Below are 113,644 nucleotides of genomic sequence, written 5' to 3'. Positions count from 1 at the left end.
GGATACAAGTTGGCTCGTCTCGGTGTCAGCCTGCATCGCCAGGTCGGCGTGCCTGTGCCGGTGCGGCAGCGTATCTCGAAGCTGCACGAGACACTGGGGACGGCAAGCTACTTCGCCGTCTACCGCGGGTCCGACGTTGTGGTGGCGCATGTCGCCGACTGCGCCACCCACCCCCGCATCACGCCGCTGAACTTCGGTTTCCACGAGGCCGGGCACGCGACTGCCTTCGGCAAGATCCTGCTCGCTGCGATGTCGCGCGAGGACGCAGCCGAATATCTCGACACCCATGGCACCGAACGGCTCACGTCCACGACCATCACCGACCGCGACGAACTGGAACACCACCTCGCCGAGGTGTCCCGTCGTGGGGTGGCATGGGAGCGTGAGGAATTCGTTCCGACGAAAGCGTGCGCTGCAGTGGCCGTCCATGATGCGTCGGGTGCGGTCATGGGAGCCGTGGCCATCAGCACCCCCGATCGGGAAGTGGACCGTCGACGTGCGGCCGAGGTGGAGCACGCGTTGCGGTCCGCGGCTAACGAGATCAGCCGGTGGTTGCGCACCGGCTGACCTCGTCCGCGTCAGGAGAACTGGATGCCACCGTCCACGAGCATCGTCTGGCCCGTGACGTAATCGGAATCCGGAGATGCCATGAAGCTCACGAGCTTCGCCACATCGTCGGGCACCGATACTCGGCCCAGCAGGATCGACTGGGCGTTCTCGGCGAGCGCCTCGCCCTTCTGCTGGCCGTGCTTCGCGGCGAGCTTCTCGTCGATGAGATCCCACATCGCCGTGCCGACGATGCCGGGGCCGTAGGCATTGACGGTGATGCCGTGTTCGGCCCACTCCATGGCCGCGGCCTGGGTGAGACCGCGTACGGCCCACTTCGTCGCCGAGTAGGGGCCGAGAAGTGCGAAGGGTCGGAACGCGACGATCGAGGCCGCGCCGATGATCTTGCCGCCGCCTCCCTGCGCGATGAACTGGTTGGCCGCGGCTCGGTAGGAATTGAAGACGCCTTTGACGTTGACGTCGAAGATCTTGTCGAAGTCGGCGCTGTCGTACTTCAGCAGCTCCTCGACCTGGGCGATTCCGGCATTCGCGACGAAGACGTCGAGGCGCCCGCCCGCGTCCACCGCGGAACGCACCAACGATTCGACCGAGGATTCGTCCACGACGTCGACCGCGGCGCCCGTGGCCATACCGCCGGCACCGACGATCGTTTCGACGGTCTCGTCGACACCGTCCTTCGAACCAGGCAGGTCGGCGACGATGACGTGAAGACCGTCTCGGCCCAGGCGTTCGGCGATACTCTTGCCGATTCCTCGGGCTGCTCCGGTGACGACGGCGACGCGTGGGTTCTGGCTCATGGAGACCTCCGTGACTCGGTGAATGATTCTCATCCAGATCACACCTGCACGGTCTGGGGCGTCCAGGGTCGTTATCGCGGAGTGAGAACGGGGACGTTTGAATGATTCGTCCGCGGACACGCCGCACTCATGACCGATCCACACGACGAACCCACACTCGACGACGTCCTGGTTCCCACGGAGGACGCGCACCCGGACCGCCGGGCTCACGCAAGACACCGAGCCATCTCGACGACGACGAGCTCGAGCAGAGAACGCAGCACGAGCGAGACGAAGTGCAGGACTGACGGGGCGCCTCAGCGCCCGAGGAAATGCGGATCGCGCCCGATGAATCCGAGAAGCCTCGTCTGATCGTCGGCGTCGTCGGGTACTGCGACAGCCGGCCCGTACTGGCCGGACGACCGCATGAGCTCCTCGATCGGCCGCATGCCGTCGACCAGTTCGGCGCAGTAGTCGGCGTCGAGTGAGAGATCCTGCCCGCCGGCCGCGGCGAGGTCCCACGAGTGCATGAAGACGTCGGGTACGTAGAACTGGCCGACCGCCGCGGGAAGTGGCATCTCGCCGATCATCGGATGGTGGAACGGGGTCGCGGCGTCCGGCCCGTCCAGCACTCTCTGCACGGCGTCGCTGTGGACACGCCAGGCATCGACCGGGTCCTCGAGTGGTGAGCGCCCACGATCGAGTTCCAGCCCGGTGGCCGTCGCCAGAAACGCCGGGAACCAGTCGACGAGGTGCGCCACCACATCCCGTGCGGTCCAACCGTCCACGGGCGCCGGGGCATCCCAGGCCGACGTGGACTCGACGAGCGTGGTGAAGGTCGCGGCGACGGCGCGGTGACGGTCGGCGGTCTCGCGCGGCAGTGTCATGCGCGCACTGTGCACCGTCGTCGCCCTCACGTCAATCGTTCGCGAGCGAGTCCGAGCCGAGCAGGGTGCCCGTGTCGGCGGGCGCTCGGATCGTTGCGTCACCGGTCTCCCCGCGCACAGGATGCGACCCGAATTCTGTCTGTGCCGCTGCGCTGTTCGACGGTGACGGGTCATTGATATCGAGCCCCGGTGAACTCGAACGGCGGGTGAGTCGACGTCGGCGTGAACAACGTGGATACGACGTGGATCAGGCGACGGCGCCGTGCGGTCCGGCGGTCGTCAGCCGAATTCGGGTGTCGGTCCGAAGTGGGGAAGTCTCGTCGACAGTGATTGCCGAGCCGTCGACTGTTCCGGGCGACCGTGCGCGATGAGCCCGAGTTCTGCGATGTGTGAATCGAAGGCATCGCGACCGACCCGGGTCAGCTCGACCCACGTCACCAGTCGCGAGTCCCCGCGGGAGAGTGATGTCGTCTTCTTCGTCGACACGTAGCCCTCGTCCGACAGAGCTCGGAGATGTTTGGACAGAGACGCATCGCTGATCTCGAGGGTGTCGCGGATGATGGCGAAATCGATCTCGTCGACTCGGCGTAGAAGCCCGCAGATGCGCAGCCGGACCGGTGCGTGGATGACGGCATCGAATCGTGGTTCGGGGCCCCGATCCTCGGTCACGACCGTGGTCCGGAGTGCGGTCGGCCGGACGGGCGTCGGACGTCGTCTGCGTGCAGATGGCGTCGGTACTCGCGGTCGAACAGGCGGCCGCCGAACAGCACGAGCACGAAACACAGCGCCTGTGGCACGAGGACCCACCACGCGGACAGAGATGCCACCAGACCGTAGGAGACACTCAACGATCCGAGCACGGTCACCAGGAGCCCACCGAGAACAGACCACCCGACGGCACCCACGCCTGACGGGCGTACCCCCGTCAGGCGGGGATAGAGCACCGTCGTCACGATCGCGGCCGCGACCAGAACGGACGTCGACACCGAACGCACGTGGCCGTCGGGCAGCGACGGTGTACCGACGTACAGGGCGGTCAGTGCCGCGAAGGCCGGATAGAACCACGTCGGCGCCGCGAGACGGTCGGCGAGAACGATTCGGTCGGCATGGATCTCACTCAGCAGGGCGCGAGCATCGTCTGGCGACCGATGGCTTTCCATGACGGAAACACTAACACTTTCCGTGCTGGAAAGTGTTACGTTCGACGGGCCATGCAGTCCACTCGAGGAGGGTCATGAAGAAGCATCCCATCAGCACTCGCGCCGTCGTCGTCACCGGCGCCCTGACGGCAGTCGTCACGGCGGGTGGCACCGTGAACGCCGGTGCGCAACCGATGTACTTCTCACCGGAGCAGCGCATCCACACCCTCGCCGAGGTTCCCCAGTGCCTCGCGGGAACGGTCGATGTCAGAGTGACCAGCGGCTACACCCCTGACGAGATTCACGCTGACTTCACGACCCATCTGTACAGCCCCGCGTGGGTGGGGCTGGCCGACTACGAGTGCTACGTGACCATGTACGCGGACTGGCACAATCACGACACCGGCGCCAGCGGTACCGCCGAACACCGAGTGGCGAGCTGGCGTTTCCAGGGCCCCAACGTGACCAACCCCTATCTCGACATCGACACGGGTGCAGGCCCGGTCACCGTCACGTTCAGGACGAACACCCCGCACACGCCGAGCCCCACTTTCGAGGTGCCGGCCCGATGACGGCGATGCGGACGTTCGTCGCTCCGATCGCTGCACTGTGTGCGTCGGCTCTGGTGGGGTGTTCCGGCGGGGATTCCGCGACGGATGCGCCGGCTGCTGGGACCACGGTGGCCACGTCGACGGTGGAGTCGACCACCGCGACACCGGCGGTGAAGTCGACCACCGCGACACCGGCGTCGGAGGAGTCCACTGCCACCCCACCGGAGCAAACTCCGGAGGAAGCGGCCGATCTCGTGCCCGGGGGTGCGCCCTTCCAGCCGTCCGGCAACGAGGCAGGCAACGTCGATCCCGCGGTGTTCCTGACCGAACCCGGGAAGTACAACTTCACGTCGCCGATGGGAAACCTGCACTGCGGTATCTGGGCGTCGGACGGTCCAGAGGGACGAGTGGGATGCCAGGCCGAGGACGGCCGAAACCCAGTCGAGGGTGCGCAGTGTTCGAACGCGGCCAACGACAAGGTGGCAATTCGTGTCACCGGTGCGGGTTCGGGGAGCTTCTGCACGACGCAGGGCATCTACGTCGATCAGAACGCTCTGGTGCTCGACGTCGGCCAGGTGCTCTCTGTCGACGGGGTGGTGTGCAAGTCCGGGCCGGACGACATCATCGCCTGCACCGCACCCACGGGCGGGTTCACGTTCTCCCGCGACATCAACTACACGTACTGACCGACGTCAGGGAACGAGGTTGCCGATCTTGGCGGAGATGGTCGAGGTGAGAACCTTCGCGACGACGAGAGCCAGGCCGGGAACCGGAGCGTCGAATCCGATGGTGTAGTCGAGAGCGGTGCCGCCGTCGGTCGTCGGGGTCAGGCGCTGGGTGCCCCAGTGTCCGCGCAGCGGTGAGCCCTTGGTGATCTTGTACTCGATGAGGGTGTTCGGTTCGGAGACGATCGTCGTCTCGTGGAAGGCGGGCAGCGGGCCGAGCTTCAGTGCGCGCGTGGAGCCGACACCGTTGCGCGAGCTGTCTCCGTCACGAACACGCGTGATCTTCGCTCCGAACAGGGGGCCGAGGTTCTCGTGCTCCGACAGGGCTGCGAACACGACATCCGGTGCGGACGTGAACGTGTGGGTGACGTGGACGCGCGTGGGTGCTGCCATCAGAGGGACTCCTGTTCGATGCGGGACCCGATCATGTCAGCACCGGTGCAGCTGTTCCGAGCCGGGAGGCGCCGACGGTCTCGTAGGGTGACGCGGTGTCCTCGAACGAGATGCCTGCGGGTCCCTCCTGGCCGACGCTTCCGTCCCACAGGTCGTGGCTCGACGGCGAATCCGCCCGGTTGCTCGACTTCGGCCGCACTCTCGATCACCCGTCGGGAGGCGCGGCGTGGCTCGACGACACGGGCGAGCCGGACCTGACGCGGCCGGTGTTCACCTGGATCACCGCGCGCATGGTGCACGTGCAGTACCTCGGTGCGCTGCTCGGGCATCCGGGCTCTCGCCGCAGAGCCGACCGACTGTTCGACGGACTCCTGACGGTGCTGCGCGACGACCGACACGACGGCTGGGTCGAGTCGACCGACGACGCGACCAAGTCGGCCTACACGCACGCCTTCGTCGTTCTCGCGGCGTCGACGGCCACCGCGGCGGGTCACCCTCGCGGACCTGCACTGCTCACCGAGGCACTCGCCGTCGTCGATGCCCGGTTCTGGGACGACCGCAGTGGCATGTGCGTGGACACCTGGAACGCCGACTGGTCGGAACTGGACGACTATCGCGGGATCAACGCGAACATGCACATGGTGGAGGCGATGCTCGCGGCAGTGGACGCCGGCGCCCCCACGGTGTGGCGCGAGCGGGCCGCTCGCATCTGCGACAGCGTCATCGAGTGGTCCGAGGCCAACGACTGGCGCATCCCCGAACACTTCACCACCGAGTGGGAACCGCTGCTGGGGTATAACTCCGACAGTCCGGCCGATCAGTTCAAGCCCTACGGTGCGACGGTCGGTCACGGTTTCGAGTGGTCGCGCCTGATGCTGCAGGTCTCCCTCGTGGCCACCAGCGCGCGCGGCCACGACCACGTGGACGTCGCTCGATCGCTGTATCGGCGCGCCGCTGCCGACGGATGGCAGGAAGGGTCGACGCCCGGCTTCGTCTACACGACCGACTGGACCGGCCGGCCCGTCGTGACCCAGCGATTGCACTGGGTGCTGTGCGAGGCGATCGCCGCCGCCGCGACCCTGCTGCGGTGGACCGGAGAAGGGGAGTACCAGAACGACTATCGCGCGTGGTGGGATCACGCGGCCGACTGCCACATCGACCGAGTGCACGGATCGTGGCACCACGAACTCGACGAGCACAACACCGTGGCGACGAGTGTGTGGGGCGGGAAGCCCGACATCTACCACGCAGCCCAGGCGGTGTGGATCAGTCGGTATCCCACGGGATCGAGCCTTGCGGCGGTGCTGAGCGGCGGCATGCTCGATCCACGGTGACCCGATGCCCGTGCGCGTCGTCGCACGGTTCCCCTACTCGCTCACGCTCGGCGACAGTCGAATCGGAGCGACCGCGATCGATGCCGTGGTGGCAACGACGAGTGCCGTGGATGTGACCTGCCGCAGCGGTCTAGAGCAGGTCCTCTGCGCCGACCACGCTGGGCAGCACGTGCGTCGCAGCGGACAGAGCGGCGGCGTCGAACGACCCACTCAGCACTCCGACGACGAACCCGGCGCCCGCATGGTGGCCTGCCAGAACGTCGTTCGGGGTGTCACCGGCGACGAGCACCCGGCGCGCGTCGACCACGCCGGTCGCCTCCATGCACCGGAAGATCAGATAGGGAGCGGGGCGACTCGCCGGCACCGTGTCGGAGGTGATCACGGCGTCGACCGTGTCTCGGGGGTCGGTACCGACGGTCCACCCCAGCCCGTCCAGGATCGCCTTCGTGATCCCTGACGAATAACCGGTCTGCAGCGCTACTTTCACTCCGCGCTCGCGCAACTGCCGTAGGGCGTCGGGTACACCCGGGACGGGCGACGGGGGAGTCTCCCGGTAGGCCTCGGTCAGTCGTGTCGTGAAGTCGTCGAACACGACGTCCACGTGCCGGTCGTCGGTCGACGCTCCGAGGTTGTCGAGCAGACCGACGATGGCCTCGCGCTTTCCGGTTCCCTTCCATCGGGACAGAAGCTCGTCGGACACGGAACTGTTCGTCGCGTCGGACACGGCCGCGGCGAGCACGGTGTACACCAGCCCGCCCTCGTCCACGGTGGTGCCGGCCATGTCGAGGCAGGCGAGGTCGAACGAGCGGGCGGTCATGAGCTCTCCTTGACGATGCGTAGGTCGTGGGCCGCGCCGTGTGCGGCGGACTGCGTGTTGTCGATGGTGAAGGCGACACGGTCCGGCCGATACCGGTCGTCCGCGTACTCGAGGGGGGTGCCCGAGCTGTCCGTCGCCCGGCGCCGCTCGCGGAGAAGGGGTGCTCCGGGATCGGTGTCGAGATGGGCGGCGTCGACGTCGGTGGCGGACACGGCGTCGATGGTGTGTCGGCCGCCGTGCAGGTCCACCCCCTCGCCGATCAGGTAGGCGTAGATGGACCCGGAATCGGGATCGAAGTCGAACAGTCTGCGGCCGACCGATTCCACGAAACTGGACCGTTCGAGAAGAGCGGGTGCCCCGTCGAGGGTTCGCAGGCGCAGGACGTCGATGACCACGGTGCCGGCATCGAGACCGAGCGCGGCCGCGGCGACGGGTCCGGCGGCCCGGCGTGCCACCTCGAGGGTGCGCTGGCCGGGAACCCTGCCGATGGAGTCGGCCCAGGCGGTGAAGGACATGAACGTCTCGAACGGTTGCGCGACGGCGGTCGCGCACACGACGGGAGGACGACCGCGACCGCCGGCGATGAGCCCCTCGTGGCGGAGTGCGGCGAGGGCGGCACGGACCGTGCCCCGCGACGCGTCGAACAGCGCGCACAGGCGCGCCTCGGACGGGAGCGGCGCACCGACGGGCAACGTTCCGTCGGTGATCTGACCGCGCAGCGCATCGGCGACACGGCCGTGCAGAGGTAGAGACATCGTGCGCACCCTCCGGTGGATCGGGGTATGGGCGACCTGACTGGACAACTGGTCGTACCGATGACGACTATGCCGCATCGCCCACGACTGCGGACCCATGAACTGGATGAACGGTCGGTAAACATGTATGTACAAGTTGCGGGAACTCCTTGACCGAGCCGGGCTCGGGGAGCAACGTCGTCGCCGTGACCGAGACCCGAGAACCATCGACACCTCCACCGTCCCGTGCCGACATCGTCATCGTCGGAGCCGGCATCGTCGGATTGGCGCACGCTGCGGAAGCGGTGCTCCGGGGACTGTCGGTCGTGGTCGTCGAACGAGACGATCGCGCGGTGGGGGCGTCGATCCAGAACTTCGGACACATCTGCACGACGGCACAGGCAGGGGACGCGCTGACCTACGCTCTCGCTGCGCGCGAGAGGTGGCTGACGCTGGGAAGCAAGGCCGGGTTCGGAGTCCGCGAGTGCGGAACGCTCGTGGTGGCTCGCGGGGCGGACGAACTCGCGGTGCTCGAGGAGTTCGTTGCCGAACGCGGGACCGAGCAGGTCGACATGGGTGTCTGCGCCGGGCCCTTCGACCGCCCCGGCGTCACCGGTGCCGCGCGGTTCACTCACGATCTTCGAGTCGATCCTCGTGAAGCGATTCCCGCTCTCGCCTCCTGGCTCGTCGTGGAAGGAGTGCAGTTCCGCTGGGCGACGCACGTCACGGCGATCGAGTCGAGCGGTGCCGGCGCGACCGTACACACTCCACACGGCGAGATCGTGTGCGACGCAGTGGTTCACGCCGTCGGACACGACGTGGATCGACTGTTCCCTAACATCGCGGTGGGCATCGGAATGGAGCGCTGCCGTCTTCAGATGCTGGAGGTGTCCGCACCCGGCGGTGTCGTGATCGAGCCGGCAGTGCTGACCGGCCTGTCCATGCTGAGATACGCCGGACTGTCGGCGATGCCGTCCGCCGCACTCGTTCGGCGACGGATCGCCGAGGACTCGCCCGAACTTCTCGACGTGGTCATGAATCTCATGCTCACCCAACGTCCGGACGGCGCCGTCGTCCTCGGCGACACCCACCACCATGCCCGGACACACAGCCCGTTCGACGACGAGTTCGACGCCGAACTTCTTCTCCGTGAGGGCGCGCGCCTGTTCGGCGCTCCCCTCACCGTCCTGCGGCGGTGGCGGGGTGTCTACGCCAGTAGTCCGGACACCGACTTCCTCACCGCTGCAGCGTTGCCCGCCGTACGCGTGGTGTCCGTGACCTCGGGCATCGGCATGACCACGGCATTCGGCCTGGCGCCGACCGTTCTCGACTCCTTCTGACCCCGTCCCGCTCGTACCCACGCTTCCCCCAGACCAGGAGACCTTCCCATGCGCGTGTCCCGTTCGACCGCCGCCGTCATCACGGCCGCGGTCACCACTCTCGCTCTCGGCGCCTGCGGTTCGGGTGGTGACGCGGTGGATGCGTCACCGACCTGCCCCGGTGGCACCATCCGCTTCGGCGTGGAGCCTTTCGAGGATCCGGCGAAACTCACCCCGGCATTCCAGGTGGTCGGAGAAGCCCTGTCGGAGAAGCTGAACTGCCCGGTCGAGGTGACCGTGGTGGACAACTACTCGGCGGAGGTGCTCGCGATGCGCAACGGGCAGCTCGAGCTGGGAGTCTTCGGTCCGCTCGGGTACGTCTTCGCCAGCCAGGAGGCGGATGCGCGGCCGCTGGCGTCGTTCGGAACCGCCGACGGGGTGTTGTCGACCTACACGGCCGGCGTCTGGGTTCCGAAGGACTCCGACATCCAGTCGATCGAGGATCTGCGTGGCCGCAGTCTCGCGTTGTCCGAGCCGGGGTCGACCTCGGGTGATGCGCTTCCGCGGATGGCGCTGCGCGACAGCGGCATGCAGGATTCCGACGTCTCGATCACCTACGCGGGTGGGCATCCGGAGGCCCTCCTCGCCCTGGCGAACGGCAAGGTCGACGCAGCGGAGATCAACTCCCAGCAGTTGGCGACGTCCACGGGCGAAGGCCAGTTCGACACCTCGCAATTCCGGCAGGTCTGGGCATCCGATCCGATTCCGAACGACCCCATCACGGTCGCCGGCGGCACGAGTGAGGAGTTCCAGAAGGCGGTCGCGGACGCGTTGCTCGATCTGCCCGCCGATGCGGTCGCCGAGGCCGGAGCGCTCCTCGACGTCGAACCCGCAGGACAACTCCTCCCGGTCGACAAGAGCACGTATCAGCCGCTGTTCGATCTCGCGACGACGCTGGGTCTGACGTCCGAGGACGCGGGATGAGCGCGCCCACCTCGACATCGGCGCCGGCGGTGACAGTGCCGCCTGCCGCCGCGGGTTCCGGCGGCGCTGCCGCTCTGACGGTGCGCGGCGTCAGATCCTCGTTCGGTGACCGGGCCGTGTTGCACGGCATCGATCTCGACGTGCACTCGGGCGAGGTGGTGGGCATCCTGGGTTCCAACGGATCCGGGAAGTCCACACTGCTGCGGTGCATCGTCGGTCTCACCGAGATGGACGCGGGAACGGTCACCATCGTGGGAGACGCAACCGCGTCGATGGTGTTCCAGCAGATCCACCTGGTAGGGCGGCGATCGGTGCTCGACAACGTCTGCGCCGGCGCGTTGGGGCGGTTGTCGCTGCGACGATCGTGGTCGACGTTCGCCTTCGGTCGTGAGCTCCGGGAGGAGGCGATGGGCTGTCTCGATCGAGTGGGTCTCGCCGACCGTGCCCACGACAGGGCCGATCGACTGTCCGGCGGCCAGCAGCAACGTGTGGCCATCGCTCGCGCGCTGTGCCAGCGCGCTCCTGTGCTGCTGGCGGACGAGCCTGTGTCCGCGTTGGATCCGGCGTCGGCGATGCAGGTCATGGAACTCCTGCGCTCTCTCGCGTCCGACGGCATCGCTGTCGCGGCCGTCCTGCATCAACCGGATCTCGCCCGCCGCCACTGTCATCGCATCGTCGGAATGGACCAGGGTCGCGTCGGATTCTCCTGCGCCGCCTACGACCTCGACGACGACACGGTCGCGGCACTGTACGGGTCCGGCGCCAACGCACTCGACGAGAAGGACTCGGATCGATGACCACCCTCACTGTCCGGCGTCTGGCCGTCCCGCCGCGTCCCCGCCGCCGACTGGCGGTGCTCGCCACCGCTGCCGTCGTCGTCGGGCTGATACTGCTGCACGCCTGGGCCGTCCAGGAGACCGATGTCTCGGTGTCCGCACTCGTCGGTGGGTGGGAAGGGATAGTCCGCTTCCTCGAATCGGCTGTGCCACCCGACTTCACGTGGTCGACGGTGGTGCGTCCCGGAATCGAGGCATGCCTCGTGACCCTGGCGATCGGACTCGTCGGGACGACGTTCTCGATTCCGTTCTCGGTCGCACTGGCGGTGCTCGGTGCGCGCACCACCAACCGCAACGCTGTCGTCTACCAGGCCTCGCGGGGAGTGATGTCGTTCCTGCGGGCCGTGCCGGACATCGTGTTCGCTCTGATCTTCGTCACCGCCGTCGGTCTCGGTCCGTTCGCGGGCGTACTCGCGATCATCCTGCACAACACGGGAGTGATGGCGAAGCTGTGGTCCGAGGCGATGGAGGAGATGGACGAGGGCCCGATCGACGCGCTGCGGGTGTCCGGCGCATCGAGCAGCCAGGTGGCGGTGCACGTGGTGCTCCCCACCGTCGTTCCCCAGTTCGTCGGACTTCTGCTGTACCGCTTGGACGTCAACGTCCGTTCGTCGCTCGTGCTCGGACTGGTCGGTGCTGGCGGTATCGGCTTCCTGATCAATCAGTCCATCTCACTGTTCCGCTTCGACGAGATGATGACGTACATCCTCATGGTCCTGGTCCTCGTCGTGGCCGTCGATCTGCTGAGCGGCGCCGTGCGCAAGCGGTTGGGCGCATGACGCCGATCGCCGCGGTCTGGTCGGGTGACGGATTCTCGATACGCGAACTGCCCCGGCCGGAACTGGATCCCGGGGACGTTCTGGTCGAGGTGGAGATGTCGACCGTGTGCGGAAGCGACCGCCACACCGTCGCTGGGCATCGCCGAACACCGGTGCCCACGGTGCTGGGCCACGAGTCGGTCGGCCGCGTGATCGAGGTGCGCGGCGATGCCGACGTCGCCGTCGGGGACCGCATCGTCTGGACGGTGGGGACCGCATGCGGCGCGTGCCGGCCCTGTGCCGGCGGGGTGCCGCAGAAGTGTCGGAACGGACGCAAGTACGGACACGAGCGCATGACCGAGACGTGGATGTTGAACGGCGGTTTCGCGTCCCACGTTCATCTGGTGTCCGGAACCGGCACCGTGGTAGTACCCGAGCGCCTTCCCGCCGCACTCGCCGCACCGGCGGGCTGTGCGACCGCGACCGTCGTCAATGCGGCCCGTCGGGTCGGACTGGGGGAGGGTGACCGTGTCGTCGTGCTCGGGTGCGGGATGCTCGGCCTGACGGCTATCGCCTACGCCCGCGACCGGGGTGCCGCGTCGATCGTCGCGTGCGATCCCGATGCGGACCGACGAGCGGCAGCACGCGAGCTCGGCGCGGACGTCGGATGCGCCCCGGAACATCTGGCGGACGCCGCATCGACGAACGGGGCCGACGCCGTGTTCGAGATGTCCGGGGCACCGTCGTCGGTGCGTGCCGCACTGGAGGTCGTCTCGATGGCCGGGCGAGTCTCGCTGGTCGGGTCGGTGTTCCCGACGTCTCCCGTGTCCGTCGATCCCGAACGCCTGGTGCGCGAACTGATCACCGTGGTGGGAAGCCACAACTACCGACGAGACGACCTCGTGGAAGCGGTCGCCTTCCTGGCACGAACACCCGCCGCCACGCTGCTCGCGGACCTCGTGGGTCCGTGTCTCGCACTGGCCGACGTCGGTCGCGCGTTCCAGGACTCCGGGCCGTCGTCCTCGTTACGCACCGCTCTCGTCGTCTGACCGTCCCCAGTGCCCCACCGCCTCGTCGAGGGTGAGAACGTCCGCGTACTTCGCACGCAGGTCGAGCAGGTTCGACTCGTGCATCCCCGCCTCCCGATCACCGCATGCGTCCGCGACCACGAGTGGCCGGAATCCGTGTTGCAGAGCGTCGGTGGCGCTGGCGCGGATGCAGCCACTGGTGGTCAGGCCGCAGATGTAGAGGGTGTCGACACCGCGTGCGGTGAGGGTCGCGGCGAGCGACGTGCCGAAGAAGGCACTCGCGTACTGCTTCGTCACGACGGTCTCGCCCGCGGCGGGCCGCGGGGCCGACGGGAAGTCGCCGAGCTCCGAGCCCTCCTCGAACACGCTCAGCGCCGGGATCTTCCGCATGAACAGCCCGCCGTCGGCGCCGCCGGCCTGATAGCTCACGCGCGTGAACACGACCGGTACCCCGGCGTCGCGGGCTGCCGCGACGAGAGTCGCGGCAGCGGCGACGGCGTCCTCCACGGGAGCGCGCAGGGGCGACCCGTCGACGAGGTACGCCTGCACGACGTCGACCACCAGTACCGCCGCGCTGCGCCCCGGTCCGAGATCGCCGGCGAAACCCGACTCGCGATACGACCCGAGCGTGTCCGTCACGCGCGCACCGCCTTCCGTACGTTGACGGGCGGACGTGGCGCCGGCAGACCGGTCTCCTCCTCGCACCGTTCGAGGATGACCTCGAGGGACGGACCCTTGTCGAACACCTCGATCTCGCCCCGCTCGGCTGCCATGCTCTCGCGTCGGCCCGCGGATGCGTCGGCATCGATGACACCGTCCGCGTCGCAGACGACGCCGTAGCCGGTCAGAGCGCCGTCGGCGCTGACGAGGCCACGACGCACCTCGAGCGCCACCAGCTCGGGATCGCGCGTCAGCGGGTCGCCCCAGCCGCCGCCACCCCACGTCACGAAGTGCAGCACATCGCCCCGCGACACCTCGACGTCGTGAATCTTGCTGGGGAGGATCTCGGTCTCACCCGACGCGCGGATCAGCCACTTACGTCCGCGTGCACCGGGTTTGCCGCCGTTCACACCCCACGGATAGGTGAGCCAGCGATCGTCGTGGATCGCGATGGTGCCCGGCTCCTCGAAGTAGTAGGCCACGTCCACGCCGTTGCCGCCGCGATGCAGACCGGCGCCGCCCGTGTCGGTGACCGTCTCCCACCGCTCGATGCGCAGCGGGTAGTACGACTCCAGGTACTCGCAGGGGATGTTGACGAACGACGGCCACAGCGAATGGCCGTCCGGACCGTCACCCATCGGTCGGCCGGGGATGCCGCCGAAACCGATGGAGTACAGCTGGAACCACTCACCGTCCCGCGGTCCGCCGTCGTAGTGGCCCGAGTACATGAAGTGGGGTGACGACGAGAACCCGGCGGCGTTGAGGATGTCCGGATTGTTCTTGCCCAGGAGCCCACCGAAGAGGTCGAACACCCGCCCGATGCCGTGGTTGCGGCCGTTGAGCGCCGCGGGATAGCGCGGTTTCCAGAACGAGTCCTCGGGAATGGTGACGTCGATCAGCGGATAGAAGCCGTCGTTCCAGAGGATCTGCGGATCCGCCACGGTGATGACGTAGATCCCGAAGAACATCCGGACGAGGTTCTCGTTGATGAAGTAGTTGATCGGACCGACCGCCTGCGGCGCCGCCTTGCTGAAGTCGAGGTGGATCTTCTCGCCGTGCCGGGTCAGTGTGATCGCGAGTTCGTAAGGTCCGTAACCACATCCGTCGTCGCAGATGAAGTCGTTGAACTCGATGGTCTCGCCGTCGACGAAGAGCATCGCGAGCAGTACCTTCATCGCCTGGTAGTTGCGGTCCAGCAGTGCGTCGAGGGCGGACAGGTAGACGTCGACACCGAATCTGTCGCACAACTCGACGATGCGCCGGGACGCCGTCGAACACGCGGCGACGAGGCCGTTGAGATCGGCTCTGTTCCAGTCGGGCTTGCGGACCTGGTTGAGGATGATGTCGAGCGCGGTCTCGTTGAGCTGCCCCTCGCTGTACAGCTTGAAGGGCGGGATGATGACGCCCTCCTCGAAGATGGTGTGCGCGTCGGTGGGCATCGACGACGGGGTCTTTCCGCCGACGTCGGACATGTGGCCGAACATCGACGACCATCCGACGACGCGGCCGCTGTGGAAGATCGGCAGCACGATGAGCCAGTCGTTGGCGTGGCTGATGGCGGCACCGCACGCGTACGGATCGGAGGTGAGGAGGATGTCGCCCTCACCGACGGTGCCGTTGAAATTGTCGAGGAAGTCGGGCACGGACAGACCGAACTGCCCGACGACCATCTTCCCGCTCGGATCGGCGATGAGCGGGAACTCGTCGTGCTGCTCGCGGATACCGGGTGAGAGTGCGGTACGGAAGAGCACCTCGTCCATCTCGTATCGGGCGTTGCGGAGCGCGTTCTCGATGATGTCGAGCGTGATCGGATCCACGGGAACCGTGGTGAAGGGCGTGGTCGAGGTCTCGATGATCGTGGCCATCAGGTCTCCTGAGATGAGTTCCGGGCGAGAGGGGATCAGCGGGGAGCGATGAGAAGGCTGGCGCTGGAATGGACCGTCGCGGCGTGACCGGAGAGGACCAACGTGGTCGAGTCCATCTCGGTGATCACGGCGGGTCCCTCGACGACGTTGCCTGCCAGCAACTTCGCCCGGTCGTAGATGCCGGCCTTCGCGTACTCGCCGTCCATCCACACGTCGTTCGTGGACACCAGTGCGGCCGACGGATCCGCACCGCCCTCCTCGAGCGGCTGGAAGGCCACGTCCGGTCGCGGCCCGCTGACCGTGACGCGCAGGTTGATGACCTCGCGTTCGTTCTTCAACAGGAACGAGAAGAGACGCTCGTGCTCGGTGTCGAATGCCGTTCCCAGAGTGGACAGCAGATCGCCGGACTCGAGTGCGCTCGCGTCGAGATCCACGGGGATCTCGAAGCCCTGGCCCTGGTACCGGAGATCCACCTGGTACTTCGCCGTCTGCTGATCCGCGGGCACGCCCTCGGCCGACAGTCGTGCGGCCGCGGACGTCGCGAGTTCCGCCAGGGCGGTGCGCAGCTCGGCGTCGTCGGTGTCGGAGAACGCACGGATCATCGTGCGAGCGCTCTCGTCGCGGACGCAGGTGGTGGCGTCTCCGTAGGCGCAGAGGACGCCGGGCGACGGCGGGACGATGACAGGCCACGCGCCGGTGAGACGCCCGAGTGCGTTGGCGTGCAGCGGACCTGCGCCACCGAACGACACCAGTGCGAAGTCGCGGGGGTCGTAGCCTTGCTGCACGCTCACCAGTCGGAGTGCGCCGAACATGTTCTCATTGACGATGTCGACGATGCCCGACGCCGCTTCCTCGGGACTGCCGAGCCCGATGGCGTCGGCGATGGTCGCCACTGCCGTCCTGCTCGCGTCGACGTCGAGGCTCACCTCACCGCCCGCGAGGGCGGCAGGCAGGTACCCCAGCACGACGTTGGCGTCGGTCACCGTCGGCTCCGTGCCGCCGTTGCCGTAGGCCGCGGGTCCGGGGTCGGCTCCCGCGGATTGCGGACCCACCCGCAGCGCCTTCGTGAGCTCGGGGACATGGGCGATCGACCCGCCGCCGGCACCGACCGTCCGGACGTCCACACTGGTGGCGCGCACAGCGAGGTCGCCGACCTTGGTCTCACGACCGATCCGCGGCTCACCGCCGAGGACCAGTGCGACGTCCGTCGACGTGCCGCCCATGTCGAAGGTCAGGAAGTCGGAGTAGCCGGCCTGCTCGGCGAACCACACCGCGCCGGTGACGCCTCCCGCCGGGCCCGACAGCAGCAGGGACACCGGTGACTCGGCCGCCTTGGCCGACTGCACCAGGCCACCGTCACTGCGCAGGATCGACAGCGGCGCTGTGATGCCCTTCTCCTGCAGCGACCGGTCGAGGTTCCGCACGTAGCGAGAGACCTCCGGCTGCACGTAGCTGTTGGCCACCGTCGTCAGAGTGCGTTCGTACTCGCGCATCTCGGGAAGCACCTGGCTCGAGATGGAGACCGGAATGCCTGGCAGTTCGCTCTCCGCCCAGGCCGCGACCTGCTTCTCGTGCGCGTCGTTCGCATACGAGTTGATCAACGAGATGGTCAGCGCCTCGATGCCCGCACCGGCCAGTCGACGCAGTTGCGCGCGGGCCTGCTCCTCGTCGAGAGGAGTGATCTCCGACCCGTCGGCAGCCAGTCGCCCGACCACCTCGACGGTGTTCTCGAGCGCCGCGAGCGGTTCCGGCTTGGGCCAGATGATCCACCCCGCGAGCCCGCCCGGGACGAAGGAGCGCGCTATCTGCAGCACCTGGCGAAACCCGTCCGTGGTGACGAGCCCGACGCGCGCACCACGTCCCTGCAGGATGGCGTTGGTCGCGACCGTGGTGCCGTGCAGAACCTGCCCGATCTCCGACGGCTCGATCTCGGCCTCCGCGCAGACCTTCGCGATGCCGTTGAGCACACCGATCGACTGGTCCGCAGGGGTGGACGGTGTCTTGGCTCTGAAGGTGGTGCCGGTCGTCTCCTCGAGAAGCAAGACGTCGGTGAAGGTGCCGCCGACGTCGACGCCGAGTCGATAACGCATGGTGTTCTCCCGTGCTGTGAGGGTGAGAGGAGCGAAGGTCAGATGATGCCGCGCTCCGCGAGCGCCGCCCGGTCGGATTCCGTGACTCCGAGGATTCGTCCGTAGATGTCGGAGTTGTGTTCTCCCAGTTCGGGTCCGGCGTGCCGGACCGAGCCGGGACTGTCGCTGAGCTTCGGTGCGACGTTCGCCATGGGGATCTCACCGAAGTCCGGGTGCGCCAGACGCACGATGGCCTCGCGCGCTGCGAAGTGCGGATCGTCGAACATGTCCCGCGCCGTGTAGATGCGGCCGGCGGGAACGCCCGCCTCGTGCAGGAGGTCGAGCACGGTGTCGGTGTCGAGGGCGGACGTCCAGGCCCCGACGATGTCGTCGAGCTCGGTCATGTTCTTCCCGCGCGCCTCGTGGTCGCGGTAGCGGGCGTCCTCGATCAGGTCGGTCCGGTCCATCGCGGTGACCAGTCGGCCGAACACCGAATCCTGGTTGGCCGCGACGAGAATCATCTCGCCGCCCAGGGTGGGATAGACGTTGCTGGGCGCGATGTTCGGCAGCACGGAGCCGGTCCGCTCACGCTGATACCCGCCGATCTCCCACTCGGGCAGCAGGGACTCCATCATGGCGAGCACCGCTTCGTAGATGGCCGAGTCGACGAGCTGCCCCCGTCCGGTGTTCTCCCGGTGATGCAGCGCGGTGAGGACGCCGATCGTGGCGAACACGGCTGCCAGTGAATCACCGAGGGAGATACCGGTACGAGAGGGCGGCATCTCGGGATTGCCGGTGACGTAACGGATTCCGCCCATGGCCTCGCCGATGGACCCGAAGCCCGCCCGCGGTGCGTAGGGGCCGTTCTGGCCGTACCCGGTGACCCTGGCCATGATGAGGCGCGGATTGATCTCCCGCAGTGCGTCGAACCCGAGGCCCCAACGCTCCATCGTGCCGGGGCGGAAGTTCTCCACCACGATGTCGGCGTCCGCGATGATCCGGCGGGCGAGGTCCTGACCCTCGGCGCTGCGCAGGTTGCAGGTCACGGACTTCTTGCCGCGCGCGACGACGGGCCACCACAGGGACTTGCCGTGCGGCTTCTCCCGACCCCACTGGCGCATCGGATCGCCGGTGCCGGGCGGCTCGAGTTTGATCACCTCGGCGCCGAAGTCGGCCAGCAACTGTCCGCAGAAGGGGCCGGCGAGAAGCTGACCCATCTCCACGACACGCAGATCGGACAGTGGGCCGGTGGGGGCCTCGCTCATGAGGACTCCTTCGTCTCGTCGGTCGTGAGGGCTTGGAGCAGAACATGTTTGGCGGCGCGGACGTGGGCGCGCATCACCGAGTCCGCCCACGTCTCGTCGCCGGCGCGCAGAGCCGCGACCAGGTCGCGATGGTGGGCGTGACTGCGTGCGAGATCGACGGGGGCATAGCGATGGAAGGTGCGCATCACCAACGGCAGCTGGATCACCGCTCCGAGCATCGAGATGAGGCGGGTGCTGGCCGCGGCGGTGCGCACGATGGCGTGGAACTCGTCGTTGAGCTGCGCCATCAGGTCCAGGCGTTGATCCGCTCCGTCCCCGGCCGCGGTTTCCATGAGGTCGCACAGCTCGGCGAGTCGGTCGATGTCCTTCTCGCCGATACGTGAGGCCGCCCGTGCCGCGGCCATGGCCTCGAGCGTCATCCTCAGGTCGTAGATCTCCTCGAGGTCGTCCGCCGTCCACTGGTACACCCGAGCCCCGCGATGCGGCAGAACCTCGACGAGTCCCTCCATCTCGAGCTGTCGCAGCGCCTCACGCACCGGTGTCCGGCTGGTCTCGGTGAGTTCGGCGATCTCGACCTCTCCGAGACGTGCACCGGGCGCATACGTCCCGGACACGATGCTGTCGCGGATGTGCGCGTAGACGCGGTCGACGGCTCTCGCCATGGATGCGACTCCCTGTGGTCGGTGGTGAATTGTTCACAATGTAGGCCCATGACGATGGCGTGTCCCGGTAATCGTCGTTAAATTCTCGTTTCCGATCCGCTATTGCATACAACGGCGTGTCGGCGCAGGATGGGCCCATGACTGCGGTGCAACTTGTCGAGGTGGGTCCCCGTGACGGACTGCAGAACGAGGACGCTGTCCTCTCCGTCGACGACAAGATCGAACTGATCACGCGCAGCGTCGCCTCGGGTGCCACGCGCATCGAGGCGGTGAGCTTCGTGAACCCGAAGCGGGTGCCGCAGATGGCCGGCGCCGAGGAGGTCATGGCAGGCGTCCCGCGTGACGGCTCCGTCTCGTACATCGGGTTGGTGCTCAATCGACGTGGACTCGACCGCGCTCTGGCGTCCGGCGTCGACGAGGTCAACGTCGTGGTCGTCGCGACGGAGGAGTTCAGCAAGCGCAACCAGGGGTGCTCCGTCGACGAGGCGGTGGCGGCGGCGCACGACATCATCACGGATGCGCGTACTGCGGGCGTGCCGGGCACGGTCACCATCGCCGCATCGTTCGGGTGCCCGTTCAGCGGTGAGGTGGATCCGGCGCGAGTCGGCGAACTCGTCGCGCGGATCGCCGAATGCGCACCGGCCGAGATCGCCCTCGCCGACACCATCGGCGTGGGAGTGCCGGCGCAGGTTCGTCGACTGGCGGAGCTCGCCACCCGGAACGCTCCGAACATCCCGCAGCGCTGGCACTTCCACAACACGCGCAACACCGGTTACGCCAACGCGCTGACCGCACTGGAGATGGGGGCGCAGGCCCTCGACGCCAGCATCGGCGGCTTCGGTGGGTGCCCGTTCGCACCCGCCGCCACCGGGAACATCGCGTCCGAGGACCTGATCTACGCGCTCGACCGCTCCGGCGTCGAGACGGGAGTGAGCATGGACGTGCTGGTCGACGCCGCGACCTGGCTCGGCTCGGCGCTGGGCAAGGACGTGCCGGGGTTCCTCGGGCGTGCGGGTGGCTTTCCTCCGCGGTGACCTGCGGGGAAAGACGGCCGTGACTCGTGTTCCCGCGGGCGTTTCGTGTTCCCGCGGTAGATGCAACGCCTACGGGAACACGGAAGGCCAGCGGGAAGGCCGGAGGCCGGCCGTTTCTCAGCGGGAAGGCCGGAGGCCGGCCGTTTCTCAGCGGGAAGGCCGGAGGCCGGCCGTTTCTCAGCGGGAAGGCCGAAGGCTCAGACGACCCGGAACCGTTCGAGGACCACGAGAGTCGAGTCGTCGATGGTGAGGCCGGCCAGCGTGTCCGCCATCTCGTCGGATCGCCAGAAGCGTTCGTGCCCGGCACGCCATGCGGCGATGTCGGCGTGACCCTCACCCTCCGCGACGGCATGCGCATCGTCGACGTCGCCGAGAGCGCTGACGCGTACATCGGTGATCTCGATGACGCAGGCAGTGGCGCCGCCGGAGTCGATCACCCTGTGACGCTCGCCCACTCGGGGCAGCGGCTCGTTCTCGTACTCCACCCGCAGTGAGGTGGTCGCCGTCTTGCGGCCTGCGCCTATCGCCGACACGAGGGCATCGCGTAGCGGCCCGGGGAAGGCGAACTCGGCCACGGGGAGAGAGTCGATGTCGGCCATTCCTCGAGTATGGCGCACGCGTAGGGAGGTTCCCGCGGACGTTCCCTGTTCCCGCGGATGCTGCAACACCCACGGCAACAGGATGTGTCAGCGGGAAGGACGGGTGAACGAGTACACGAGCGTGTCCGTCCACTCACCCTTGCACCAGCAGTCCTGCAGGCGCAGTTCCTCGTCGCGTAATCCCACGCGCTGGGCCAGACGTGCGGAGGCTGCGTTGCGCGCGTCCATCTCCGCGGTGACGCGCCGGACCCGGTCCAGAGCGAGTACCTCGTCGAGCACTGCCTGCACCGCTTCGGTGGCGTAGCCGTGGCCGGAGACGTCGCGCGCGAAGGTCCACCCGAGTTCGACAGTGTCCTCGGCGACGAACCACGCGGAGACGGTGCCGATCACCCGGCCGTTCAGCTCGACGACAACCCCCAATGCCCCCGTGTCGAGACTCGTTCGCTCGCACCGTCTCTGTACTGCGATCCGTGCGTCCTCCGCCGTCCACGGCTCGTGCATGAGGTACCGGCAGACCTCGGGATCGGTGTAGAAGTCGAGCCGGTGTTCGTCGTCGGGGGAAAAGGTGCGCAGAGTGAGCCGCGCGGTGACGGCGACGACGGTCACGAGGGCGGCCTCGTGACCGCTGCCAGGACGAGGAGGAGAGCCGCCGCGGCGCCACCGACCAGAAATCCTGTACCGGGAGAACGGGAGTCGACCACCACGCCGATGCCCGCGGAGGCGAGAGCAGCGCCCGCGTTGACCGCGGTGTTGATCCAGCTCGACGCCTCGGTGCGCACGTCGGCGGTGGTGAGGTGATCGGACAGCAGGTACCCCGTCACCAGGGCGGGCGCGATGCAGAAGCCCAGTAGGAACAGTCCGACGTGCAGCGGCACCGTGGTCGAGACCAGCGACAGCAGGGAGGTGAGGACGGCCATCATCAGGACCGTCGTCAGAAGTCGACGGGTCAGCGAGCCGGCCCAGCTCCGGCGCCCGTACAGCAGTCCACCGCAGACACTTCCGGCTCCGAGCGCCGCGAGAAGAGTTCCGGCCGATCCGATGGCTCCCTGCTTCGCGGCGAAGGCTGTGGCGGCGATCTCCACGGTTCCCAGGACGGCCCCGACCCCTGCCATCGCTGTCAGGACACCGACGAAGCCGGGCCGTCGGAGTGGGCGCGACGAGGGAGTGGTCCCTGTCGTGCGCGGGCCGTGTCCGCGCGAGTGCCGGCTGGTGGTCATGCCGACCGTGCCGACGACGGCGACGCATCCCGTGGCGGTGAGTGCGATCGACGGGGACAGGGCGGTGACGAGGGTGGCGCCGAGGAGGGGACCGATGGTGAACATCGACTCCTCGCTCACGGCATCGAGACTGTAGGCGCGGGTGCGGGTCGGCCCCGGCGGCGTCAGCGAGCTCCAGACGACACGCATCGAGGCACCGAGTGGGGGAGGGAAGAATCCGGTGACCAGACTGCCGAGCACCAGGGACCAGGCCGGGGCGTCGACGTACGTCAGAACGGCCAGAGTGCCCAGGGCCGTGGCGAATCCGACGGCCATCGAGACGAGGGCTCGCCGCTGACCGATGCGGTCGACGAGACGTGCCCGATACGGTGACGCCACCACATTGGCGACACCGAACGCACCCGTCGCGGAACCCGCGACCGCGAACGATCCGGTGGCACGCTGCACCGCCAACAGGATGACCAGTCCGACCATCGCGAAGGCCAGGCGGCCGAGCAGTGCGGGGAGGAAAGCGCGTGCGGCACCGGGTAATCGGACGATGCCGAGATAGCCGAGCGGATCCGCGGCGCGGTCGTCAGTGGGAGGAGGGTACGCCACCGGTCACCATGTCGAAGACGGCGTCGAGTTGAGCCCGGCCCTCGTCGACGTCGGGGTGGCGCTCGGCGATCTGGTTCAGCAGGGCGCGCTGGAAGATGCCGTCGATGGTGATGTAGGCGGTGGCCGGCGTGAGAACAGGCGCCGCTCCGACGAGTTCGCAGTACCGGGCGACGACGCGCCAGATCATCTCCTCGCGCCGGGACTCGATCTCGAGGACGTCGGCGCGGAAGGAGGAATCGAACAGGCTCTGATTGCGCAGGTCGTACCAGAGGCGGTGGATCGCCGCGTCGGCGAGCAGAGTGCCGAAGAAGGTTTCGGTGAACGAGCGTCGCAGCTGCTCCGCGGACTCGGCCCCGGCGACGACGTCGTCGTACCGCGTCACACAGATCTCCTCGTACTGCCGCACGGCATGCGCGATGAGATCGAGCTTGTTGGAGAAGTAGTAGTGCAGGACGCCGTGCGAGTACTCGGAGTTCTGAGCGATCTCGCGGAGGCTGGTGCGGGCGTAACCGAGTTCCGCCAACGTCGCGAGAGTCGCCAGTGCGAGCTCGCTGCGACGCGCCTCGAACTTGTCTCGAGAGCGCTCCTCGACGCGAAGTCGGGGGTCGGTGGTCTGGGTCACCCGGAAAGCATACCGCCGCATCGACGAACTCTTGACAGTCGTCAAGATTTTTCTTGACGACTGTCAAGACTTGTCCCTAGTGTTGCCTGCATCACATCGAACAGCGGATGTGATTCCACGCGAAGAACGCTTTGAACAAGGAGAGCGGACATGACGAGTTACGACCTGACCGGACGAACGGCACTGGTCACAGGCGGTGCGCAGGGCCTCGGCGCGGGAATGGCGCAGGCTCTCGCGGCGGCAGGAGCGTCCGTCGCCATCGCCGACATCAATGCCGCGGGTGGTCAGGAGACGGTCGAGGCGCTGCGGGCCACAGGAGCGAAAGCGGAGTTCGTCCAGCTCGACGTCACGGACGACGCGGCCTGGGAGGCGGCGGTCGAGTCGACCATCGGCGCACTGGGCGGCCTCGACATCGTCGTCAACAACGCGGGTATCGAGGTCACCAGTCTCATCGCCGATCTCGACGCCGAGGCGGCGTCCGCGATGCTGCAGGTCAACGTCATCGGCACCGCACTCGGCGTGAAGCACGCATTCCGCGCGATGCGCCCCGGTGGCAAGGCCGGCAAGGGCGGATCGGTGGTCAACATCGCCTCGGTCGCCGCCACCATCGCGTTCCCCGGAATCAGCCTCTACTCCGCCACGAAATCGGGCATCGACCGACTGACCCGGGTCGCGGCCGCCGAATCGGGAAAGCTCGGCTACGGCGTGCGCGTCAACTGCATCTATCCGGCACTGACCCCGACCGCGATGGGCAACAAGCTCGCGGTCGACACCGCGGAACTCGGCCTGTTCCCGTCGGTCGAGGCGGCAGTGCAGACCGTCGTGGAACTGACGCCCCTCGGTCGACTCGGCCAGGTCGACGACATGGCGGACGCCGTGGTGTTCCTGTCGTCCGACGCCGCGAAGTTCATCACCGGCGCGGGGCTCCCCGTCGACGGCGGCATGGGCATGTGACCTGCCGCCCCACCAGCACGGCTCTCGACCACCCCACTTCGAACCAGGAGATCAACCATGCCCACTGACAAGCGCGTCGTCGTCTACGGAGCGTCCGGCTACACGGGTCGCCTCATCTGTGAGTACCTGCGCGAGTACAACATCCCCTTCTTGGCCGCCGGCCGCGATCACGCCCGCCTGAAGGACGCCGTGAGTGCCGTGCCGGGTATCGACACCGTCGAGCACGAGATCGTCGAAGTCGAGCACACCGTGGAGGCGCTGACCGAGGCCTTCCGCGGCGCGACCGTGGTCCTCAACACCGTGGGACCGTTCGCCCGTTACGGCCACGAGGTGGCGCAGGCCTGCCTGGCCATCGGTGCGCACTACACCGACACCAACGGCGAGCAGAACTGGATGATCGACGCCGAGGCGCAGTACAGCGCCGACTTCGCCTCGCAGGGACTGGTTCTCACGCCGGGCCTCGCGCAGATGTACTCCATCGGTGAGATCGCCGCGAACATCTGCTTGGAGAACCCGGGTCTGAACAGCCTCGACATCCAGGTGTTCTGGAAGGGGCACCCCACCGTCGCCTCGACCAACACCATCCTCACCAACGCCGCGTTCTCCAAGGCGTACTACCTGGAGGAGAACGAGTACGTCGAGTGGCCCGCCGACGCCGGGCTCTACACCGTGAGCGTTCCCGGTCAGCACGATCTCGGCCTGGCGTTGCCGTGGGGCGGCACGTCGCATCCGGTCTGGTTCAAGAACGACCCGCGGGTCACCACCGCGAAGGCTCTCGGCGGTGTCTTCAATCCGCCTCTGATGAAGGCGGTTCCGCTGTTGGTGGCCGCCGCGCTCGAACAGATGGAGGGCAAGTCTGACGAGGAGAAGTACCGCATCATCGACGAACAGTCGTCCGCGATCCGCAGCGAGATGCCGCCCCGGGAGAATCCGCGCCTGAACACCTCGCTGGACTCGGTGTACGCATCGGGTCCGCTGGGCCGCGCACACTGCGTCATCCACGGCAACTGCAACTACAAGCAGACCGCGCTGCTCAACGCACACGGGGCTGCCGCACTTCTGCAGGGAGCTCCGCGCAAGGTCGGATTCGCCTCCAGCTGTGAGGCGTTCGGTCATCGCGAGTTGCTCGGCACGCTGCGGGCGTTCGGTCTGGTCCTGGACCCGATCGTCTCCGTGCACCGCTGAGATGCGACTCTCCGACTACCTGGACAAGGGCGTCTCGCTCGGCCGTGGGGCACCGTGCCTCACGGCCGGGGGTGACACCTCCACCTACGGTGAGGTGTACGACCGGTCGGTCGAGATCGCCGCGGCGCTGCAACACGACGGTGTCGAGGCCGGCGATCGCGTCGCCGTCCTGTCCGGTAACGACCCGCTGGCGCTGACGTGCGTGTTCGGCATCTCGCGCGCCGGCGCGGTGTGGTGCCCGGTGAATCCGCGGAACGAGGCCGACGAGAACCGCCAGCTGTTCGATCTCTTCGGATGCCGAACTCTGTTCTTCCAGAGCCGATTCACCGATCTGGTCGACCGGATCCGAGGCGATCTGCCGCACCTCGTGCGACTGGTCTGCCTCGACGGTGACACGGAGTGGTCGATCCCGTTCGAGTCGTGGCTCGCCGAACACCGCGGCGAGCTCGACGCGGACAGGCGGCCGCCGCGCGGGCTCGCGATGCTGGCGGGAACGGGCGGCACCACGGGAAAGCCGAAAGGGGTGCGGCTGACCGAGGACAACATGATGACCTCGACGGCGCTCGCGCTGATGAGCTATCCCTTCGGTGTGCGTCCGCGGTATCTCGCGCTGGCGCCGCTCACACACTCCGCCGGTGTGCTGACGTTCCCGATCCTGAGTCTCGGCGGCGAGGTGGTCATCATGGCGGCCCCCGACATCGGGGAGTTCCTGGCGCTGATCGAACGGCACCGCATCACCCATGCGTTCCTGCCTCCGACGGTGATCTACGGCGTGCTCGACCACCCGGATCTGGATCATCGGGACCTGTCGTCTCTCCGCTGCCTCTGGTACGGGGCGGCGCCGATGTCGCCGACGCGGCTCGAGGAAGCGCTCACGCGCATCGGGCCCGTGCTGGGGCAGCTGTTCGGACAGACCGAGGCGCCCAACATGATCGCCACCCTGGCGCCGGCGGACCACTTTCGTCCGGACGGCACGGTGGCGACGGAACGGCTCACCTCGGCTGGTCGTCCGACACCCTTGACCACGGTCGCGATCATGACCGAGAAGGGCGACCTCGTCGGCACCGGTGAGCGTGGCGAGATCGTCGTGCGCGGTCCCCTGGTCATGGACGGCTATCACGAGAATCCGGCGGCGACGGCAGAGGTGGGCGCTCACGGTTGGCACCACACGGGCGACATCGGGTACCTCGACGACGACGGGTTCCTCTTCGTCGTCGACCGTGCCAAGGACATGATCATCACGGGCGGATTCAACGTCTACTCGGCCGAGGTGGAGCAGGCACTGCTCGCGCATCCCGCGGTCAAGGAGTCGGCCGTGGTGGGACTTCCCGACGAGAAATGGGGAGAACGGGTGGTGGCCGCGGTCGAACTGCGCGCCGGGCAGGAGGTGGATCCCGCCGCACTGATCGCCTTCGTCAAAGAACGCATCGGCAGTGTGAAGGCGCCGAAGAACATCGAGGTCTGGGATCTTCTGCCCCGGTCGAAGGTCGGAAAGATTCTGAAGAACGAGGTCAGGTACACCATGACGATGTAGTGGGTGGGTCGCTCGACCTCTGGACACGGCGGAAGGCCGGGCCTACCGTGAACGGACCGATCGGTACGTCCAGCCAGGAGGTCCATCATGTCTCGTCGAATCACCCGCGCACTCATCGGCGCCACGGCCGCCGGCGCCGGAGCAGTCGCCATCGCCCTGTCGGGTTCTGCAACGGCGTCGGCGGCACCCGCTCAGGGCCCTATCTACTGGCAATCGTTCGGCGTGCTCGTCATTCCTGCGAGCGAGAATTGCCAGAACACGGCGGCACGGTATCGCGAACGGGGCGACATCATCCTCGTCGACTGCGCCGTCAATCTCGCGTACCCCGGCTACCAGCTCGTCGGAATCCGCACGGATCTCTTCGGGAGCTGATCGCCGGCGAACTCGATCGACGGGTTCCCGCGGTCGATTCGTGTTACCGCGGGCACTGCAACCGGCGCGGTACGACGTAACTCCCGCGGGAAGCGCCGCGCGAGTGAGGCTCGACCCATGGACACGGCGTGTGGCCGGGTCTACCGTGAACAGACCGAACGGTACGTCCAGTCCAGGAGGTCCACCATGTCTCGTCGAATCACCCGCACACTCGTCGGTGCCACAGTGGCAGGCGCCGGAGCCGCTGCCATTGCGTTGTCCGGCGGGGCAACGGCGTCCGCAGCACCGTCGATCGGTCCGCTCTATTTCCAGACCTTCGGTGAGTTCTACTTCCCGCCTGCGAAGAATTGCCAGGAGACGGCGGCGGAGTACCGCGAACGAGGCGACATCATCCTCGTGAACTGTGCGCCCGGCCTCGCCTTCGGCACGTACCAGCTCGTCGGCATTCGCGCAGGCTTCGCCAGCTGAGCCCGAGCCCACCGGCCCAGTCGCTACGGTGGGCGGATGCCACTGTCGCCGCGAGTCCCGGATCTCGGAGCCCTCGACGTGATGGTGTCCGTTGCCCGGTTGGGCAGCATGACGGCGGCCGGCCGTGAACACGGGTTGAGTCAGCAGGCGGTCAGCGCACGGGTGCGCGCGGCGGAGCGGGACATCGGTGTCCGCATCTTCGATCGCGGGACGAGCGGTGTCGCCCTGACCCCCGAGGGCGTCGCGGTCATGGAGTGGGCGGGCGGCATCCTCGACTCGGCCGAGAAGTTCGCGACAGGAGTGACATCGCTTCTGCGCGAGGGCAATGCGACGCTCACCATCGCCGCGAGTATGACCGTCGCCGAGCACCTCGTGCCGGCGTGGATGCTGTCGATGCGCAGACAGTCGCCCGACGTCCAGGTGCAGATGCGACTGATGAACTCGGCGGAGGTCGCCGAGCAGGTGCTGGACGGGCGCGCGGACATCGGCTTCGTCGAAGGGCCCGACGTGCCGGCCGGGCTCGGGGTCGCCGTCGTCGCGCACGACGAGTTGATCATCGTCACGGGACCGTCCCACCCGTGGGCGACCAGACGTGCGGCGTCGATGGAGCTGCTGCAGACGACGGCTCTGGTGCAACGGGAGCCGGGGTCGGGAACCCGCACCACGTACGAGAGCGCCGTCCGCCCGACGGTTCCGCCGCTCATCGAGCTCAACTCCGTCACCGCTGTCACGTCTGCTGCCATATCGGCGAATGCGCCGGCGGTGGTGTCGTCCCTCGCGGTGGAGGGGGAGCTGCGGAGTGGCGCGTTGGTGCGCATCGACGTTCCCGGTCTTTCGATGACGCGTGAGCTGCGCGCGGTCTGGAGCCTGTCTGCAGCACTGCGCGGTCCACGTCGCGACTTCCTCGACATTGCCCGGCAGTAGCCACAAACAGCGTTTGTGGGGTGACAAGAGCACGACCACTACTGATCGTCGCCGTCCCGGCGCACTGTGAAGGCATGACGACCTTCCGGACCGCGACATCGCACGGGCTGCTCCGCGATCTCGACTCGCCCGGCAGCGTGATCGAGCACATCACGCCGAACTGGTTCGCATCGGTGATGGGGACCGGAATCGTCGCCACTGCCGCAGCAACGCTGCCCGTGCAGAATGTCGTGCTCCACATGGCAGCCGTCGTCATGTGGCTGCTCGCCTCGACTGTCCTCGTCGTCGTGTCGACCCTGTTCGCCGCGCACTGGCTCGCGCACCGCCGCGTCGCGCAGGCCCACGCGGCCCACCCGGTCATGATGCAGTTCTACGGCGCGCCGCCCATGGCCCTGCTCACCGTCGGTGCCGGCACGAGCCTCCTCGGCGTGGACATCATCGGGCAGAGCCTGGCCACCTCGATCTTTGTCGTCCTCTGGACGGTGGGTACCGCGCTGGGGCTCGCGACCAGTGTCGTCGTCCCGTACGTGATGATCACCCGCGGCCGTAGTGCCGACACGGTCGCGCTCCCGGCATGGCTGATGCCCGTGGTGCCGCCGATGGTCTCGGCATCCACCGGTGCACTTCTCCTCCCGCACATCGCCGACGGGCAGTGGCGGCTCGCGATGCTCGTCGGCTGCTACGCGCTGTTCGGATTGGCACTCGTGACCGGGCTGATGGTGACGACCGCGGTTCTCGGTCGACTGCTGCACGGCGCCGTCCTCCCGGTCCAGGCTGCACCGACTATATGGATCACTCTCGGCGTCATCGGCCAGTCCGTCACCGCGGCCAACCTCCTGGGTGCCGATGCGGCGATGGTGTTCACCGGTGACCGGAGCGAGGTGGCGGTGGTCCTGCGTGCGGCGGGAATCCTCTTCGGAATGGTGATGGGCGGCTTCGGAGCGATGATGTTCGCCCTGGCCACGGCGCTGACCGTGCACGCGGCGCGCCGAGGACTGCGCTTCTCGTTGGCATGGTGGTCGTTCACCTTCCCGGTCGGAACATGCGTCACCGGCGCGGCGGCGTTGGGGCGCGCGCTGGAGTCGTCCGTCGTCGAGGCACTGGCGGTCGTGCTGTTCGCCGTGCTGGTGACGGCGTGGACGACGGTGGCGACGAGGACGGTGCGCGAGGCGTATCGCGGCCGGGTGTTTCTTCCGGCGTGAGAGTCGCACGACGGCGAAGTGGGCACACTGGAGGCATGGAGATCACCGGCCACCTCACGCCCGACGAGTTCTGGACCCAGCAACGCGCGATCGAGGATCAGATCCGCGCCGAGTCGACCACCTTCCCGACCTACACGGTGAACGGGTGGAACGGGGTGCGGGTGATGGGCCCGTGGTCGCGGGAGAACGACGTACTGACCAGCGTGACACTGCGGCACGGTGAGGTCGACTGGGACGGCGACGACATCGACGGTCCCTTCGTCGAGGTCACCACCACCACGAAGGACGCGCACCGCACGGCGCTGAAGGCGATGCTGTCGGCGATCGGTCTGACGCCGATGTCGCCCGAGTACAAGCGGCGACGTGAGGCCATCGCGGCGACGGAGGCGCGTCGCGTCGTCGTGCCGGTGAACGGCGCGGACACCGACTTCGAGATGCACGGCGGGCAGGAACGGTGGTGGGCGTCGGCGACGGTGGGCGACCACGGTGTGGTGATCGAGGCGCGGCACCACCCTGTCGAGGCGGTGGCGCTGACGTCGGAGACCGACATGGAGCCCTATCTCGACGGCCTCCGCGCCGCGATCCGTACGAGTCGGGGCGAGTGATGGCACTGCCCTCGCACGGCCGATTCCCGTACTCGCCCATCACGTCCCGTCCGTCGTTCTCGTGGCCGGGCGGCGCGTCCCTCGCGGTGTACGTGGCCGTCAACTGCGAGCAATTCCCGTACGACGACGGAGCTCCCGGGCTGGGATGGACGCCGGGAATGGACCAGCCGAACACCTACAACTGGGGTTGGCGCGAGTACGGCAACAGGGCGGGCGGCTTCGCGTTGGCCGACACGTTGCGCGACAGCGGAATTCGTCCGACTCTGCTCGTCAACGCCGAGATCTACGAGCACGCTCCCGATCTGGTGGCGGCGTATCGCGCACTCGGCGCGGACGTCGTCGCCCACGGCCGCACCAACGCCGAGCAGCCGAACCAGCAGGACGAGGACGCGGAACGTCGCACCATCGAGGCGGTACGACGGGCGATCGAGTCACACGAGGGTTCGCCGCCTCGGGGTTGGATGAGCCCCGGCGCGAACCCGAGCCGGGTGACGGAGGACCTGTTGGCGGAGCAGGGATTCGAGTACACGCTCGACTGGCCGATCGACGACCAGCCGGTGTGGATGGCCACGCGCGGTGGACCTCTACTGAGTGTTCCGTACCCGCACGAGGTCAACGACCTTCCGGTGTTCGTCCATCACCACGGGTCCGCGGAGGATTTCGAGCACATCGTCGTCGACTCGTTCGACGAGCTGAAGGAGCAGTCGCGGCGCGCACCGCGCGTGTTGGCCATCTCCACCCACACGTTCCTCACCGGGCAACCGCACCGGCTCAGACGCTTTCGTCGCGCGCTGGATCACCTGACGTCGCACGCCGACGGTGTCTGGTTCACCACCGCCGGCGACATCGCCGAGCACTATCAGACGGTCACTCCGCCGCCTGCGTGACGTAGTCGTGCAGCTGCGCCTCGGTGAGGTTCGCCTCGGTGAGTGCCGCGAGGGCCTCCGGATCGAGGTTCTCGGCACTGCCGTCCGCGAAGCGCCGTGCACCCTCGGCCGTGACACCGCGTGCTCGCAACTGGGCGAACACCTCGTCGGTACTCACACGCCCGCCGGGAGTGCCCGTGCCGCGACTCCCGCTCCCATGTTGTACCCGAGATGACCGCCGAGAGCGCCGCCCAGACCGGCGACGGCGAATCCGGCGAGTGCGAGCGCCTTCGACGTGGTGTCCGGCGGCGACGACGCGTCCGCTGCCTTCGCGCGCCGGCGATACGACGCGGTGAACAGAGCCAGGGCTACGGCGTTGGTGCTCGCGTGGATCAGACCCACTCGTCGCTGTTCCGCGTTGAGCGTCGACCACGTCGCCCACCCCGTCACCAGTGCGGTGGGGGCGGTCACCAGTCCGGCACCGATGAGGCGCCGCGCTGCCGCGGAGTCTCCACCGGTGACATCGAGAAAGACTGCGCTGGTCCACAATCCGACCGAGGAGTAGGCCATGATGGGATGCATCGGGTGGCCGACGAAGGTCCCACGGAGGAGGCCGTCGACCTTCGTCCCCTCGAGAGCGGATCGGAGCTTCCCGGCGACGGGGTCGCTGACCGGATCGAGGAACGTCGCCTTCTCGAGCGGGTGGAACAGCGGTGTGAGATTCATACCGTGTCGGATACCCGCAGCGGTCGAGGGTAACCGCGACGCACGGTGCGCTCGAGAATGCCGAGGGTCACGCGCAGGGACGATCCGGACACCACGGGGAATATGTCACGCTCCCGCCAGTCGGGATGGATGTCGGACCAGTCGTAGTAGGACGTGACGAGGGTGCCCTCCGTGCCGTCCTCGAAGGAGTGCGGCGCGAGCCGGTACCCGTAGCGGTGGCCGATGGGCGGTCGGACCGTGCCGACGATCGTCCACGAGATGTCCCGATCGCGCTCGAAGGTCGCGATGGTGACCTCGACGTCGTAGGTACCCATCGGGAGGTCGCCGAGTGCCTCGCGATCCATGTGCACGACGAAGGTGTCTCCCGCGGACGTCACGGGTGCGCCGTCCGCGCTCATCAACATGCCCGAGCCGTCGATGGCGACGTGGCCGTCGGGATCGCAGAGCACGTCGAAGATGTCCGCCGCGGGCAACGGCATCACGCGCTGAAACTCGAGTCGTTCGTCGGTCATGGGTCCAGTCTGCACTTGTGCAGGAAGCGGGTGCGCAGGTCGTCATTGAAGACGGAGCGCGACGGGCACAGACTCGTGACCATGACGGACCTCACAGGACGATCGGCTCTCATCACCGGTGGTGCCAGCGGAATCGGGGCCGCGATCGCCCGCGCCCTCGCGGCGAACGGCGCTCGGGTCACCGTCGCCGACCTCGACGGTGACGCCGCCACGGCGCTGGCACACGAGATCGGGGGAGACGCGTGGCAGGTGGATCTCTCCGACGTCGACGCGCTCGCGGACCTCACCCTCGAGACCGACATCCTGGTGAACAACGCGGGAATCCAGCACGTGTCGCCGATCGAGGACTTCGACCCGGTGATGTTCCGCCGCATCCTGACACTCATGGTGGAGGCACCGTTCCTGCTGGTGCGTGCCGCTCTGCCGCACATGTACGAGTCCGGGTACGGACGCATCGTCAACATGTCGTCCGTGCACGGCATCCGGGCATCGGCCAACAAGTCGGCGTACGTCACGGCGAAGCACGCGCTGGAGGGACTGTCGAAGGTCACCGCTCTCGAAGGCGCCGAGCGGGGCGTCCGCAGCAACTGCGTCAACCCCGGCTACGTGCGAACACCCCTCGTGGAGAAGCAGATCGCCGATCAGGCGCGCGTCCACGGCATCGACGAGTCCGAGGTGCTCGAGAAGGTGCTGCTGACCGAGAGTGCGATCAAGCGGATGGTGGAGCCGGAGGAGGTGGCCGCACTGGTGTCCTTCCTCGTCGGAGACGAGGCGTCGATGATCACCGGCGCGTCGTACACGATGGACGGCGGCTGGAGCGCGAGCTGATCACTCGCCGCGCGAGACGCTCTCCACGAAGTCGCGGGCGATGTCACGGAGCTTGCGGTTGGCGCGCTGTGACTCCGCGGACAGCATGCCGAACGCGGTGTCGCTGTCGACGCCGTGCAGCGCCATGAGAATGCCCTTGGCCTGCTCGATGGGGGCGCGGTGCTCGAGTGCGTCCTGCAGGCCCGACGCGACCTCGCGGGCCGACCGCACGCGGGCGTAGTCGCCGATCGCCGTGGACACGGTGGACGTCAGCAGCTCGAGGATCGACTCGTCGATCGACCCGAACGCGTCGGGGGCGGTGCCGTACAGGTTGAACGATCCGAGCTTCATGTCGGCGGTGTGCAGGGGCGCGGCGAGGAATGAGCGCACGCCCTCCTCGCGGGCAGCGTGTACGAACTCCGGCCAGCGCTGCTGCGCCGCATCGACGTCGACGCGCACGATCTCCCCGGTTCGGGCGGCCTCGAGGCACGGACCCTCACCGATCTCGTACTGATGGCGGTCGACCTCGAGCGTGCGGTCGTCGGTGTGCACGGCCGTGTACGTCAGGCCGCCGAACAGGATGCTCACACCGACGCTGGACGCACCGTCGACGGCCTCGTGTGCGATCTCCGCGGTGCGCTTCAGCAGCACGGCCAGATGGTCGTCGTCGCGGATGCTGCCGCCGACCACGCTCAGCATGGCCGCGAGTCGACGGGGAGCGACCGACCCGGTGGCCACCTCGGTGACCAACTCCGCCGCACGCGACGTCGACTCGTCCGCCTCCGCGCGCTCCGAGTCCGCTGTCGCCGCCACGGCGCTGTCCCTGCTCTCCACGGTTGAGAATCATCGCACGACGCGGGGACACCAGCAGCGACTCCGGTTGAGTTCGGTGGCCAGCGGGTATCGCAAGCATCAGGTACTCGTGTTGTCCGGACATCACGAAGTGCCAGAGCCGTCGAGTGAAGAAGCCCGCCGATGTCTCGGAGACCCCCACTGTGTGCCTGCGCACCGGTGGGGTTCTTCGTGTCGTGGGCTCAGCCGCGGCGTGCGTGCTCCTCGATCACGGCGGCATTGAGCGCGGCCGCGGCGCTGACGATCGCGGCGGCGTCGTCCGGGTCGCACTCGCCGTCGGCGACGCGCGCGACGGCATCCTGCATGCGTACGCACAGTGTGGCGACGGAATCGTCGTCGGTCGGCTCGTCCGCCACGGCGCTCGTACCCGCCGATTCGTCGTCGGCCGGCTCGGTCTGACGGACGTCCTCGATCACGTCGTCCCGCCCGGCGTCCGCGAGTCGCTCGAACTCCTCGGCCGGTGTCTCTGGCCGGTAGTTGCGAGGGCTGCCGTTCACCACGGTGCGCGTGCCCGGCGACAGCGCCACGAAATTGACCCGAGTCCCGCCGGGATCGCCGCTGACCCGGAAGACCCGATCCGGGCGTGTGACACTGCGCACGATCATGCCGTCCGCGATGGCGTGCGGATTGCGTGGAGCCACATCGAACCTCGATTCACTGGTTGTGGGCCATCATGGTCGTATGACTTCCGTGATGGAGCGCCTGCTGGACATCGCACCGATCTGGGTGTTCCTCATCGTCTTCCTGCTGGTGTTCCTCGAGGACGCGATCTTCGTCGGTTTCGTGATCCCGGGAGAGACGGCCGCGGTCATCGGCGGTGTCGCGGCGAGTCAGGACCACGTGAGTGTCGTGGCGATGGCGGCGGTCGTGGTCGTCGCGGCCGTGGTGGGTGACTCGGTGGGCTTCGAGATCGGCAAGCACTTCGGCCCACGACTGTTGGCCATGAAGATTCTGGACAAGCGTCGCGACAAGTTGGACAAGGCGCGGGACCTGTTGGCGCGCAAGGGCGGGACGGCCGTCTTCCTCGGCCGGTTCGTCGCCTTCTTCCGGGCGGTGATGCCGGCGTTGGCCGGGATGTCGCGCATGCCGTACCCGAAGTTCCTCGCGTACAACGCACTCGGTGGGCTCGTCTGGGGGACGGGGTTCGTGGTGCTCGGATTCGTCGCCGGCAACTCGTACGAACAGGTCGCGAAGACGGTGGGACGGGACGCGGCGATCATCGTGGTCGCGGTGGTGGTGATCGCGCTGATCGTGTGGCGCGTCCGGGCTCATCGCTCCGAGAAGGGCGCGGCGCGGGCCTACGATCCCAGCGCGAGCACCGACAGCAGCTCGTAGGCCACGTGTGACGCGGCGATTCCGGTGATCTCCGCGTGGTCGTACGCGGGCGCGACCTCGACGATGTCCGCACCGACGATGTTCGCTCCCACCAACCCGCGCAGGGTGTTCAGCAGTTCCCGCGACGTCATGCCGCCCGCCTCGGGTGTGCCGGTACCCGGGGCGTGGGCCGGGTCGAGGACGTCGATGTCCACGGAGACGTAGACCGGGCCCGTGTCGAGACGGCGGCGCATCCGCTCGACGATCGAGGCCACCCCGTCCGTCTCGTAGTCGTCGGACCGGATGATCTGAAACCCCAGGACGGCGTCGTCCTCGAGGTCCTTCTTGCCGTACAGCGGACCGCGGATCCCGATGTGCTGCGACCGCTCGAGGTCGATCAGCCCCTCCTCGCTGGCCCGTCGGAACGGTGTCCCGTGCGTGAAGGGTGCACCGAAGTACGTGTCCCACGTGTCGAGGTGCGCGTCGAAGTGCAGCACGGCGATCGGCCCGTGGTCGCGGTGCAGCGCGCGCAGGATCGGCAGCGCGATGGTGTGGTCGCCACCGAGAGTGAGGACCGTGCTGCCGTCCTTGCGCAGATCGGTGATCGCGTGCTCGACCGTCGTCAGTGCCTCGGCGATGTCGAACGGATTGACCGCGATGTCGCCGGCATCGGCCACCTGGCGGTGCGCGAACGGCGACACGTCCAGCGCGGGGTTGTACGGCCGGAGCAGTTTGGACGACGCGCGGATGTGGCCGGGACCGAAGCGCGCGCCCGGCCGGTAGCTCACGCCCGAGTCGAAGGGCACTCCGACGATGCTCACGTCGGCCCGGGAGACCTCGTCGAGTCGCGGCAGCCGCGCGAAGGTCGACGGTTCCATGTACCGCGGGTATCGCGAGCCGTCCAGAGGTCCCCTGATGTCGGTCATGAGCAGTGATGTTTCCTCACTTCAGGCGGTTGGTCAACACTTGTTTCCTGACGCGGAGCAGGGCATGATCGCGGCGTGTCCACCATCGGAAACCGGCTGCGGGAGGCCCGGGCCGCCCGTCGTCTCACTCTCGACGCGCTCGCGTCGACCGTCGGTGTGACCAAGGGCTACCTGTCCAAGGTCGAGAACGACCGCGCGTCCGCGTCCGTCGCCGTCCTGGTGCGCTGGTGCGACGCGCTCGAGATTCCCATGGGGTCGCTGTTCGACGACGTTCCGCACGGCGACGTCGTCCGCGCCGGCGAGTACCCCCCGATCGCCCTCGGGGGTCATGCCCAGACGGAGTACCTGCTGACCCCGGCGGGCGAACAGCGCGTGCAGGTCATCCACGGCAGGATCGAGCGCGGAGGAGGCAGCGGCGACGAGTCGTACGAACTGCCGGCCGAGGTGGGGTTCGTCCTGGTGCTCACCGGTCGGCTGATCCTGACGCTCGACGAGCGCACCGTGCAACTCGACGACGGTGACGCGCTCACCTTCGATCCTCGTCGTCGGCACAGCTTCCGCGCGGAGGTCGACACCACTGTGCTGTGGGTCCTGACGCCGTCCCTGCCCTCCCGCCACGACAGAACCAGAATCGAGACGACCCCATGACCACGCCCGTCACTCCCGACAGCTCGGTCCACGAGCGATCAGCAGGGGACCGTGAGCAGCCGGTCACCATGTTCGGCCCCGACTTCCCCTTCGCCTACGACGATTTCCTCGCGCACCCGGCCGGGCTCGGGTCGGTCCCTCCGGACCGCCGCGGCACCCGCGTCGCCATCGTCGGGGCCGGTCTCGCCGGCACCGTCGCCGCCCGGGAGCTGCTGCGGATGGGACTCGAACCCGTGGTGTACGAGGCGGGGTGGATCGGCGGCCGCATGCACTCGGTCCCGTTCGAGGGGCACGAGGACACGGTCGCCGAGATGGGCGCGATGCGGTTCCCGCCGTCGTCCACCGCCCTGTTCCACTACCTCGACCACCTCGGCATCGAGACCACCCCGTTCCCCAACCCGCTCGCCGAGGCGACGCCCAGCACCGTCATCGACCTCAAGGGCACCAGTCACTACGCGCGGCAGCTGACCGATCTCCCCGACGAGTACGCCGAGGTGGCCAGGGCGTGGCAGCGCACGCTCGAGGAACAGTCCGAACTCGTCCCTCTCCAGCGCGCCATCCGCGCTCGGGACGCGGCGGCGGTGAAGCGCATCTGGAACGACCTCGTGGTGCGACTCGACGACACGACGTTCTACGGGTTCCTCGTCGGATCCCCCCACTTCGCGTCGTTCGCGCGTCGAGAGCTGTTCGGGCAGGTCGGTTTCGGCACCGGTGGCTGGGACACCGACTTCCCGAACTCGATACTCGAGATCCTGCGCGTCGTGGCCACGGAGGCGGACGATCACCACCGCGGCATCGTCGGCGGATCCAGCCGCCTGCCACGTGGTCTGTGGTCGGAGGCCGTGTCGGACGCGGCGCACTGGTCGGCGGGCACCTCGGTCGCGTCGCTGCACGGCGGCACACCCCGCCCGGGTGTCACGGAGATCCGGCGACGGACCGACGACGCCACCGGCGACCACACCTTCGCGGTGACCGACTCCTCGGGCCGGACGGACGAGTTCGCCTCGGTCGTCGTGACCGCGCAGAGCTGGATGCTCCTCAACACCATCGACACCGACGACGACCTGCTGCCCATCGATCACTGGACGGCCGTCGAACGCACCCACTACATGGGGTCGACCAAGGTGTTCGTGCTCGTGGACCGACCGTTCTGGAAGGACGTCGACCCCGAGACGGGGAGGGAACTGGTCAGCATGACCCTCACCGACCGGTTGAGTCGGGGAACGTATCTCCTCGATCACGGCGACGATCGGCCCGGCGTGATCTGTCTGTCGTACACGTGGAGCGACGACTCGCTGAAGCTGCTGCCGCTCTCACCCGACGAGCGGTTGACGCTGATGCTGGGATCGCTCGAGGAGATCTATCCCGGGGTGGACTTCCGCAGCCACATCGTCTCCGATCCGGTGACGCTGTCGTGGGAGACCGAGCGACACTTCATGGGTGCATTCAAGGCCAACCTGCCCGGCCACTATCGCTATCAGGAACGCCTGTTCTCGCACTTCGTGCAGGACGAGCTCGCCCCCCGGCATCGCGGGATCTTCCTCGCCGGCGACGACATCTCGTGGACGGCGGGATGGGCCGAGGGCGCCATCCAGACCGCGCTCAACGCGGTGTGGGGAGTCATGAACCACCTCGGCGGATCGACACATCCGGACAATCCCGGGCCGGGCGACGTCTTCGAGAGCATCGCCCCGCTCCGCCTCGGGGACTGATGCGTCGACCGGCGCGGTGAATCTCGGTCCGGGAGGACTTACCGAGCGGTAGCGTTCCTCCGGTGGTTCAGTTGCTCTCGCGCTCACGGGCGGCCGATCGGCCGCCCGTGACGACGCCTGCGAGCGTTCCGGTGCGGACCGTCTCGGCGCAGGCGCTGGCCATCGTGCTCGTGCTCGCCGTCGCGGTGCTCGTGTTCCACCTGACCCGGCCGACGGCCGAGGAACCGGCCGTCGGGGCGGTCGCCGCTCCCGCTGCGGACCTGCGGCCGAGCTTCCTGGCGGAACCGGAGCGCAACCTGGGCCCGCTGCGCCAGATCGCGAAGGTCAACCGCGCCACGGCGGAGGAGGAGTACGCGGCCGCCATCGCCGTGCTCTCGACGGCGGCGAGCGCCGAGGAGAAGGATCGCCGACTGTACGAGCTGCCACCGGCCGTGATCGGCGCCCGCATCGGTAGCTACGCCTCACCGGCTCGCGGCACGTACACGTCCGGTTTCGGTCCGCGGTGGGGAACGATGCACAACGGAATCGACATCGCCGGCCCGATCGGCACACCGATCCTGTCGGTGGCGGACGGTCAGGTGATCGAGGCCGGCCCTGCGAGCGGCTTCGGGTTGTGGGTGCGCGTGCGACACGACGACGGCACCGTGTCCATCTACGGTCACGTGGACACCCTGGTCGCGGTGGCCGGTCAGCGGGTCGCGGCGGGGCAGCAGATCGCGACGATGGGGAACCGCGGCGACTCCACCGGGCCGCACCTGCACTTCGAGACCGTCGTCGCGGACAAGCACGTGGATCCCGAACTGTGGTTGATCGGCCGCGGTATCTCGCTCGGACCGGAAGGCGACTGACGAGTCCCATCCATCACACCAGTAACACGCTCGGATACGATCAGGGCATGAGACGGGCACTTCTGACGGCGGCGACGGCACTCGCCGTGGCCGTGGGCACCGCACCTCTCGGCGCCGGTCCGGCCGCGGCCGACACCGCCGGCTCCTGCTCACCCGAGCATCCCCGTCCCGTCGTGCTGGTGCACGGCACCTGGGTCGACGGTCCGGACACCTGGTCCACCCTCACCCCGCAGCTCGAGGCGGAGGGCTACTGCGTCTTCACTCTCGAGTACGGCTACCGCGCCGAACCCGGCGAGAACCTGCTGCAGACCTACGGCGGCGACGACATCGCCACGTCCGCGCGGGAACTGCGCGCCTTCGTCGACGACGTCCGAGCACGCACCGGCGCAGCCGACGTGGACGTCGTCGGGCACTCCCAGGGCGGTGTCGTGGCGCGTCAGTACCTGAAGTTCGAGGGTGGAGCCGACGCCGTGCACACCCTCGTCACCCTCGGCGCCACCAATCACGGCACCACGTTCTCGGCGGGGCAGCTCGTCGGATCGCTCGCGCAGCAGTTCGGACTGCCGGTCGGCGAGGTCGCCGCCGCGGCCGTCGGACCGTCGTTCGTCCAGCAGATGGTCGGCTCGTCGTTCCTCGACGTGCTCAACGCGGGCGGCGACACCGTCCCGGGGGTCGACTACACCGTGATCGCCACCCGCGCGGACACCGTCTCCACGCCGCCCGAGAACACCTTCCTCGCCGCGGGCCCGGGCGCGACCGTGGACAACGTCTGGGTGCAGGACGGCTGCCCGAGCAACTCCGCCGGGCACATGGAACTGACCACCGACCCCCGCGCACTGTGGATGGTGCAACGCGGGCTCGACCGGTCCTACGCCGATCGGGTCCCCAGCCCCTGCTGAGTGCCGGGGTGTGCGAGCTGGTGCGGTGGCCGGCTGAAAGGGGTGCACACGGCCGGCGTGTGGTGAACACCCGTTGCCGCAGGCTGGAGGGTGTGTGCGGTTGACGCAGGGGGTGTGCACGCAGCTCGGTGCACCTCGCGATCCCGTGGATTCTCACGTTCCGCCGCCCTCACGCGTTTACTGATCGTGATGCTTCCGTTCGAGACCGTCGTGGCCACCCACGGCCCCGTGGTGCTGCGGGTCTGTCGCGCCGTGGTCGGTCCCGTCGACGCCGACGACGCGTGGTCGGAGACCTTCCTCGCCGCACTCCGGGCGTACCCCGATCTGCCCGAGGACGCGAACGTGCAGGCCTGGCTGGTGACCATCGCGCACCGCAAGGCCGTCGACGTTCATCGCGCGGCAGCTCGCCGGCCCGTGCCCACCGACTCCGTTCCGGACGTCGCCACGATGGTGCCCGACGAGAACCACGCCCTGTGGTCCGCGGTCGCGGCCCTGCCCGACACTCAGCGACTGGCCGTCGCGTACCACCACATCGGGGGGCTCCCTCATGCGGACGTCGCTGCGCTGCTGGGTAATTCGACCACGGCCGCCCGGCGTGCATGTGCCGACGGCATCGCGACGCTACGCCGCACGACCACGAGGAGTGAGCTGCTGTGACCACCGCCGCCGAACTGACCGCGCTCCACGAGCGACTGACGCACCGCGCCGCCGAGGAAGGACTGCTCGACGTCGCGTACCGCACCCTCGACTCACCCGTCGGCACGCTCCTCGTGGCGGCCACCGAGCGAGGTGTCGTGCGCGTGGCCTTCGACGTCGAGAACCACGACACGGTCCTGCAGACGCTGGCCACCCGCGTCAGTCCGCGGGTGCTCCGAGCGCCGGCCCGGCTCGACCCGGTGGTCCGCGGGCTCGACGCGTTCTTCGCCGGGACGTCCCGCGTCGTCGACGTCGACCTGGATCTGCGCCTCGCGGCAGGGTTCCGTCGCGACGTCCTGACACATCTCCAGCGCATCCCCTACGGTGAGACCCGGAGCTACGCCGCCGTGGCCGCGGAAACGGCCAGCCCGAAGGCCGTCCGCGCCGTGGGATCGGCCTGCGCGCGCAATCCGCTGCCCCTGGTCATCCCGTGTCATCGCGTGGTGCGGTCGGACGGAACGCCCGGTCGCTACGCCGGCGGTGAGGCCGCCAAGCAGCTTCTGCTCGAGCTCGAGACACAGAACTACTAGGCGGTATTACTCTCGAAGCATGTCCTCCGCTGCTGATGTTCCCGCGCACCTCGTTCTGTCTCGTCGCGATCTCGAGTTCCTCCTCTACGAATGGCTCGACGTCGAGTCGTTGACCGAGCGGAAGCGCTTCTCCGATCATTCCCGGGAGACGTTCGACGCGGTGATGGAGCTCAGCGAGCAGATCGCGGTGAAGCACTTCGCGCCGCACAACAAGAAGGCGGACGCGAACGAGCCGCACGTCGGCGAGGACGGCAAGGTCGTCCTGATTCCCGAGGTCGAGCAGGCGCTGAAGGTGTTCAACGACGCCGGCCTCATCTCCGGGCAGTTCGACGACTCGCTCGGCGGCATGCAGCTGCCGACCACGGTGTCGAAGGCGTCGCTCGCGTGGTTCCAGGCCGCGAACACCGGCACCGCGACCTATCCCTTCCTCACGATCGGCAACGCCAATCTCCTCATCGAGTACGGCAGCGAGGAGTTGGTCGACGCCTATGTCCGGCCCATGCTCGAAGGCCGTTTCCACGGGACCATGTGCCTGTCCGAGCCCGGTGCCGGATCGTCGCTCGCCTACATCACCACCAAGGCCGTCGAGCAGGGTGACGGCACCTACGCGGTGACCGGAACCAAGATGTGGATCTCGGGCGGCGAGCACGAACTCGGTGAGAACATCGTGCACCTCGTCCTCGCCAAGATCCCCGGCGGTCCGGCGGGCGTGAAGGGCATCTCGCTCTTCGTCGTGCCCAAGACGCTGGTGAACGCGGACGGGTCGCTGGGCGAGCGCAACGACGTGAACCTCGTCGGCCTGAACCACAAGATGGGGTACCGCGGAACCACCAACACGCTCCTCGCGTTCGGCGAGAACGGCGGCGCCACAGGCTATCTCGTCGGCGAGCCGCACAAGGGCCTGTCGTACATGTTCAAGATGATGAACGAGGCGCGCATCGGCGTCGGCATGGGCGCGACCGCGCTGGGCTACACCGGCTACCTGCACTCGGTGGCGTACGCCCGGGACCGTGCACAGGGCCGGCCCGTCGGTGACAAGGATCCGGCTGCCCCGCAGGTGCCGATCATCGACCACTCCGACGTGCGCCGCATGCTGCTCGCGCAGAAGTCCTACGTCGAGGGCGGTCTGGCCCTGGGTCTGTACTGCTCCCGGCTGGTCGACGAGCAGATCACCGGCGAGCAGGACGCGGCGGATCGCGCCGGGTTCCTCCTCGACGTGCTCACCCCCATCGCCAAGGCGTGGCCGTCGCAGTGGTGCCTCGAGGCCAACAACCTCGCGATCCAGGTGCACGGCGGGTACGGCTACACCCGCGACTACAACGTCGAGCAGTTCTACCGGGACAACCGCCTCAACCCCATCCACGAGGGAACGAACGGCATCCAGGGCCTCGATCTCCTCGGACGCAAGGTCGTCGCGCAGGGCGGCCGAGGACTTCAGCTCCTCGTCGAGACCATCACGGAGACCATCGACGCGATGTCGGGCGAGTACGCCGACGCCCTGCGAGCGGCAGTGGATCGCCTCGTGGCCGTCACCGGCACGCTGTGGGGTCAGGGCGACGCCGAGGTGGCGATGGCCAACTCGTCCGCGTACCTCGAGGCGACCGGTCACGTGGTCGTCGCGTGGCTCTGGCTCGACCAGCTCCGGGCGATCGGCGACAAGGAAGGCGCCTTCTACGACGGCAAGCGTGTCGCGGCGCAGTACTTCTTCCGGTACGAGCTCCCCAAGACGCGCCCACAGTTCGACCTGCTCGAGAACCTGGACCGTACGACGCTGGACCTCGACACCGCGGTTCTGTAGCGCTGCGCCCGCGCTCCACGGATCGTTCGGCGCACCCGCGATCTGAGGTGCGGGTGGCGACTTGCGGTGCGCTCGAGCCTCGCCGGGCGCACCGCTCGTCGCCGCGCGCACCTTCCACGGTGCGCAGAGAACCGGGCGCTGCGCCCGGCCGCGCTCCACGGATCGTTCGGTGCACCCGCGATCAGGGGTGCGGGTGGCGAACTGCGGTGCGGCGAGCAGCGCGTACCGCGTAATGCCCGTCACACACACCTGGCAACGCGGTGTACCGACTGCTTAGATACAAGATGTGCGCAACACAGATGCAACCGAGACGTCGTCCGACCGGGCGTACGCGACGGTCAAGGAGCTCATCGTCTCCGGCGAGCTGCCGGGCGGGGAGCTGATCAGCGAGGGGCAGATCGCCGAGCGCACCGGCACCAGCCGCACCCCGGTCCGTGAGGCCTTCCTCAGGCTCGCGGCCGAAGGATGGATGCGACTCTATCCCAAGCGCGGGGCCCTCGTGGTTCCCGTCGCCCCCGACGAGGCCACCCATCTCGTCGCCGCCCGTCGACTCGTCGAGACCGGATCGCTCGAGGCGTTCGCACAGGATCCGGGCAGCCGGGCCTCCGCCGCCGCACAGATGCGCGAGAGCCTCGACCGGCAGCGCGTTCTCGCGCAGGCGGGCGACTCCCTCGGCTTCGCTGCCGAGGACGCAGACTTCCACACCATCGTCGTCACGCACGGGGACAACCCGCTGCTGTCGACCTTCTACTCAGGATTGCGCGACCGGCAGCGCCGCATGACCGCGAACTCCGTGGCGCGCAATCCGGACGTGTTGGCGTCGATCATCGGCGACCACACCCGTCTCACCGCACTCGTCGAGCAGGGCGACGTCGCCGCGTACGACGACGCCCTCTCCCTCCACATGGCAGCCACGCACGCGCTGCCGCGTGGAATCCGCTGAAGGACCCCACCATGACCGTTCTCGACCGCACGACCACCACCCGCACCTGGCTGCCCGTGGCGCTCGGCATGCTCGCCGTCGCCTGGGGCGGCAACGAGTTCACGCCGCTCCTCGTGATGTACCGCGAGGGTCACGGCTTCTCACCCGTCGTCGTCGACGTGTTCCTCTTCGCCTACGTCGTCGGCATCGTGCCGGCCCTGCTGATCGGGGGCCCGCTCTCGGATCGCTACGGACGGCGGCCGCTCATGGTGCCCGCGCCGGCCGTCGCCGCCGCGGGATCTCTCGTCATCGCCCTCGGCGCGCACTCGGCCCCGATCCTCGCGACCGGCCGCGTGCTCAGCGGCATCGCGTTGGGGCTGGGTATGGCCGTCGGCGGCAGTTGGTTGAAGGAGCTGTCCACGGACGGCTCGGGTGCCCGCCGTGCCGCCATGTCGCTCACGGGCGGATTCGCCACGGGCGCAGGGGTCGCCGGGGTGCTCGCGCAGTGGGCGCCGTGGCCCGAGGTGCTGCCGTACCTGGTGCACGTCGCGTTGGCAGCACTGGCCACCGTGGCCCTGCTCGGGGTGCCCGAGACGCGAGCGCGTGCGGTGGACGGCGCCTCGTTGCTGTCCGATCTGCGTATCCCGTCGGCGGGTCACCGTCGGTTCGTGTCCGTCGTTCTTCCCATGGCGCCGTGGGTCTTCGGCGCGGCCAGCGTCGCGTACGCAGTGCTGCCCGGTCTGATGGCCGACCACTCCGGCGCGTTCCCCATCGCGTTCTCCGCACTGCTCGGTGTGGTCGCGCTGTCGTCCGGCTTCGCCATCCAGGCCGTCGGCCGACGCATCGACACCGCGTCGAGTGCGCGCGCCGTCCTGGTCGCGCTGGGCATCATCGTCGTCGGCATGGTGCTGGTCTCGGTCGCCGCCGACGTGCTGACGATCCCGATGGCGCTGCTCGCCGCCGCGGTGCTCGGGTGCGGCTACGGCATGGCGATGGTGTCGGGCCTGCAGGAGGTGCAGCGCATCGCGGGACCGCGTGATCTGGCCGGACTCACCGCGGTGTTCTACTCGGTGACCTACCTCGGCTTCGCGGTGCCGGCGATTCTGGCGCTGCTCGTGCAGGAGTTCCCCGACGCGATCACCTATCCCGAACTGTTCACGGCCGGTGCGGTTCTCGCCGCGGTGTCATTGGCGCTCGTCGCGACGAGAACGCGGTCGCACCTGCCGTCAGGGCAGTCGGGGTAGCCGCTTCTTCTCGAGCCAGGACTCCCAGAACTCGTCGGTGCTGCCGTACTGCTTCGCCAACCCGACGAAGTCCGACGTCGCCACGGTGGCGTGGCGGAAGGTCGTGGTCCACTCGCGGATCAGATCGAAGAACGCCGCGTTGCCGATGGTGCGCCGAAGTGCGTGCAGGGCAAGGGCTCCGCGCTTGTACACGCGGTCGTCGAACATGTCCTCCGGTCCTGGATCTCCCAGCACGATGTCCTGGGGCAGGGACGACAGGCGGCTGTGAGCGCGAGTGGCCTCCTGGTGCGCGGACGGTCCGCCCGAGCTCTCCGACCAGATCCACTCGGAGTAGCAGGCGAAGCCCTCGTGCAACCAGATGTCGCTCCACCGCGCGATGGTGAGGCTGTTGCCGAACCACTGGTGCGCCAGTTCGTGGGCGACGAGTCGCTCGTACTCGCGGTCGCCGTCACAGTGATTGGCGCCGAAGATCGACAGCGTCTGTGCCTCGACGGGGATCTCCAACTCGTCGTCGGTGACGACGACGGAGTACGACTCGAACGGATAGGGGCCGAACGACTCGACGAACGTCTCCATCATCTGCTGCTGACGGCCGAAGTCGTGATCGAAGTTCTGGCGCAGACGCGCCGGCAGGATCGCGTCGATCGGCACGGGGGAGTCGCTGACACGGTGCTTCTCGTACTGGCCGATCTGCACGGTCGCGAGGTACGAGGCCATCGGTTCGGGCTGGTCGTACACCCAGGTGGTGCGCGAGGACTTCACGTACTTCCGCGTCAGTGTGCCGTTCGAGACGACGTGGTACGGGGAATCGGCGGTGATCGAGATGGTGTACGTCGCTTTGGAACTGGGATGGTCGTCGCACGGGAACCACGATGCGGCGCCGTTGGGTTGGCTCGCGACGAGGGCGCCGTCGGTGAGCTCCTCCCACCCGACCTCGCCCCACACGCTGCGGATCGGTGCGGGGTTGCCGCTGTAGGCGACGGTGGCCGTGAAGGAGGCGCCCTCGTCGATGGCACGCTGCAGCGTGACCGTCAGCTTGCCGCCCCGATGGGTGAACCGGACACCGCGCATTCCGGCGACACTCACCTTGGACGGGGTGAGGGCCGGACCCATGTCGAGTGAGAACTTGGTGATCGCCCGGGTGGCCACCGCGTGCACGACGGCCTTGCCGGACAGGCGGTTCGACTGCACCTTGTACTCGAGGTCGAGGGCGTATCGCTCGACCGAGTATCCGCGGTTGCCGTTCTGCGGCAGGTACGGGTCGATGGGAGAGTCCGGCATCACTTCTCGGTCCAGGGTGCGATGGGGTTGCCCTGCCACCGGCTCGACTCGGGGACGGTGTCGCCGCGCATGACCAGCGAGGCCGGTCCGACCGTGGCACCTGCCCCGATTCCCGCTGCGGGCAGTGCGACGCAATGCGGGCCCAGCGTGGCTCCCGCCCCCAAACTCACCGTGTCCATGCTCATGATCCGATCATGGAACAGATGTGTCTGCACGACGCACCCTCTGTTGACGGTGGCACCGTCGCCGAGCGTGATGAGGTCGGCCTCCGGCAGCCAGTAGGTCTCACACCAGACTCCCTTCCCGATGTGGGCGCCGAGCCAGCGCAGCCACAGGTTCAGCACCGGGGTTCCCTCGGCGGCGCGGGCGAACCACGGGGCGGCGACGACCTCGACGAACGTGTCTGCCACTTCGTTGCGCCACACGAACGAACTCCACAGCGGGTGCTCCACCGCACCGATGCGGCCGACGAGCGACCACTTGGCGACGGCGGAGATTCCGGCCGCGACGGCGCCGGCGATCAGCAACACGGCGCCGCTGAGCAGGGCGGCGGCCCAGTAGCCCAGTGTTCCGGCGATCCAGGTCAGGGCGGCGAGCACGCCGAACCCGATGCCGAATGACACGACGACGGGCACGAGTCGACAGGTCTCGACCACGGCGCGGGCGATCTTGAGTCGCCGCGGCGGGTCGAAGGTGCGGGTGGTGTCGGACGAGTTGGGCGCTCGGCGCAGGCGCACCGGCGGGCTGCCGAGCCACGACGATCCCGACTTCGCCTTGGCGGGTGCGGCCGACAGCACGGCGACGAGGCCGTTCTTCGGCACGCGTCGACCCGCGGCCGCCATGCCAGAGTTGCCGAGGAACGCACGCTTGCCCACCTTGGCCTCGCCGAGCAGCATCCAGCCGCCGCCGAGCTCGTAGCTGGCGATCATGGTGTCGTCCGCCAGGAACGCACCGTCGCCGACTGTCGTGAACTTCGGGACCATCAGGACCGTCGACGCCTCCACGTCCTTGCCGATGGTCGCGCCGAGCAGCCGGAGCCATCCCGGAGTGAGCAGACTCGCGTAGAGCGGGAAGAGGAACGTACGGGCCGAGTCCATCAGGCGTTCGGTGGCCCACACCTGCCAGCCGATGCGACTGCGTACCGCGTGGTGGCCGGGAATCAGCCCGATCGACAGCAACCGCACGGACACGAGCGTGACCGCTGCGAAGACGAGCAACGACACCGCGGTGGCGGGAGCGAGCAGCGCCAGCCCGAGGCCGATCGCACCGAGCAGGGTGGTCGCGTGCGCGACTCCGACGGCGACGAGGAGCAGGCCCGCAGCAATGGACAGGAGGGGAAGTCCCGACAGCAACAGCGACGTCACGCCGTAGACGGGCACCCAGCCGCGACCGCGCGGCGGCGCCTCGTCCGGCCACGGGTGCATCGCCTTGCCGACCTTCGCGGCGGGCGAGCCGGACCACTGCTGACCGGCCTTGACCTTGCCGGAGACTGCCGATCCCGCAGTGATCTCGGCGCGGCGGCCGATCCTGGCTCCGGGGAGCAGGGTCGACCGCGCACCCACCGTGGCGCCGGCGCCGACCTCGATCGAGCCGATGTGCACGACGTCGCCGTCGATCCAGTAGCCGGACAGATCGACCTCCGGCTCGAGCGAGCATCCGTCACCGAGAGTCAGCATGCCGGTCACCGGAGGCAGGGTGTGCAGATCGACGTCGCGGCCGACCGTCGCACCGAGTGCGCGGGCGTAGTAGACCATCCACGGCGCGCCCGACAGGTTCGAGGCACCGCTGGCGTCGGTCAACCGGTTGGCGGTCCACAGCCGGAGGTGCACGCTGCCGCCGCGCGGATGGGCGCCCTCCGTGACGCCGCGCATGAGGAGCCGTGATCCGGCGACGGAGATCGCCATCCGGCCCACGGGCGTCACGAACAGCAGGAACCCGAGCGCGAGCCACCACCAGGACACCGTCGGCAGCCAGGGGCGGGGAGCGAACCAGCTGAATGTGTTCGCCATGATGCCGAGCCAGGTCACCCACTGCAGCCCGGTCAGCGTCGTCAGCGGCAGGGTCGCGAGGACCTGCACCACCTGGGCCATCCGGGGTGTGGGGACGACGATGCGCTTCTCGGTCACCGGCGGGGGGACGAGCGAGTCGAGCAACGCGACGAGCGAGCCGAGTCGCGGATGGTCGTAGAGCTGAGCGACCGTGATCTCGGGGAAACGCTCGCGCAATCGAGTCACGAGCAGTGCGGCCGAGAGCGATCCGCCACCGGCAGCGAAGAAGTCCGCGTCCAGGGATCCGATCTCGGCGCCCAGCACGTCGCTCCACAGCTCGGCCACCCAGCCGGCGGTCCCGGCGAGAGAGGCGTCGTCCGGAGTCGAACCACGCTTGGGCAGCGGCCACGGCAGAGCCGCGCGGTCGACCTTGCCGGAGGTGCGGGTGGGCAGTTCGTCGACGAGTGCGAGACGCGGAACCATCGCGGCGGGAAGCTGTTCCGCGAGGAGCTCGCGGGCGCGGACGAGGTCGAAGTCCGGGTCGGTGCTGGCGAGATAGCCCACCAGCACGGGTGTTCCGGAGCCGGTGGTCCGCACTGCGGCGGCTGCGCCGCTCACACCGGGGAGGGCCTGCAGGGCGTTGTCCACCTCACCGAGCTCGATGCGGCGCCCGCCGACTTTCACCTGATCGTCGGCGCGGCCCTGGAAGAGCAGCCCCTCGAGCTCGAGCCGCACGAGATCGCCGCTGCGGTAGGCGCGGTCCCATCCGAGAGTCGCCATGGGAGCGTACTTCTCGGCGTCCTTCACCGGGTCGAGGTAACGCGCGAGGCCGACGCCACCGATGACGAGCTCGCCCACCTCGCCCACCGCGACCGGCTCCTCGTCCGGGCCCACGACGGCGAGGTCCCATCCGTCGAGCGGCAGCCCGATGCGCACCGGTCCGACACCGTCCATGAGAGCGGCGCAGGCGACGACGGTAGCCTCGGTGGGGCCGTAGGTGTTCCAGACCTCGCGGCCCGGAACAGCCAGTCGCTCAGCGAGATCCGGCGGGCAGGCCTCGCCGCCGAAGATGAGCAACCGGACGTCCTCGAGCGCTTCGCGAGGCCACAGCGCCGCCAGGGTCGGCACCGTCGACACCACGCTGATGTCACGTGCGACGAGCCAGGGGCCGAGGTCCATGCCACTGCGCACGAGGGAGCGAGGCGCGGGAACGAGGCACGCGCCACTGCGCCAGGCGAGCCACATCTCCTCGCACGACGCGTCGAACGCCACGGAGAGCCCCGCCAGCACTCGATCGCCCGGGCCCATGGGTCGGTCCTGCAGGAACAGTCGTGCCTCGGCGTCCACGAACGCCGCCGCGTTGCGATTGCTCACCGCGACGCCCTTGGGCTTGCCGGTCGAGCCCGAGGTGAAGATGACCCAGGCGTCGTCGTCGGGTGTGGGATGGCCGACCGCGCGACCGGTCCCCGCGGTGTCGGTTCGGGTCACGCCGCCGTCCGCGATGATCGCGGTGACGCCGGCCTCCGAGAACACCAGCTCGGCCCGCTCGTCCGGGTCGTCGACGTCCACCGGGACGTAGGCCGCACCGGCGGCGATGACCGACAGGATCGCCGCGTAGAGCGAGTAACTGCCCGACGGCATGCGGACCCCGACGCGATCGCCGGCGCAGACGCCGTGTCGGGACAGCCACCGAGCGCCCTCGTCGATGTTGTCGAGCAGTTCGCTGTAACTGATGGTGGTGTCGCCGTCGTCGATGGCCGGCGCATCAGGGAATGCCCGCGCGGTGTCCTCGAGGATGTCGACGAGGGTGCGCACCGGGGCCGCCACGGAGGAACGGAGGTAGGCCTCGGGAACACGGGTCTGCAGTGACAAGACGAACGGCCTCTCGCATCGAACAGGGACGACGGAACGCTGGCGGGTGTGACGACACGTTATTGCACGCCCAGTTTGCGGGTTGGTGAACAACTCCGCCGACCAGGCGCGCGTGCGGCGAACCGGTTGACAACTCGGGCGACCGTTTGCCATCCTGCTTCCAGGTCACGAGTACCAGCATCAAGCCCCGGCTCGCTGGTCGGCAACCCTCCTCCGCGGTGGGGTGCTCCGGGTGACGACCTGGCCGCGCTCCGACGACGGAGGCGGCAAGCGCGGATCGACGCCTCTCGTCAGATCGCGGCCCTCGTGCCGTGCGTCGATCCCTCGACGGAGGGATTCATCATGACCACAGTTCTGCAGCGCCCCATCGCATCCGTGCACGGCCGCGACCAGCAGGTGACGTGTGCCGACGGCCGCACCACTCGCAGCATCGATCTCGACTACGCGGCCAGCGCTCCCGCGCTCGACGCGGTGGTCGAGCGAGTACGAGAGGTGTTGCCGCACTGCGCGAGTGTGCACCGCGGCGCCGGCCACAAGTCGCAGGTCTGCACCCGGGAGTACGAGTCCGCCCGGAACACGGTGCACCGCTTCTGCGGCGCGGATCCCGACGACGTGGTCGTGTTCACGCGGAACACCACCGACGCGCTGAATCTCCTGGCGGGCTGCGTTCCCGGGGACACGGTGGTGCTGGACATCGAGCATCACGCGAATCTGCTGCCGTGGCGGAACCGCCGGGTGGTGCGATCGGCGGACTCGGTCGAGGAGACTCTGACTCGGCTCGGCGACGAACTCGCGTCGAGACCTGCTGCGCTGCTTGCCGTCACGGGTGCCTCCAACGTGACGGGCGAGGTCCTGCCCCTCGATCGACTCGCGGATCTGGCGCACCGACACGGTGCCCGCATCCTCGTCGACGGGGCGCAACTCGTTCCGCACCGCGCCGTGGACATCACCGCGGCGGGCATCGACTACCTGGCTTTCAGTGGTCACAAGCTGTACGCGCCCTTCGGAGCGGGAGTGCTCGTGGGACGGCGTGACTGGCTCGATGTGGCCGAGCCGTACCTCGCGGGCGGTGGAGCCACCCGGCACGTGTCCGTCCTCGGTGCGTCGGTCGACATCGACTGGGCGCCGTCCCCGGCGCGGCACGAGGCCGGCACACCCAATCTCCTCGGCGCCGTCGCGATCGCCGCGGCGTGCGACGAGATCGGCGCGATCGGCCACGGTGCCATCGCCACTCACGATCAGGAGTGCACGGACGCCCTGCTCGGCGGGCTCACCGCTCTGGCCGGTGTGTCGGTCCTCCGCCTGTGGAGCGACTCCGCCGACATCGTCGGCATCGTGTCCTTCACCGTCGACGGTGTCGACGCGGGTGCACTCGCCACCGCGCTGGCCGACGATCACGGCATCGCGGTGCGGGCCGGGAAGTTCTGTGCCCACCCCCTCCTCTCGCGGGTGGGCGCGGCCGACGGTGCCGTGCGGGCGAGCATCGGGCTGGGGACCACCGCCGACGATGTCGACCGGTTCGTGGAGGCGGTGCGTGTGACGTGCCTCTCACTGCGGGATCGCGTCACCACCGGATCGTTAGCATCAGCATCATGACGAGGAGCAGGTTGTGGGGTCGACGACACGTCGACCTCTGCCGTGCGACCTCGACCGCCTGTCCGGTCCGGTGATCGTGCGACTCACTTCACCCCACAGCCTCCGCTGCACCCCACGACTGACTGGACAACTCATGACCACGGTGTCTTCCGACTCCCTCGTCTTCCTCGACGGCGTCTCCGGTACCTCCCCGGACGTCGTCCGGTTCTCCGCCGCCGATCTCTCCGAGGCCCAGAGCCGCTACGCGACCCTCAAGGCCGAGCACCCCGGTGCTCGTGTCGTGGTGGACATCGACGTGCACATCGCCGCCGACGCCCGGACCGCCCGCCGCGAGGTGCTGGCGTCGGACAGCAAGCCTCGCCCCGGCACGCTGCAGTACGTCGGGACCGCGTCGGGTCTCGCAGGCCTCGTCGCCGACATCGTGACGGTCGACGTGGCGGACGGCGTGACCCTGCGTCCGGTGGTGGAGCAGACGCGGGAGTCCGTCGTCCGGGCGATCACCACCGAGGTGGTGCCCGCCCTGGAGGTTCGGCGTCTGCGCGCGTCCTGAGGCTCAGCCCTCGCGGGTCTCGGGGCCCATGTCCACAGCGAGCCCGGCGGTGATGCGCAGCAGTTCGGGGTAGGTCGTGCGGAAGAGGGTCGCGGGGTGACCCGCTGCAGCCCACAGCCGTTCGAAGCGTTCCAGCGCCGTGTCGACGAACGTCGGCAGATTCGTCGGGTGGCCCACGGGAGCGATCCCGCCCACCGGTTGCCCGGTGGCGTGTTCGACCACGTCGATCGATGCGCGGGTCAGCGTGCCCTCGAGACGTCGACCGGTGGCATCGAGGTCCACGTTGTGTGCACCCGACACCAGCAGCAACACCGGGTCGTCGTCGAGCAGGAACACCAGCGACTTGCAGACGGCACCGAGCGGAACCCCGCTCACCGCCGCGGCCTGACGCGCCGTGTGCGTCGGCTCGGACTGCGTCACGATCACGCCGTGATGACCTCGGGCGATCAGAACGTCCGACACGTGTGCCGCAGCGGGATGGTGGATCCGCGTCATGGTCGCAGGATAGTCAGTCCACGCCGCCGGGACATCCGGTGAGCGGGAGCGCTGGCTATCCTGACCGGATGACACACACGGATGCGTGGAAAGCCTTCACGGTGACGACCGACGCCCATGTCGCGACGGTGACCCTCATCGGCCCGAACAAGGGCAATGCGATGGGTCCCGACTTCTGGTCGGAACTGCCTCTCGTCTTCTCCGCGCTCGACGCGGACCCCGAGGTACGCGCCATCGTGCTCGCCGGCTCGGGCCGCAACTTCAGCTACGGTCTCGACCTGCCCGCCATGGCAGGCGATTTCGGTGCGGTCATGGGGGACAAGGCACAGGCCGGTCCGCGCAGCACGTTCCACGACATGATCAAGCGCATGCAGGCGTCGATCAACGCGGTGGCCGACTGCCGCAAGCCCGTGGTGGCCGCCGTGCAGGGGTGGTGCATCGGCGGTGGGATCGATCTCATCTCGGCCGCCGACATCCGCTACGCCAGCACGGACGCGAAGTTCAGTGTGCGCGAGGTGAAGGTCGCCATCGTGGCGGACATGGGGTCGTTCGCCCGTCTACCCGCGATCATCGGCGACGGTCATCTTCGCGAACTCGCGTTGACCGGAAAGGACATCGACAGTGCCCGGGCGCAGCAGATCGGTCTGGTCAACGACGTGTTCGAGGACGCGGAGGCCGTGCTCGCCGCAGCGCGTGCCACGGCCACCGAGATCGCGGCGAACCCGCCTCTCGTGGTGCACGGGATCAAGGCGGTTCTCGACCACGGTCGCGTTGCGGCAGTGGAGGATTCGCTGCGGTACGTCGCCGCGTGGAACGCTGCGTTCCTGCCGTCCGAGGATCTGACGGAGGCCATCACCTCGGTGTTCGAGAAGCGCCCCGCGTCGTTCCAGGGCAAGTAGAGAGACCCCGGTGGAGCGGCCCGATCAGCGGAAGGCGCTCTTCGGGTCGTTCCACAGCTGATCGGTGAAGTCCTCGAGGACGACGAGCACCACCGAGTCCTCAGCGCGGCGCAGGATCGACTTGCTCGCCCGGACCTGGAGGATGTCGCCCTTCGAGTCCGTCATGCGCCAGAGCGAGTCGGCGCGGGTGGCGACGGTGGTCAGGAACGTCTCGGCGATGTTGACTCCGAGCGGTTCGTTGGCCGGGAAGATGTCCTGCAGTGTGAGGGTCTCGTTCGACCGGGGGGACTCCTCGTCGAAGCCCATCAGTTCGTCGAAGGCCTCGTTGGCGAAGACGACCGTGCCGCCGGGCTCGACGGCGAGGACGGCCAACGGAATGCGGTCGAGCACGACGGTCACCGGCAGTGACGGGAACTGCGTCGTGGTCGAGACCGCCTCGGACGTGGGATTTCTCCGGTCGCTCACAGCGTCACTCATCGGTGGTACCGCACCCTTACGTCGTGGCTCGTTCGTCCTGACACGGCCCGGGGGACCGCGGATGCGATGCTATCAGCGGACAGCACCGCATCCGGGTTTCCGACGGTCTCTAGTGGTCGCCCTGGTTCTTCAGGCGCTTGACCGATGCCTCGAACTCCGCCTCGGCCTCGGCGCGGCCGACCCAGTTGGACCCGGTGACGTGCTTGTTCGGCTCGAGATCCTTGTAGTGCAGGAAGAAGTGCTCGATCGCGTCGAGTTCGAACTGCGAGACGTCCGAGAGATCCTGGATGTGGTCCCACCGCGGATCGCCCGCCGGGACGCACAGCACCTTGTCGTCGCCGCCGGCCTCGTCGACCATCTTGAACATCGCCACGGGGCGGGCCTCGACGAGGACACCGGGGAACACGGACTCCGGCAGCAGGACGAACGCGTCGAGCGGATCGCCGTCCTCACCGAGGGTGTTCTCGATGAAGCCGTAGTCCGCGGGGTAGCCCATCGCCGTGTAGAGGTAGCGGTCCAGGCGTACTCGCCCGGACTCGTGGTCGACCTCGTACTTGTTGCGCTGACCCTTGGGGATCTCGATGGTCACGTCGAACTTCACGTCCACTGTCCTTTGCTCGGTGGCCCGGCTACCTGCTCGGCGGCCACGTACTGTCGTGCAGTCGTCTGTCGGGCGCATCGAAGGACGCGCCGGTGGTCAGACAGTAACCGGCCGCGTCGATAGGGTGCGAGGAGAGGTGCATCGCCGGAGAACGGCCACGGACCCGCGAGTGGAGGAGAGACGTGAGCTCAGGGAAGCGGCCGTCCGGCACGCCGTTACGCACGCGCGTGCTGCTGATCGGAGTTTCGGTCGTGGTGCTCGTGCTGGCGATCGTCGGCGTCGCGCTGATCACCCCCACGCTCTCCGAGGACTCGACACCCGTGGCGACCTCACCCGAGCCGTCGCCTGTTCTGCCCGCCCCGCAGGTGGTTCCGGTCTCACCCGACGCGCCGAAACCGAGCCCGGCGGGCCTCGAGGCGGTGCTCGCCGCACCCCTGCGCAATCCCGATCTGGGCCGCTTCACCGGATCCGTCGCGGACGCGATCACCGGCGAGGTGTTGTGGAGCGCCGATGCGGACACCCCCATGACGCCGGCGTCGACCACCAAGATCCTCACGGCCGCGGCCGCCATGATGGCGCTGCCCGCCGACCACCGTGTGACCACCAAGGTCGTGGCGGGCGACGCGGCCGGTCAGGTGGTGCTCGTCGGTGACGGCGACCCCACGCTCACGGCGGAGCCGGTCGGACGACCCGGGTTCTACGACGGGGGAGCCCGCATCGACGACCTCGCCGAACAGATCCGCAGGTCCGGCACGACCGTCACGTCCATCGCCGTGGACGGCGGCGCGTACTCGGGGCCGGAGCAGGCGCAGGGCTGGTTCCCCGGCGACGTGGCCGCCGGATACATCGCACCCATCGAACCGATCACCCTCGACGGGGGTCGCTCGGTGCCGACGGTCGACGAGTCGCCGCGCAGCGCCACTCCCGGTCTCGACGCCGGTCGGGCGTTGGCGCGTGCTCTCGGCCTGGACCCGGCCGTCGTGACGGACGGTCGCGCGCAGTCCGGTGCCGGATCTCTCGCGACGGTGCAGTCCGCGCCTCTGCGGCAGCGGCTCGGGCAGATGTTGGGGTTCTCGGACAACGTGCTCGCGGAGGCCGTCGGTCGCGAGATCGCCGAGGAGGTGGGCCGGCCCGCGTCGTTCGACGGGGCCACGGACGCCGTCCTGGAGACACTGCAGAAGAACGGCGTCGACGTCACCGGAGTCACGCTCGAGGACACCAGCGGACTCTCCGTCGACAATCTCATCCCTGCCCGGGTGCTGGGCGCGCTCGTCACCCGGGCCGCCGGGTCCGGCACCGAGAACCTGCGGCCGATGCTCGACTACCTGCCCGTCGCCGGTGCCACGGGCACGCTCGCCGCCCGCTACGCGTCGGGTGACCGCACGGCCGCGGGGTGGCTGCGCGCCAAGACGGGAACGCTCTCGACCGCCAGTGCGTTGGCCGGATACGTGACCGACGAGAGCGGCCGGGTGTTGACGTTCGCGTTGATGTCCAACGACAGGCCGCCCGAGGTCGGTCGTCCGGCCCTGGACGCACTCGCGTCGACGCTCCGCTCCTGCGGCTGCACCTGACCGGTCGATTCCGAGAGAGAACAGGGGTGAGGGCATGTCCGACACTGGTGTGATCGATTGGGGTCTGGCCGCCCGGACGGGTGCCCGGCTCGCACCACGGGGTCCGAAGACGTCGCGGTACACCGCGGACGCGGCGCTGCGCGAACTGGCCGACGCGTCGGTACGCGCCGAGGGCCCCGTGCGCGAGGTCACGGGCCTCGCCGACGGTCTGCCCGTCCCGGCGGCGCGCGTGCTCGATCGGCCGGAGTGGATCGCCGCCGCGTCCGAGTCGATGCGGCATCTCGTCAGTGACTCCGACGGCGACGACAGTTCGTTCCTCGGCGGCAAGCCGGGCGGCGTGCAGGCGGGCGCGATGCTGGCGTTCCTGTCGACGGCCATTCTCGGGCAGTACGACCCCTTCACCGGTCCGGACGGAACGCTGCTGCTCGTGGCACCCAACATCGTCTCCGTGGAGCGATCGCTTCGCCTGCGGCCCAGCGACTTCCGACTGTGGGTATGTCTGCACGAGGTGACGCACCGCGTGCAGTTCTCGTCGTCGCCGTGGCTCGCGGGTTACATGAAGGACAACGTCACCACGCTGCAGGGCGGCGCAGACGAGCTCCTGGCCGACGTCGTGGGACGCCTCGCGGCGGCGGTGCGGTCCCGCGGGCAGGACGGCGGCGACGGCGGCATCATCGGCCTGCTCCGGGCGACGCAGGCACCCGCGCAGCAGGAGGCACTCGATCGTCTGCTGGTGCTCGGAACGCTGCTCGAAGGCCATGCCGACCACGTGATGGACGCGGTGGGTCCCGCGGTGGTGCCGTCGGTCTCGGCGATCCGCAAGGCCTTCGACGCCCGTCGCACGCGGAAGCAGAACCCGGTGCAGCGCGTGATCCGCGCGCTGCTCGGGATGGACGCGAAGATGGCGCAGTACGTCCGCGGCAAGGCGTTCGTCGACGCCGTCGTCGGCCAGGTCGGCATGGAGCGTTTCAACACCGTGTGGACCGACGCGGACACGTTGCCGCTGCTCTCCGAGATCGAGGCGCCGGAGAAGTGGACGCAGCGAGTTCTGGGATGACCGGCGTCCCGGCATGACCGGGGCACGCCCGATGCCGGAGGGCCCGCACCTGCTCACGGTGCGGCGGGCGGTGCGCGCCTGGTTCGGGGAGCACTGCCCGGAGCGCGCCGTCGTCGTCGGGCTGTCGGGTGGTGCGGACTCGCTGGCGCTCACCGCCGCCTGTGTGGCCGAGGGCGCACAGGTGCACGCCGTGGTCGTCGACCACGCGCTGCAGGCGGGTTCGGCCGAGGTGGCGCACAGGGCCGCCGAGCAGGCACGAGACCTCGGGTGTTCCCGCGCCGAGGTGAGGACCGTGTCGGTGACCGGGGCGGGTGGACCCGAGGCCGCGGCCCGGCGCGCCCGGTACGCCGCTCTCGACGCGGTCCGCGGTGACCGCCCGATCCTGCTGGGCCACACGCTGGACGATCAGGCCGAGACCGTCCTGCTCGGACTCGCCCGCGGATCCGGGTCCCGATCGCTGCGGGGGATGGCGGCCTGGGACCCGCCGCGAGGTCGTCCGCTGTTGACCGTGCGCCGCGAGTCCACCGTCGGCGCGTGCGCCGAACTGGGTCTCGCCGCGTGGGACGACCCGCACAACCTCGACCCGTCCTTCGTTCGGGTCCGACTCCGCGGCGAGGTGCTCCCGCTGCTGGAGGACGTCCTGCACGGCGGTGTCGCCGGCGCGCTCGCGCGCACCGCCGACCAGCTGCGCGAGGACGGCGCCGTTCTCGACGCACTCGCCGCGGACATCGCCGTGTCCGCCCGCGTCGGCGACGCGCTGGAGGCGTCCGCCCTCGTGGAGGTACCGGGTGCACTCCGTCGGCGGGTGATCCGCGAGTGGCTGGCCGACCGGGGAGTGCCGTTGCGCAACGAGGCGCAGGTGCGCGCCGTGGACGATCTCGTCGGCGCGTGGCGCGGGCAGGGCGGCGTCGCGGTGGCCGGGGGCGGCCCGGTCGAGAGGTTGGTCGTCGAGAGACGACGTGGCAAGCTCGACCTGGTTCGGTGGACCGGCCGGGCCGCGAGCGAGTGAAGGGACACCCGTGTACGAGGGCGACATCGCATCGATCCTGATCTCCCGAGAGGAGATCGACAAGCGTATCGCCGAGCTGGCCGAGGAGATCGCCGCTCGCTATCCGGTGGGGGCTCCCGAGGGTGATCTGCTGCTCGTCGGAGTTCTCAAGGGCGCCATCATGTTCATGACGGATTTCGCACGCGCACTGCCGATCCCGAGCCAGCTCGAGTTCATGGCGGTCAGTTCGTACGGATCGTCCACGTCCTCGTCGGGCGTCGTCCGCATCCTCAAGGACCTCGACCGCGACATCCACGGCCGCCACGTCCTCATCGTGGAGGACATCATCGACTCCGGTCTGACGCTGTCGTGGTTGATGAAGAACCTCGCCACGCGCCAGCCCGCGTCGCTCGAGGTGGTCACCTTGCTCCGCAAGCCCGACGCGGTGAAGGTGGACGTCGACGTCGCGAACGTCGGCTTCGACATCCCGAACGAGTTCGTCGTGGGCTACGGCCTCGACTACGACGAGCGTTACCGCGACCTTCCCTACATCGGACTGCTGGAACCCCGGGTCTACGGAGGCTGATCGAATGTCGCGCGAACAGGTCGGCCCCACCGCCACGTCCATCGCGGACGACGTCCGGAACGGGCGGGTCCAACCTGCCGCGGTAGCCCGAGAAGCGTTGGACCGCATCGCCGCTCGGAACGACGACCTGCACGCGTTCGTCGTGGTGCGTCCCGACGAGGTGCTCCGGGAAGCGGACGCGATCGCCGTCCGAGCGGATCTGCGCGCTCTGCCGCTCGCCGGCGTCCCGGTGGCGATCAAGGACAACGTCCCGGTGACGGGCTACCCGATGCGCAACGGTTCGCTCGCGACATCCGACACTCCCGCCGCCGCGGATCACCCGGTGGTCGCGCGCCTGCGCGGCGCGGGCGCCGTGGTCGTCGGTCTCACCTCGGTTCCCGAGCTGTGCCTGTGGGGCGCGACGGACGGTGCCGACGGCATCGCCCGCAATCCGTGGAACCGTGACCTCACCCCGGGCGGATCGTCCGGTGGCGCCGCCGCCGCGGTCTCCTCGGGCATGGTGCCCGTCGCCCACGGCAACGACGGCATGGGGTCCATCCGGATCCCCGCCGCGAACTGCGGACTGGTCGGCATCAAGCCGGGGCTCGGCCTCGTCCCGTCCGAACTGGGCAACGGCTCGTGGTTCGGCATGTCGGAGAACGGTCCGTTGACCACGACCGTCGCCGACGCGGCGCTCCTGCTCTCGGTCATGGCGGACGATCCGGATCTCGCCTACGTCGACGCTCCCGAGACCACGCGCATCGGGGTCGCCGTGGAGTCGCCGTCGCCCGTCGTGCGAGTGGATCCCCACTTCCGGCAGGCCGCACTCGACGTCGCCCGGGAGCTCGAGCGGATCGGGCACCGCACCAGCACGGCAGCGCTGCCCTACCCGGCCAGTCCACTCGGGCAGCTCGCCCGCTGGACGGCCGGCGGAGCCGCGGACGCCGCCGGGCTCGACGTGTCGGCGCTGCAGAAGCGAACCCGTCGCCACATCGCGGTGGGTCGGCGAGCGGCACGGTTCGTGCGGCCGTCGCAGACCGAGACGCTCACGCGACGCATGCGCTCGTACTTCGAGAGTGTCGACGTGGTGCTGACGCCGGCGCTCGCCGCGCCGCCGATCCGTGCGGACCAGTGGAGCGAGCGCGGGTGGGCAGCCAACATGGCGGCCAACATTCGCTACGCACCCTTCGCGGCACCGTGGAACTTGCTGGGGTGGCCGGCCGTGAGTGTGCCCGCGGGACTCCATCCCGAGTCGGGGACTCCGCTGGCCGTGCAGCTGGCGGGACCTCCCGGGTCCGAGCGTCGACTGCTGGCGCTCGCGGCACAGATCGAACAGCATCGGCCCTGGCCACGCACCGCGGCCGACCGGTAACACTCGTCACGCGCAGCTGGGCGCGGGAACCTCACCGCGTGTCGGCGCGTTGACCGAGATGTGCGCGCCGCCCGGCCGTCCGCATCCGCGGTAACCTGGCTTGTCCGGTGCGCAACCGGCAACGATCGAGAACTGCTGCCGGCCGACCGACGCGAACCATGACCACCTGCCTGTGAGTCCGACTGCCATCGAGGGCGACGCTGTATGAACCGCAAGACTTTGTTCCGCAACCTGGCGATAGTCGCCGGCATCCTGTTGGTGATCTTCGCCTTCAGCTACTTCGGCGACGACACGCGGGGGTGGAAGAGTGTCGACACGTCGGTCGCCGTCGCGCAGCTCGACGACCAGAACGTGCAGACCGCGCAGATCGACGACCGTGAGCAGCAGGTTCGTCTGACGCTGAAGAGCGGCAACGACGCCACCGGCAACGAGACGCAGATCATCTCGCAGTACCCGGACGCCGCGTCGCAGCAGATCTTCGACAAGGTCGCCGCGTCGGGTGCCGAGAGCTACGACACCGAGGTGACGCAGGACAGCTGGTTCACGTCGATCCTGGTGTTCCTGCTCCCGATGATCATCCTGCTGGGCATCTTCATCTTCGTGATGTCGCGCATGCAGGGCGGCGGGCGTGGCGGTGTCATGGGCTTCGGCAAGTCCAAGGCCAAGCAGCTCACCAAGGACATGCCGAAGACGACGTTCGCGGACGTGGCAGGCGCGAACGAAGCGGTCGAAGAGCTGTACGAGATCAAGGACTTCCTGCAGAACCCGGCCCGCTATCAGGCACTCGGCGCGAAGATCCCCCGCGGCGTGCTGCTGTACGGCCCTCCCGGAACCGGCAAGACGCTGCTCGCCCGCGCCGTCGCCGGTGAGGCCGGCGTGCCGTTCTTCACCATCTCCGGTTCCGACTTCGTCGAGATGTTCGTCGGTGTGGGTGCCTCACGGGTGCGCGACCTGTTCGAGCAGGCCAAGCAGAACAGCCCCTGCATCATCTTCGTCGACGAGATCGACGCCGTCGGTCGCCAGCGTGGCGCCGGTCTCGGTGGTGGCCACGACGAGCGCGAGCAGACCCTCAACCAGCTGCTCGTCGAGATGGACGGGTTCGGTGAGCGGACGGGCGTCATCCTCATCGCCGCCACGAACCGTCCCGACATCCTCGACCCGGCACTGCTGCGCCCTGGCCGTTTCGACAGGCAGATCCCGGTCGGCGCCCCCGACCTCGCAGGACGCCGCGCGATTCTCGCGGTGCACTCGAAGGGCAAGCCGATCGCGCAGGACGCCGACCTCGAGGGTCTGGCCAAGCGCACCGTCGGCATGTCGGGCGCGGATCTCGCGAACGTCATCAACGAGGCCGCACTGCTCACGGCGCGGGAGAACGGCACCGTGGTCACCGAGGCCGCCCTCGAGGAGTCGGTGGACCGCGTCATCGGCGGACCTCGACGCAAGAGCCGCATCATCAGCGAGCACGAGCGCAAGATCACGGCGTACCACGAGGGCGGTCACACCCTGGCTGCGTGGGCGATGCCCGACATCGAGCCGATCTACAAGGTCACCATTCTCGCCCGCGGCCGCACCGGTGGTCACGCGATGACGGTGCCGGAGGACGACAAGGGCCTGATGACGCGCTCCGAGATGATCGCGCGCCTCGTCATGGCGATGGGCGGCCGCGCTGCCGAGGAGCTCGTCTTCCACGAGCCGACCACGGGAGCGTCGTCCGACATCGACCAGGCGACCAAGATCGCTCGCGCCATGGTCACCGAGTACGGCATGAGCAGCAAGCTCGGCGCCGTCCGGTACGGCCAGGAGCAGGGCGATCCGTTCCTGGGCCGCTCGATGGGCGTCCAGTCCGACTACTCGCACGAGGTCGCGCGGGAGATCGACGGGGAGGTGCGCAACCTCATCGAGGCCGCGCACACCGAGGCGTGGGCCATCCTGAACGACTACCGCGACGTCCTCGACATCCTGGCCACCGAGCTGCTCGAGCGCGAGACGCTCACGCGCAAGGATCTGGAGAAGATCTTCACCGGCGTCGAGAAGCGTCCCCGCATCACCGCGTTCAACGACTTCGGTGATCGAGTTCCGTCGTCCAAGCCCCCGGTGAAGACGCCGCGCGAGCTCGCGACCGAGCGCGGGGAGCCGTGGCCCCCCGTCTCGATCGTCAAGGAGCCGAGCTACGCCGGCCAGGCCCAGAACGGTCAGGCACAGAACGGCCAGAACGGCCACGCCCAGAACGGGCACGGCCAGAACGGTCACGGTCAGAACGGGCAGGGCCAGAACGGGTCGACCCCGAACGGTCAGGGTGGCGCACATCGCGGCGGCCGTCCCGGCTCCTCGATGCCCGACTACGGGGCACCGGCCGGCTGGTCCGCACCGGGATGGCCTCCTCGCGAGAACGAGGCACCGCGGTACCCGGAGCCGCAGGGTTACGGCCAGCCGCAGGGCTATGGCCAGCCGCAGGGCTATGGCCAGCCGCAGGGCTACGGCCAGCCGCAGGGCTACGGGCAGCCGCAGGGTCAGGGTGACCCGCAGGGCTACCAGGGTCCGCGTGGGTACCAGGAACCGCGCGGGTACGACGAGCCCCAGCCCTACCAGGAACCGCAGCCATACCAGGAGCCGCAGCCCTATCGGGAACCGCAGGCCTACCGGGAACCGCAGCCCTATCAGGAGCCGTACCAGGATCCGCAGCCGTACGGGCAGTACCCCGGTTCGGGTGTGGGGGAGCCGGCTCAGCCCGAGCCGCGTTACCGCAACCCGCAGAACCCGGAGGGGCAGTACCAGCCTCCGCGTGACGAGGCCGAGGATCCCCAGCTGCCGCCGAACACCCAGCGGTGGGAGGGCCCGGACGCGCGCTAGAGTCGCTCGTCCGACCCTCTCGTCCGTGCGGCCGCACCCGCCCGCACATCACTCCGGCTGCTCTGATCCATCGGCAGCGCGCCCGTCAGCGAAGGGACCTCCCGTGTCCGTCAACCAAGCCGATCAGTCGATCGACGAGCCCGTGTCCGTGGTGTCCGGTCGGACGTTCGATCAGGAGCGCGCCGAGGCGGCCGTTCGCGAGCTGCTGCTCGCGGTGGGTGAGGACCCCGAGCGCGAGGGGCTGAAGGACACGCCCGCTCGAGTGGCGCGTGCATACAGAGAGATGTTCGGCGGACTGTTCGTCGATCCTGACGAGGTGCTGGGAACGACGTTCGACGAGGCGCACCGCGAGCTCGTCCTCGTGCGGGACATCCCGATGTACTCGACGTGCGAGCACCACCTGGTGTCCTTCCACGGCGTCGCGCACGTCGGCTACATCCCGGGCAAGTCGGGCCGGGTGACGGGCCTGTCGAAGCTGGCGCGGGTCGTCGACCTGTACGCGAAGCGGCCGCAGGTGCAGGAGCGTCTCACCTCGCAGGTCGCCGACGCGATGATGCGCAAGCTCGAACCGCGCGGAGTCATCGTGGTGATGGAGGCCGAGCACCTCTGCATGGCGATGCGGGGAATCCGTAAGCCGGGCGCCAGCACCACCACCTCCGCCGTGCGCGGTGTGTTCCAGTCCAGCGCGGTGTCCCGGTCCGAGGCGCTGGATCTCATCCTTCGCAAGTAGGCGCCGCTCGTGTTCACGCTTCCGCACGCGGACGGGCCCGTGGTGATGGGCGTCGTCAACGTCACGGCCGACTCGTTCTCGGACGGCGGCCGTTACCTGGACGTCGACGCCGCGGTGCGGCACGGCCTCGAACTGCACGCCGCGGGTGTCGACATCGTCGATGTGGGGGGCGAGTCGACACGTCCGGGAGCCGACCGCGTCGACCCGTCCGTCGAGGCGGAGCGCGTCGCACCGGTGATCGCCGAGTTGGTCGCCCACGGCGTGTGCGTCAGCGTCGACACGATGCGGGCATCCGTGGCGACCGCGGCGATCGGTGCGGGCGTGTCCATCGTCAACGACGTCTCCGGTGGCCGCGCCGATCCCGACATGGCGGGTGTCGTCGCCGATGCCGGCGTCGCCTGGGTGCTCATGCACTGGCGTTCCACCGTCGACTGGACCCACCGACCGGGTGCCGCGGAGGAGCACGACTACGGCGACATCGTCGAGGACGTGCGCAGCGGACTGCTCCGCCAGGTCGACGCGGCCGTCGCCGCCGGGGTGGACAGTTCCCGCATCGTCCTCGATCCGGGGCTCGGCTTCGCCAAGAACGCGGAGCACAACTGGGCGTTGCTCCGCCGACTCGATCGTCTCGTCGACACGGGCATTCCCGTGCTGGTAGGTGCGTCCCGCAAACGATTCCTCGGCACTCTGCTCGCCCGCGACGGGCAGCCTCGCTCTCCGCACGGCCGCGACGCTGCGACGGCCGCGATCTCGGTGCTGTCCGCCGTGGCGGGCGCCTGGGGGGTGCGCGTCCACGACGCCGTCGGCACTCTCGACGCTCTCGCCGTGCACCGGCAGTGGCACGGCCCGACCGAACCGAAAGGCACGACATGACCGATCGCATCGAGCTGCGCGGATTGACCGTGCGCGGCAATCACGGTGTCTTCGACCACGAGAAGCGCGACGGGCAGGACTTCCTCGTCGACCTCGTCGTCCACATGGATCTCGCCCCGGCCGCGGCATCGGACGACCTGACGAAGACGGCGCACTACGGCGAGTTGGCCGAGGCCGCCGCCGCGGTCGTCGCGGGGCCGAGTCGCGATCTCATCGAGACGGTCGCGAGCGAGATCGCCGACGGTGTCCTGACGGATCCGCGCGTGGAACGCGTCGAGGTCACCCTGCACAAGCCGTCGGCTCCGATCCCCCTGACCTTCACGGACGTGGCCGTCGTGGTGACCCGATCGAGGTCTGCGTGACCCGCGCGGTGCTCTCGATCGGGAGCAACATCGGGGACAGCGAACAGCAGTTGCGGGCCGTGGTCGAGGGTCTCGGTGACGCCGTCGTCGCGGTGTCGACCGTGTTCGCCACCGCCCCGTGGGGCGGCATCGACCAGCAGGACTTCCTCAACGCCGTCGTGATCGTGGACGACGAGAACACCGACTGCCGGGGCTGGTTGCGACGGGGACAGCAGTTGGAGACGGCCGCTCACCGTGAGCGGGTGCAGCGCTGGGGACCGCGGACCGTCGACGTGGACATCGTCGTGTGCGACGACGTCGTCAGCGACGACCCCGAGCTGATTCTTCCGCACCCACTGGCGCACGAGCGCGCCTTCGTCCTCGCACCGTGGCTGGACGCGGATCCCGACGCCGTGCTGCGTGGCCGATCGGTGCGCGACCTGCTGGCCGAGCTGCCGGAGTCCGAACGCGCCGGTGTGCGTCGCACCGAGACACGGCTGTGGGACCCGGTGCGCTGCGGGCGGGCCGGCGGTGACTCCACGTGAGCCCGACGCGCGTGCGCGACCTCGTCGCGCTCGCGGCGTTCGCCGTGGTGGCCACCTGGATCCTCGCGTCCTCGTTCTACGGGTCTGTTCCGCCGATCTCGACGTTCGCCGGAGCGTCGCTGTATCCGGTGGCGGTCGTCCTCGTGGTCGTGGGTCTGCTGGTGCGGTCCCGATTGCGCACCCGGAGGATCGGCCCCGGGCCCGGCCAGCTGCATCCGATCACGGTCGCGCGCGCCGTCGCGCTGGCGAAGGCCGCGGCCCTCGTCGGTGCAGCGGCGGCGGGAGTGTGGGCCGGTCTGCTGATCCATCTGCTGCCCCTGCGGTCCTCGGTGCGCGCGGCGTCGGAGGACACGCCGGGAGCGCTGATCGGCCTCGTCGCCGGGATCGTCGCCGTGGCCGCTGCCCTGTGGCTCGAGCACTGCTGCCGGACACCGGACGACGGAGCCGACGAGCCCGCCCACTGACCCGATCGCGGCCGTCCTCGGACACCCCGTCCGTGCATGGTGAAGTGCGACAGCCGCCCGAGCCGTTACCCTGGGATTCATGACGGACACCGGCAGGAGCAAGGCGAACCGTCGCACGAAACGCGGCGGCAACCACACGGCTCTCGCCGGTCTGGTTCTGCTGGGCGTGGTGGCCAGCGTTCTGATGATCCTCAGCGACAGCGTTCCGCTGCTGCGCGTGGGCATCGTGGCAGCGCTGTGGGCCGCCGTTCTCGGCGCGTTCGCGATGACGAAGTACCGCCGCGACGCCGCGGTGGATCAGATGAAGGCGCGCGATCTGCAGACCGTATACGAGCTCCAGCTGGAGCGGGAGATCGCCGCTCGCCGCGAGTACGAGCTCGGCGTCGAGTCGCGGGTACGCGCCGAGATCGGTGCCGACGGAGACGAGATGCGTGCTCTCCGAGCCGAACTCGCGTCGCTGCGCCGCAGCCTCGAGATGCTGTTCGACGGCGAGTTGCCGGACGACCGCGCTGCCATCGCCGGCGAGGCGATGCGGATGCGGGAGCTGGCCGAGCGCTCCTACAGCGGCTACGAGCCGGCGCCGTCCGGTCTGTACGTTCCCGGATCGCGCACCCGCCCGCCGAGCTTCGCCCCCGATCCGACCTACTCCCGGCCCGGATTCGCCACTCCCTTCGACGACCCGGTCACGGCGGAGACGTCGGTCATCGGCGGCGAGTTCGATCACGACGGCACCTTCCATCCGGCACCCGCACCGCAGTCGCCGCGCACCCCCGAGTGGAACCCGTCGAGTCACCGCGCCGACAGCATTCCCGTCGCCCCCGAGCCGGAACCCCTTCCCGAGCCGGAACCCGAGCCCGAGCCGGAACCGCTGCCGGAACCCGAACCCGAGCCCGAACCCCTGCCGGAGCCCGAGCCGCTCCCCGAACCCGAGCCGCAGCCCGAACCCGATCCGCTGCCGACCCTGGACGTCGAGCCCGAACCCGAGCCGGAACAGCCCGAGCTTCCGGAACCCGCGCCCGTCGCACCCGTGCAGTCGGGCGGTCGACGACGCGCTGCGGATCCGGACGACGAGTCCGACGCACCGGTCGACGCAGGATCGGGAGCACATTCGAGTGGGCGCTCCGTCGCGGACATCCTCGCGGGGATGGGCACCGCGGATGCGTCGACAGGATCGGGTCGCCGGCGCCGCCGTGCCGAGTAGACACCGCGCCGAGTGAGAGCTTCGTCGAGTGAGATCTGCGCCGCGGGTGTGACCGGCGTCGCATGGCGGTCGGTCGACGCCGGACACTAGTGTGGGCGTCGATGAGTCCGGTACCCGCCGAGCGGGACTGGAACTGTATCCCCGAGAGGACCCTTCTTGTCCCCCGATCGAGTCACGTCCGACCCCGCCCCGGCGCGCCTGTCCGTCGGTGTCGTGTCCGCAGGCCGGGTCGGTACCGCGCTGGGTGAGGCGCTCGAACGCGTCGGCCACGTCGTGTTCGGCTGTGCCGCCGTCTCCGACGCGTCCCGGCGCCGCGCCGAGACCCGCCTCCCCGACGCGGAGATCATGCCGGCCACGGATGTGGCGCGGCGCAGTGAACTGCTGATCCTGGCGGTGCCGGATCAGGAACTGGACGCGCTGGTCCGCGGGTTGGCGCGCACCGATGCGGTGTCGCCCGGAACTCTCGTGCTGCACACGTCCGGCGCCAACGGTGTCGGCATCCTCGCGCCGCTGGCGGGCCGAGGGGTGGTGACGATGGCCGTGCACCCCGCCATGACCTTCAGCGGCAAACCCGAGGACACCGACCGTCTGGCGACCGCGTGCTTCGGCATCACGGCGGCCGACGAGATCGGCCTCGCGATCGCGCAGGGACTGGTGCTCGAGATCGGCGGCGAGCCCGTGGGTGTGCCCGAGGAGGCGCGCACGCTGTACCACGCCGCGCTCGCCCACGGGTCGAACCACCTGGTCACTCTGGTCGTCGACGCCCTCGACGCGCTGCGGGACGCGTTGGCCCACGAGGAACTTCCCGGCCAGCAGCCGGTGGAGCAGCGTCCCGGTGGTGTGGCGGAGCGGGTTCTGGCGCCACTGCTGTCGGCGGCGTTGGACAACGTGCTGCGCAGCGGACAGGGCGCGTTGACCGGTCCGGTGGCGCGCGGCGACGGGGCGACGGTGTCCAGGCATCTCGATGCGTTGACCGATCTCGACCCGCGGATCGCCGCGGGCTATCGCGCGATGTCACTGCGTACGGCCGAGCGGGCCGGCGCGGACGACACCGTAATGAACGTCCTGCGGGACAACGAATGAGGAGGCAGCCGTGAGTGCACTCGACGGCGCGTACACACCGGGTGAACTGACGGTGCATCACGCACCCGATGTGGTCCGGTCGGTCACCCGAGCCCTGCGCTCGGCGGGACGCCGAGTCGCGCTCGTGCCCACCATGGGTGCGTTGCACGCCGGTCACGTCCAGCTCGTGGAGATGGCGAAGCGGAGCGGCGCTGTCGTCGTGGTGTCGATCTTCGTCAACCCGCTGCAGTTCGGGGCGGGGGAGGATCTCGACGCGTACCCGCGCACCCTCGACGCCGACCTGGACGTGCTGCGCGCAGCCGGGGTGGAACTGGCCTTCGTCCCGAGTGTGCAGGACATGTACCCGCGCGGTCCGCGGACGACGGTGCACCCCGGTCCGCTCGGTGCCGAACTCGAAGGCGCTTCGCGGCCCGGCCATTTCGCCGGGATGCTGACGGTGGTCGCGAAGCTGCTCGGCATCGTCGCACCCACCACGGCCTACTTCGGGGAGAAGGACTACCAGCAGCTGGTCCTGATCGACCAGATGGTGCGTGACCTGAACATCGACGTCGAGATCCGCGGCGTCCCCATCGTTCGCGAGTCCGACGGTCTCGCCCTGTCCTCGCGCAACCGGTACCTCGACGAGCACCAGCGGTCCCTCGCGGTGGCCCTGTCGGCAGCGCTGATCGCCGGCACCCATGCTGCCGAGGGTGGTTCGGATGCCGTTCTGGCGGCGGCGCAGTCGGTGCTCGACACGGTGCCGGAGGTGGACGTCGACTACCTCGAGGTACGCGGCGCCGATCTCCGTGACGCACCCGAGGAGGGAGACGGACGGTTGCTGGTCGCCGCCCGCGTGGGCACCACGCGCCTGCTCGACAACGTGGGCGTCGCTCTCGGTACCGGATTCCAGGGTCGCGATCCGGAATCCGCAGCCGGACAACGCCATCTCGGCCACTCCTGACTCCACTCCGACCGACCGGCCTCCGGCCTGCCCGCTCCAACCGACCGGCCTCCGGCCTGCCCGCAACTCCGCCCGGCTCCAGACAGGTAAGGACCCACCATGCTCCGCACGATGATGACCTCGAAGATCCACCGCGCCACCGTGACCCACGCCGATCTGCACTACGTGGGGTCGGTGACCATCGATCAGGACCTGCTCGACGCCGCCGCGCTGCTCGAGGGTGAGCAGGTGACCATCGTGGACATCGACAACGGTGCTCGGCTCGAGACCTACGTCATCGCGGGGCAGCGTGGATCGGGAGTGGTCGGGATCAACGGCGCCGCAGCGCATCTCGTGCACCCGGGTGATCTGGTGATCATCATCGCCTACGGCATCCTCGATCCGGCCCAGGTCGCCGAGTACGCGCCGAACGTGGTGTTCGTCGACGCCGACAACCGCCCCGTCCAGGTGGGCACCGATCCGGCGGACAGCCCGGCCGGCTCCGGACTGATCTCGCCGCGCACACTCACCGCGGACACGCGTGACACGGTCTCGGTCTGATGCTGCTCACCGTCGACGTCCGCAACACCAACATCGTGTTGGGCGTGTTCACCGGCAGCGGTGACCACGCGCGGCTCACGCGGCAACGCCGGATGCGGACGGACGCGTCGATGACGGCGGACGAACTCGCGTTGACCTTTCGCGGTCTCCTCGGTCCCGACGTGGAGACCATCACGGGTGTCGCGGCGCTCTCGACGGTCCCGTCGGTGCTGCGCGAGATCCGGACGATGCTGGGGCGGTACTGGTCGCACGTTCCCCACGTGGTCGTCGAGCCCGGCGTGCGTACGGGAGTGCCTCTGCTGGTGGACAATCCGAAAGAGGTGGGCGCCGACCGCATCGTCAACAGCCTCGCGGCCCACCACCTGTACGACGCCCCGTGCATCATCGTCGACTTCGGGACGTCCACGTGTGTCGACGTCGTGTCGGCGAAGGGGGAGTTCCTGGGCGGATCGATCGCACCCGGACTCGAGATCTCCATGGACGCGCTCGCGTCCCGCTCCGCGGCGCTGCGCAAGGTCGAACTGGTCCGGCCCCGAGGTGTTCTGGGCAAGAACACCGTCGAGGCCATGCAGTCGGGTGCGATCTTCGGCTTCGCCGGTCTCGTCGACGGCATCGTCGACCGGGTGTGCCGCGAGGTGCCCGGCTTCGACGGCGACGACGTCGTCGTGGTGGCCACCGGCGACACGGCGTCGCTCGTCATGGACGACTCCTCGTCGATCGATCGCATCGAGCCGGACCTCACGTTGGCGGGACTGCGGCTGGTCTACGAGCGCAATCAGGCCCGTCGCCGCTGATCGAGGCCACGACGGTCGAGGTGGCGCGCTGCCGAACGGTGTGCCACACTTTCGGGGTGACTGATCGCACGGGTGCTCGGGAGTGTTGTCGGGGCTGACGCCTGCCCTGACTGTCATCACACCTCCCTGGAGTCCTGTCGTGCTCTCGCTCTCTGCTGTCGCCCCCACCTCTCTGCGTCCCGCCGATCTGCTGCGCCTCACCGATCAAGGTGCGGCGGACGTGCTCGACGGTCGCCATGATGCGCTTCTCCCGCCCGGTGGAGTGTTCCCAGCCGGTGAACGGTGGTGTGCCCGTCTGCATTCGGACGATCTGGTCGACCTGTGGCTCATCAGCTGGGTGCCGGACAAGTCCACCGAACTGCACGACCACGCCGGATCGCTCGGCGCGCTGACCGTCCTGAGCGGCTCGCTCAGCGAATACCGTTGGAACGGTGAGGGTCTGCATCACCGCCGCCTGGACGCGGGTGATCAGGCGTCCTTCCCGCTGGGGTGGGTCCACGACGTCACCCACGCACCGGCCCCGACATCGGACCCGGTGACCGTGAGCGGTCCGACACTGAGCGTGCACGCGTACTCGCCGCCGCTGACGGCCATGTCCTACTACGAGATCGGCGAGCGCGGTGCTCTGCGCCGCACCCGGTCCGTCCTGACCGACCTGCCCGAGGGAGACGCGTGATGACGACTCGACCCACCACCCGATCGAGCATCGACGACATGCTCGAGCGCGCACGGTCCACGTACCGCCGCACGGACGTCTCCGAGCTGGCCGATGCCGTCGCGCGCGGCGCGGTACTCGTCGACATCCGCCCCCAGGCGCAGCGCGCGCTGGAGGGGACCATGCCGGGGGCACTGGCCGTCGAGCGCAACGTCCTCGAGTGGCGGTGCGACCCCACGAGCAGCGCACGCCTGGCCATCGCGGTGGATCACGACGTCGAGTGGATCGTGCTGTGCTCCGAGGGCTACACCTCCTCGCTGGCCGCCGCGGCGCTGCAGGAACTAGGGCTCACGCGAGCGTCCGACGTCATCGGTGGGTACCGCGCCATCGTCGACGCCGGGCTCACCGGCGTCGTGGGGAGCGCACGGCACTGCCTGCGCGAAGGGCGCACTCTCGTCGCGCACTGACCTCTCTATAGGCTGGGCAGTCGTGACCGAGACACCACGAGCAGACACCGACCCCGCCGCCGTTCCCACCGACGACACCCCGGAACAGGTGCGCATCCGCCGCGAGAAGCGCGCCCGGCTGCTGGAGTCCGGGCGCGAGGCGTATCCGGTGTCGGTCGCGAGGACGCACTCGCTGGCCGAGGTCCGGGCTGCGCATCCCGCGCTCGAGCCGGACACGCACACCGGCGAGCAGGTGGGGGTGGCCGGTCGCGTCATCTTCCTGCGCAACACCGGCAAACTCTGCTTCGCGACGCTGCAGGACGGGGACGGCACGCAGCTCCAGGCCATGATCTCCCTCGCCGGTGTCGGCGAGGACGCGCTGGCGCTGTGGAAGTCGGACGTCGATCTCGGCGACATGATCTTCGTGCACGGCGAGGTGATCAGCTCCCGACGCGGCGAGCTGAGCGTCATGGCGGACGAGTGGCAGATGGCGTCCAAGTCGCTGCGGCCCCTGCCCGTCGCCCACAAGGAGATGAACGAGGAGTCCCGCGTCCGCCAGCGGTACGTCGACCTCATCGTGCGTCCCGAGGCGCGGGAGAACGCCCGCCGCCGCGTCGCCGCGCTGCGCGCACTGCGTGACGGGCTCGAGCGCCGCGGATTCCTGGAGATCGAGACCCCGATGCTCCAGACGCTGCACGGCGGCGCCGCGGCCCGACCGTTCACGACGCACTCGAACGCGCTCGACATCGACCTGTTCCTCCGCATCGCTCCCGAACTGTTTCTCAAGCGGGCGGTCGTGGGCGGCATCGACCGGGTCTTCGAGATCAACCGCAACTTCCGCAACGAGGGCATCGACTCCACGCACTCCCCGGAGTTCGCGATGCTCGAGACGTACGAGGCCTACGGCACGTACGACGACTCCGCAGTGATGACGCGCGAGCTCGTGCAGGAAGTCGTCCAGGCCGTGTACGGGTCGCTCCAGGTCACCCTCGCGGACGGTTCCGCGTACGACTTCGCGGGCGAGTGGACCACCATCGAGATGTACCCGTCGTTGTCGGCCGCCGTCGGCATCGAGGTGACACCGGAGACGAGCCCGGGCGACCTGCGTGCACTGGCCGATCGGGTGGGTCTCGCCGTGCCGACGGACAAGGGGTGGGGCCACGGTAAGCTTGTCGAGGAGCTGTGGGAGCACAGCTGCGGGGACCAGCTCCACACTCCGACGTTCGTCCGCAACTTCCCCGTGGAGACGTCGCCTCTGGTCCGGGCCCATCGCAGCATCCCCGGTGTGGTGGAGAAGTGGGACCTCTACGTGCGGGGCTTCGAGCTCGCCACCGGCTACTCGGAGCTCGTCGATCCCGTCGTGCAGCGCGAGCGCTTCGTCGATCAGGCCCGGCTGGCGTCGGCCGGCGACGACGAGGCCATGGTTCTCGACGAGGACTTCCTCACCGCCATGGAGTACGCGATGCCGCCCACAACGGGTACGGGAATGGGCATCGACCGCCTTCTGATGGCGCTCACAGGGCTGGGTATTCGCGAGACCATCCTCTTTCCATTGGTGCGTCCCGACCGCGGCTGACGCCCGAATGGAACATTCCACTCGGTACGCTGCAAGGCCTCGGTAATGCGCGCTATTATCGATCCTGCTCGGCGAAAAGTGTCGCTGTGTTCGGAGGGGGGAATGCGTCGAATGGTCAAGAAGGTGACGGTCACGCTGGTCGACGACGTCGACAACGTACCGGCTGACGAGACGGTGTCGATCGGGTTGGACGGCACGTGGTTCGAGTTGGATCTGTCCAACTCGAATGCCGATGAGCTGCGGAAAGTCATGGATCAGTGGATCCAGCACGCGCGGCGGGTGTCGACGCGGACGACCGGGGGAGGGTCGGCCGCGAGCTCGTCCGGGGGCACGCGGACACGCGGAGCGGCCGATCGGGCGCGCAGTGCTGCAATACGGGAATGGGCGCGCACGCAAGGTTTCGAGATCAGCGCGCGGGGCCGCATATCGTCCGAGATCGTGCGGGCCTGGGAACTTTCTTCGTGATTCTGTCCTGTCTGTCGGAGTCATTGTCATTCGATTGAATGACAATGACTCCAATGGATGGGCGGAATGTCCGTCACGTCTCATCACGCCGACCCATTGCCGTGGGTGCCGATCAGGAGTAGGCCGTTCGCTGCGGGCGAAGGCGGGAACGGTGAATCCGCTGCCGCTCGTGGTAACGAATCTCCGGTGCAGTGCGTTGTGACTGCATACAAGGGTGCCGGTGTCGTCCCGATGGACGCGCCGAGGGCGTGGGAGCCACCGTTCGCCGTCGGATGAACTTCCCCGGCGGAGCGGCACTCGAAGGTCACGGCAACTAGAGTGAGAGTCGGGCTCGAGGTTCGGACTAGAGGGTCCGACGCCTGCCCCGTCATCAGTGTGAGGGAGAGCGATGTTCGAGAGGTTCACCGACCGCGCACGGCGCGTCGTCGTCCTGGCCCAAGAAGAGGCCCGGATGCTCAACCACAACTACATCGGCACGGAGCACATCCTGCTGGGTCTCATCCACGAGGGTGAAGGCGTGGCGGCGAAGTCTCTGGAGTCGCTCGGGATCTCCCTCGAAGGTGTACGCAGCCAGGTCGAGGAGATCATCGGCCAGGGCCAGCAGGCACCGTCCGGGCACATCCCGTTCACTCCGCGTGCCAAGAAGGTCCTCGAGCTCAGCCTGCGTGAGGCGCTGCAGCTCGGACACAACTACATCGGCACGGAGCACATCCTGCTCGGCCTCATCCGTGAGGGCGAGGGTGTGGCTGCGCAGGTGCTGGTCAAGCTCGGCGCCGATCTCAATCGCGTGCGCCAGCAGGTCATCCAGCTCCTGTCCGGATACCAGGGCAAGGAGCCCAGCGAGTCCGGCAGCAGCCGCGGCGAGGCGGGCACACCGTCCACGTCGCTGGTGCTCGACCAGTTCGGCCGCAACCTCACGCAGGCCGCACTCGAGGGCAAGCTCGACCCGGTCATCGGACGCGCGAAGGAGATCGAGCGCGTCATGCAGGTGCTGAGCCGCCGTACCAAGAACAACCCGGTGCTCATCGGTGAGCCCGGCGTCGGCAAGACCGCCGTCGTCGAGGGCCTCGCGCAGGCGATCGTCAACGGCGAGGTTCCCGAGACGCTCAAGGACAAGCAGCTCTACACGCTGGACCTGGGCTCGCTCGTCGCCGGCAGCCGGTACCGCGGTGACTTCGAGGAGCGCCTGAAGAAGGTGCTCAAGGAGATCAACACCCGCGGCGACATCATCCTGTTCATCGACGAGCTGCACACGCTCGTCGGCGCGGGTGCTGCCGAGGGCGCGATCGACGCGGCCTCCATCCTGAAGCCGAAGCTCGCTCGTGGTGAGCTCCAGACCATCGGTGCCACCACGCTCGACGAGTACCGCAAGTACATCGAGAAGGACGCGGCCCTCGAGCGTCGCTTCCAGCCGGTGCAGGTCGGCGAGCCGTCGGTCGATCACACGATCGAGATCCTCAAGGGTCTGCGCGACCGGTACGAGGCGCATCACCGCGTCTCGATCACCGACAGCGCGCTCGTGGCGGCCGCGACCCTGGCCGACCGGTACATCAACGACCGCTTCCTGCCGGACAAGGCGATCGACCTCATCGACGAGGCGGGCGCGCGCATGCGCATCCGTCGGATGACGGCGCCGCCGGACCTGCGCGACTTCGACGACAAGATCGCCGATGCTCGTCGGGAGAAGGAGTCCGCGATCGACGCGCAGGACTTCGAGAAGGCGGCCAACCTGCGCGACAAGGAGAAGCAGCTCGTCGCGCAGCGCGCCGAGCGCGAGAAGCAGTGGCGTAGCGGAGACCTCGACGTCATCGCCGAGGTCGACGACAACGAGATCGCCGAGGTCCTGGGCAACTGGACCGGCATCCCCGTGTTCAAGCTGACCGAGGAGGAGACCACGCGTCTCCTGCGCATGGAGGACGAACTCCACAAGCGCATCATCGGCCAGGTCGAGGCGGTCAAGGCGGTCTCGAAGGCCATCCGCCGTACCCGCGCAGGACTGAAGGACCCGAAGCGTCCGTCCGGCTCGTTCATCTTCGCCGGCCCGTCCGGTGTGGGTAAGACGGAGCTGTCGAAGGCTCTGGCGAACTTCCTGTTCGGCGAGGACGACGCGCTCATCCAGATCGACATGGGCGAGTTCCACGACCGGTTCACCGCATCGCGTCTGTTCGGTGCGCCCCCCGGATACGTGGGCTACGAAGAGGGTGGCCAGCTCACCGAGAAGGTGCGCCGCAAGCCGTTCTCCGTGGTGCTGTTCGACGAGATCGAGAAGGCTCACCAGGAGATCTACAACACGCTCCTGCAGGTGCTCGAGGACGGCCGTCTCACAGACGGTCAGGGTCGTACGGTCGACTTCAAGAACACCGTGCTGATCTTCACCTCGAACCTCGGTACGTCGGACATCTCCAAGGCCGTCGGGCTGGGCTTCTCCTCGGGTGAGGGCAGTGGCTCCAACTACGAGCGCATGAAGCTCAAGGTGCACGACGAGCTGAAGAAGCACTTCCGCCCCGAGTTCCTGAACCGCATCGACGACATCGTCGTCTTCCACCAGCTCACCAAGGACGAGATCATCCAGATGGTCGATCTCATGCTGGCGCGAGTGGAGGTTGCGCTCAAGAACAAGGACATGGCCATCGAGGTCACGGACAAGGGCAAGGCGCTCCTGGCGAAGCGTGGATTCGACCCGGTGTTGGGTGCGCGTCCGCTGCGTCGCACGATCCAGCGCGAGATCGAGGACCAGCTGTCCGAGAAGATCCTGTTCGGCGAGATCGAGCCGGGTCAGATCGTGCTGGTCGACGTCGACAACTGGGACGGCGAAGGACAGGGCGAAGACGCAGTCTTCACCTTCCGCGGCGAGAAGAAGCCGATCAGCCTTCCCGACGAGTTGACCGTCGACCTGGCGAAGTCGGGCGAGAGCTCCGAGTAGTACGTACGCACGGCAACGGGCGGGACCCTCACGGGTCTCGCCCGTTCTGCGCTCGTGGTGTCTCTCGCGATGAGTTCGGCCGCACCGCCCGGTCTGTACCGGTATGGCTACTGCAACCGTGAACTCGATGCTCCTGTCCAGCCCCGATCCCGAAGCGCTCGTCCGGTGGTACGGGGAGGTGTTCGAGGCGCCGCCGATGTCGATGGGCCCGTACACCGTGATCGACCTCGACGGCTTCTTCGTCATGTTCGACGAGCGTGACGACGTGACGGGCCCGAATCGAGAGGGTGCGCGCGTCGTCCTGAACGTGGAACCGGACGACCCGGAGGCGGTCGCCGGTCGAATCGACGCGCTCGGCGGCGAGTGGGTGAGTCCCCTCGAGAGCCGCGACGGGGACCTGTTCGCCACCGCGAAGGATCCCGACGGCAACTGGATCCAGCTGGTCCGTCTGCGGGACGAGATGGAAGCGCAGATGGGCGCTCCGACAACGCCGTTCTCCGGCATCGCGGTCCGAGACATGGAGGACACCACGCGCTTCTACCGCAATGTCCTGGGCATGCGCGTACTGCCGTCCGAGATGGGTACTTCCTGGATTCGCATCGACCGACGCACCAGCATGCTCGCCTACCCCAAGCCGGATCACGTACCGGCCACGCACACCGTGCTGAACATCCCGACGCGTGACATCGACACCACGGTCGCCGACCTCACGGCGCGAGGTGTCGAGTTCGTCCGATACGACGGGGCACCGCAGGACGACAAGGGTGTCATGCGGGGGAACGGCCCGGACATCGCGTGGTTCACCGACCCGTCCGGCAACGTCCTTGCGGTGATCGCCGTCGACCCGAGCGTCTGACCTGGCATCGGTTCGAAGTCGACAGCCGCTGGATACTCTGAACGAGTCAAGAGTTCCCCAGCGACAAGGATGGCTGATGCCTACTCGTACAGCACGGACAGCATGGAACGGTTCACTCGAGGAAGGCTCGGGACAGGTCGAGCTCTCCAGTTCGAAGGTCGGCACGTACGACGTGTCGTTCCCCAAGCGTGCGGCGGACGACGCGGGCGGCACCACCAGCCCCGAGGAGCTCATCGCCGCAGCGCACTCGTCCTGCTACGCCATGCAGCTCTCGGCCGTCATCGCCGAGGCCGGTGGCACTCCGCAGAGCCTCGACGTCACCGCCGAGGTGTCGCTCGGACCGGACGAGGTCGGCTTCAAGCTGACCGGCATCACGATCACGGTGCGCGGTGAGGTCGACGGTCTGGACGCCGACGGCTTCGCGAAGGCAGCGCAGAACGCCAAGGAGACCTGCCCGGTGAGCAAGGCCCTGACGGGCGTCGAGATCACGCTCGACGCTGCTCTCGAGAGCTAACGCAACAGCTCGAACGTCCCCTGGACGACGGCGAACGCGTACGCGTTGTCCAGGGGGCCGATCGCCTCGTCGGACTGCAGTTGGGTGGCCACCACCCAGTCCTGGCCCGTCGCATCCGTCAGCAACCACGACCCGGACACGTCGCCCGCGGCGTTGCCGTTCTTGTAGCCGACGTACGGCCAGCGAGCGGGATCGACCTCGGCGCCGGGGTTCAGCGCGAGGACCTGGCGCACGACGTCGCTCTGCGGACCCGTGATCAACGCCGCGTACGCGCGGCAGATGTCGTTCGCGCTGCCGAACCACTCGACTCCGTCCGGCGTACCGGGCCTCGTCGCGATGCCCTGGTAGTCGAGGTCGGCGGTCACCGGATCGACGGGTTCGCTGTCGATGGTGCGATTCTCGATTCCGGCCAGGATGTCGCGGCGGGTCTGCGTGTCGGCGTCGCGCCACTGCGCCCGCAGGTCCGGCCGTCCCCACCCGAGCACGAAGAACTCGCGTGTCGTCGGAAAGGGCGTCAGCGCCGCAGGATTCGCGGCGCCCATGATGGTGACCTCGGACTCGACCGCGTCCCGTCCGATGCGATCCATCAGCAGATCGGTGGCCGTGTTGTCGCTGATCGCGATCATCGCGTCGGTCGCCTCGCGCACCGTCACCGGTGTTCCCTCGGGAGCGAACTGCAACTGTCCCGACGGGGCCGACTTGCGTGCGTCGGTCACGGTCAACTGCTCGTCCCACGACAGCGTCCCGTTGTCGACGGCCCGCGCGACCGCGCCGAGCACGTACAGCTTCGCGACGGAGGCGAGCGGCAGGGAGTCGTCCGCGTTCAGGCTGTGAACGGAAGTACAGGTGCCGTCGGTGACGCGGGAGGCGACGTAGGACGTGCGGGCACCGAGAGCGGTGAGCGCAGCGTCCGACGAGGCGAAGGAGTCGACGCCCTCGGTGTCGGGCAGAGCCTGGATCCCGGACAGCAGGCCGTCCTCGGTGGCGCGCAGTCGCAGCGTCACGGGCGCGTTCCGGCCGGTGCTCAGTTGCACGGTGGACTCGAGGCCGTCCTCGGTCCGTTCGCCCACGGTGAGGGGGCCACTCGCCAGGATCTGCGCGACGGGACCGAGCAGCCCGCCGACCTGAGCGAGTGCTTGCGCCAGCTCGGGCGCCGCGAAGGAGTCGATCGCGGCCGGGTCGAGCGTGGTGGGGTCCGGCGTCGTGATCCAACCGAGGACGGTGTCGGTGACCGCCGTGATCGGCGCGCCGGCGGCCGGGGCAGCGGTCGTGTCGGCGGGTTCCGTCGTGGATCCGTCGCCGCGCGCGGCTCCCGACTCGAGCAGCGGATCGACGCCTGCGGAGCATCCGGCGAGCGTGAGAGTCGCGGTGACGGCAGCGGCCAGAATGACGTACCTGCGTGACGTGGGCATGTGTCGCCGACCTCGTTCCCGCTCGAACTGCTGTGGCTCGAACTGCCGTGAAGAACCGACCTTACCTACAGCCATGTCCGGGTTTACCGGTCGGCCGGTCCGTCTCGACGGGCCGGAACGTTCAGGACGACGTCGAACTCCAGCAACGAGGCACCCGAGGCGACCGGCTTCGCCCGCTCACCGGAATGGGCCTCGCGAGCCGGTCCACCCGACCAGGCCTGGAACGACTCCTCGTCCTCCCATTGCGTGACGACGAAGTAGCGGCTCTCGCCCTTGACCGGGCGGAGCAGCTGGAAACCGAGGAAACCGGGTGAGCCGTCGACCGATCCGGCGCGGGCGGCGAAGCGCTTCTCGAGTTCGGGGCCGGCGCCCTCGGGCACCTCGATGGCGTTGATCTTGACCACTGGCATGGACCCGAGGCTACCTGCGCCGGTTACGGTCGAGCGATGCTGGACGACCACGGCGGCTCCGGAGTGCCGCTCGTGCTGCTGCACGGCCTGATGGGCGGCCCGGACACGTGGCGACGGCAGGTGCCCTGGTTGCGGGAGCACGGCCACGTCCTCGCCGCCCGGGCGGCGGGACACGGGCGTGCTGCTCCGGCGACCCTCACCACCGAGGCGTTCGTCGACGAGCTGCGCGAGGCGCTGGCGCCGTTCGAGTCCGTGATCCTGATCGGTCACTCCATGGGCGCGCTCCACGCGTGGTGCCTCGCGGCGCGCGAACCGGATCGGGTGCGCGGGATCGTCGTCGAGGACATGGCTCCCGACTTCCGCGGTCGCACCTCCGACGGGTGGGCCGCCGTCATCCGTGCGTGGCCCCAGCCGTTCCCCGACGAGGCCGCGGTTCTGGCGTACTTCGGTGACGTCGCGGGGCAGTACTTCCTCGACTCCTTCGAGCGGACGCCGGACGGGCTGCACCTGCACGGAGACGTGGACACGTTCGCGGCGATCTCGGACGAATGGGGACGACGCGACTTCTGGGACGAGTGGCGAGCAGTGCGTGCTCCCGCGCTGCTGCTCGAGGCGGAGCACACGGTCACTCCAGCGGGTCAGATGGCGAGAATGGCTGCACTGCATCACGACTCGACGTACGAGGTGGTCGCCGGCGCCGGGCATCTGGTGCACGACGATCGGCCGGGGGAGTACCGGCGCGCTGTCGAGTCGTTCCTACGAGCCCTCCCCGGCGAGCGCGAAGGCGCCGGCGGACGTCTGCTCGACGAGCCCGTCGACCAGTAGCGAGTTCAGGGCACGGTCACGTTGGCCGGGATCGGTCGTCCACACCAGATCGAGCTCGGACTTCTCCACCGGACCCATCGTGGAGCGCAGTACGTCCATCAGTTTTCCGCGTACCTGCCGATCGGTTCCGGCGAACTTCTGCACCTTCCTCGGCGGTCCGTCGTGCGCCGGCCGACCGGCCTCGACCCACGCGCACGACGGGAGCGGGCAGTCCGCGCAGGCGGGATTGCGTGCGGTGCAGATGATGGCGCCGAGCTCCATCAGTGCCGCCGACAGAGTGGCCGCGGTGGCGACGTCCTCGGGTAGCAAGGCCTCGGTGTCTGCGAGATCTCGTGTGGTGCTGGGGTTTCCGGGCTCAGCGCGGCCGTGGACCGCACGGGCGACGACCCGCCGCACGTTGGTGTCGACGACGGGGACCCGCTGCCCGTAGGCGAAGCAGGCGACGGCGCGCGCGGTGTACGCCCCGACACCCGGCAGGGTCAGCAGCGTCTCGACATCCGACGGCGTCTCGTCGCCGTGGTGCTCGGCGAGGACGGCGGCGCAGTCGTGCAGGCGTGCGGCGCGACGGGGATAGCCGAGCTTGCCCCAGGCCCGCAGGACGTCGGCCCGCGATGACGCGGCCATGGCGGACGGCACCGGCCATCGCTGTACCCACTCGACCCAGATCGGAGCGACCCGCGCCACCGGAGTCTGCTGCAGCATCACCTCGCTCATCAGGATCTGCCACCCGCTGACACCGCTACGGCGCCACGGCAGATCCCTGGCCTCGCGTCGGTACCACGAGACCAGAACCTCGCTGTCCATGTCTGTGATCCTTCCCGGAAGTCGGGGCCGCCACCGGCGGGTGACTCATGTTTCGGTAACAATGAGTCCATGCCTAATTCGAGTCCCCGCTCAGCATGGAACGCACTCGTCGAGGGTAATCGCCGTTTCGTCGACGGCCGCCCGGAGCATCCCAGCCAGGGGGTGGATTACCGCGCGTCGCTCGTCGACGGTCAACACCCCACCGCGATCGTCTTCGGGTGCTCCGATTCTCGGGTGGCAGCCGAGATCATCTTCGACCAGGGCCTCGGCGACATGTTCGTCGTCCGCACGGCCGGCCAGGTCGTCGACTCGGCTGTTCTGGGTTCCCTGGAGTTCGGCGCCGAGGTCCTCGAAGCGCCGCTGATCGTCATTCTCGGCCACGACAGCTGTGGTGCCGTCAAGGCGACCATCAACGCGCTGGACGAGGGCACCGTCCCCGGTGGCTTCATCCGCGACATCGTCGAGCGGGTCACGCCGTCCGTCCTCAACGCCCACCGACTGGGGTACACGCGCGCCGACGACGTCGAGGCGCGCCACGTCCTCGAGACCGGAAAGTTGCTGATCGATCGGTCGTCGATCCTCGAGAAGCGCGTCGCCGCGGGAAAACTCGCCATCGTCGGCCTGACGTACAAGCTGGCCGAGGGCAAGGTGGAGTTCCAGGGCGCGCTGGGCGACATCGGACACGTCGAGATGGGGTCGACCGACCGCACCGATGCGAGTGATCTGCTCACCTCGTCAGCGACGGCGAGCGACACGCCGTAGTAGGTGCCGCTCGGTCACCGCGTCGGCACATACGGTTGACCTGTGCTCGAGCCGAACGGACCCTTGCCTCCCGAGATCTACTGGCGACGCCGCGCGCTCGCGATCGGTGGCGCAGTGGTGGTCATCGGACTCGTGGTGTGGCTGGTGGTGTCGCTCGCCGGTGGCGGGTCGCAGGATTCCGAGTCCACCGCGGCGTCCGCCTCGCTCGCACCGTCCGCTGCCACGACGTACCGCCCCGACGCGTCCGCGACCGGAGGCTCCGCTCCGGCAGGAGGTTCCGGTGGTGGCAGCGAGGGCGGAGACGCCGCGTCCTCGTCGTCGGCGACGTCCACGTCCGCCACGACGTCCTCTGCGCCTGTCGCTCCCGGTCAGTGCGCGGATCAGTCTCTCGCCGTGAAGGCCTCGCCCGATCAGCCGTCCTACCCCGCTGGGCAGGAGCCGGCGTTCACCGTCGTCGTCACCAACATCGGAACCTCGGCGTGCGAGCGCGATCTGGGTTCGGGTCTGCAGCAGGTGCTGGTCTACACGCTGGAGGGGCAGCGACTCTGGTCGAACGTCGACTGCTTCCCCACCACGACTCCCGACATCCGCACGCTGCAGCCCGGTGAGCAGGCGCCGTTCGCCGTGAAGTGGTCCGCGACCACCTCCGAGCCCGGGTGCGCGGCGCCGCGGAACCCGGTGGGCCCCGGCGGATACAGCGTGGTCGGCCAGCTCGGCCAGCTGCGCAGCGCGCCGGAGACGTTCAACATCACGTAGCGCACCTCCGTTCCGCGTCAGCGAGGTCGGTTCCCGCGGCAGTTCCGCGTTCCGGCAGGTGCTGCAGTCGCAGCGCGAACACGAAACCCCTCCGGGAAGACCGGCCGACTAATCGAACGGGAAGGCCGGGAGCCGGCCGATTAGTCGAACGGGAAGGCCGGGAGCCGGCCGATCAGTCGAACGGGAAGGCCGGAGGCCGGCCGATCAATCGAAGGGCCCCGAGATGCTGGCCTCGGCCATGCGGGACAGGCCTTCTCTGATGTGCCGGGCCCACAGCCCACCGATGCCCTCGACGGACTGCAGGTCGGCTGCGGTGGCGGCCAGCAGTGTCTGCAGGGTGCCGAAGTGCCCGACCAGTCGGTGGATCTGCGTGAACTGCAGCCGCGGAACGCGGGTGAGCAACCGGTACCCGCGGGGACTCATCGGTGCGTCGAGCGCCTCGATGGTGCCGGGGTAGCCGAAGGCACGAGCGATCACCGTGAGGTCGAGCAGGTCGACGTCGGTGAGCCGGTCGAGTGCCGCGAGGGAGCGTTCGACGGCCGCGGTGGTGGGTGTGTCGTTGCCGGCGAGGTAGTCGCGGACGACGAGTTGGCGCGCAGAGTCGTTGTCGCCCACCAGTTCTTCGAGCTGCAGTGCGAGCTGGCGCCCGTCGATACCGAGCTCGAGAACGTTCTGTTCGATCTCGACGGACACGCGCCGGACCATCTCGAGGCGCTGCGCGACGGTGAGCGCGTCGCGCAACGTCACCGAGTCCTCGATCTCCGTGACGGACAGTTGACGGCTGACCTCGTCGAGGCGCGCCTTGTACCGCTCGAGGGTGGCCACGGCCTGGTTGGCGCGGGACAGGATGGTCGCGGAACCCTCGATGACGTGCCGGGTTCCGCCGACGTAGACGCTGAGGATGCTCATCGACTGGCTGACGGACACCACGGGATAGCCGGTGTGGATCGCGGTGCGCTCGGCGGCGCGGTGGCGGGTACCGGACTCGACCGTGGGGATGGTGTGGTCGGGGACGAGCTGCACGTTGGCGCGGACGATGCGCGAACCGTCGGTGGACAACACGACGGCGCCGTCCATCTTGGACAGTTCGCGGAGCCGGGTGGGGGCGAACTCGACGTCGAGATCGAAGCCGCCGTCGCAGATGCTCTCGACCTGTTCGTCGTACCCGAGGACGATCAGTCCGCCGGTGCGGCCACGCAGGATGCGCTCGAGACCGTCGCGCAACGTGGTGCCCGGGGCGAGGTCGGCGATGGCGTCACGCAGGGACGAGTGGGGTACCGGGAAGCCGAGGGAGATGTCCGGAGTCGTCACGGTGTCGGTCACTGGTCCCCCTCCCACGTCGTTCCCGGTTGCCGGTGGTGCAGAGTCAGGGTACCGGTACTCACCGCACCGGCGTTCCGTCCGCGGGTCGAGTGGTCTACTTCCGTCGTCGCTCGAAGGCTCCCTGCATCGCGCCGGCGACGTCGGTGACCCGGACGACCCGCATGCCCGGTGGATCTCCGGCCGTGTCGTCCTTCACGCCGCGACGCTGGTCGGACGGGACGATCGCGGAGGTGAACCCCAGCCGCGCGGCCTCGGCGAGGCGCCGGTCGACGCCGACCACGCGCCGGACCTCTCCGGCCAGCCCCACCTCGCCGAGCACCACCATTCCCGGGGGCAGGGCGGTGTCACGGGCCGCGGAGGCGACCGCGAGTGCCAACGCGAGATCGACGACGGGCTCGGTGGTCCGCATACCGCCGATGGTGGCGGCGTAGACCTCCCGGCTGCTGAGCTGCACGCCGCAGCGACGTTCGAGGACCGCGAGGATCATCGACACCCGGGCGGCGTCGAGACCACTGACGGCCCGGCGGGGCGTGGGCATGTGCGACGGCGCGACGAGTGCCTGGACCTCCGCGAGCAGGGCCCGCTTGCCGTCCATCGTGACGGTGACGGCGGTGCCAGGGACCGAGTCGGCGCGGTGGTGCAGGAACAGGCCGGACGGATCGCTGACGCCGTGGATGCCGCCCTCGCGCAGTTCGAAGCAGCCCACCTCGTCGGCGGCGCCGAAGCGGTTCTTGACGCCCCGGACCATGCGCAGGGTGGAGTGCTTGTCGCCCTCGAAGTGCAGGACGACGTCGACGAGGTGCTCGAGCGAGCGCGGCCCGGCGACCGCGCCGTCCTTCGTGACGTGGCCGACGAGGATGACGGCCGTGCCGCTGCCCTTGGCGAGGGACGTCAGCGCCGAGGTGATGGCCCGGACCTGGGTGACGCCGCCGATGACGCCGTCCACGTCGGACGCCTGCATGGTCTGCACGGAGTCGACGACGACGAGGGTGGGCGCGACCTGGTCGACGTGGCCGAAGATGGTGGCCAGGTCGTTCTCCGCGGCGAGGAACACGCGCTCGTGCACGGCGCCTGTCCGGTCGGCGCGCAGACGCACCTGCCCCGCCGACTCCTCACCCGTGACGTAGAGCGCGATGTCCTGCGGGCTGCGCTCGGCCCACTGCTTGACCACCTCGAGCAGGAGGGTGGACTTGCCGACGCCCGGTTCACCCGCGAGCAGCACCACCGAGCCGGGCACTATGCCGCCGCCGAGCACGCGGTCGAGCTCGTCGACCCCGGTGGGACGGGCGATGGAGGACGTGCTGGAAACCTGTGTGAGCGGTAGTGCCGGCGACGTCGGGATCATCGACGCGCCGCCCGCCCGAACGGCGCTCGCACCCGGGCGGGACGACACGGAGGCGAGGAGGGTGACCTCGTCCATCGAGCCCCACGTCTCGCACTCGGGGCAGCGGCCGACCCACTTGGCCACGGTGTGCTGACAGGCCGAACAGCGATAACTGGTACGAGTCTTGGCCACTCGCGAAGACTAGAGGTGTCTACCGACAGGAATGTTCGGCCGACGGGGGACCGTCAGCCGTTGGCCTCTTCGTCGAGGCGCGGGGTGACGGGGCCCGGATCGACGGGCACGCTGACGGTGACGTCGCCGGCCTGCTGGAACGTGAAGGTGACCGGGACGGTGAGTCCGGGGCGCACGTTCTCGGAGAGGTCCTCCATCACGGCGGTGATGGACTGCGACCCCTCGGGGGCGGTGGGGTCCTGGTCCGCGGGCACTCCGGACGCGACGGACGCCTGCGCCGGGATCTCGATGGAGGTGCCACCGGTGGCACCGGTGACGACGACCTCGGCGGCACCCTCGGTCTCGATGCCGGTGATGCGGTCCGGTGTGGTCTCGCTGGTGTTGATCGCCGTGAAGATCAGCTCCGCGCGGCCACCGGGCTCGAGCACGAACTCGTCGGAGGAGGGGTAGGCGACATGCACGTTGCGCAGGGAGACGGTGCCCTGGTCCGCGCCGTTACCGTTGACCGCGGCGACCTGCGTCGCCGTCTGGGAGATCTGCCCGGCGCTGCACGCGGAGAGGCTGATCACCGTGCCGAGAGCGAGCGCGACGCCGGTCGCGACTCGGGCCGGCCGGATCCGGGCGGTAGATGCGGTCACTGGTCGTCCTCCACTGGTCGTCATCGAGAGTTGTGCCGACGGGCGGCCACCACCACGCAGCGTAGTAGTTCGCCGTCCGGACGTGTGGATCGGGTGACGCCAGTCGGTGCCGCCGCGGGCCGAACAGCCTGCTCGATACATGTATCCCGCCCCCTGTCAAGAGCGTCCCCACCAGCCCTGTGCCCCTGACCTGCACCGTTGGAACGACCCCGGATCGGAGGCGTGTTAAACTGGCCATATCGAAAGGGGCACCGAACACATGATTTTCAAGGTCGGAGACACCGTCGTTTACCCGCACCACGGAGCGGCGCTGATCGAAAATATCGAGACACGCACCATCAAGGGCGAGGCCAAGGAATACCTCGTTCTCAAGGTAGCCCAGGGTGATCTCACCGTTCGAGTTCCTGCCGACAACGCCGAGTACGTGGGTGTCCGGGACGTCGTCGGCCAGGAGGGTCTGGACAAGGTGTTCCAGGTTCTCCGCGCGCCGCACACCGAGGAGCCCACCAACTGGTCGCGCCGGTACAAGGCCAACCTGGAGAAGCTCGCGTCGGGTGACGTGAACAAGGTGGCCGAGGTCGTGCGCGATCTGTGGCGTCGTGAGCAGGACCGCGGCCTGTCCGCTGGTGAGAAGCGCATGCTGGCGAAGGCACGTCAGATCCTGGTCGGCGAGCTCGCACTCGCCGAGGGAACCGACGAGGTCAGGGCGGACTCCATGCTGGACGAGGTTCTGGCCGCGGCGTCCTGACGCGCGTGTGACGGACGTCGTCGCGCTCGTTCCGGCAGCCGGATCGGGCGTTCGCCTCGGGGAGAACGTGCCCAAGGCGTTCGTGGAACTCGCGGGACGCACTCTGCTCGAGTGGGCGCTGGACGGCCTGTCGGCCTCCGGCGCCCTTTCTCGTGTCGTGGTGGTGGTCCCGAACATTCTGCAGGACACGACCTCTCGTCTGGTCGAGTCCTGCGTCCTGCCGGTGGACGTCGTCGTCGGCGGAGCCGAGCGCACCGATTCGGTGCGGGCCGGCCTGGCAGTGGCCGGTGCGGCGGACATCGTGCTCGTGCACGACGCCGCACGCTGCCTGACGCCGCCGAACCTGATCACCCGCGTCGTCGAGGCGGTCGGCGCCGGCGCGTCGGCCGTGGTGCCGGTGCTGCCCGTCGTCGACACGATGAAGTCCGTCGATGCTGCCGGTGTGGTCACCGGAACGGTCGACCGGGCCACGCTGCGCTCGGTGCAGACGCCGCAGGGATTCGACGGGGTGACCCTGAGGCGTGCCTACGATTCCTTTCCCGAGACGGCCACCGACGACGCCGGCCTGGTCGAACGTCTGGGAGTCGACGTGCACACGGTCGTCGGCGACGCCGAGGCCTTCAAGATCACCACCCCGATGGATCTGGTCCTGGCTCGCGCACTCGTCGCCCGCCGGACACAGTCGTGAGAGGGAGACCATGCGTGTAGGGATCGGTTCCGACGTCCACCCCGTCGAGGTGGGGCGTGAGTGCTGGATCGCCGGACTGTTGTTCGAGGACGCCGACGGCTGTGCCGGGCATTCCGACGGCGACGTCGCGGCGCACGCACTCTGCGACGCGCTGCTGTCCGCGGCCGGTCTGGGAGATCTGGGCTCGGTGTTCGGCACGGGTCGCCCCGAATGGGACGGCGTCAGCGGCGCCACCATGCTGATGCACGTCCGCGAACTGCTCGCGCAGCACTCGATGCGCGTGGGCAACGCCGCGGTCCAGGTCATCGGCAATCATCCGCGCGTCGGCCCACGTCGGGTGGAGGCGCAGACACTGCTCACGAACATCCTGGGGGCGCCCGTCTCCGTCTCGGCCACCACGACCGACGGGCTCGGCCTGACCGGCCGCGGCGAGGGTGTGGCCGCGATCGCCACCGCTCTCGTGCTGGAGAGTGCGGTCCCGGACGACGCTCGCGTGGTACAGGGCGAGTCGAATCCCCGGTAGGATCGGCCGTCGTGACCCTGCGCTTCTACGACACCGCGACCAGGGCCGTGCGTGAGTTCACTCCGCTGGCCCCCGGACACGCCTCGGTGTATCTGTGCGGGGCCACGGTCCAGGGGCATCCCCACATCGGTCACGTGCGCAGCGGCGTCGCGTTCGACGTCCTTCGGCGGTGGCTGACGGCCGCCGGCTACGACGTCGCCTTCGTCCGCAACGTCACCGACATCGACGACAAGATCCTGAACAAGGCCGCCGACGCCGGCCGTCCGTGGTGGGAGTGGGCGGCGACGTACGAGCGCTCCTTCACCGCGGCCTACGACGCCCTCGGTGTGCTTCCCCCGTCGGCCGAACCGCGCGCCACGGGTCACATCACGCAGATGGTCGAGCTGATCGGTCGGTTGATCGACGCGGGTCACGCGTACGCGGCCGCCGGCGACGTCTACTTCGACGTGCGGAGCTGGGGCGAGTACGGCGCTCTGTCCGGGCACAGGCTCGACGACGTCCACCAGGGTGAGAGCGTCGGTGCGGGCAAGCGCGATCCGCGCGATTTCACGCTGTGGAAGACGGCCAAGCCCGGCGAGCCGTCGTGGCCCACCCCGTGGGGACCCGGCCGGCCCGGGTGGCACATCGAGTGCTCCGCGATGGCGGAGACCTACCTCGGGTCCGCGTTCGACATCCATTGCGGTGGACTCGATCTGGTGTTCCCACACCACGAGAACGAGCTGGCCCAGTCCCGCGCCGCGGGGGACGGTTTCGCGCAGTACTGGCTGCACAACGGTTGGGTCACCATGAGCGGCGAGAAGATGTCGAAGTCGCTCGGCAACGTCGTCTCCATCCCGACGATGCTCGAGACCGTGCGTCCGCAGGAACTGCGCTACTACCTCGGCAGCGCGCACTACCGGTCGATGCTCGAGTACTCGGCCGAGGCACTGCAGGAAGCGGCATCGGCGTACCGGAGCATCGAGGCGTTCGTGACGAAGACCGCGGAGCGCGCGGGCGAGGTGCCGATCGGTACCTGGACGCCCGCGTTCGCCGAGGCGCTCGACGACGATCTCTCGGTGCCCAAGGCGCTCGCCGAGATCCACGGACTCCGCCGCGAGGGCAACAGTGCGTTGGCCGCGGGGAAGCTGGACGAGGCCGTCGAGGCCGCGTCGTCCGTCCGCGCCATGACGTCGATCCTCGGCGTGGATCCCCTCGATCCGCACTGGGCGTCCGGCTCGGCCGACGCGTCGGCGGAACGGGCGGCGCTCGATCTGCTCATCGCGGACGACCTCGAGCTGCGCAGCGCCGCCAAGGCAGGCAAGGACTGGCCGACGGCCGACCGTATTCGTGACCGCCTCGCCCGCGCGGGCGTGGAGGTCACCGACACCCCGAACGGCCCGGAATGGTCGATCGCACAGCCGGAAGGCACGGAGAAGTAATGGCAGGCAATTCGAGTCGACGCGGAGCGGTGCGCAAGACCGGCACCAAGAAGGGCCAGACCGTCGGGTCCGGCGGCAAGCGCAGCAAGGGCCTCGAGGGCCGCGGAGCGACCCCGCCGGCGGCCGAGCGCACCAAGCACGCCCGGCGCGCACGGCCGACCAGCCGGGACGCGTCCGGTTCGGGTCGCGGCCGTCCGCCGGTCCGCAAGACCGAGGACGGTCCGGAGAACGTGCTGGGCCGCAACCCGGTGCTGGAGTGCCTGCGCGCGGGAGTGCCGGCGACGGCGCTGTACGTCGCGTCGGGCACCGAGGCCGACGATCGGCTGAAGGAGAGCGTCCAGATCGCCGCGGACAAGGGCATCTCGATCCTGGAGGTCTCCCGCACCGATCTCGATCGGATGAGTGCCAACGGCATGCACCAGGGCATCGCGCTCCAGGTGCCGCCGTACCGGTACGCCCACCCCGACGATCTCCTCTCGCAGGCGCGCCAGCGTCAGGAGCCGCCGCTGCTGGTCGCTCTCGACAACATCACCGACCCCCGCAACCTCGGTGCCGTCGTCCGGTCGGTCGCAGCGTTCGGTGGACACGGCGTGGTCATCCCGCAGCGACGCAGCGCGAGTGTCACGGCCGTCGCGTGGCGCACCAGTGCCGGCGCGGCAGCGCGTCTCCCCGTCGCCCGTGCGACCAATCTGACTCGGACGCTGAAGGATTGGGCCGACAAGGGTGTGATGGTGGTCGGGCTCGACGCCGACGGTGACACCTCGCTGGACGACTTCGACGGCACCGGGCCGATCGTGGTGGTCGTCGGGTCCGAGGGCAAGGGTCTGTCCCGCCTCGTCCGCGACAACTGCGACAGCATCCTGTCGATCCCCATGGCCGGTCCGGTGGAGTCGCTCAACGCGTCCGTCGCAGCGGGTGTCGTGCTCGCGGGCATCGCGCGGCAGCGCCGGGGCTGAACCCGGCTCAGTGGACGCGGACCGACTCGATGAACGGGGCCGGCAGCTGAGCTCCAGTCTGGGTCGGATGGGGTGCGCACACCCGTTGCCTGAACCGCACACCCTGTGCAGTCGGCGGTGAGGGGTGTGCGCTCACCGGAGAGGGTGTGCACACCCTCCGCAACGTGCCCGGCCGCAAGCTCGATCGGTGTCGGTGGTCGGGTGCAGAATCGCCCTGTGACCAGGACCACCTATTTCACGGCCAGCACCCTCGACGGCTACCTCGCCGACGAGAACGACTCTCTCGAGTGGCTCTTCCGTCAGGACATCGACGAGCACGGCCCGATGAACTACGGCGACTTCATCGCGGACATCGGCGCGATCGTCATGGGAGCCACGACCTACGCCTGGGTCCTCGACCACAACGCGTCGACCGGGGAGGCATGGTCGTACGACATGCCGGCGTGGGTGGTGACCCATCGAGACTTCGCGGACTCCGAGCACGACGTTCGATTCGCTGCGGGGGACGTGGCCGACCTGTGGCCGGCGATCGAGGAGTCCGCCGGCGGCAAGGACGTCTGGATCGTGGGGGGCGGTGATCTGGCAGCGCAGTTCGCCGAGGCCGGACACCTGGATCGGATCGTCGTCTCGATCGCGCCGGTCACCCTCGGCGCCGGCAGGCCGCTGTTCCCGCGTCGGTTCGATCTCCGACTCGTGGACTTCGCGCGCAACGGCGCGTTCCTCTGCGCGGAGTACGACGTCGTGGAACCGCACGCGCAGACCTGAGTCCTGTCATCATCTGTCCATGACAGCGGCGGGTCGCAGAGTGCGCGGTGTGGTCCTGGTGGCCGTGGTGATCGCCGCGTACGTCGCGGTGGTGCTCACCTACGCGCTGGGAAGCCCGCCGAACGGCCCCGACCTCCGTGAGGCCGCACCCGACGCCGCGCTCGTCTACCTCGACGTGGACACCGTCTCCGGTGAGAACTTCTCGCTCGACGCCCGCGTGTCCGTGTATCCGGGGACCGAGTTGACCGATGCCGACGGCAACCTGGTCGACGACCTGATCGTCGACGTGACGCCGACCGCGAGCGCCGGCACCCTGACGTTCCCCAGTGGGACCCGCGTGGGCCCGCTCCCGGTCTCCCTGTACGCGGACGGCGACATCCGGCGATGGCCGTTCGACACCTACGACGCGTCGTCGATCCAGGTGCGGGTGTTCTCCGGCGCCGGCGCGGACCGGCAGCCCGTACCCGCCGAGATCGTGGTGACCGACTCGCTCACGTCCTGGGCGGTGGAGGCCGTCGACATCGACTCCTCCTCGGCGCAGGCCTTCGACATCCGCGTCGCGCGCACGGTGGGCACCACGATCTTCGACATCGCGATCTGTGTCGTGCTCGTCGTCCTGCCGTCGTGCACGCTGTTCGTGTCGATCCAGACGCTGCGCCGCCGCAAGCAGTTCCTGCCGCCGATCATGACGTGGTTCGCGGTGACGCTCTTCGCAGTGCTGCCCATCCGCAACCTGTTCCCCGGCGCCCCGCCGATCGGGTCGTGGGTCGACTACACCGTGGTGCTGTGGGTGGTGGCGGGTCTGGTGACGGCGATGGTGCTCTACGTCGTCGCGTGGTGGCGCCAGGGTCCCTAGGTCGAGCGCGACCGGGGTGGGGCTCGTCCGCGCGTACCGTCGAGTCATGATCGAACGGCTGAGGACGACGGTGACACAGGTGGCCGAGGCCGCACTGGGAATCGTGGGGGTTCGGGTGGGTACCGAGGAACCACCCCACACCACCGAGGCGCTCACGGGGGCCGTCGAGATTCGCCGATACGAACCCCGGATCGCGGCGGAGACCGTCGTGGACGCCGACGAGGAACGCGCCCGTAACGAAGGCTTCCGCCGGCTGGCCGGGTACATCTTCGGGGGCAATCAGGGATCCGACAGGATCGCGATGACGGCTCCCGTTGGGCAGTCGGCGTCGCGCGGGCAGACCATCGCGATGACCGCACCCGTGTCGCGCGCCGCGAGCGACGAGGGATGGGTCGTCCGGTTCTTCATGCCGTCGCGATGGACGATGGACACTCTGCCGGCGCCGAAGGACGATCGGGTGCGCCTGGTGGAGGTGCCGGCCGAGACGGTGGCGGTGCTGCGGTTCAGCGGTGACCGCGGTGCGCAGGCCGTGGCCGAGCGCACCACGGAGCTGCTGGAGATCCTGAAGTCCCGCGGCATCGACACGACCGGCGAGCCGATGTCCTGGTTCTACGACCCGCCCTGGACGGTGTCGTTCCGCCGCCGCAACGAGATCGCCGTTCCTGTCTCCCGATGATCAGACACTGAAGCGGATCGTCTGTCCCGGCGCACATTGCGCCGCGGATCCGAGATCCGCCGACGCCACGACGGCGATCACCGGGTAGCCGCCGGTCACCGGATGGTCGACGAGGAACAGCACGGGCAGTCCCGACGGCGGCACCTGCAGTGCGCCGGTCACCATGCCCTCGCTCGGGAGTTCGTCCTCGCGGGATCGTGACAGTGGCTCGGCGCCCTCGAGTCTCATGCCGACGCGGTCGGACTCCGTTCCCACCGTCCAGGCTCGAGCGAGCAGCAGGTCGAGCGCGTCGTCGGTGAACCGGTCCGCGCGCGGGCCGGGAATCACCCGCAGGGTCGTCCGGTGCTCGAACGGGTACGGATTCATGTCCGCCCGAGGCCAGTCCTCGGCGTCGTGACCGATCGGCAGCAGGGCGCCGGGCGCCACTCGCTCGGGTCCGATGCCGGACAGGGAGTCGGTCGATCGGCTCCCGAGAACTCGGGGCACGTCGATGCCGCCGCGGACGGCGACGTAGGTGCGCAGTCCCACCGGTGCCCAGTCGAGGCGGATCTCGGCGCCCGACCCCACCACGACCACGGCGTTGTGCCCCTGCGGTACGCCGTCCACCGTGAACGGGGTCGGAGCCCCCGTGACCGCCAGAACCACCTCGGTGCGTGCGCGCAGCACCAGTCCGCCGAGCGTCACCTCGAGCGTCGCGGCGTCGATCATGTTCCCCACCAACCGATTCGCTGCGTCGTGCGAGCGTCGATCGGCTGCGCCGGACGTGCCGACACCGAGCGAGGACCACCCGGTGCGTCCGCGGTCCTGCACAGTCGTCAGCGGCCCGGTCGCCAGTACCTCGAGCATCACGTCACCGCGCGGAACTGCACGCGCGTGCCGGGCGCGAGCAGCGCGGGGTCGTCCCGGTTCACGTCCCACAGCGCCGCGTCGGTGCTGCCGATGATCTGCCACCCGCCGGGCGACGAGGTCGGGTACACCCCGGTGTACTCGCCGGCCAGCGCCACGGATCCCGCCGGCACCGAGGTGCGCGGATCGGCGCGGCGCGGGATCGACAACGGATCGGATCCGACCAGGTACGCGAAGCCGGGGGAGAAGCCGCAGAACGCGGCGGTCCACATCTGACCGGTGTGCACGGCGACGATGTCCAGTCCCGTTGTCGCACAGACCTCGTCGAGATCGGGCCCGTCGTATCGGACGTCGATCGTGATCGTCTCACCGGAGCGGCCGAGCACCTGCGCCGGTGGCGTCTCGCGGAGCCACGCCGTCACCCGAGCGGGTTCCGCGTCCTCGGTGAGGATCACCAGCACGGTGGCGGCGGCGGGGATCATCTCGGCGATTCCCGGGTGCCCGACGGCCCACCCGGCGTGGTGCGCCGCGACTGTGCGGACGTCGTCGAGATCGACCAGCAGGGCGCGGTCGCCCGCCGGGGCGATCCTCACGACACGAACGGGGTCAGGGTGACGCCGTTGCGGGACAACACCGCACGCACGGCCAGGGCCATGTCCACCGCGGCGGGGGTGTCGCCGTGCAGGCACACCGAGTCGGCGTTCACCGGCACCGTCACCCCGTCGACGGAGTCCACGACGCCCTCGGTGACCATCCGCAGCACGCGTCGTGCCACCGCCTCGACGTCGGACAGGACCGCACCGGGGTCGCGGCGGGAGACGAGGGTTCCCGCTGCCGTGTAGCCGCGATCGGCGAACGCCTCGGTGACGGTCCGCAGGCCCGCCCGCGCGGCGATCTCGAGGAATGCCGAGCCGGGCAGCCCCAGGACGGGCAGGCCGGGGTCGTACGCGGCGACGGCGTCGACGACCGCCTGTGCCTGTACTCGGTGGTGCACGATCGTGTTGTACAGCGCTCCATGTGGTTTGACGTACCGCACGCGTCCGCCGACGGAGCGCGCCAGGCCGTCGAGAGCCCCGATCTGGTAGATCACGTCGGCGCGCAGGTCCTCCGCGGTGATGTCGAGGAAGCGCCTGCCGAAGCCGACGAGGTCCCGGTACCCCACCTGGGCGCCGATACGCACGTCGGACCGGACTGCGTCGGCGCACGTCCGCAGCAGCGTGGCCGGATCACCCGCATGGAAGCCGCACGCGATGTTGGCGCTGGTGACCACACGCAGCATCGCCGCGTCGTCACCGAGCGTCCAGGTGCCGAAGCCCTCGCCGAGATCGGAGTTCAGATCGACCATCCACACGAGGGTAACGGTCAGGCGTGGACGACGGTGCGGGACGGTGTGCGTCGACCGACCGCCCGGCAGACGAGGTAGATGACGAACGAGATGGTGGTGACGAAGGTCGAGACCGGCACCCCGGGAGCGAGCGAGAGCAGGATGCCGCCCACGGCCGCGACCTCGGCGAAGAGAATCGAGAGCCACGTCGCCGTGACGGGGTTGGCGGTGACGCGGGACGCCGCTGCCGCGGGCGTGATGAGGAGCGAGAGCACCAGCAGGGCGCCGACGATCTGGACGCCGAGCGCACACGCGACACCGACGAGGATCGCGAACACGATGGACAGCAGTCGCATCGGTACGCCGCGCGCCTCGGCGCCCTCGGGATCGGTGCTGGCGAACAGCAGGGGCCGGTAGACCACGAAGAGCACGACGATGACGACGAGCGCCACCGCGAGCAGCAGGCCGAGACCCGTGCTGCCGACGCCGACGATCTGCCCGACCAGCAGCGAGAAGCTGGTGCCGGTGCGGCCGGGATACGCCCACAGGAAGAGCACCGACAGGCCGAGCCCGAAGCTCATGATGACGCCGATGACGGAGTCGCGTTCGCGCGCACGACGGCCCAGCAGGGCGAACAGGACCGCCGCGATGACGGATCCCAGGATGGCGCCGACCCCGACGGCCAACCCCACCAGCAGGGCCGCGGACGCACCGGTGAGGGACAGCTCGGACGAGCCGTGGACGGCGAACGACCACTGTCGACTGACGATGAGGGGGCCGAGCGCCCCGGCGAGCACACCGAGGATCGCCGCGGCGATCAGCGCCTGCTGCACGAAGTCGTAGGTGAGGAGATCGGCCGTCGTACCGAAGTCGAATGCCTTGCTCAGGGCGTCGAGAACCTTGTCCATGCCTACTCCGACTCGTCCACGTGGTGCATGCCGCCGGCGCTCCCGAGGGCGTCCATGGCGTCTCCGGTGCCGACGACCACCAGCCGCCCGCGGACGCGCAGGACCTCGACGTCGGTGTCGTACAGCTCGGAGAGCACCTCGGAGGTCATCACCTCCTCGGTGGTGCCGATGCGGAACTTGCCGTCGACGAGGTAGACCACCCGGTCGACGATCGGCAGGATCGGGTTGAGCTCGTGCGTCACGAACACCACCGAGGTGCGGTGCGAGCGCCGACGCTGGTCGATCAGGTGCGCGACGACCTGCTGGTTGGCGAGGTCGAGGCTCAGCAGCGGTTCGTCGCAGAGCAGCACGTCCGGATCGCCGACGAGTGCCTGCGCGACGCGTAGCCGCTGCTGCTCACCGCCGCTCATCTGCCCCAGCGGCGCGTCGGCGAACGCGTCCGCACCGACCGAGGCGACGGCGATGTCGACGGCCTCGCGACGAGCGTGGCGCCCACGGAAGCCGATGCCCCAGCGGTGTCCGTCCCACCCGAGGCCGACGAAGTCGCGCCCGCGCAGCGGAACGCCCTCGTCGATGGCCTTCTGCTGGGGGATGTAGCCGACGGAGGATCGACCGCCGGCGATGGTCGCGGTGCCGGCGGTGAGGTGGGCCTGCCCGAGCAGCACCTTGAGGAGAGACGTCTTGCCGGAGCCGTTCGGGCCCAGCACGGCGACGAACTCGCCCGGTGCGACCTCGAGGTCGAGATCGGACCAGAGCACCCGGTCGCCGTAGGCGAGGGTGGCTCCGGTCAGTCGGACAGCGGTCACACGACCCCCAGCGCGTCGGCGAGATCCTGCGCCGCCGTGCGCTGCCAGGAGACGTAGTCCTGCCCTGCGGGCAGGGTCTCGGTGACCTCGACGACGCGGATGCCGTTCTCCTCGGCGATGCGGCGCACGTCCTCGGTCACGGCGTCCTCCGTCTGGATGTTGTAGACCAGCACGTCGACGCCCTTGCCGGTGAACAGGTCACGCGTCGCGGCGACGGCGGCGGGCGAGGGATCGTTGCCCTCCTCGATCGCGTCCTCGAAGTCCTCGGGGGTCTTGTCGTCCACCCCGGCTCCTTCCAGCAGGTAGTGCGCGATCGGCTCCGTCTGCGCGACGGGTGCGCCCGGCTTCTGCTGGGCGATGCGATCCGTGATGTCGGTGATCTCGTGGATGTCGTCGTGGAACGCCTCGGCGTTCTCGGTGTAGTACGCCGCGTTGTCGGGGTCGACCTTACCGAGTTCGGTGGCGATCGCCTCGGCGGTGGCCGCCGCGATCTCCGGGTCGTACCAGACGTGCTCGTTGGTCTCGCCCGAATGGTCGTGGGCACCCGCCTCGTCGGCGTGGTCGGCGTCGTCCGCGTGCCCCTCGAGCAGCGAGTACGCGTCGACGGAGGGCACGTCGCCCGCGGAGCCGAGCACGTCGTCGACGAACTCGTCGTAGCCGCCGCCGTTGTACACGACGAGCGAGGCCTCGGACAGTGCCGCGGCGTCGCCGGGGCTGGCCTCGTAGGAGTGCGGATCCGCGGACGGATCCGAGATGATCGCCGTGACGTCCGCTCGGTCTCCGACGACGGCCTCGGCGACCGAGCCCCACACGTTCGTCGACGCGACGACGGTGGGCCGACCGGACTCGGCCGTCGCGGTGTCGTCGGAGCTGCATCCCACCAGGGCGGTCGCCGTCAGGGCGGTCATACCCAGGGCGGTGACGAGCGTGCGGAGGGGAATTCGGGCGGGTGCGTACACGAGGGGTGCTCCTGGGTCGGTCGAACGTTATCGTTAATGGAAACCGTTGTCGTGACCTTACCGCCCCACCACCCCGACGGCGAAACCGTGCCGGAGCCGACGTGCGCGACCCCGACCGGATACCGTCTCTTCATGGCGAGGTCGACGGAACCGCGACGGATGGCCACGCTCGCGTCGCTGGCCGCCGAACTGAACGTCTCGCGCACCACCGTGTCCAACGCCTACAACCGCCCGGACCAGCTCTCACCCGAGATGCGGGAACGTGTGCTCGACGCGGCCAGGGCCCGCGGTTATCCGGGGCCCGACCCGGTCGCCCGCTCGCTGCGCACCCGGCGCGCCGGTGCGGTGGGGCTCGTCCTCACCGAGGCGCTCAGCTACTCGTTCTCCGATCCCGCCGCCGTGCAGTTCCTCACCGGCCTCGCCGAGTCGTGCGAGCGGGCCGGACGCGGTCTGCTGCTCATTCCCGCGGGGCCCGCCTCGACGCCGGAGGACGCCGCGGCCGTCGTGCAGCAGGCCGGGGTCGACGCATTCGTCGTCTACTCGGTGTCCGACGACGATCCGCACCTGACGGCGGTCCGTGACCGTCATCTGCCGACGGTCGTGTGCGACCAGCCTCGGGACGCGGAGGACACCTCGCTCGTCGGAATCGACGACAGGGTGGCGATGCGGCGGATGGCCGAGGAGGTGCTCGCGAGGGGCCACACTCGCATCAGCGTGGTCTGCATGCGGCTGCGCCGCGACCGGCACGACGGACTCGTCGATCCGGAACGCCGGAGCGGCATCACTTTCCACGTCCAGCGCGAGCGTCTCGCCGGCATCCGCGACGCGATGATCGCGGCCGGCGTCGATCCCGACATCGTGATCGTCGAGCGCTTCGACCACACGCGGGAGGCCGGACGGTCGGCGGCCGCCGAGGCGCTCCGGGCGGCGCCGGACACCACCGCGCTGGTGTGCACGTCCGACGTGCTGGCTCTGGGTGCGCTCGATCACTGTGCCGCACAGGGTGTCTCGGTACCCGAACAGATGTCGGTCACCGGTTTCGACGGGGTCGACGAGGCGCGCCGCATCGGCCTGACGTCGGTTCAGCAGCCGGTCCTCGAGAAGGGTCGGCTCGTCGGTGAGATCGTGCTGGGCGTCAGCCATTCCGGGGTGGACCGGACCGAGCACCTCCCGACGCATCTGCTCGCCGGGGTGACGCTCGGCCCGGTGCGGACCGGCTAGCGGGCCAGCAGCTGTGCGCAGCGCAGCAGGCCGAGGTGGCTGTAGGCCTGCGGGTGGTTGCCCAGCGAGCGCTCGGCCACGGGGTCGTACTCCTCGCTCAGCAGGCCCGTCGGGCCTGCCGCGGCGACGAGCTGGGTGAAGAGCGCTTCGGCCGGAAGTCGCTGCCCGATCAGAAGATACGCCTCGACGAGCCAGGCCGCGCACAGGTGGAACCCGCCCTCGCCACCGGGGAGGCCGTCGTCGTGGTGGTAGCGGTACACCGTGGCGCCGCTGCGCAACTCGGCCTCGGTCGCGGTGACCGTCGCCGCGAATCGCGGGTCGCTCGGATCGATGAGACCGGACAGGCCGATGTGCAGGGTGGCCGCATCGAGATCGGTTCCGCCGTACGCGGCCGTGAAGGACTGCGCCTCGTCGCTCCAGCCCTTGTCGAGCACCTGACGACGGATGACGTCACGCAACGTGCTCCAGCCGAGCTGCGCCTCGCGGCCGTACGCCTCGGCCAGGGTGATGGCGCGATCGACGGTGAGCCAGCACATCACCTTGGAGTAGACGTGGTGGCGCGGGTTGCCGCGGATCTCCCAGATGCCGTTGTCCGGCTCGGACCAGCGTCGCTCGACGGCGTCGACCATGGCGCACACCAGGTCCCAGTCCTGATCGGTGAGCACCTCGGCGTTCGCGGCGACGCCGCTCGCGGTGCGGGCGCGGGCCAGTGTCGCGATGAGATCGACGATGGGTCCGAAGACGTCGAGCTGCACCTGCTGGTTGGCCGCGTTGCCCACCCGCACGGGGCGGGATCCCGCGTACCCGGGCAGGGCGTCGATGACGGCCTCGGGAGGCAGCGACTGCCCCCACAGCGTGTAGAGCGGGTGCAGGCGTTCCGGTCCGGGGACGGTCTCGAGCACGTCGTGCACCCAGTGCAGGTAGTTCTCCGCCTCGGACAGCGAGCCCAGGGACACCAGCGCGGACGCCGTCAGGGCCGCGTCGCGCAGCCAGCAGTAGCGGTAGTCCCAGTTGCGGACACCGCCGATCTCCTCGGGCAGCGACGTCGTGGCCGCGGCCATGATCGACCCGGAGTCGGCGTGCACCAGGCCGCGCAGGGTGAGCGCGGACCGCTTCATCAGATCGGGCTTGAGCTGGGGGAGGGTCAATCCGGCCGCCCAGTCGTGCCAGTAGGACTCGGCCTCGGCGCGACGCTCGGCTTCGGGTACCTCGGACGGGCCCAGATCCGACGTCCCGCAGCGCAGTTCGAGGATCACGGGACCGGTGGACGGATCGATCTCCGCCCGCGCGGTCTCCTGGCCGTGCTCGCTGGTGACGGTCCAGGTGATGCCCGGCGCGCGCAGCACCATCGGGTCGTTGGTGCCGAACACGCGGAGGCCGTCGTCCTCGGCCTCGAGCCGGACGCGTGCCTGCCCGAACTCGGGGCGCGGCGCGAACGTGACCACGGCCTTCGCCTTGCCGGTGATCACGCGGGTGAAGTCGGTGCGATCGCTCGGCACGTCGTGCGCGAGGTAGTCGTCGACCTGCAGGCTGGCCCAGCGGGTCTGCACCGTCATGGTGCTGTCGATGTACTGCTGGCTCAGCGGGAGGGACGGACGCAGCGGGCCGACGGTGAAGTGGCCCGCCTCGTCGCCGCCGAGCAGGTGTGCGAAGACGGCGGCGGAGTCGGGTTCGGGGTGACACAGCCACGTGAGGCCGGCCTCGGGCGTCAGGAGTGCCACCGATCGTGGGCTCGCCATCATGGTGAGACGCTCGATGCGCGGGGCGTCCGCACCGGAGAGCCAGGTGCGGCGCTCCTCCAACAGGAACGCGAGCGCCGCGGCCACCTGCTCGAGGGTGTCGACGCGGTAGCCGGCGAGCGACTCACCGTCGCCGACCTTGACGCCGATGTCCGGCCCGTGCAGCCGTCGGAACGCCTTCTCGTCGGTGACGTCGTCGCCGAAGAAGACGGCGGCGGAGGCGCCGCCCTGGTGCCGCAGGATGTCGAGGGCCTGGCCCTTGTCGGTCGCGATGACGGCGAGCTCGATCACGGACTTGCCCTCGGTGACCTGCACGCCGTCCCAGGTGGCTGCGCCCGCACGGACCTCGTCGAGGGCGCGCTGTCCGGCCTCGGGGTCGGCGTTGCGCACATGCAGAGCGGCGCTGGCGGGCTTGGTCTCGACGCTGATGTTCGCGCCGCGGGACGCGACCGTGCGGAGCTCGGCGACCACGCGCTCGAGCAGTGCCGTCGCCTCGCCGCCGAGCTCGGTGACGAAGCCGGCGTCGAACTCGGACCCGTGGCTGCCCACGAGCTGTACCTCGACGGGCAGGCGGGAGAGGATCGCCAGGTCACGCAGCGCGCGCCCCGAGATCACAGCAGCCTGGGTGCCGTCGAGACCAGCGAGAGCGCGGAGTGCGCGGACCGATTCGGGCAGCGGAAACGCCTTCTGCGGGTCGGAGACGAACGGCGCCATGGTGCCGTCGTAGTCGGAGGCGACCAGCAGTCTCGGCACCCGCGCGACGCCGACGAGGGCGCGGCGAAGGTCGAGGGGGAGGTCCACAGCGCTCACAGCGCACGACCTGGACGGTGACCGGGGCTTCTCACTCGGTCAAACCTAGGCGACGGGGGCCCTGCTCGCCTCATCGGGGAGAGAGGTCCGAGGAGCGGCCGCGAGGGTGTCTGTGACCCGCGATGACTGGAAATCGTGTGTCACGACTATTCGCATTAACTTTTTGGACGATTGTTCGTAATGTAATACTGAGAGCGTGACGTCGCATACGAGGCGAACAACGAGGAGCGTCATGTCGAAGCCCGTCCAGTTACCCGAGCCGATTGCCACGACGTGGGAGTGGCAGTTGAACGGATTGTGCCGCGGTATGGATTCTGCCGTCTTCTTCCATCCGGAAGGTGAACGGGGACATAAGAGAACAGCCCGCGAGGAGCAGGCCAAACGGGTCTGCGAGCAGTGCCCCGTGCTGATGCGGTGCCGTGATTACGCGGTGGCCGCCGGTGAGCCGTACGGCGTCTGGGGTGGTTTGTCGGCGCCCGAGCGGATGATGGGAAATGCGCTTTCCGATCAGCGCGCAATCGGTTGAACAGATGAATTCACGGTGATCGAAAACTGCACGAAGCTTGAATTGGTGGACATTATCCGACGCGGTGCCTGTACAGCGTAAAGCTCTTCGGGTGTTCCCCTCGGACGGTGCCCGGTCTACCGTGATTCGCATGTGCCGAAACATCACCGAACTGCGCGGCCTCGAGCCTGCGGCGACGGACGAGGAGATCGAGGCGGCCGCGCGTCAGTACGTGCGCAAGGTCAGCGGACTCCGCACACTGTCGGACGCGAACCGGGACGCCTTCGAGACCGCCGTGGCCGAGGTCACCGCGTCGACCACCCGGTTGCTGAGCGTGCTCCCGCCCCGCAAGCAGCCGCCACAGACGGTGCCTCCGCTACGCCGCCTGGCGCACGCGCACCCTCACTGACCCAGGGGATCGTGCTGGACGTTCTGCATCGGCGTCCCCACCTTGCGCAGTGCGTACAGAGTGGTGCGCACCATCGACGGTGACCCACACACCTGGATCTGCCGATCGGCCCACGATCCGAACCGCGTGACCACCTGCCCGAGCTTGCCCACCATGGTGTGGTTCATGCCCGGTGGGAACTCGCGTGCCGGACCGGGCCGCCACCACGGCTCCTCGGGCTGCTCCACGACCGGCACGATGGTGAGCCACGGGTTGGTGCGTGCCAGGTTCCACAGCGTGTCCAGGTCGTAGAGGTCGCTCGGATACTCGCCGCCCACGAACAGATGCACCCGCGGATTACGGCTCCGCATCGCCATGTCCATCAGCTGCGCACGCAGGGGGGCGATGCCGGTGCCACCCGCGATCATGAGCACGTCCTCGCTGCCCGGCGACGTGTCCACACTGAGTCCGCCCAGCGGCGGCCCGAGCAGCCAGCGGTCGCCCACCGTGGTCTCCGAGACGATGGCCGGACTCACCCAGCCGGCCGACACTCGCCGGACGTGGAACTCGATGCCGCGGTAGTCGTTGGGTGCGATCGCGGGGGAGAGGTACCGCCACATCCGTGGACGCTGCGGGATCTGCACGCTGAGATACTGGCCGGCGGCGAAGGGAATGTCGGCGTCCGTCTGCAGGCGCACGATCGCGAGGTCGTCGAGCACGCGATGGTGCTCGACCACCGTCGCTCCCCAGTACGGCGGCAGGTCCTCGGTGTCGGCCCCGACGGCCATCGAGTTGCAGATCATCGACACCACGCGGCGCCACGCCGCGTCGGTCTCGTCTGTCCAGACGTCCGGGTCCGCCGTGGTGCGGAACGCGTCGACCAGCGCGTTCTGGGCGGCGAGGAAGTGCGCGCCGGTCAGGCCGTGCTTGCGGTGGTCACGCCCGAGTTGATGCAGGAAGGGCAGGAAGTCGCGGTCGTCGAGGTGCCGGACGACGTGGTCGACGGCGCGCAGCAGGCGGTGCCGCTGCTGATCCATGGCGGCGGGGAAGAAGCCGCGGAAATCGGGGTACTCGGCGAACAGCCGAGCGTAGAAGGCGCCGGCCACGGTGTCCGCGCCGTCGTCGGACAGCGCGGAGGCAACTCCGGCGCGCACTCGCGCCAGGGCCTGCGGGTCCAGCAATGGGCACCTTCGATGGTCGTGGCGGGTGACGGGTTCGTGCGCGAGTGGTGTGTCCGAGAGTAGTGGTCGTGTCCGGTCACGGCCAGCGCGCTGGGCGGCGCCCTCCTGCGTGATGCGGCGTCAACAAACTTGAGCGGAATAGACTCAAGTTGACTAAGGTTGTTCTCGTCGACACACCCGTTCGACCCGAAGGAAGGTGACCGGTGGACTCGTTCACTCCCACCACGAAGACCCAGGCAGCGTTGACCGCTGCACTGCAGTCGGCATCCGCAGCGGGCAACCCGGACATCCGGCCGGCTCACCTGCTCGTCGCACTGCTCGACCAGACGGACGGCATCGCCGCGCCGTTGCTGAAGGCTGTCGGCGTCGACCCGAGCGCGATCCGCTCGCAGGCGCAGACTCTGGTGGACCGTATGCCGTCGGCCACCGGCTCCACCACCCAGCCGCAGCTCGGACGTGACGCGCTGGGCGCGATCACCGCCGCTCAACAGCTGGCCACCGAACTCGACGACGAGTACGTCTCGACCGAGCACCTGGTGGTCGGACTCTCGACGGGCGATTCCGATGTCGCGACGCTGCTCCAGAGGAACGGGGCGACACCGGCGGCGCTGCGCGAGGCGTTCACCACCGTGCGTGGCAGTGCCCGCGTCACGAGCCCGGACCCGGAGGCGACGTACCAGGCTCTGGAGAAGTACTCGACCGACCTCACCGAGGCCGCACGCAGCGGCAAGCTCGATCCGGTCATCGGTCGCGACACCGAGATCCGTCGTGTGGTGCAGGTGCTCTCGCGCCGTACCAAGAACAACCCGGTGCTCATCGGTGAGCCCGGCGTCGGCAAGACCGCGATCGTCGAGGGCCTCGCGCAGCGCATCGTCGCCGGCGACGTCCCGGAGAGCCTGCGCGGCAAGACCGTCGTGTCGCTCGACCTGGGATCGATGGTCGCGGGCGCCAAGTACCGCGGTGAGTTCGAGGAGCGGCTCAAGGCCGTGCTCGACGACATCAAGAACTCGGCCGGCCAGGTCATCACGTTCATCGACGAGCTGCACACCATCGTCGGTGCGGGCGCGACGGGCGAGTCCGCCATGGACGCGGGCAACATGATCAAGCCGATGCTCGCGCGTGGTGAGCTGCGGTTGGTGGGCGCCACGACGCTCGACGAGTACCGCAAGTACATCGAGAAGGACGCCGCACTCGAGCGCCGGTTCCAGCAGGTGTTGGTCGGTGAGCCGTCCGTGGACGACGCGGTCGGCATCCTGCGCGGCCTCAAGGAGCGGTACGAGGTGCACCACGGTGTGCGCATCACCGACTCCGCCCTGGTCGCCGCCGCCACACTGTCGGATCGCTACATCACCTCACGGTTCCTGCCGGACAAGGCCATCGACCTCGTCGACGAGGCCGCGTCCCGCCTCCGCATGGAGATCGACTCGCGTCCGGTCGAGATCGACGAGATCGAGCGTGTCGTGCGCCGACTCGAGATCGAGGAGATGGCGCTGGCCAAGGAGACCGACGACGCGTCGAAGACCCGTCTCGAGAAGCTGCGCGGTGAGCTGGCGGACAGCAAGGAGAAGCTGGCCGAACTGAGCACGCGCTGGCAGAACGAGAAGAACGCCATCGATTCGGTGCGCGACCTCAAGGAGCAGCTCGAAGCGCTGCGCGGCGAGTCCGAGCGGGCCGAGCGCGACGGTGATCTGGGCAAGGCCGCGGAGCTGCGCTACGGACGCATCCCGTCGCTGGAGAAGGAGCTCGCGGAGAAGACCGCGGCCACCGTTCCCCAGGGTGACGTGATGTTGAAGGAGGAGGTCGGCCCGGACGACGTCGCCGACGTGGTCGCGGCGTGGACCGGTATCCCCGCGGGCCGGATGCTCGAGGGTGAGACGGCGAAGCTCCTCCGCATGGAGGACGAGCTGGGCAAGCGTGTCGTCGGTCAGGACGACGCGGTCCAGGCCGTGTCCGACGCGGTGCGCCGCGCTCGTGCCGGGGTGTCCGATCCGAACCGGCCCACCGGGTCGTTCCTGTTCCTCGGACCGACGGGCGTCGGCAAGACGGAACTCGCGAAGTCGTTGGCGGACTTCCTGTTCGACGACGAGCGCGCCATGATCCGTATCGACATGAGCGAGTACAGCGAGAAGCACTCGGTGGCTCGGCTGGTCGGTGCCCCGCCCGGATACGTCGGGTACGAGGCCGGTGGTCAGCTGACCGAGGCCGTGCGTCGTCGGCCGTACACAGTGGTGCTGTTCGACGAGGTCGAGAAGGCGCACCCGGACGTGTTCGACATCCTGCTCGCCGTGCTCGACGAGGGCCGTCTGACCGACGGTCAGGGCCGAACGGTGGACTTCCGCAACACGATCCTGATCCTCACCTCGAATCTCGGTGCGGGTGGCGACAGGGACCATGTGATGGCGGCGGTGCGCAGCGCGTTCAAGCCGGAGTTCGTGAACCGGCTCGACGACGTGGTCGTCTTCGACGCCCTGAGCGAGGAGCAGCTGCAGTCCATCGTCGACATCCAGCTGCTGCAACTGCAGCGCCGCCTGTCGGCTCGTCGACTCACGCTGGACGTCACGCCGTCGGCCCGGTTCTGGTTGGCCGTACGGGGTTACGACCCGCAGTACGGCGCCCGGCCGCTGCGTCGGCTCATCCAGCAGGCCATCGGCGATCAGTTGGCCAAGCTGTTGCTGGCGGGCAAGGTCGTCGACGGTGACACGGTCACGGTGGACACGTCGGAGGACGGTGCGACGCTCGAGCTGAGTTGAGATCGACGCGTCAACCGTGCACGTGAACATCGATCGTCCACTCGGGCAACGGGTCCGGATAGCCCCTCCAGGCGTCCGGACCCGCTGTCACCTCCGCGTCTGTCAGCAGTGCGGTGTCGAGAAGGTCACGAACCATGTCCGGGCGTAGTCGTACTCCGATGACAACGATTTCCTGGCCGGCCGGAACGTCGATCTCCGACCACGGTTGCGCACCGTCGATGGTGAGGTTCGGGCCCGCTTGCGACCACACCGCCGCCCGGTCCGGTCGCGACGCGATCCAGCAGAAACCTTTGCTTCGCAACACATCGTGCAACCGGTCGAGTGTTCGGTTCAAGCGCGTGGGGTGGAACGGCCGGTCGGCGGTGTAGACGAAGCTCGAGATGCCGAACTCCTCGCTCTCCGGCACGTGGGTGCCGGTGAGCTCGTCGTCCCAGCCCGGGGCGAGTAGCGCGGCCTCGGGGTCGTAGAGACCGGTGTCGAGGATTCGGGCGGGGTCGATGACCCCGTTGATCGTGCGCACGACCTCGGCGCGGGGATTGAGCCGTCGCACGGCGGCGTCGGTGGCTCCGGCGAGAGCGTCGGAGACGAGGTCCGTCTTGCTGATCAGCACGATGTCGGCGAACTCCACCTGGTCCACGAGGAGGTCCGAGATGGATCGTTCGTCACCCTCGGCGACATCGAGCTCACGGTCGTCGAGTGTGTCGCCGCGGGAGATCTCCGTGAGGAAGGTGGAGGCGTCCACGACCGTCACCATCGTGTCCAGGCGGGCCAGGGTGCCGAGGCTGACGGGCGCATCGCTCTGCGGCTCCAACCCTCGGGGCTCGAAGACCCAGTCGAACGATGCCGCGACGGGCATGGGCTCGGAGACACCTGTCGATTCGATCAGCAGGTAGTCGATGTCGCCTGCCGACGCCAGCGTGCCCACGGCCTCGATGAGGTCGTCGCGAAGCGTGCAGCAGATGCAGCCGTTGGTGAGTTCGACCAGCCGCTCCTCGGTGCGGACCAGCGTGGTCGACCCGGTGACCGACCCGTCGATGAGCCTCGCGTCGACGTTGATCTCGCTCATGTCGTTCACGATGACCGCGACCCTGAGACCCTGCCGGTTCGCGAGCACGTGTTCCAGGATGGTGGTCTTGCCGGCGCCGAGGAAGCCGGACAGGACGGTGACGGGGAGCAGAGGGGCCATGCCGTAATGATAATCATTGTCATCAAGCAGTCGGGTGGGGGGTGTCCCTCACGAGCAGTTCCGAGGCGGGTGCGGGGCGGCCGAGCAGGTATCCCTGCACCAGATCCGCTCCCACCTCGCGCGCCGTGGCGAGTTCCTCGGCGGTCTCCACGCCCTCGAAGATGCAGACGGCACCGATCTCCCGCGAGAACGTGACGATGCTGACGGCGGCGGCGCGGCGCATGGGGTCGGTGTCGATGCCGCGCACGATCGAGGCGTCGAGTTTGACCACGCCGGGACGTAGTTCCACCAGTTGGCGCAGACCCGAGTAGCCGGTTCCCACGTCGTCCACCGAGATGAGGACGCCCGCCGAGCGCAACATCTCGACGGCGACGCCCATCCCGTCGTAGTCGTCGATGCGGTCGTGTTCTGTCACCTCCACGATCCAGCGCCTGCCCCTGTCGCCGCGCCCGATCAGGTCCGCGGCGAGATCGCTGGACAGGATGGTGTCCGCCGAGGTGTTGACCGCCACGAACGCGCCCGATGGCAGCACGCTGGACGCGGTGATCGCCGCGTGGATGGCACTGAGTTCGAGGTCCACGCGCAGGCCGACGGTCGACGCGTCGGTGAACCACGTCTGCGGAGAGCCGTACCCGTCGGGGAATCGCGACAACGCCTCGTAGCCGACGACGGCTCCCGTGTCGGTGGTGCAGACGGGCTGGAAGACGATGCTCGGGCCGCCCGACGCGATGAGCGCCGCGATACGGTCGCGCAGGTCCGCCGACGCGGACGCCCGACTGGCGTGGCGACGCTGCATCGTCGCCTCCGCGCGCGTCATCAGGTGGTGCAGGGTGGTGCCCACGTCGGCATGCGGGTCGACGGTCTCCGCCACCGAGCCCGTCAGAACCGTGACCGGTGCGCTGCGCAGAGGGGTGCTCTCGAGTCCGGTGGCCAGATCCCGCATCGCGCGATCGGCGGAACCGTCCGGACCGACGAGAAGTACACACAGGAACTGCGAGGTGCTCAACCGTGCCGCGACGGCGTCCGCCGGAGCCTCGGTGGTGAGCCGCTCGGCGATCTCCTCGAGCACCTCCCGGCCCGAGCCGCGGCCGAAACGCTGCTCGACGTCCGCGAAGTCGGCGATCTCGACGAAGACGCCGAGAGCGGTGCGGCGACTCTGCACGGACTGCGATTGCGACGTCACCCGGTTGTAGAGCCCGCGTCGCGTCAGCAACCCCGTGAGTGGATCGCGTTGCGAGGCCTCGACCTGTCGGCGGAGGTAGGAGACGTACATGCGGATGACGAAGGGCGTGGCGAACATGCTCATCAGCGCGAGCGTGCGTGACAGCACGAGCCAGATCTCCGTGCCCTGCTCGACCGAGACGGCGGCGAGCACGACGAGCAGGCCGCAGGAGAAGGCGACATGCAATGTGAGGGTGAGGGTGTCGGTGAACGCCGCTGCGAACAGGGAGACCAGCACCAGTACGGCGCATGCCGGCATCGACAGGAACGCGGAGTCGTACATCGTCACGACGGTGAGCACGCCCACGTCGGCGTAGACGACGTAGGCGGTCTCGAAGTGCCTCGGACGCGTGGTCGTGAACCAGGCGACCGCGACGGGAACGGTCGTGGCGGAGAACAGAAGTATCCACACCGCGCCGCCCGGTCGGAGGGCGTCGGAGGGCAGGAGCAGTAGGCCGGCGACGCCGACGAGCACCGTGATGCCCGCGATGACGGCGCGAGATCGTTCTGCTGGTCTCGGCGTCAACGCGAGAAACGACAGAACCGGATCAGGACTGATCCGCTGTGATCTCACGACGACTCGTTTCGACGGTCTGCGGCGCCGGAGTGCGCTGGGAATCAGCACACTCCGACGTCAGACTACCGGCGGCGAGTTCGTGCTGCGGCCAGAACCGAGTCGGCGGCGGGCTTCCACGGCATGCAGATCGCGACGGCCACGGCGCACGCCAGGCACGCGGACACCGTGACGTACGAGGCGAACTGGAATCCCTCGAGGCTTGCGGACTTCATCGCCAGAATCAGTTCCGCCTTCTGCTGTTCGAACAGCGACGGCGTGGGACGCTTCGCCATCTCGATCACCGCGATGACGGTTTCGGACGCGAAACCCTTCTCGCCGTCCGTTATCAGCGACGAGGGCACCGCATCGACCAAGGGGGTGACCCGCGCGGAGTAGACCGAGGCGACGATCGAACCCAGTACCGCCACACCGAGTGTGCCGCCGATCTCGCGTGTCGTGTCGTTGACCGCCGACCCGGCGCCTGCGCCGTCCAGGTCGACCGCGGACATGATGGAGTCGGTCGCGGGTCCCTGGACGACGGCCAGTCCTAGCCCCATGAGGACCATCGACAGCAATACCGGGCCGACGTAGGGCGTGTCCACGGTGGTCTGGCCGGCTATGGCCATCCCCGTGCTGACGATGAGCAGTCCCAGCACGATGACGGCGGTGGCGCCGAAGCGCTGAGCGATCAGCGTGGCGATCGGTGCGCCCACGCCCACGGCCACCGCGAACGGCAGTGAGTGCAGGCCGAACTCGAGCGGTGAGTACTCACGGACGCCCTGGAAGTACTGGGTGATCATGAACAGGAAGCCGAACATCGAGAAGTAGCCGACGGCGATCGACAGGGCCGGGAGCGAGAAGCGACGGTTCGCGAACAGAGTCAGATCGAGAACCGGAGCGGCTGTGCGCTTCTCCCACGCGAGGAAGCCGGCGATCGCCACGGCGGAGAGCGCGTAGCCGGCGAGGGAGGTGGCCGACAGCCATCCGCGATGCGGGGCCTCGATGATCGTCCACACCAGTGCCGTGATCGCCACCAGTGAGGACACGAGTCCGACGACGTCGAAGCGGCCGACGTGCTCGGCGCGCGACTCCGGGACCAGAACCCGAGCGGCGAGGGCCACGACGAGTGCCACGGGCACGTTGATCCAGAAGACCGAGTGCCACGAGAAGTGTTCCAGTAGGTACCCACCCGCGGTCGGACCGATCGCGATGGCGAAGCCGGCCATGGCCGTCCAGGCGGCGATGGCCAGTGCCTTCTCGCGGGGGTCGGTGAAGATGGTGATGATCATGGCCAGCGTCGCCGGGAACACTGCCGCCGCGAAGACGCCCATGACGGCGCGTGCCGCGATGACCTGGCCGAGGTCACTCGACAGCGCCCCCACCACAGACAGCGCCGCCACCCCGAGCAGGCCGATGATCATGACGCGGCGGCGTCCGTACCGATCGCCGAAGTGCCCGAGCGCCAACAGGAAGCCGGCGAACGTCAGTGTGTAGGCGTCGACCACCCACTGCAGGCCGGACATCGAGGTCTGGAGCTCGACGCCGATGGACGGCAGCGCGACGTTGACGATGGTGTTGTCGAGGACCACCAGCAACTCGGCCGCGCAGATGACGAGGAGCGCCAGCGCGCGGCCTCGCCCTGACAGCGAGGTGGTGGGTGGTGCCTGATGCAGTGCCATGGAACCCCGCTCCGTCGGTTCTATGCGGTAGCGCATAGAAGGTGGACAGAAGGTAACTGTGTCGCTGCGTCACGGTCAATCGAGTGTGGTGGCCGTCACGCTCGGGTCAGTCGACGGGGGCGACCCGGACGAGGTTGCCGTCCGGGTCGGCGACCACGAACGTCCGACCGAACACGTCGTCGTGGGGCGATTCGACGACGACGAGTCCGGCCGTCGTGGACCAGTCCCGGAACACGTCGTCGATCCTCGACGCCGGGCCGGGCAGCATCACCCCGATCTCGGACGTCCGCGGAGTGGCCGAGTGCGCATGGTCGGGGCGCCCGCTCCACAGAGCGAACGTGACGGTTCCGCCCGCGTCGAAGGCGACGTAGCGGGGGCTGCGGAAGGTCGCCTCGATGTCGAACAGCCGACTGTAGAAGTCGGTCGCGCGGTCGATGTCGGTGACGTAGACGAGAAACAGATTGGGTGCGGGCACGAGGACGCTCCTGTGTGAGTGAGGTGGATGACGGACTCCATGAAGCGCGCCATACCTGCCAGAAGCTGTCACCTATTCGGCGCACAATTCCTGTCATGACGTCCTCCCGACTTCTCGCCCTTCTACTGCTGCTGCAGACCCGGCACCGCATCACCACGGGTGAACTCGCGGAACGTCTCGAGGTGAGTCGGCGCACAGTGCTGCGCGATGTCGATGCCCTGTCGGCCGCCGGGGTGCCGGTGTACGCCGAGCGAGGACGGCACGGCGGGATCGTGCTGTTGCCGGGGGCACGACTCAATGCGTCGTACCTCGAGCCGGCAGAGATGGACGCGGTGACGCTCGCCGGTCTCGACGAGGAGCAGCGTGAGCGACTCGGTGTGACCGGGACGCACGACATGGCGATGCGCAAGATCGCGGCGCGTCGAGCAGGCGTCGAGGCGGCGAGCCGCAGTCTCGCGGAGCTGGTCGTCGTCGACAACACGAGCTGGTTCGCACCCGGTCGTGACGTCGTGAACGTCGGGGATCTGGCACTCGACCTTCGTTCCGACCGCCGACTCCTCCTGCGCTACAGGCGAAGCGGAGCGCTCGAGGCAGAAGCGGTGGTGGTCGATCCGTACGGTCTCGCCGCGAAGGCCGGACGGTGGTATCTGGTCGCCGACGTCGGTGGGCGCGGACGGCTGTTCGCACTGGCGCGGTTGGACGGGTACGAGGTCACGGGCGAGTCGAGTCACCATCGTTCCGTCGGCCTGCGCGGTGTGTGGTCCGAGCTGTCCGCGGCGGTGGAGGCGCCCGGCGACGTGATCGTCACGGCTCGTCTCCGTTCGAACAGAACAGATCTCGCCCACCGTGTGCTCGGATCGCGCATCACCGCGAGCGAGCCCGCCGGAGACGGCTGGACGCAGATGTCGATCAGATACTCGACCA

Annotated in this window: 117 protein-coding genes and 1 riboswitch (2 of these 118 running past the window's edge); of the genes, 72 read left to right on the top strand and 45 right to left on the bottom strand. The window is 68.9% G+C overall.

Going from position 1 to position 113,644, the window contains the following annotated elements:
- Positions 1–567, top strand: the 3' portion of a protein-coding gene (locus HQ308_RS14645; protein WP_197027824.1) for an IclR family transcriptional regulator. It extends 261 nt beyond the left edge of the window; only the last 567 of its 828 coding nucleotides appear in the window; the start codon falls outside the window, past its left edge; its stop codon occupies positions 565–567.
- Between the two features lie 11 nt (positions 568–578).
- Here the strand turns inward: HQ308_RS14645 and HQ308_RS14640 are convergent, their stop codons facing one another.
- The 4 genes from HQ308_RS14640 to HQ308_RS14625 form a co-directional block, all read right to left on the bottom strand.
- Positions 579–1,364, bottom strand: coding sequence for an SDR family oxidoreductase (locus tag HQ308_RS14640; RefSeq protein ID WP_222646882.1), 786 nt, complete (start codon positions 1,362–1,364; stop codon positions 579–581).
- 296 nt (positions 1,365–1,660) lie between these two features.
- A complete protein-coding gene (locus HQ308_RS14635) occupies positions 1,661–2,230 on the bottom strand; it encodes a maleylpyruvate isomerase N-terminal domain-containing protein (protein ID WP_222638919.1) in 570 nt (189 codons plus the stop codon).
- Between the two features lie 279 nt (positions 2,231–2,509).
- Positions 2,510–2,899: a transcriptional regulator gene (locus tag HQ308_RS14630; protein WP_222646880.1), complete on the bottom strand. Its 390-nt coding sequence runs from the start codon at positions 2,897–2,899 to the stop codon at positions 2,510–2,512.
- The gene (locus tag HQ308_RS14625) at positions 2,896–3,390 is read right to left on the bottom strand and encodes a hypothetical protein (protein ID WP_222646878.1); all 495 of its coding nucleotides are present in this window, start codon (positions 3,388–3,390) and stop codon (positions 2,896–2,898) included. Before HQ308_RS14625 ends, HQ308_RS14630 begins: the two co-directional genes overlap by 4 nt.
- A gap of 74 nt (positions 3,391–3,464) precedes the next feature.
- Here HQ308_RS14625 and HQ308_RS14620 point away from each other — a divergent pair, with 74 nt between their 5' ends.
- Together HQ308_RS14620 and HQ308_RS14615 are read left to right on the top strand one after the other, a co-directional pair.
- Positions 3,465–3,941 (top strand): hypothetical protein, encoded by a 477-nt coding sequence (locus HQ308_RS14620; RefSeq protein ID WP_222633205.1) that lies wholly within the window; start codon positions 3,465–3,467, stop codon positions 3,939–3,941.
- On the top strand, positions 3,938–4,606 hold the full coding sequence (locus HQ308_RS14615) for a hypothetical protein (RefSeq protein ID WP_222646876.1): 669 nt from the start codon (positions 3,938–3,940) through the stop codon (positions 4,604–4,606). Before HQ308_RS14620 ends, HQ308_RS14615 begins: the two co-directional genes overlap by 4 nt.
- Before the next feature lie 6 nt (positions 4,607–4,612).
- Here HQ308_RS14615 and HQ308_RS14610 read toward each other — a convergent pair whose 3' ends face one another.
- A complete protein-coding gene (locus HQ308_RS14610; protein ID WP_037186314.1) occupies positions 4,613–5,038 on the bottom strand; it encodes an SRPBCC family protein in 426 nt (141 codons plus the stop codon).
- Between the two features lie 95 nt (positions 5,039–5,133).
- Here HQ308_RS14610 and HQ308_RS14605 point away from each other — a divergent pair, with 95 nt between their 5' ends.
- Positions 5,134–6,372: an AGE family epimerase/isomerase gene (locus HQ308_RS14605; protein WP_222646874.1), complete on the top strand. Its 1,239-nt coding sequence runs from the start codon at positions 5,134–5,136 to the stop codon at positions 6,370–6,372.
- Between the two features lie 130 nt (positions 6,373–6,502).
- On the opposite strand, the gene HQ308_RS14600 is transcribed toward HQ308_RS14605, so the two are convergent.
- Both HQ308_RS14600 and HQ308_RS14595 read right to left on the bottom strand, forming a co-directional pair.
- Positions 6,503–7,189, bottom strand: a complete 687-nt coding sequence (locus tag HQ308_RS14600; protein ID WP_222646872.1) for a phosphonatase-like hydrolase — start codon at positions 7,187–7,189, stop codon at positions 6,503–6,505.
- Entirely contained in the window at positions 7,186–7,944 is a 759-nt protein-coding gene (locus HQ308_RS14595) for a GntR family transcriptional regulator (protein WP_222646870.1), read from the bottom strand. Before HQ308_RS14595 ends, HQ308_RS14600 begins: the two co-directional genes overlap by 4 nt.
- Positions 7,945–8,129: 185 nt before the next feature.
- On the opposite strand from HQ308_RS14595, the gene HQ308_RS14590 reads away from it, so the two are divergent.
- The 5 genes from HQ308_RS14590 to HQ308_RS14570 are packed head-to-tail and all read left to right on the top strand — an operon-like array spanning position 8,130 to position 12,869.
- The gene (locus HQ308_RS14590) at positions 8,130–9,263 is read left to right on the top strand and encodes a TIGR03364 family FAD-dependent oxidoreductase (protein WP_222646868.1); all 1,134 of its coding nucleotides are present in this window, start codon (positions 8,130–8,132) and stop codon (positions 9,261–9,263) included.
- Positions 9,264–9,311: 48 nt separating this feature from the next.
- Entirely contained in the window at positions 9,312–10,226 is a 915-nt protein-coding gene (locus HQ308_RS14585; RefSeq protein ID WP_222646867.1) for a phosphate/phosphite/phosphonate ABC transporter substrate-binding protein, read from the top strand.
- Complete coding sequence (locus HQ308_RS14580) at positions 10,223–11,023, top strand: phosphonate ABC transporter ATP-binding protein (protein WP_222646866.1); 801 nt, start codon at positions 10,223–10,225, stop codon at positions 11,021–11,023. The genes HQ308_RS14585 and HQ308_RS14580 overlap by 4 nt, the downstream gene beginning before the upstream one ends.
- On the top strand, positions 11,020–11,841 hold the full coding sequence (phnE, locus tag HQ308_RS14575) for a phosphonate ABC transporter, permease protein PhnE (RefSeq protein ID WP_222646865.1): 822 nt from the start codon (positions 11,020–11,022) through the stop codon (positions 11,839–11,841). The genes HQ308_RS14580 and phnE overlap by 4 nt, the downstream gene beginning before the upstream one ends.
- Positions 11,838–12,869 (top strand): zinc-binding dehydrogenase, encoded by a 1,032-nt coding sequence (locus tag HQ308_RS14570; RefSeq protein ID WP_222646864.1) that lies wholly within the window; start codon positions 11,838–11,840, stop codon positions 12,867–12,869. Before phnE ends, HQ308_RS14570 begins: the two co-directional genes overlap by 4 nt.
- On the opposite strand, the gene HQ308_RS14565 is transcribed toward HQ308_RS14570, so the two are convergent.
- Genes HQ308_RS14565 through HQ308_RS14545 form a run of 5 tightly spaced genes read right to left on the bottom strand, consistent with a single transcriptional unit; the run spans position 12,846 to position 19,369 of the window.
- Positions 12,846–13,487 (bottom strand): isochorismatase family protein, encoded by a 642-nt coding sequence (locus tag HQ308_RS14565; protein ID WP_222646863.1) that lies wholly within the window; start codon positions 13,485–13,487, stop codon positions 12,846–12,848. The two genes, HQ308_RS14570 and HQ308_RS14565, sit on opposite strands and share 24 nt — an antisense overlap.
- Positions 13,484–15,373, bottom strand: coding sequence for a hydantoinase B/oxoprolinase family protein (locus tag HQ308_RS14560; protein ID WP_037186312.1), 1,890 nt, complete (start codon positions 15,371–15,373; stop codon positions 13,484–13,486). The genes HQ308_RS14565 and HQ308_RS14560 overlap by 4 nt, the downstream gene beginning before the upstream one ends.
- A 35-nt stretch (positions 15,374–15,408) precedes the next feature.
- On the bottom strand, positions 15,409–17,463 hold the full coding sequence (locus HQ308_RS14555) for a hydantoinase/oxoprolinase family protein (RefSeq protein WP_222633201.1): 2,055 nt from the start codon (positions 17,461–17,463) through the stop codon (positions 15,409–15,411).
- Positions 17,464–17,501: 38 nt separating this feature from the next.
- Complete coding sequence (locus HQ308_RS14550) at positions 17,502–18,707, bottom strand: CaiB/BaiF CoA-transferase family protein (protein WP_222646862.1); 1,206 nt, start codon at positions 18,705–18,707, stop codon at positions 17,502–17,504.
- Positions 18,704–19,369, bottom strand: coding sequence for a GntR family transcriptional regulator (locus HQ308_RS14545; RefSeq protein WP_222633200.1), 666 nt, complete (start codon positions 19,367–19,369; stop codon positions 18,704–18,706). Before HQ308_RS14545 ends, HQ308_RS14550 begins: the two co-directional genes overlap by 4 nt.
- Before the next feature lie 137 nt (positions 19,370–19,506).
- Between HQ308_RS14545 and HQ308_RS14540 the strand changes: the two genes are divergently transcribed.
- On the top strand, positions 19,507–20,403 hold the full coding sequence (locus HQ308_RS14540; RefSeq protein WP_222646861.1) for a hydroxymethylglutaryl-CoA lyase: 897 nt from the start codon (positions 19,507–19,509) through the stop codon (positions 20,401–20,403).
- 197 nt (positions 20,404–20,600) lie between these two features.
- Here HQ308_RS14540 and HQ308_RS14535 read toward each other — a convergent pair whose 3' ends face one another.
- The 4 genes from HQ308_RS14535 to HQ308_RS14520 form a co-directional block, all read right to left on the bottom strand.
- The gene (locus HQ308_RS14535) at positions 20,601–21,002 is read right to left on the bottom strand and encodes an ASCH domain-containing protein (RefSeq protein WP_222633199.1); all 402 of its coding nucleotides are present in this window, start codon (positions 21,000–21,002) and stop codon (positions 20,601–20,603) included.
- 87 nt (positions 21,003–21,089) lie between these two features.
- Complete coding sequence (locus HQ308_RS14530; RefSeq protein WP_222646859.1) at positions 21,090–21,608, bottom strand: GNAT family N-acetyltransferase; 519 nt, start codon at positions 21,606–21,608, stop codon at positions 21,090–21,092.
- Positions 21,605–22,816 carry an MFS transporter gene (locus tag HQ308_RS14525; RefSeq protein ID WP_222646857.1) on the bottom strand — a complete coding sequence of 404 codons (1,212 nt, stop codon included), beginning with the start codon at positions 22,814–22,816 and terminating at the stop codon, positions 21,605–21,607. The genes HQ308_RS14530 and HQ308_RS14525 overlap by 4 nt, the downstream gene beginning before the upstream one ends.
- A complete protein-coding gene (locus tag HQ308_RS14520; RefSeq protein WP_027506507.1) occupies positions 22,794–23,438 on the bottom strand; it encodes a TetR/AcrR family transcriptional regulator in 645 nt (214 codons plus the stop codon). The genes HQ308_RS14525 and HQ308_RS14520 overlap by 23 nt, the downstream gene beginning before the upstream one ends.
- Before the next feature lie 150 nt (positions 23,439–23,588).
- On the opposite strand from HQ308_RS14520, the gene HQ308_RS14515 reads away from it, so the two are divergent.
- From HQ308_RS14515 to HQ308_RS14475, 9 genes are all read left to right on the top strand, one after another.
- Positions 23,589–24,392: an SDR family NAD(P)-dependent oxidoreductase gene (locus HQ308_RS14515; RefSeq protein ID WP_042574244.1), complete on the top strand. Its 804-nt coding sequence runs from the start codon at positions 23,589–23,591 to the stop codon at positions 24,390–24,392.
- A 57-nt stretch (positions 24,393–24,449) separates the two neighbouring features.
- A complete protein-coding gene (locus tag HQ308_RS14510; RefSeq protein ID WP_056443486.1) occupies positions 24,450–25,577 on the top strand; it encodes a DUF5938 domain-containing protein in 1,128 nt (375 codons plus the stop codon).
- A gap of 1 nt (position 25,578) precedes the next feature.
- On the top strand, positions 25,579–27,111 hold the full coding sequence (locus tag HQ308_RS14505; protein WP_222646856.1) for an AMP-binding protein: 1,533 nt from the start codon (positions 25,579–25,581) through the stop codon (positions 27,109–27,111).
- 87 nt (positions 27,112–27,198) lie between these two features.
- Positions 27,199–27,483, top strand: coding sequence for a hypothetical protein (locus HQ308_RS14500; RefSeq protein WP_222646854.1), 285 nt, complete (start codon positions 27,199–27,201; stop codon positions 27,481–27,483).
- Between the two features lie 186 nt (positions 27,484–27,669).
- The gene (locus HQ308_RS14495) at positions 27,670–27,951 is read left to right on the top strand and encodes a hypothetical protein (RefSeq protein WP_222633193.1); all 282 of its coding nucleotides are present in this window, start codon (positions 27,670–27,672) and stop codon (positions 27,949–27,951) included.
- A 36-nt stretch (positions 27,952–27,987) separates the two neighbouring features.
- Positions 27,988–28,875, top strand: coding sequence for a LysR family transcriptional regulator (locus tag HQ308_RS14490; RefSeq protein WP_222646852.1), 888 nt, complete (start codon positions 27,988–27,990; stop codon positions 28,873–28,875).
- 74 nt (positions 28,876–28,949) lie between these two features.
- A complete protein-coding gene (locus HQ308_RS14485) occupies positions 28,950–30,077 on the top strand; it encodes a TDT family transporter (protein WP_222646850.1) in 1,128 nt (375 codons plus the stop codon).
- Positions 30,078–30,112: 35 nt separating this feature from the next.
- Positions 30,113–30,682, top strand: a complete 570-nt coding sequence (locus HQ308_RS14480) for a hypothetical protein (RefSeq protein WP_027506500.1) — start codon at positions 30,113–30,115, stop codon at positions 30,680–30,682.
- Positions 30,682–31,569: a polysaccharide deacetylase family protein gene (locus HQ308_RS14475; protein ID WP_222646848.1), complete on the top strand. Its 888-nt coding sequence runs from the start codon at positions 30,682–30,684 to the stop codon at positions 31,567–31,569. The genes HQ308_RS14480 and HQ308_RS14475 overlap by 1 nt, the downstream gene beginning before the upstream one ends.
- Here HQ308_RS14475 and HQ308_RS14470 read toward each other — a convergent pair.
- Genes HQ308_RS14470 through HQ308_RS14460 form a run of 3 tightly spaced genes read right to left on the bottom strand, consistent with a single transcriptional unit; the run spans position 31,550 to position 32,786 of the window.
- A complete protein-coding gene (locus tag HQ308_RS14470; RefSeq protein WP_155957085.1) occupies positions 31,550–31,726 on the bottom strand; it encodes a hypothetical protein in 177 nt (58 codons plus the stop codon). The two genes, HQ308_RS14475 and HQ308_RS14470, sit on opposite strands and share 20 nt — an antisense overlap.
- Positions 31,723–32,274: a DUF2231 domain-containing protein gene (locus HQ308_RS14465; protein ID WP_027506498.1), complete on the bottom strand. Its 552-nt coding sequence runs from the start codon at positions 32,272–32,274 to the stop codon at positions 31,723–31,725. The genes HQ308_RS14470 and HQ308_RS14465 overlap by 4 nt, the downstream gene beginning before the upstream one ends.
- Positions 32,271–32,786, bottom strand: a complete 516-nt coding sequence (locus HQ308_RS14460) for a polyketide cyclase (protein ID WP_027506497.1) — start codon at positions 32,784–32,786, stop codon at positions 32,271–32,273. Before HQ308_RS14460 ends, HQ308_RS14465 begins: the two co-directional genes overlap by 4 nt.
- 81 nt (positions 32,787–32,867) lie before the next feature.
- Between HQ308_RS14460 and HQ308_RS14455 the strand changes: the two genes are divergently transcribed.
- Positions 32,868–33,614 carry a 3-hydroxybutyrate dehydrogenase gene (locus HQ308_RS14455; protein WP_027506496.1) on the top strand — a complete coding sequence of 249 codons (747 nt, stop codon included), beginning with the start codon at positions 32,868–32,870 and terminating at the stop codon, positions 33,612–33,614.
- Here HQ308_RS14455 and HQ308_RS14450 read toward each other — a convergent pair whose 3' ends face one another.
- Both HQ308_RS14450 and HQ308_RS14445 read right to left on the bottom strand, forming a co-directional pair.
- Complete coding sequence (locus HQ308_RS14450; protein ID WP_222646846.1) at positions 33,615–34,427, bottom strand: GAF and ANTAR domain-containing protein; 813 nt, start codon at positions 34,425–34,427, stop codon at positions 33,615–33,617. It lies immediately after the preceding gene.
- A 200-nt stretch (positions 34,428–34,627) separates the two neighbouring features.
- Positions 34,628–35,086 carry a hypothetical protein gene (locus HQ308_RS14445; RefSeq protein ID WP_222633190.1) on the bottom strand — a complete coding sequence of 153 codons (459 nt, stop codon included), beginning with the start codon at positions 35,084–35,086 and terminating at the stop codon, positions 34,628–34,630.
- 40 nt (positions 35,087–35,126) lie between these two features.
- On the opposite strand from HQ308_RS14445, the gene HQ308_RS14440 reads away from it, so the two are divergent.
- The gene (locus HQ308_RS14440; RefSeq protein ID WP_051613522.1) at positions 35,127–35,780 is read left to right on the top strand and encodes a DedA family protein; all 654 of its coding nucleotides are present in this window, start codon (positions 35,127–35,129) and stop codon (positions 35,778–35,780) included.
- Here the strand turns inward: HQ308_RS14440 and speB are convergent.
- Positions 35,744–36,685, bottom strand: a complete 942-nt coding sequence (gene speB / locus HQ308_RS14435; protein ID WP_027506493.1) for an agmatinase — start codon at positions 36,683–36,685, stop codon at positions 35,744–35,746. The two genes, HQ308_RS14440 and speB, sit on opposite strands and share 37 nt — an antisense overlap.
- A gap of 75 nt (positions 36,686–36,760) precedes the next feature.
- On the opposite strand from speB, the gene HQ308_RS14430 reads away from it, so the two are divergent.
- The 9 genes from HQ308_RS14430 (at position 36,761) to HQ308_RS14390 (ending at position 45,982) form a co-directional block, all read left to right on the top strand.
- A complete protein-coding gene (locus HQ308_RS14430) occupies positions 36,761–37,333 on the top strand; it encodes a helix-turn-helix domain-containing protein (RefSeq protein WP_056443515.1) in 573 nt (190 codons plus the stop codon).
- On the top strand, positions 37,330–39,045 hold the full coding sequence (locus HQ308_RS14425; RefSeq protein ID WP_027506492.1) for an NAD(P)/FAD-dependent oxidoreductase: 1,716 nt from the start codon (positions 37,330–37,332) through the stop codon (positions 39,043–39,045). Before HQ308_RS14430 ends, HQ308_RS14425 begins: the two co-directional genes overlap by 4 nt.
- A gap of 62 nt (positions 39,046–39,107) precedes the next feature.
- Complete coding sequence (locus tag HQ308_RS22640; protein ID WP_308115783.1) at positions 39,108–39,893, top strand: M23 family metallopeptidase; 786 nt, start codon at positions 39,108–39,110, stop codon at positions 39,891–39,893.
- Positions 39,894–39,940: 47 nt separating this feature from the next.
- Positions 39,941–40,792: a triacylglycerol lipase gene (locus HQ308_RS14415; protein ID WP_222646845.1), complete on the top strand. Its 852-nt coding sequence runs from the start codon at positions 39,941–39,943 to the stop codon at positions 40,790–40,792.
- A 189-nt stretch (positions 40,793–40,981) separates the two neighbouring features.
- A complete protein-coding gene (locus HQ308_RS14410; protein WP_027506491.1) occupies positions 40,982–41,449 on the top strand; it encodes an RNA polymerase sigma factor in 468 nt (155 codons plus the stop codon).
- Positions 41,446–42,018 (top strand): methylated-DNA--[protein]-cysteine S-methyltransferase, encoded by a 573-nt coding sequence (locus HQ308_RS14405; protein ID WP_222646843.1) that lies wholly within the window; start codon positions 41,446–41,448, stop codon positions 42,016–42,018. The genes HQ308_RS14410 and HQ308_RS14405 overlap by 4 nt, the downstream gene beginning before the upstream one ends.
- A gap of 19 nt (positions 42,019–42,037) precedes the next feature.
- Positions 42,038–43,816: an acyl-CoA dehydrogenase gene (locus HQ308_RS14400; RefSeq protein WP_222646841.1), complete on the top strand. Its 1,779-nt coding sequence runs from the start codon at positions 42,038–42,040 to the stop codon at positions 43,814–43,816.
- Positions 43,817–44,102: 286 nt separating this feature from the next.
- Positions 44,103–44,759 (top strand): GntR family transcriptional regulator, encoded by a 657-nt coding sequence (locus HQ308_RS14395; protein WP_222646839.1) that lies wholly within the window; start codon positions 44,103–44,105, stop codon positions 44,757–44,759.
- Between the two features lie 11 nt (positions 44,760–44,770).
- The gene (locus tag HQ308_RS14390; protein ID WP_222646837.1) at positions 44,771–45,982 is read left to right on the top strand and encodes an MFS transporter; all 1,212 of its coding nucleotides are present in this window, start codon (positions 44,771–44,773) and stop codon (positions 45,980–45,982) included.
- Here HQ308_RS14390 and HQ308_RS14385 read toward each other — a convergent pair.
- Complete coding sequence (locus HQ308_RS14385) at positions 45,965–47,263, bottom strand: M1 family metallopeptidase (RefSeq protein ID WP_222646835.1); 1,299 nt, start codon at positions 47,261–47,263, stop codon at positions 45,965–45,967. The genes HQ308_RS14390 and HQ308_RS14385 overlap by 18 nt on opposite strands.
- The gene (locus HQ308_RS14380) at positions 47,263–51,123 is read right to left on the bottom strand and encodes a Pls/PosA family non-ribosomal peptide synthetase (protein WP_261776120.1); all 3,861 of its coding nucleotides are present in this window, start codon (positions 51,121–51,123) and stop codon (positions 47,263–47,265) included. Before HQ308_RS14380 ends, HQ308_RS14385 begins: the two co-directional genes overlap by 1 nt.
- Before the next feature lie 163 nt (positions 51,124–51,286).
- Positions 51,287–51,402: riboswitch (SAM riboswitch) on the top strand.
- Between the two features lie 63 nt (positions 51,403–51,465).
- Here HQ308_RS14380 and HQ308_RS14375 point away from each other — a divergent pair.
- The gene (locus tag HQ308_RS14375; protein WP_081821380.1) at positions 51,466–52,719 is read left to right on the top strand and encodes an aminotransferase class V-fold PLP-dependent enzyme; all 1,254 of its coding nucleotides are present in this window, start codon (positions 51,466–51,468) and stop codon (positions 52,717–52,719) included.
- A gap of 133 nt (positions 52,720–52,852) precedes the next feature.
- Positions 52,853–53,269 (top strand): hypothetical protein, encoded by a 417-nt coding sequence (locus HQ308_RS14370; RefSeq protein WP_037186306.1) that lies wholly within the window; start codon positions 52,853–52,855, stop codon positions 53,267–53,269.
- 3 nt (positions 53,270–53,272) lie between these two features.
- Here the strand turns inward: HQ308_RS14370 and HQ308_RS14365 are convergent, their stop codons facing one another.
- Positions 53,273–53,764: a YbaK/EbsC family protein gene (locus tag HQ308_RS14365; RefSeq protein ID WP_056443532.1), complete on the bottom strand. Its 492-nt coding sequence runs from the start codon at positions 53,762–53,764 to the stop codon at positions 53,273–53,275.
- Positions 53,765–53,832: 68 nt separating this feature from the next.
- Between HQ308_RS14365 and HQ308_RS14360 the strand changes: the two genes are divergently transcribed.
- Positions 53,833–54,663 (top strand): crotonase/enoyl-CoA hydratase family protein, encoded by an 831-nt coding sequence (locus HQ308_RS14360; RefSeq protein ID WP_222646831.1) that lies wholly within the window; start codon positions 53,833–53,835, stop codon positions 54,661–54,663.
- Between the two features lie 24 nt (positions 54,664–54,687).
- On the opposite strand, the gene HQ308_RS14355 is transcribed toward HQ308_RS14360, so the two are convergent.
- Together HQ308_RS14355 and HQ308_RS14350 are read right to left on the bottom strand one after the other, a co-directional pair.
- On the bottom strand, positions 54,688–55,140 hold the full coding sequence (locus tag HQ308_RS14355; protein ID WP_027506481.1) for a histidine kinase: 453 nt from the start codon (positions 55,138–55,140) through the stop codon (positions 54,688–54,690).
- Between the two features lie 109 nt (positions 55,141–55,249).
- Positions 55,250–55,741 carry an inorganic diphosphatase gene (locus HQ308_RS14350; RefSeq protein ID WP_222646823.1) on the bottom strand — a complete coding sequence of 164 codons (492 nt, stop codon included), beginning with the start codon at positions 55,739–55,741 and terminating at the stop codon, positions 55,250–55,252.
- Between the two features lie 182 nt (positions 55,742–55,923).
- Between HQ308_RS14350 and dacB the strand changes: the two genes are divergently transcribed.
- The 23 genes from dacB to HQ308_RS14235 all read left to right on the top strand — a co-directional run bounded on the left by dacB (position 55,924) and on the right by HQ308_RS14235 (position 79,090).
- Positions 55,924–57,312, top strand: coding sequence for a D-alanyl-D-alanine carboxypeptidase/D-alanyl-D-alanine-endopeptidase (gene dacB, locus HQ308_RS14345; RefSeq protein ID WP_222646821.1), 1,389 nt, complete (start codon positions 55,924–55,926; stop codon positions 57,310–57,312).
- Positions 57,313–57,346: 34 nt separating this feature from the next.
- Positions 57,347–58,369, top strand: a complete 1,023-nt coding sequence (locus HQ308_RS14340) for a zinc-dependent metalloprotease (protein ID WP_222646819.1) — start codon at positions 57,347–57,349, stop codon at positions 58,367–58,369.
- A gap of 13 nt (positions 58,370–58,382) precedes the next feature.
- Positions 58,383–59,378, top strand: a complete 996-nt coding sequence (tilS, locus tag HQ308_RS14335; RefSeq protein WP_222646817.1) for a tRNA lysidine(34) synthetase TilS — start codon at positions 58,383–58,385, stop codon at positions 59,376–59,378.
- Positions 59,379–59,388: 10 nt separating this feature from the next.
- Complete coding sequence (gene hpt / locus HQ308_RS14330; protein ID WP_027506476.1) at positions 59,389–59,943, top strand: hypoxanthine phosphoribosyltransferase; 555 nt, start codon at positions 59,389–59,391, stop codon at positions 59,941–59,943.
- Between the two features lie 4 nt (positions 59,944–59,947).
- Positions 59,948–61,294: an amidase gene (locus tag HQ308_RS14325; protein WP_222646815.1), complete on the top strand. Its 1,347-nt coding sequence runs from the start codon at positions 59,948–59,950 to the stop codon at positions 61,292–61,294.
- Between the two features lie 204 nt (positions 61,295–61,498).
- Complete coding sequence (ftsH, locus tag HQ308_RS14320; protein ID WP_222646814.1) at positions 61,499–64,144, top strand: ATP-dependent zinc metalloprotease FtsH; 2,646 nt, start codon at positions 61,499–61,501, stop codon at positions 64,142–64,144.
- A 103-nt stretch (positions 64,145–64,247) separates the two neighbouring features.
- The gene (gene folE, locus HQ308_RS14315; RefSeq protein ID WP_027506473.1) at positions 64,248–64,874 is read left to right on the top strand and encodes a GTP cyclohydrolase I FolE; all 627 of its coding nucleotides are present in this window, start codon (positions 64,248–64,250) and stop codon (positions 64,872–64,874) included.
- Between the two features lie 45 nt (positions 64,875–64,919).
- Positions 64,920–65,747: a dihydropteroate synthase gene (gene folP, locus HQ308_RS14310; protein WP_222646964.1), complete on the top strand. Its 828-nt coding sequence runs from the start codon at positions 64,920–64,922 to the stop codon at positions 65,745–65,747.
- A complete protein-coding gene (folB, locus tag HQ308_RS14305) occupies positions 65,744–66,109 on the top strand; it encodes a dihydroneopterin aldolase (RefSeq protein ID WP_027506471.1) in 366 nt (121 codons plus the stop codon). Before folP ends, folB begins: the two co-directional genes overlap by 4 nt.
- The gene (gene folK / locus HQ308_RS14300) at positions 66,106–66,633 is read left to right on the top strand and encodes a 2-amino-4-hydroxy-6-hydroxymethyldihydropteridine diphosphokinase (RefSeq protein ID WP_027506470.1); all 528 of its coding nucleotides are present in this window, start codon (positions 66,106–66,108) and stop codon (positions 66,631–66,633) included. Before folB ends, folK begins: the two co-directional genes overlap by 4 nt.
- Positions 66,630–67,097, top strand: coding sequence for a DUF3180 domain-containing protein (locus HQ308_RS14295; protein ID WP_027506469.1), 468 nt, complete (start codon positions 66,630–66,632; stop codon positions 67,095–67,097). Before folK ends, HQ308_RS14295 begins: the two co-directional genes overlap by 4 nt.
- Positions 67,098–67,176: 79 nt before the next feature.
- The gene (locus HQ308_RS14290; protein WP_222646812.1) at positions 67,177–68,298 is read left to right on the top strand and encodes a DUF6779 domain-containing protein; all 1,122 of its coding nucleotides are present in this window, start codon (positions 67,177–67,179) and stop codon (positions 68,296–68,298) included.
- Positions 68,299–68,454: 156 nt separating this feature from the next.
- Positions 68,455–69,381, top strand: coding sequence for a Rossmann-like and DUF2520 domain-containing protein (locus HQ308_RS14285; RefSeq protein ID WP_222646810.1), 927 nt, complete (start codon positions 68,455–68,457; stop codon positions 69,379–69,381).
- Positions 69,382–69,391: 10 nt separating this feature from the next.
- Positions 69,392–70,321, top strand: a complete 930-nt coding sequence (gene panC, locus HQ308_RS14280; RefSeq protein WP_222646809.1) for a pantoate--beta-alanine ligase — start codon at positions 69,392–69,394, stop codon at positions 70,319–70,321.
- A 99-nt stretch (positions 70,322–70,420) separates the two neighbouring features.
- The gene (gene panD / locus HQ308_RS14275; protein WP_222646808.1) at positions 70,421–70,861 is read left to right on the top strand and encodes an aspartate 1-decarboxylase; all 441 of its coding nucleotides are present in this window, start codon (positions 70,421–70,423) and stop codon (positions 70,859–70,861) included.
- Positions 70,861–71,655: a type III pantothenate kinase gene (locus tag HQ308_RS14270; RefSeq protein WP_027506464.1), complete on the top strand. Its 795-nt coding sequence runs from the start codon at positions 70,861–70,863 to the stop codon at positions 71,653–71,655. The genes panD and HQ308_RS14270 overlap by 1 nt, the downstream gene beginning before the upstream one ends.
- A gap of 139 nt (positions 71,656–71,794) precedes the next feature.
- Complete coding sequence (locus HQ308_RS14265) at positions 71,795–72,331, top strand: cysteine dioxygenase family protein (RefSeq protein ID WP_235579015.1); 537 nt, start codon at positions 71,795–71,797, stop codon at positions 72,329–72,331.
- Positions 72,331–72,777: a rhodanese-like domain-containing protein gene (locus HQ308_RS14260; RefSeq protein ID WP_027506462.1), complete on the top strand. Its 447-nt coding sequence runs from the start codon at positions 72,331–72,333 to the stop codon at positions 72,775–72,777. Before HQ308_RS14265 ends, HQ308_RS14260 begins: the two co-directional genes overlap by 1 nt.
- A 22-nt stretch (positions 72,778–72,799) precedes the next feature.
- Complete coding sequence (lysS, locus tag HQ308_RS14255; RefSeq protein ID WP_222646807.1) at positions 72,800–74,332, top strand: lysine--tRNA ligase; 1,533 nt, start codon at positions 72,800–72,802, stop codon at positions 74,330–74,332.
- A 111-nt stretch (positions 74,333–74,443) separates the two neighbouring features.
- A complete protein-coding gene (locus tag HQ308_RS14250) occupies positions 74,444–74,797 on the top strand; it encodes an Lsr2 family protein (protein WP_222633172.1) in 354 nt (117 codons plus the stop codon).
- 388 nt (positions 74,798–75,185) lie between these two features.
- Positions 75,186–77,720, top strand: a complete 2,535-nt coding sequence (locus HQ308_RS14245) for an ATP-dependent Clp protease ATP-binding subunit (protein ID WP_027506459.1) — start codon at positions 75,186–75,188, stop codon at positions 77,718–77,720.
- A 103-nt stretch (positions 77,721–77,823) separates the two neighbouring features.
- Entirely contained in the window at positions 77,824–78,576 is a 753-nt protein-coding gene (locus HQ308_RS14240; RefSeq protein ID WP_222646806.1) for a VOC family protein, read from the top strand.
- Between the two features lie 76 nt (positions 78,577–78,652).
- The gene (locus tag HQ308_RS14235) at positions 78,653–79,090 is read left to right on the top strand and encodes an OsmC family protein (RefSeq protein WP_027506457.1); all 438 of its coding nucleotides are present in this window, start codon (positions 78,653–78,655) and stop codon (positions 79,088–79,090) included.
- On the opposite strand, the gene HQ308_RS14230 is transcribed toward HQ308_RS14235, so the two are convergent.
- A complete protein-coding gene (locus tag HQ308_RS14230) occupies positions 79,087–80,502 on the bottom strand; it encodes a serine hydrolase (RefSeq protein ID WP_222646805.1) in 1,416 nt (471 codons plus the stop codon). The two genes, HQ308_RS14235 and HQ308_RS14230, sit on opposite strands and share 4 nt — an antisense overlap.
- A gap of 83 nt (positions 80,503–80,585) precedes the next feature.
- A complete protein-coding gene (locus tag HQ308_RS14225) occupies positions 80,586–80,912 on the bottom strand; it encodes an antibiotic biosynthesis monooxygenase (protein ID WP_222646804.1) in 327 nt (108 codons plus the stop codon).
- Positions 80,913–80,948: 36 nt separating this feature from the next.
- Between HQ308_RS14225 and HQ308_RS14220 the strand changes: the two genes are divergently transcribed.
- Complete coding sequence (locus HQ308_RS14220) at positions 80,949–81,737, top strand: alpha/beta fold hydrolase (RefSeq protein WP_051613515.1); 789 nt, start codon at positions 80,949–80,951, stop codon at positions 81,735–81,737.
- Here the strand turns inward: HQ308_RS14220 and HQ308_RS14215 are convergent.
- A complete protein-coding gene (locus HQ308_RS14215; protein ID WP_222646802.1) occupies positions 81,669–82,541 on the bottom strand; it encodes an A/G-specific adenine glycosylase in 873 nt (290 codons plus the stop codon). The two genes, HQ308_RS14220 and HQ308_RS14215, sit on opposite strands and share 69 nt — an antisense overlap.
- 69 nt (positions 82,542–82,610) lie before the next feature.
- On the opposite strand from HQ308_RS14215, the gene HQ308_RS14210 reads away from it, so the two are divergent.
- Both HQ308_RS14210 and HQ308_RS14205 read left to right on the top strand, forming a co-directional pair.
- On the top strand, positions 82,611–83,303 hold the full coding sequence (locus HQ308_RS14210) for a carbonic anhydrase (protein WP_222646800.1): 693 nt from the start codon (positions 82,611–82,613) through the stop codon (positions 83,301–83,303).
- A 42-nt stretch (positions 83,304–83,345) separates the two neighbouring features.
- A complete protein-coding gene (locus HQ308_RS14205) occupies positions 83,346–84,059 on the top strand; it encodes a hypothetical protein (protein ID WP_222638873.1) in 714 nt (237 codons plus the stop codon).
- Between the two features lie 204 nt (positions 84,060–84,263).
- Here the strand turns inward: HQ308_RS14205 and disA are convergent, their stop codons facing one another.
- The 3 genes from disA to HQ308_RS14190 all read right to left on the bottom strand — a co-directional run bounded on the left by disA (position 84,264) and on the right by HQ308_RS14190 (position 87,536).
- Entirely contained in the window at positions 84,264–85,355 is a 1,092-nt protein-coding gene (disA, locus tag HQ308_RS14200) for a DNA integrity scanning diadenylate cyclase DisA (RefSeq protein ID WP_056444293.1), read from the bottom strand.
- A 121-nt stretch (positions 85,356–85,476) separates the two neighbouring features.
- The gene (radA, locus tag HQ308_RS14195; protein WP_056443590.1) at positions 85,477–86,898 is read right to left on the bottom strand and encodes a DNA repair protein RadA; all 1,422 of its coding nucleotides are present in this window, start codon (positions 86,896–86,898) and stop codon (positions 85,477–85,479) included.
- 53 nt (positions 86,899–86,951) lie between these two features.
- Positions 86,952–87,536, bottom strand: coding sequence for a hypothetical protein (locus tag HQ308_RS14190; protein WP_056443593.1), 585 nt, complete (start codon positions 87,534–87,536; stop codon positions 86,952–86,954).
- A 259-nt stretch (positions 87,537–87,795) separates the two neighbouring features.
- On the opposite strand from HQ308_RS14190, the gene HQ308_RS14185 reads away from it, so the two are divergent.
- The 8 genes from HQ308_RS14185 to HQ308_RS14150 all read left to right on the top strand — a co-directional run bounded on the left by HQ308_RS14185 (position 87,796) and on the right by HQ308_RS14150 (position 94,166).
- The gene (locus HQ308_RS14185; protein WP_027506450.1) at positions 87,796–88,284 is read left to right on the top strand and encodes a CarD family transcriptional regulator; all 489 of its coding nucleotides are present in this window, start codon (positions 87,796–87,798) and stop codon (positions 88,282–88,284) included.
- Between the two features lie 7 nt (positions 88,285–88,291).
- Entirely contained in the window at positions 88,292–88,972 is a 681-nt protein-coding gene (gene ispD, locus HQ308_RS14180; RefSeq protein ID WP_222646798.1) for a 2-C-methyl-D-erythritol 4-phosphate cytidylyltransferase, read from the top strand.
- Between the two features lie 10 nt (positions 88,973–88,982).
- Complete coding sequence (ispF, locus tag HQ308_RS14175) at positions 88,983–89,495, top strand: 2-C-methyl-D-erythritol 2,4-cyclodiphosphate synthase (protein WP_222646797.1); 513 nt, start codon at positions 88,983–88,985, stop codon at positions 89,493–89,495.
- A gap of 11 nt (positions 89,496–89,506) precedes the next feature.
- Positions 89,507–90,913 carry a cysteine--tRNA ligase gene (gene cysS, locus HQ308_RS14170; RefSeq protein WP_027506447.1) on the top strand — a complete coding sequence of 469 codons (1,407 nt, stop codon included), beginning with the start codon at positions 89,507–89,509 and terminating at the stop codon, positions 90,911–90,913.
- Positions 90,913–91,869, top strand: a complete 957-nt coding sequence (rlmB, locus tag HQ308_RS14165) for a 23S rRNA (guanosine(2251)-2'-O)-methyltransferase RlmB (protein WP_027506446.1) — start codon at positions 90,913–90,915, stop codon at positions 91,867–91,869. Before cysS ends, rlmB begins: the two co-directional genes overlap by 1 nt.
- 216 nt (positions 91,870–92,085) lie before the next feature.
- The gene (locus HQ308_RS14160) at positions 92,086–92,634 is read left to right on the top strand and encodes a dihydrofolate reductase family protein (RefSeq protein WP_222638870.1); all 549 of its coding nucleotides are present in this window, start codon (positions 92,086–92,088) and stop codon (positions 92,632–92,634) included.
- A 19-nt stretch (positions 92,635–92,653) separates the two neighbouring features.
- Positions 92,654–93,490, top strand: a complete 837-nt coding sequence (locus tag HQ308_RS14155; RefSeq protein WP_056443607.1) for a DUF4436 domain-containing protein — start codon at positions 92,654–92,656, stop codon at positions 93,488–93,490.
- A gap of 46 nt (positions 93,491–93,536) precedes the next feature.
- Positions 93,537–94,166: a heme-binding protein gene (locus HQ308_RS14150; protein WP_222646796.1), complete on the top strand. Its 630-nt coding sequence runs from the start codon at positions 93,537–93,539 to the stop codon at positions 94,164–94,166.
- Here HQ308_RS14150 and HQ308_RS14145 read toward each other — a convergent pair whose 3' ends face one another.
- Genes HQ308_RS14145 through HQ308_RS14120 form a run of 6 tightly spaced genes read right to left on the bottom strand, consistent with a single transcriptional unit; the run spans position 94,167 to position 98,958 of the window.
- Positions 94,167–95,012, bottom strand: a complete 846-nt coding sequence (locus HQ308_RS14145) for a biotin-dependent carboxyltransferase family protein (protein WP_222646795.1) — start codon at positions 95,010–95,012, stop codon at positions 94,167–94,169.
- On the bottom strand, positions 95,012–95,599 hold the full coding sequence (locus tag HQ308_RS14140; RefSeq protein WP_374198537.1) for an allophanate hydrolase subunit 1: 588 nt from the start codon (positions 95,597–95,599) through the stop codon (positions 95,012–95,014). Before HQ308_RS14140 ends, HQ308_RS14145 begins: the two co-directional genes overlap by 1 nt.
- Before the next feature lie 2 nt (positions 95,600–95,601).
- Complete coding sequence (locus HQ308_RS14135; RefSeq protein WP_056443617.1) at positions 95,602–96,357, bottom strand: LamB/YcsF family protein; 756 nt, start codon at positions 96,355–96,357, stop codon at positions 95,602–95,604.
- A 17-nt stretch (positions 96,358–96,374) separates the two neighbouring features.
- Entirely contained in the window at positions 96,375–97,244 is an 870-nt protein-coding gene (locus tag HQ308_RS14130) for a metal ABC transporter permease (RefSeq protein ID WP_027506439.1), read from the bottom strand.
- Between the two features lie 2 nt (positions 97,245–97,246).
- The gene (locus HQ308_RS14125) at positions 97,247–98,050 is read right to left on the bottom strand and encodes a metal ABC transporter ATP-binding protein (RefSeq protein ID WP_222633162.1); all 804 of its coding nucleotides are present in this window, start codon (positions 98,048–98,050) and stop codon (positions 97,247–97,249) included.
- Positions 98,047–98,958, bottom strand: a complete 912-nt coding sequence (locus HQ308_RS14120; RefSeq protein ID WP_222633240.1) for a metal ABC transporter solute-binding protein, Zn/Mn family — start codon at positions 98,956–98,958, stop codon at positions 98,047–98,049. Before HQ308_RS14120 ends, HQ308_RS14125 begins: the two co-directional genes overlap by 4 nt.
- Before the next feature lie 183 nt (positions 98,959–99,141).
- Between HQ308_RS14120 and HQ308_RS14115 the strand changes: the two genes are divergently transcribed.
- Complete coding sequence (locus HQ308_RS14115; RefSeq protein WP_056444302.1) at positions 99,142–100,230, top strand: LacI family DNA-binding transcriptional regulator; 1,089 nt, start codon at positions 99,142–99,144, stop codon at positions 100,228–100,230.
- Here the strand turns inward: HQ308_RS14115 and otsB are convergent.
- The gene (gene otsB / locus HQ308_RS14110) at positions 100,227–102,779 is read right to left on the bottom strand and encodes a trehalose-phosphatase (protein WP_222646793.1); all 2,553 of its coding nucleotides are present in this window, start codon (positions 102,777–102,779) and stop codon (positions 100,227–100,229) included. The two genes, HQ308_RS14115 and otsB, sit on opposite strands and share 4 nt — an antisense overlap.
- Before the next feature lie 232 nt (positions 102,780–103,011).
- On the opposite strand from otsB, the gene HQ308_RS14105 reads away from it, so the two are divergent.
- Together HQ308_RS14105 and HQ308_RS14100 are read left to right on the top strand one after the other, a co-directional pair.
- Complete coding sequence (locus HQ308_RS14105) at positions 103,012–103,305, top strand: WhiB family transcriptional regulator (RefSeq protein ID WP_222646784.1); 294 nt, start codon at positions 103,012–103,014, stop codon at positions 103,303–103,305.
- A gap of 130 nt (positions 103,306–103,435) precedes the next feature.
- Complete coding sequence (locus tag HQ308_RS14100) at positions 103,436–103,693, top strand: DUF2277 domain-containing protein (RefSeq protein ID WP_027506433.1); 258 nt, start codon at positions 103,436–103,438, stop codon at positions 103,691–103,693.
- Here the strand turns inward: HQ308_RS14100 and HQ308_RS14095 are convergent.
- Entirely contained in the window at positions 103,687–104,850 is a 1,164-nt protein-coding gene (locus HQ308_RS14095) for a globin domain-containing protein (protein WP_027506432.1), read from the bottom strand. The two genes, HQ308_RS14100 and HQ308_RS14095, sit on opposite strands and share 7 nt — an antisense overlap.
- A gap of 206 nt (positions 104,851–105,056) precedes the next feature.
- Between HQ308_RS14095 and clpB the strand changes: the two genes are divergently transcribed.
- On the top strand, positions 105,057–107,603 hold the full coding sequence (gene clpB, locus HQ308_RS14090) for an ATP-dependent chaperone ClpB (protein WP_222646782.1): 2,547 nt from the start codon (positions 105,057–105,059) through the stop codon (positions 107,601–107,603).
- Positions 107,604–107,613: 10 nt separating this feature from the next.
- On the opposite strand, the gene HQ308_RS14085 is transcribed toward clpB, so the two are convergent.
- From HQ308_RS14085 to HQ308_RS14070, 4 genes are all read right to left on the bottom strand, one after another.
- Positions 107,614–108,789 carry a GTP-binding protein gene (locus HQ308_RS14085; protein WP_222646780.1) on the bottom strand — a complete coding sequence of 392 codons (1,176 nt, stop codon included), beginning with the start codon at positions 108,787–108,789 and terminating at the stop codon, positions 107,614–107,616.
- 22 nt (positions 108,790–108,811) lie between these two features.
- Positions 108,812–110,584, bottom strand: a complete 1,773-nt coding sequence (locus HQ308_RS14080; protein ID WP_222646778.1) for an EAL domain-containing protein — start codon at positions 110,582–110,584, stop codon at positions 108,812–108,814.
- A 65-nt stretch (positions 110,585–110,649) separates the two neighbouring features.
- Positions 110,650–112,245 carry an MFS transporter gene (locus HQ308_RS14075; RefSeq protein ID WP_222646776.1) on the bottom strand — a complete coding sequence of 532 codons (1,596 nt, stop codon included), beginning with the start codon at positions 112,243–112,245 and terminating at the stop codon, positions 110,650–110,652.
- 106 nt (positions 112,246–112,351) lie between these two features.
- Complete coding sequence (locus HQ308_RS14070; protein ID WP_222633156.1) at positions 112,352–112,720, bottom strand: VOC family protein; 369 nt, start codon at positions 112,718–112,720, stop codon at positions 112,352–112,354.
- A 95-nt stretch (positions 112,721–112,815) separates the two neighbouring features.
- On the opposite strand from HQ308_RS14070, the gene HQ308_RS14065 reads away from it, so the two are divergent.
- Positions 112,816–113,644 carry the 5' portion of a YafY family protein gene (locus HQ308_RS14065; protein WP_222646774.1) on the top strand. The gene runs 116 nt beyond the window's last position, so 829 of the gene's 945 nt are visible here — the first part of the coding sequence; its start codon is at positions 112,816–112,818; its stop codon lies beyond the right edge, outside the window.

It is taken from the genome of Rhodococcus sp. BP-241 (assembly GCF_019836145.1).
In the GTDB taxonomy this organism is placed as follows: Bacteria; Actinomycetota; Actinomycetes; order Mycobacteriales; family Mycobacteriaceae; genus Rhodococcoides.
The sequence above is the reverse complement of the archived record's forward strand: the minus strand, read 5'-3'. Positions and strand labels throughout refer to the sequence as shown.

Coding starts and splice junctions, on each gene's coding strand:
- HQ308_RS14415 (WP_222646845.1), top strand. CDS start 39,941: ATGAGACGGGCACTTCTGACGGCGGCGACGGCACTCGCCGTGGCCGTG.
- HQ308_RS14115 (WP_056444302.1), top strand. CDS start 99,142: ATGGCGAGGTCGACGGAACCGCGACGGATGGCCACGCTCGCGTCGCTG.
- HQ308_RS14510 (WP_056443486.1), top strand. CDS start 24,450: ATGCCCACTGACAAGCGCGTCGTCGTCTACGGAGCGTCCGGCTACACG.
- HQ308_RS14230 (WP_222646805.1), bottom strand. CDS start 80,502: ATGCCCACGTCACGCAGGTACGTCATTCTGGCCGCTGCCGTCACCGCG.
- HQ308_RS14270 (WP_027506464.1), top strand. CDS start 70,861: ATGCTGCTCACCGTCGACGTCCGCAACACCAACATCGTGTTGGGCGTG.
- HQ308_RS14240 (WP_222646806.1), top strand. CDS start 77,824: ATGGCTACTGCAACCGTGAACTCGATGCTCCTGTCCAGCCCCGATCCC.
- HQ308_RS14540 (WP_222646861.1), top strand. CDS start 19,507: ATGACTGCGGTGCAACTTGTCGAGGTGGGTCCCCGTGACGGACTGCAG.
- HQ308_RS14260 (WP_027506462.1), top strand. CDS start 72,331: ATGACGACTCGACCCACCACCCGATCGAGCATCGACGACATGCTCGAG.
- HQ308_RS14215 (WP_222646802.1), bottom strand. CDS start 82,541: ATGGACAGCGAGGTTCTGGTCTCGTGGTACCGACGCGAGGCCAGGGAT.
- HQ308_RS14425 (WP_027506492.1), top strand. CDS start 37,330: ATGACCACGCCCGTCACTCCCGACAGCTCGGTCCACGAGCGATCAGCA.
- HQ308_RS14600 (WP_222646872.1), bottom strand. CDS start 7,189: ATGACCGCCCGCTCGTTCGACCTCGCCTGCCTCGACATGGCCGGCACC.
- HQ308_RS14570 (WP_222646864.1), top strand. CDS start 11,838: ATGACGCCGATCGCCGCGGTCTGGTCGGGTGACGGATTCTCGATACGC.
- HQ308_RS14475 (WP_222646848.1), top strand. CDS start 30,682: ATGGCACTGCCCTCGCACGGCCGATTCCCGTACTCGCCCATCACGTCC.
- HQ308_RS14455 (WP_027506496.1), top strand. CDS start 32,868: ATGACGGACCTCACAGGACGATCGGCTCTCATCACCGGTGGTGCCAGC.
- HQ308_RS14490 (WP_222646852.1), top strand. CDS start 27,988: ATGCCACTGTCGCCGCGAGTCCCGGATCTCGGAGCCCTCGACGTGATG.
- HQ308_RS14595 (WP_222646870.1), bottom strand. CDS start 7,944: ATGTCTCTACCTCTGCACGGCCGTGTCGCCGATGCGCTGCGCGGTCAG.
- ftsH (WP_222646814.1), top strand. CDS start 61,499: ATGAACCGCAAGACTTTGTTCCGCAACCTGGCGATAGTCGCCGGCATC.
- HQ308_RS14465 (WP_027506498.1), bottom strand. CDS start 32,274: ATGAATCTCACACCGCTGTTCCACCCGCTCGAGAAGGCGACGTTCCTC.
- HQ308_RS14545 (WP_222633200.1), bottom strand. CDS start 19,369: ATGGCGAGAGCCGTCGACCGCGTCTACGCGCACATCCGCGACAGCATC.
- HQ308_RS14500 (WP_222646854.1), top strand. CDS start 27,199: ATGTCTCGTCGAATCACCCGCGCACTCATCGGCGCCACGGCCGCCGGC.
- HQ308_RS14075 (WP_222646776.1), bottom strand. CDS start 112,245: ATGGCACTGCATCAGGCACCACCCACCACCTCGCTGTCAGGGCGAGGC.
- speB (WP_027506493.1), bottom strand. CDS start 36,685: ATGACCGACATCAGGGGACCTCTGGACGGCTCGCGATACCCGCGGTAC.
- HQ308_RS14185 (WP_027506450.1), top strand. CDS start 87,796: ATGATTTTCAAGGTCGGAGACACCGTCGTTTACCCGCACCACGGAGCG.
- HQ308_RS14085 (WP_222646780.1), bottom strand. CDS start 108,789: ATGGCCCCTCTGCTCCCCGTCACCGTCCTGTCCGGCTTCCTCGGCGCC.
- HQ308_RS14485 (WP_222646850.1), top strand. CDS start 28,950: ATGACGACCTTCCGGACCGCGACATCGCACGGGCTGCTCCGCGATCTC.
- HQ308_RS14615 (WP_222646876.1), top strand. CDS start 3,938: ATGACGGCGATGCGGACGTTCGTCGCTCCGATCGCTGCACTGTGTGCG.
- HQ308_RS14290 (WP_222646812.1), top strand. CDS start 67,177: ATGACGGACACCGGCAGGAGCAAGGCGAACCGTCGCACGAAACGCGGC.
- HQ308_RS14100 (WP_027506433.1), top strand. CDS start 103,436: ATGTGCCGAAACATCACCGAACTGCGCGGCCTCGAGCCTGCGGCGACG.
- HQ308_RS14250 (WP_222633172.1), top strand. CDS start 74,444: ATGGTCAAGAAGGTGACGGTCACGCTGGTCGACGACGTCGACAACGTA.
- HQ308_RS14130 (WP_027506439.1), bottom strand. CDS start 97,244: ATGGACAAGGTTCTCGACGCCCTGAGCAAGGCATTCGACTTCGGTACG.
- HQ308_RS14515 (WP_042574244.1), top strand. CDS start 23,589: ATGACGAGTTACGACCTGACCGGACGAACGGCACTGGTCACAGGCGGT.
- HQ308_RS14245 (WP_027506459.1), top strand. CDS start 75,186: ATGTTCGAGAGGTTCACCGACCGCGCACGGCGCGTCGTCGTCCTGGCC.
- HQ308_RS14210 (WP_222646800.1), top strand. CDS start 82,611: ATGCCTAATTCGAGTCCCCGCTCAGCATGGAACGCACTCGTCGAGGGT.
- HQ308_RS14390 (WP_222646837.1), top strand. CDS start 44,771: ATGACCGTTCTCGACCGCACGACCACCACCCGCACCTGGCTGCCCGTG.
- HQ308_RS14625 (WP_222646878.1), bottom strand. CDS start 3,390: ATGGAAAGCCATCGGTCGCCAGACGATGCTCGCGCCCTGCTGAGTGAG.
- folB (WP_027506471.1), top strand. CDS start 65,744: ATGACCGATCGCATCGAGCTGCGCGGATTGACCGTGCGCGGCAATCAC.
- rlmB (WP_027506446.1), top strand. CDS start 90,913: ATGGCAGGCAATTCGAGTCGACGCGGAGCGGTGCGCAAGACCGGCACC.
- ispF (WP_222646797.1), top strand. CDS start 88,983: ATGCGTGTAGGGATCGGTTCCGACGTCCACCCCGTCGAGGTGGGGCGT.
- HQ308_RS14505 (WP_222646856.1), top strand. CDS start 25,579: ATGCGACTCTCCGACTACCTGGACAAGGGCGTCTCGCTCGGCCGTGGG.
- HQ308_RS14635 (WP_222638919.1), bottom strand. CDS start 2,230: ATGACACTGCCGCGCGAGACCGCCGACCGTCACCGCGCCGTCGCCGCG.
- HQ308_RS14560 (WP_037186312.1), bottom strand. CDS start 15,373: ATGGCCACGATCATCGAGACCTCGACCACGCCCTTCACCACGGTTCCC.
- HQ308_RS14385 (WP_222646835.1), bottom strand. CDS start 47,263: ATGCCGGACTCTCCCATCGACCCGTACCTGCCGCAGAACGGCAACCGC.
- HQ308_RS14480 (WP_027506500.1), top strand. CDS start 30,113: ATGGAGATCACCGGCCACCTCACGCCCGACGAGTTCTGGACCCAGCAA.
- HQ308_RS14155 (WP_056443607.1), top strand. CDS start 92,654: ATGACAGCGGCGGGTCGCAGAGTGCGCGGTGTGGTCCTGGTGGCCGTG.
- HQ308_RS14585 (WP_222646867.1), top strand. CDS start 9,312: ATGCGCGTGTCCCGTTCGACCGCCGCCGTCATCACGGCCGCGGTCACC.
- HQ308_RS14375 (WP_081821380.1), top strand. CDS start 51,466: ATGACCACAGTTCTGCAGCGCCCCATCGCATCCGTGCACGGCCGCGAC.
- tilS (WP_222646817.1), top strand. CDS start 58,383: ATGACCGGGGCACGCCCGATGCCGGAGGGCCCGCACCTGCTCACGGTG.
- HQ308_RS14610 (WP_037186314.1), bottom strand. CDS start 5,038: ATGGCAGCACCCACGCGCGTCCACGTCACCCACACGTTCACGTCCGCA.
- HQ308_RS14235 (WP_027506457.1), top strand. CDS start 78,653: ATGCCTACTCGTACAGCACGGACAGCATGGAACGGTTCACTCGAGGAA.
- HQ308_RS14220 (WP_051613515.1), top strand. CDS start 80,949: ATGCTGGACGACCACGGCGGCTCCGGAGTGCCGCTCGTGCTGCTGCAC.
- HQ308_RS14550 (WP_222646862.1), bottom strand. CDS start 18,707: ATGAGCGAGGCCCCCACCGGCCCACTGTCCGATCTGCGTGTCGTGGAG.
- HQ308_RS14370 (WP_037186306.1), top strand. CDS start 52,853: ATGACCACGGTGTCTTCCGACTCCCTCGTCTTCCTCGACGGCGTCTCC.
- phnE (WP_222646865.1), top strand. CDS start 11,020: ATGACCACCCTCACTGTCCGGCGTCTGGCCGTCCCGCCGCGTCCCCGC.
- HQ308_RS14145 (WP_222646795.1), bottom strand. CDS start 95,012: ATGCTCGAGGTACTGGCGACCGGGCCGCTGACGACTGTGCAGGACCGC.
- HQ308_RS14150 (WP_222646796.1), top strand. CDS start 93,537: ATGATCGAACGGCTGAGGACGACGGTGACACAGGTGGCCGAGGCCGCA.
- HQ308_RS14440 (WP_051613522.1), top strand. CDS start 35,127: ATGACTTCCGTGATGGAGCGCCTGCTGGACATCGCACCGATCTGGGTG.
- HQ308_RS14325 (WP_222646815.1), top strand. CDS start 59,948: ATGTCGCGCGAACAGGTCGGCCCCACCGCCACGTCCATCGCGGACGAC.
- HQ308_RS14340 (WP_222646819.1), top strand. CDS start 57,347: ATGTCCGACACTGGTGTGATCGATTGGGGTCTGGCCGCCCGGACGGGT.
- HQ308_RS14580 (WP_222646866.1), top strand. CDS start 10,223: ATGAGCGCGCCCACCTCGACATCGGCGCCGGCGGTGACAGTGCCGCCT.
- HQ308_RS14620 (WP_222633205.1), top strand. CDS start 3,465: ATGAAGAAGCATCCCATCAGCACTCGCGCCGTCGTCGTCACCGGCGCC.
- HQ308_RS14355 (WP_027506481.1), bottom strand. CDS start 55,140: ATGAGTGACGCTGTGAGCGACCGGAGAAATCCCACGTCCGAGGCGGTC.
- HQ308_RS14225 (WP_222646804.1), bottom strand. CDS start 80,912: ATGCCAGTGGTCAAGATCAACGCCATCGAGGTGCCCGAGGGCGCCGGC.
- HQ308_RS14365 (WP_056443532.1), bottom strand. CDS start 53,764: ATGACGCGGATCCACCATCCCGCTGCGGCACACGTGTCGGACGTTCTG.
- panD (WP_222646808.1), top strand. CDS start 70,421: ATGCTCCGCACGATGATGACCTCGAAGATCCACCGCGCCACCGTGACC.
- HQ308_RS14135 (WP_056443617.1), bottom strand. CDS start 96,357: ATGGTCGATCTGAACTCCGATCTCGGCGAGGGCTTCGGCACCTGGACG.
- folP (WP_222646964.1), top strand. CDS start 64,920: ATGGGCGTCGTCAACGTCACGGCCGACTCGTTCTCGGACGGCGGCCGT.
- HQ308_RS14495 (WP_222633193.1), top strand. CDS start 27,670: ATGTCTCGTCGAATCACCCGCACACTCGTCGGTGCCACAGTGGCAGGC.
- HQ308_RS14400 (WP_222646841.1), top strand. CDS start 42,038: ATGTCCTCCGCTGCTGATGTTCCCGCGCACCTCGTTCTGTCTCGTCGC.
- HQ308_RS14555 (WP_222633201.1), bottom strand. CDS start 17,463: ATGCGTTATCGACTCGGCGTCGACGTCGGCGGCACCTTCACCGACGTC.
- HQ308_RS14410 (WP_027506491.1), top strand. CDS start 40,982: ATGCTTCCGTTCGAGACCGTCGTGGCCACCCACGGCCCCGTGGTGCTG.
- HQ308_RS14535 (WP_222633199.1), bottom strand. CDS start 21,002: ATGGCCGACATCGACTCTCTCCCCGTGGCCGAGTTCGCCTTCCCCGGG.
- HQ308_RS14360 (WP_222646831.1), top strand. CDS start 53,833: ATGACACACACGGATGCGTGGAAAGCCTTCACGGTGACGACCGACGCC.
- HQ308_RS14120 (WP_222633240.1), bottom strand. CDS start 98,958: ATGACCGCCCTGACGGCGACCGCCCTGGTGGGATGCAGCTCCGACGAC.
- HQ308_RS14460 (WP_027506497.1), bottom strand. CDS start 32,786: ATGACCGACGAACGACTCGAGTTTCAGCGCGTGATGCCGTTGCCCGCG.
- HQ308_RS14640 (WP_222646882.1), bottom strand. CDS start 1,364: ATGAGCCAGAACCCACGCGTCGCCGTCGTCACCGGAGCAGCCCGAGGA.
- HQ308_RS14105 (WP_222646784.1), top strand. CDS start 103,012: ATGTCGAAGCCCGTCCAGTTACCCGAGCCGATTGCCACGACGTGGGAG.